The sequence below is a fragment of the Streptomyces niger genome (assembly GCF_000718305.1).
Classification (GTDB): domain Bacteria; phylum Actinomycetota; class Actinomycetes; order Streptomycetales; family Streptomycetaceae; genus Streptomyces; species Streptomyces niger.
Map to the genome: position 1 here is coordinate 57672 of NZ_JOFQ01000005.1, position 114000 is coordinate 171671.

The 114000-nt window shown below is 71.7% G+C and carries 101 protein-coding genes, 5 tRNA genes and 1 pseudogene (2 of these 107 running past the window's edge); 31 read left to right on the plus strand and 76 right to left on the minus strand.

Translation table 11 applies throughout. The features are described 5' to 3' along the window. Together IF20_RS11195 and IF20_RS11200 are read right to left on the minus strand one after the other, a co-directional pair. Positions 1–677, minus strand: the start of a protein-coding gene (locus IF20_RS11195; protein ID WP_234426606.1) for a helicase-related protein. It extends 2551 nt beyond the left edge of the window; only the first 677 of its 3228 coding nucleotides appear in the window; the start codon lies at positions 675–677; its stop codon lies off the left edge, out of view. Positions 678–767: 90 nt separating this feature from the next. Beyond that, positions 768–2471 carry a DAK2 domain-containing protein gene (locus tag IF20_RS11200; RefSeq protein WP_052864960.1) on the minus strand — a complete coding sequence of 568 codons (1704 nt, stop codon included), beginning with the start codon at positions 2469–2471 and terminating at the stop codon, positions 768–770. Positions 2472–2704: 233 nt separating this feature from the next. Here IF20_RS11200 and rpmB point away from each other — a divergent pair, with 233 nt between their 5' ends. After that, positions 2705–2890: a 50S ribosomal protein L28 gene (rpmB, locus tag IF20_RS11205; protein ID WP_030267048.1), complete on the plus strand. Its 186-nt coding sequence runs from the start codon at positions 2705–2707 to the stop codon at positions 2888–2890. Between the two features lie 201 nt (positions 2891–3091). Here rpmB and thiD read toward each other — a convergent pair whose 3' ends face one another. Both thiD and IF20_RS11215 read right to left on the minus strand, forming a co-directional pair. Further along, the gene (thiD, locus tag IF20_RS11210; protein WP_052864961.1) at positions 3092–3880 is read right to left on the minus strand and encodes a bifunctional hydroxymethylpyrimidine kinase/phosphomethylpyrimidine kinase; all 789 of its coding nucleotides are present in this window, start codon (positions 3878–3880) and stop codon (positions 3092–3094) included. A 104-nt stretch (positions 3881–3984) separates the two neighbouring features. Next, a complete protein-coding gene (locus IF20_RS11215) occupies positions 3985–4953 on the minus strand; it encodes a thiamine-phosphate kinase (protein WP_052864962.1) in 969 nt (322 codons plus the stop codon). A gap of 223 nt (positions 4954–5176) precedes the next feature. Here IF20_RS11215 and IF20_RS11220 point away from each other — a divergent pair, with 223 nt between their 5' ends. Next, positions 5177–5410 carry an Lrp/AsnC family transcriptional regulator gene (locus IF20_RS11220; protein WP_030267036.1) on the plus strand — a complete coding sequence of 78 codons (234 nt, stop codon included), beginning with the start codon at positions 5177–5179 and terminating at the stop codon, positions 5408–5410. Positions 5411–5418: 8 nt separating this feature from the next. Next, positions 5419–5922 carry a DUF3515 domain-containing protein gene (locus tag IF20_RS11225; protein WP_052864963.1) on the plus strand — a complete coding sequence of 168 codons (504 nt, stop codon included), beginning with the start codon at positions 5419–5421 and terminating at the stop codon, positions 5920–5922. Between the two features lie 59 nt (positions 5923–5981). Here the strand turns inward: IF20_RS11225 and IF20_RS11230 are convergent, their stop codons facing one another. The 3 genes from IF20_RS11230 to IF20_RS11240 all read right to left on the minus strand — a co-directional run bounded on the left by IF20_RS11230 (position 5982) and on the right by IF20_RS11240 (position 8992). Continuing rightward, positions 5982–7118: a D-alanine--D-alanine ligase family protein gene (locus tag IF20_RS11230; protein WP_052864964.1), complete on the minus strand. Its 1137-nt coding sequence runs from the start codon at positions 7116–7118 to the stop codon at positions 5982–5984. Positions 7119–7202: 84 nt separating this feature from the next. Continuing rightward, entirely contained in the window at positions 7203–8204 is a 1002-nt protein-coding gene (locus IF20_RS11235) for an NAD(P)H-dependent glycerol-3-phosphate dehydrogenase (protein ID WP_052864965.1), read from the minus strand. Beyond that, entirely contained in the window at positions 8201–8992 is a 792-nt protein-coding gene (locus IF20_RS11240) for a lysophospholipid acyltransferase family protein (protein WP_052864966.1), read from the minus strand. The genes IF20_RS11235 and IF20_RS11240 overlap by 4 nt, the downstream gene beginning before the upstream one ends. A gap of 140 nt (positions 8993–9132) precedes the next feature. On the opposite strand from IF20_RS11240, the gene cofC reads away from it, so the two are divergent. Continuing rightward, complete coding sequence (cofC, locus tag IF20_RS11245) at positions 9133–9813, plus strand: 2-phospho-L-lactate guanylyltransferase (protein ID WP_052864967.1); 681 nt, start codon at positions 9133–9135, stop codon at positions 9811–9813. Positions 9814–9848: 35 nt separating this feature from the next. Here the strand turns inward: cofC and IF20_RS11250 are convergent, their stop codons facing one another. From IF20_RS11250 to leuC, 5 genes are all read right to left on the minus strand, one after another. Then, positions 9849–10052: a hypothetical protein gene (locus IF20_RS11250; RefSeq protein WP_052864968.1), complete on the minus strand. Its 204-nt coding sequence runs from the start codon at positions 10050–10052 to the stop codon at positions 9849–9851. 91 nt (positions 10053–10143) lie between these two features. Beyond that, positions 10144–10830: an HU family DNA-binding protein gene (locus IF20_RS11255; protein WP_052864969.1), complete on the minus strand. Its 687-nt coding sequence runs from the start codon at positions 10828–10830 to the stop codon at positions 10144–10146. Between the two features lie 125 nt (positions 10831–10955). After that, positions 10956–11201: an SCO5555 family protein gene (locus IF20_RS11260; protein WP_030267010.1), complete on the minus strand. Its 246-nt coding sequence runs from the start codon at positions 11199–11201 to the stop codon at positions 10956–10958. A 136-nt stretch (positions 11202–11337) separates the two neighbouring features. Then, positions 11338–11931, minus strand: coding sequence for a 3-isopropylmalate dehydratase small subunit (gene leuD, locus IF20_RS11265; RefSeq protein WP_052864970.1), 594 nt, complete (start codon positions 11929–11931; stop codon positions 11338–11340). A 5-nt stretch (positions 11932–11936) separates the two neighbouring features. Then, positions 11937–13367: a 3-isopropylmalate dehydratase large subunit gene (gene leuC, locus IF20_RS11270; protein WP_052864971.1), complete on the minus strand. Its 1431-nt coding sequence runs from the start codon at positions 13365–13367 to the stop codon at positions 11937–11939. Between the two features lie 172 nt (positions 13368–13539). Here leuC and ndgR point away from each other — a divergent pair, with 172 nt between their 5' ends. Then, positions 13540–14256, plus strand: a complete 717-nt coding sequence (ndgR, locus tag IF20_RS11275) for an IclR family transcriptional regulator NdgR (protein WP_030624314.1) — start codon at positions 13540–13542, stop codon at positions 14254–14256. Positions 14257–14412: 156 nt separating this feature from the next. Here ndgR and IF20_RS11280 read toward each other — a convergent pair. The 11 genes from IF20_RS11280 to IF20_RS39085 form a co-directional block, all read right to left on the minus strand. Further along, positions 14413–14485 (minus strand) — tRNA-Glu (locus IF20_RS11280). Positions 14486–14530: 45 nt separating this feature from the next. After that, positions 14531–14602 (minus strand) — tRNA-Gln (locus IF20_RS11285). A gap of 34 nt (positions 14603–14636) precedes the next feature. Beyond that, positions 14637–14709 (minus strand) — tRNA-Glu (locus tag IF20_RS11290). 64 nt (positions 14710–14773) lie between these two features. Then, positions 14774–14846, minus strand: a tRNA-Glu gene (locus IF20_RS11295). 58 nt (positions 14847–14904) lie between these two features. Then, positions 14905–14976: transfer RNA gene (locus IF20_RS11300), tRNA-Gln, on the minus strand. A gap of 87 nt (positions 14977–15063) precedes the next feature. Then, positions 15064–15786 carry an HAD family hydrolase gene (locus tag IF20_RS11305; protein ID WP_052864972.1) on the minus strand — a complete coding sequence of 241 codons (723 nt, stop codon included), beginning with the start codon at positions 15784–15786 and terminating at the stop codon, positions 15064–15066. 25 nt (positions 15787–15811) lie between these two features. Next, the gene (locus tag IF20_RS11310; RefSeq protein WP_052865185.1) at positions 15812–16393 is read right to left on the minus strand and encodes a Uma2 family endonuclease; all 582 of its coding nucleotides are present in this window, start codon (positions 16391–16393) and stop codon (positions 15812–15814) included. Positions 16394–16545: 152 nt separating this feature from the next. Next, a complete protein-coding gene (gene gltX / locus IF20_RS11315) occupies positions 16546–18027 on the minus strand; it encodes a glutamate--tRNA ligase (protein ID WP_110944068.1) in 1482 nt (493 codons plus the stop codon). Next, positions 18020–18781 carry a fumarylacetoacetate hydrolase family protein gene (locus IF20_RS11320; RefSeq protein WP_052864974.1) on the minus strand — a complete coding sequence of 254 codons (762 nt, stop codon included), beginning with the start codon at positions 18779–18781 and terminating at the stop codon, positions 18020–18022. Before IF20_RS11320 ends, gltX begins: the two co-directional genes overlap by 8 nt. Positions 18782–18901: 120 nt before the next feature. Then, a complete protein-coding gene (locus tag IF20_RS11325; RefSeq protein WP_052864975.1) occupies positions 18902–19087 on the minus strand; it encodes a hypothetical protein in 186 nt (61 codons plus the stop codon). A gap of 41 nt (positions 19088–19128) precedes the next feature. Further along, positions 19129–19311, minus strand: coding sequence for a hypothetical protein (locus IF20_RS39085; protein ID WP_199896556.1), 183 nt, complete (start codon positions 19309–19311; stop codon positions 19129–19131). Positions 19312–19681: 370 nt separating this feature from the next. Between IF20_RS39085 and IF20_RS11330 the strand changes: the two genes are divergently transcribed. The 8 genes from IF20_RS11330 (at position 19682) to IF20_RS11365 (ending at position 30239) form a co-directional block, all read left to right on the plus strand. Continuing rightward, positions 19682–23605: a sensor histidine kinase gene (locus tag IF20_RS11330; RefSeq protein WP_052864976.1), complete on the plus strand. Its 3924-nt coding sequence runs from the start codon at positions 19682–19684 to the stop codon at positions 23603–23605. Beyond that, positions 23606–24028 carry a roadblock/LC7 domain-containing protein gene (locus IF20_RS11335; RefSeq protein WP_078888980.1) on the plus strand — a complete coding sequence of 141 codons (423 nt, stop codon included), beginning with the start codon at positions 23606–23608 and terminating at the stop codon, positions 24026–24028. Positions 24029–24107: 79 nt separating this feature from the next. After that, the gene (locus IF20_RS11340) at positions 24108–24515 is read left to right on the plus strand and encodes a DUF742 domain-containing protein (RefSeq protein ID WP_052864977.1); all 408 of its coding nucleotides are present in this window, start codon (positions 24108–24110) and stop codon (positions 24513–24515) included. Next, positions 24496–25074, plus strand: coding sequence for a GTP-binding protein (locus IF20_RS11345; protein WP_030624341.1), 579 nt, complete (start codon positions 24496–24498; stop codon positions 25072–25074). The genes IF20_RS11340 and IF20_RS11345 overlap by 20 nt, the downstream gene beginning before the upstream one ends. A gap of 330 nt (positions 25075–25404) precedes the next feature. After that, complete coding sequence (locus IF20_RS11350) at positions 25405–28566, plus strand: sensor histidine kinase (protein WP_052864978.1); 3162 nt, start codon at positions 25405–25407, stop codon at positions 28564–28566. 10 nt (positions 28567–28576) lie between these two features. Further along, on the plus strand, positions 28577–28990 hold the full coding sequence (locus IF20_RS11355; protein ID WP_030257992.1) for a roadblock/LC7 domain-containing protein: 414 nt from the start codon (positions 28577–28579) through the stop codon (positions 28988–28990). 84 nt (positions 28991–29074) lie between these two features. Then, positions 29075–29680: a DUF742 domain-containing protein gene (locus tag IF20_RS37580; protein ID WP_110944069.1), complete on the plus strand. Its 606-nt coding sequence runs from the start codon at positions 29075–29077 to the stop codon at positions 29678–29680. Then, a complete protein-coding gene (locus IF20_RS11365; protein WP_073447656.1) occupies positions 29661–30239 on the plus strand; it encodes a GTP-binding protein in 579 nt (192 codons plus the stop codon). The genes IF20_RS37580 and IF20_RS11365 overlap by 20 nt, the downstream gene beginning before the upstream one ends. Positions 30240–30368: 129 nt before the next feature. On the opposite strand, the gene IF20_RS11370 is transcribed toward IF20_RS11365, so the two are convergent. Next, positions 30369–32129, minus strand: a complete 1761-nt coding sequence (locus IF20_RS11370) for a dihydroxyacetone kinase family protein (protein WP_052864980.1) — start codon at positions 32127–32129, stop codon at positions 30369–30371. Positions 32130–32329: 200 nt separating this feature from the next. On the opposite strand from IF20_RS11370, the gene IF20_RS11375 reads away from it, so the two are divergent. Further along, positions 32330–33634 carry an MFS transporter gene (locus IF20_RS11375; RefSeq protein ID WP_052864981.1) on the plus strand — a complete coding sequence of 435 codons (1305 nt, stop codon included), beginning with the start codon at positions 32330–32332 and terminating at the stop codon, positions 33632–33634. 70 nt (positions 33635–33704) lie between these two features. Here IF20_RS11375 and IF20_RS11380 read toward each other — a convergent pair whose 3' ends face one another. From IF20_RS11380 to IF20_RS11395, 4 genes are all read right to left on the minus strand, one after another. Next, positions 33705–33932 (minus strand): acyl-CoA carboxylase epsilon subunit, encoded by a 228-nt coding sequence (locus IF20_RS11380; RefSeq protein WP_234426607.1) that lies wholly within the window; start codon positions 33930–33932, stop codon positions 33705–33707. A gap of 45 nt (positions 33933–33977) precedes the next feature. Further along, a complete protein-coding gene (locus tag IF20_RS11385; protein WP_052864983.1) occupies positions 33978–35561 on the minus strand; it encodes an acyl-CoA carboxylase subunit beta in 1584 nt (527 codons plus the stop codon). A 295-nt stretch (positions 35562–35856) separates the two neighbouring features. After that, entirely contained in the window at positions 35857–38262 is a 2406-nt protein-coding gene (locus tag IF20_RS11390) for a polysaccharide lyase 8 family protein (RefSeq protein WP_052864984.1), read from the minus strand. Between the two features lie 2 nt (positions 38263–38264). Continuing rightward, complete coding sequence (locus IF20_RS11395) at positions 38265–38774, minus strand: hypothetical protein (RefSeq protein ID WP_052864985.1); 510 nt, start codon at positions 38772–38774, stop codon at positions 38265–38267. Between the two features lie 266 nt (positions 38775–39040). On the opposite strand from IF20_RS11395, the gene IF20_RS11400 reads away from it, so the two are divergent. Continuing rightward, the gene (locus tag IF20_RS11400) at positions 39041–39658 is read left to right on the plus strand and encodes a YceI family protein (RefSeq protein WP_052864986.1); all 618 of its coding nucleotides are present in this window, start codon (positions 39041–39043) and stop codon (positions 39656–39658) included. A 302-nt stretch (positions 39659–39960) separates the two neighbouring features. Further along, positions 39961–40278 (plus strand): hypothetical protein, encoded by a 318-nt coding sequence (locus IF20_RS11405; RefSeq protein ID WP_234426608.1) that lies wholly within the window; start codon positions 39961–39963, stop codon positions 40276–40278. A gap of 93 nt (positions 40279–40371) precedes the next feature. Here the strand turns inward: IF20_RS11405 and IF20_RS11410 are convergent. After that, positions 40372–40506: pseudogene (locus IF20_RS11410) on the minus strand (IS5/IS1182 family transposase); the annotation flags it as partial. A gap of 1 nt (position 40507) precedes the next feature. Here IF20_RS11410 and IF20_RS11415 point away from each other — a divergent pair. Then, positions 40508–40978 (plus strand): NUDIX domain-containing protein, encoded by a 471-nt coding sequence (locus IF20_RS11415; protein ID WP_052864989.1) that lies wholly within the window; start codon positions 40508–40510, stop codon positions 40976–40978. Between the two features lie 59 nt (positions 40979–41037). On the opposite strand, the gene cimA is transcribed toward IF20_RS11415, so the two are convergent. From cimA to ureA, 6 genes are all read right to left on the minus strand, one after another. Beyond that, on the minus strand, positions 41038–42651 hold the full coding sequence (gene cimA / locus IF20_RS11420) for a citramalate synthase (RefSeq protein ID WP_052864990.1): 1614 nt from the start codon (positions 42649–42651) through the stop codon (positions 41038–41040). Positions 42652–42934: 283 nt separating this feature from the next. After that, positions 42935–44254 carry an MFS transporter gene (locus tag IF20_RS11425; RefSeq protein ID WP_052864991.1) on the minus strand — a complete coding sequence of 440 codons (1320 nt, stop codon included), beginning with the start codon at positions 44252–44254 and terminating at the stop codon, positions 42935–42937. A gap of 56 nt (positions 44255–44310) precedes the next feature. Then, positions 44311–44955 (minus strand): TetR/AcrR family transcriptional regulator, encoded by a 645-nt coding sequence (locus IF20_RS11430; RefSeq protein WP_052864992.1) that lies wholly within the window; start codon positions 44953–44955, stop codon positions 44311–44313. Positions 44956–44989: 34 nt separating this feature from the next. Next, positions 44990–46054 (minus strand): agmatine deiminase family protein, encoded by a 1065-nt coding sequence (locus tag IF20_RS11435; protein WP_052864993.1) that lies wholly within the window; start codon positions 46052–46054, stop codon positions 44990–44992. Between the two features lie 268 nt (positions 46055–46322). After that, a complete protein-coding gene (locus IF20_RS11440; RefSeq protein WP_199896557.1) occupies positions 46323–48026 on the minus strand; it encodes an urease subunit alpha in 1704 nt (567 codons plus the stop codon). After that, positions 48023–48724 (minus strand): urease subunit gamma, encoded by a 702-nt coding sequence (ureA, locus tag IF20_RS11445; RefSeq protein ID WP_052864994.1) that lies wholly within the window; start codon positions 48722–48724, stop codon positions 48023–48025. Before ureA ends, IF20_RS11440 begins: the two co-directional genes overlap by 4 nt. A gap of 178 nt (positions 48725–48902) precedes the next feature. Between ureA and IF20_RS11450 the strand changes: the two genes are divergently transcribed. Further along, on the plus strand, positions 48903–50336 hold the full coding sequence (locus IF20_RS11450; protein ID WP_052864995.1) for a cytosine permease: 1434 nt from the start codon (positions 48903–48905) through the stop codon (positions 50334–50336). A 16-nt stretch (positions 50337–50352) separates the two neighbouring features. Here the strand turns inward: IF20_RS11450 and IF20_RS11455 are convergent, their stop codons facing one another. Beyond that, the gene (locus IF20_RS11455; RefSeq protein WP_052864996.1) at positions 50353–51462 is read right to left on the minus strand and encodes a branched-chain amino acid aminotransferase; all 1110 of its coding nucleotides are present in this window, start codon (positions 51460–51462) and stop codon (positions 50353–50355) included. A 275-nt stretch (positions 51463–51737) separates the two neighbouring features. Continuing rightward, positions 51738–52778, minus strand: coding sequence for a 3-isopropylmalate dehydrogenase (locus IF20_RS11460; RefSeq protein WP_052864997.1), 1041 nt, complete (start codon positions 52776–52778; stop codon positions 51738–51740). A 128-nt stretch (positions 52779–52906) separates the two neighbouring features. Here IF20_RS11460 and IF20_RS11465 point away from each other — a divergent pair, with 128 nt between their 5' ends. Then, positions 52907–54526 carry a purple acid phosphatase family protein gene (locus IF20_RS11465; RefSeq protein WP_052864998.1) on the plus strand — a complete coding sequence of 540 codons (1620 nt, stop codon included), beginning with the start codon at positions 52907–52909 and terminating at the stop codon, positions 54524–54526. 33 nt (positions 54527–54559) lie between these two features. Here the strand turns inward: IF20_RS11465 and IF20_RS11470 are convergent, their stop codons facing one another. Together IF20_RS11470 and IF20_RS11475 are read right to left on the minus strand one after the other, a co-directional pair. Further along, positions 54560–55600 (minus strand): NAD(P)-dependent alcohol dehydrogenase, encoded by a 1041-nt coding sequence (locus tag IF20_RS11470; RefSeq protein WP_052865187.1) that lies wholly within the window; start codon positions 55598–55600, stop codon positions 54560–54562. Positions 55601–55608: 8 nt separating this feature from the next. Then, positions 55609–56256: a TetR/AcrR family transcriptional regulator gene (locus IF20_RS11475; protein ID WP_052864999.1), complete on the minus strand. Its 648-nt coding sequence runs from the start codon at positions 56254–56256 to the stop codon at positions 55609–55611. A gap of 373 nt (positions 56257–56629) precedes the next feature. On the opposite strand from IF20_RS11475, the gene IF20_RS39090 reads away from it, so the two are divergent. Next, the gene (locus IF20_RS39090) at positions 56630–56767 is read left to right on the plus strand and encodes a hypothetical protein (protein ID WP_199896558.1); all 138 of its coding nucleotides are present in this window, start codon (positions 56630–56632) and stop codon (positions 56765–56767) included. A gap of 98 nt (positions 56768–56865) precedes the next feature. Here the strand turns inward: IF20_RS39090 and pruA are convergent, their stop codons facing one another. Both pruA and IF20_RS11485 read right to left on the minus strand, forming a co-directional pair. Next, on the minus strand, positions 56866–58497 hold the full coding sequence (gene pruA, locus IF20_RS11480; protein ID WP_052865000.1) for an L-glutamate gamma-semialdehyde dehydrogenase: 1632 nt from the start codon (positions 58495–58497) through the stop codon (positions 56866–56868). A gap of 68 nt (positions 58498–58565) precedes the next feature. Then, positions 58566–59492, minus strand: a complete 927-nt coding sequence (locus IF20_RS11485) for a proline dehydrogenase family protein (protein ID WP_052865001.1) — start codon at positions 59490–59492, stop codon at positions 58566–58568. Between the two features lie 202 nt (positions 59493–59694). Here IF20_RS11485 and IF20_RS11490 point away from each other — a divergent pair, with 202 nt between their 5' ends. Together IF20_RS11490 and IF20_RS11495 are read left to right on the plus strand one after the other, a co-directional pair. After that, the gene (locus tag IF20_RS11490; RefSeq protein ID WP_052865002.1) at positions 59695–60957 is read left to right on the plus strand and encodes a PucR family transcriptional regulator; all 1263 of its coding nucleotides are present in this window, start codon (positions 59695–59697) and stop codon (positions 60955–60957) included. A gap of 150 nt (positions 60958–61107) precedes the next feature. Beyond that, complete coding sequence (locus IF20_RS11495) at positions 61108–62793, plus strand: purine-cytosine permease family protein (protein ID WP_052865003.1); 1686 nt, start codon at positions 61108–61110, stop codon at positions 62791–62793. A gap of 85 nt (positions 62794–62878) precedes the next feature. Here IF20_RS11495 and IF20_RS11500 read toward each other — a convergent pair whose 3' ends face one another. From IF20_RS11500 to IF20_RS11535, 8 genes are all read right to left on the minus strand, one after another. Further along, a complete protein-coding gene (locus IF20_RS11500) occupies positions 62879–63901 on the minus strand; it encodes a PRC and DUF2382 domain-containing protein (protein WP_110944071.1) in 1023 nt (340 codons plus the stop codon). Between the two features lie 215 nt (positions 63902–64116). Continuing rightward, positions 64117–64500: a VOC family protein gene (locus tag IF20_RS11505; RefSeq protein ID WP_052865004.1), complete on the minus strand. Its 384-nt coding sequence runs from the start codon at positions 64498–64500 to the stop codon at positions 64117–64119. A 384-nt stretch (positions 64501–64884) separates the two neighbouring features. Then, entirely contained in the window at positions 64885–66486 is a 1602-nt protein-coding gene (gene serA, locus IF20_RS11510; protein WP_052865005.1) for a phosphoglycerate dehydrogenase, read from the minus strand. A gap of 248 nt (positions 66487–66734) precedes the next feature. Next, positions 66735–67733 (minus strand): ketol-acid reductoisomerase, encoded by a 999-nt coding sequence (gene ilvC / locus IF20_RS11515; RefSeq protein WP_052865006.1) that lies wholly within the window; start codon positions 67731–67733, stop codon positions 66735–66737. A gap of 144 nt (positions 67734–67877) precedes the next feature. Continuing rightward, complete coding sequence (gene ilvN, locus IF20_RS11520; protein ID WP_052865007.1) at positions 67878–68402, minus strand: acetolactate synthase small subunit; 525 nt, start codon at positions 68400–68402, stop codon at positions 67878–67880. 31 nt (positions 68403–68433) lie between these two features. After that, complete coding sequence (locus IF20_RS11525; RefSeq protein WP_052865008.1) at positions 68434–70287, minus strand: acetolactate synthase large subunit; 1854 nt, start codon at positions 70285–70287, stop codon at positions 68434–68436. 207 nt (positions 70288–70494) lie between these two features. Next, positions 70495–73485 carry a putative bifunctional diguanylate cyclase/phosphodiesterase gene (locus IF20_RS11530; protein ID WP_052865009.1) on the minus strand — a complete coding sequence of 997 codons (2991 nt, stop codon included), beginning with the start codon at positions 73483–73485 and terminating at the stop codon, positions 70495–70497. Positions 73486–73802: 317 nt separating this feature from the next. Beyond that, positions 73803–74762, minus strand: coding sequence for a 2-hydroxyacid dehydrogenase (locus IF20_RS11535; protein WP_052865010.1), 960 nt, complete (start codon positions 74760–74762; stop codon positions 73803–73805). Between the two features lie 87 nt (positions 74763–74849). Here IF20_RS11535 and IF20_RS11540 point away from each other — a divergent pair, with 87 nt between their 5' ends. The 3 genes from IF20_RS11540 to IF20_RS11550 all read left to right on the plus strand — a co-directional run bounded on the left by IF20_RS11540 (position 74850) and on the right by IF20_RS11550 (position 77537). Then, positions 74850–75842, plus strand: a complete 993-nt coding sequence (locus IF20_RS11540; protein WP_052865011.1) for an aldo/keto reductase — start codon at positions 74850–74852, stop codon at positions 75840–75842. 230 nt (positions 75843–76072) lie between these two features. Beyond that, positions 76073–77251: a PQQ-dependent sugar dehydrogenase gene (locus tag IF20_RS11545; RefSeq protein WP_052865012.1), complete on the plus strand. Its 1179-nt coding sequence runs from the start codon at positions 76073–76075 to the stop codon at positions 77249–77251. A 37-nt stretch (positions 77252–77288) separates the two neighbouring features. Continuing rightward, a complete protein-coding gene (locus IF20_RS11550) occupies positions 77289–77537 on the plus strand; it encodes a DUF6191 domain-containing protein (RefSeq protein ID WP_234426609.1) in 249 nt (82 codons plus the stop codon). Here IF20_RS11550 and IF20_RS11555 read toward each other — a convergent pair. From IF20_RS11555 to IF20_RS11600, 10 genes are all read right to left on the minus strand, one after another. Beyond that, positions 77529–80945, minus strand: a complete 3417-nt coding sequence (locus tag IF20_RS11555; protein WP_234426622.1) for a helix-turn-helix transcriptional regulator — start codon at positions 80943–80945, stop codon at positions 77529–77531. The two genes, IF20_RS11550 and IF20_RS11555, sit on opposite strands and share 9 nt — an antisense overlap. A 67-nt stretch (positions 80946–81012) precedes the next feature. After that, positions 81013–81201, minus strand: a complete 189-nt coding sequence (locus IF20_RS11560; RefSeq protein ID WP_052865014.1) for a hypothetical protein — start codon at positions 81199–81201, stop codon at positions 81013–81015. 198 nt (positions 81202–81399) lie between these two features. Beyond that, positions 81400–82026 carry a hypothetical protein gene (locus IF20_RS11565; protein WP_052865015.1) on the minus strand — a complete coding sequence of 209 codons (627 nt, stop codon included), beginning with the start codon at positions 82024–82026 and terminating at the stop codon, positions 81400–81402. A 49-nt stretch (positions 82027–82075) separates the two neighbouring features. Next, entirely contained in the window at positions 82076–84313 is a 2238-nt protein-coding gene (locus IF20_RS11570; RefSeq protein ID WP_052865016.1) for an MMPL family transporter, read from the minus strand. A 303-nt stretch (positions 84314–84616) separates the two neighbouring features. Beyond that, positions 84617–85084 carry a phospholipase domain-containing protein gene (locus tag IF20_RS11575; RefSeq protein WP_052865017.1) on the minus strand — a complete coding sequence of 156 codons (468 nt, stop codon included), beginning with the start codon at positions 85082–85084 and terminating at the stop codon, positions 84617–84619. A 46-nt stretch (positions 85085–85130) separates the two neighbouring features. After that, a complete protein-coding gene (locus IF20_RS11580) occupies positions 85131–86027 on the minus strand; it encodes a carbohydrate ABC transporter permease (RefSeq protein WP_110944073.1) in 897 nt (298 codons plus the stop codon). After that, the gene (locus tag IF20_RS11585; RefSeq protein ID WP_110944074.1) at positions 86024–86905 is read right to left on the minus strand and encodes a carbohydrate ABC transporter permease; all 882 of its coding nucleotides are present in this window, start codon (positions 86903–86905) and stop codon (positions 86024–86026) included. The genes IF20_RS11580 and IF20_RS11585 overlap by 4 nt, the downstream gene beginning before the upstream one ends. Before the next feature lie 41 nt (positions 86906–86946). Then, positions 86947–88278 (minus strand): ABC transporter substrate-binding protein, encoded by a 1332-nt coding sequence (locus IF20_RS11590; RefSeq protein WP_052865018.1) that lies wholly within the window; start codon positions 88276–88278, stop codon positions 86947–86949. Between the two features lie 105 nt (positions 88279–88383). Continuing rightward, positions 88384–89202, minus strand: coding sequence for a PfkB family carbohydrate kinase (locus tag IF20_RS11595; RefSeq protein ID WP_052865019.1), 819 nt, complete (start codon positions 89200–89202; stop codon positions 88384–88386). Between the two features lie 79 nt (positions 89203–89281). Further along, a complete protein-coding gene (locus tag IF20_RS11600) occupies positions 89282–90310 on the minus strand; it encodes an SIS domain-containing protein (protein WP_052865020.1) in 1029 nt (342 codons plus the stop codon). A 195-nt stretch (positions 90311–90505) separates the two neighbouring features. Here IF20_RS11600 and IF20_RS11605 point away from each other — a divergent pair, with 195 nt between their 5' ends. Continuing rightward, positions 90506–91612, plus strand: coding sequence for a LacI family DNA-binding transcriptional regulator (locus tag IF20_RS11605; protein ID WP_052865021.1), 1107 nt, complete (start codon positions 90506–90508; stop codon positions 91610–91612). Positions 91613–91650: 38 nt separating this feature from the next. Here the strand turns inward: IF20_RS11605 and IF20_RS11610 are convergent, their stop codons facing one another. Further along, positions 91651–93087 (minus strand): APC family permease, encoded by a 1437-nt coding sequence (locus IF20_RS11610; protein WP_052865022.1) that lies wholly within the window; start codon positions 93085–93087, stop codon positions 91651–91653. A 161-nt stretch (positions 93088–93248) separates the two neighbouring features. On the opposite strand from IF20_RS11610, the gene IF20_RS11615 reads away from it, so the two are divergent. Continuing rightward, on the plus strand, positions 93249–94697 hold the full coding sequence (locus tag IF20_RS11615) for an aldehyde dehydrogenase family protein (RefSeq protein ID WP_052865023.1): 1449 nt from the start codon (positions 93249–93251) through the stop codon (positions 94695–94697). Between the two features lie 72 nt (positions 94698–94769). Here the strand turns inward: IF20_RS11615 and gatB are convergent, their stop codons facing one another. The 12 genes from gatB to IF20_RS11675 all read right to left on the minus strand — a co-directional run bounded on the left by gatB (position 94770) and on the right by IF20_RS11675 (position 107842). Next, entirely contained in the window at positions 94770–96278 is a 1509-nt protein-coding gene (gatB, locus tag IF20_RS11620; RefSeq protein WP_052865024.1) for an Asp-tRNA(Asn)/Glu-tRNA(Gln) amidotransferase subunit GatB, read from the minus strand. Positions 96279–96294: 16 nt separating this feature from the next. After that, entirely contained in the window at positions 96295–96537 is a 243-nt protein-coding gene (locus IF20_RS11625) for a hypothetical protein (RefSeq protein ID WP_030258159.1), read from the minus strand. Then, positions 96534–98033, minus strand: a complete 1500-nt coding sequence (gatA, locus tag IF20_RS11630) for an Asp-tRNA(Asn)/Glu-tRNA(Gln) amidotransferase subunit GatA (RefSeq protein WP_052865025.1) — start codon at positions 98031–98033, stop codon at positions 96534–96536. The genes IF20_RS11625 and gatA overlap by 4 nt, the downstream gene beginning before the upstream one ends. Before the next feature lie 5 nt (positions 98034–98038). After that, a complete protein-coding gene (gatC, locus tag IF20_RS11635; protein ID WP_030258164.1) occupies positions 98039–98335 on the minus strand; it encodes an Asp-tRNA(Asn)/Glu-tRNA(Gln) amidotransferase subunit GatC in 297 nt (98 codons plus the stop codon). Between the two features lie 108 nt (positions 98336–98443). Further along, positions 98444–100549 carry a putative bifunctional diguanylate cyclase/phosphodiesterase gene (locus tag IF20_RS11640; protein ID WP_052865026.1) on the minus strand — a complete coding sequence of 702 codons (2106 nt, stop codon included), beginning with the start codon at positions 100547–100549 and terminating at the stop codon, positions 98444–98446. A 157-nt stretch (positions 100550–100706) separates the two neighbouring features. Beyond that, positions 100707–102935 carry an NAD-dependent DNA ligase LigA gene (ligA, locus tag IF20_RS11645; RefSeq protein ID WP_407702487.1) on the minus strand — a complete coding sequence of 743 codons (2229 nt, stop codon included), beginning with the start codon at positions 102933–102935 and terminating at the stop codon, positions 100707–100709. A gap of 29 nt (positions 102936–102964) precedes the next feature. Then, positions 102965–103993: a methionine synthase gene (locus IF20_RS11650; RefSeq protein ID WP_110944075.1), complete on the minus strand. Its 1029-nt coding sequence runs from the start codon at positions 103991–103993 to the stop codon at positions 102965–102967. 91 nt (positions 103994–104084) lie between these two features. Beyond that, on the minus strand, positions 104085–104774 hold the full coding sequence (locus tag IF20_RS11655) for an SDR family oxidoreductase (RefSeq protein WP_052865027.1): 690 nt from the start codon (positions 104772–104774) through the stop codon (positions 104085–104087). Positions 104775–104881: 107 nt separating this feature from the next. Beyond that, positions 104882–105424 carry an LOG family protein gene (locus tag IF20_RS11660; RefSeq protein ID WP_052865028.1) on the minus strand — a complete coding sequence of 181 codons (543 nt, stop codon included), beginning with the start codon at positions 105422–105424 and terminating at the stop codon, positions 104882–104884. 100 nt (positions 105425–105524) lie between these two features. Next, positions 105525–106832 (minus strand): NADP-specific glutamate dehydrogenase, encoded by a 1308-nt coding sequence (gdhA, locus tag IF20_RS11665; RefSeq protein WP_407702488.1) that lies wholly within the window; start codon positions 106830–106832, stop codon positions 105525–105527. A gap of 173 nt (positions 106833–107005) precedes the next feature. Then, the gene (locus IF20_RS11670) at positions 107006–107173 is read right to left on the minus strand and encodes a hypothetical protein (RefSeq protein WP_199896560.1); all 168 of its coding nucleotides are present in this window, start codon (positions 107171–107173) and stop codon (positions 107006–107008) included. Positions 107174–107491: 318 nt separating this feature from the next. Continuing rightward, positions 107492–107842, minus strand: coding sequence for a DUF4333 domain-containing protein (locus tag IF20_RS11675; protein WP_052865029.1), 351 nt, complete (start codon positions 107840–107842; stop codon positions 107492–107494). Between the two features lie 251 nt (positions 107843–108093). Between IF20_RS11675 and IF20_RS11680 the strand changes: the two genes are divergently transcribed. Together IF20_RS11680 and IF20_RS11685 are read left to right on the plus strand one after the other, a co-directional pair. Further along, positions 108094–108336 carry a hypothetical protein gene (locus IF20_RS11680; protein ID WP_052865030.1) on the plus strand — a complete coding sequence of 81 codons (243 nt, stop codon included), beginning with the start codon at positions 108094–108096 and terminating at the stop codon, positions 108334–108336. Between the two features lie 136 nt (positions 108337–108472). Continuing rightward, on the plus strand, positions 108473–108691 hold the full coding sequence (locus tag IF20_RS11685) for a hypothetical protein (RefSeq protein WP_234426610.1): 219 nt from the start codon (positions 108473–108475) through the stop codon (positions 108689–108691). A gap of 68 nt (positions 108692–108759) precedes the next feature. Here the strand turns inward: IF20_RS11685 and IF20_RS11690 are convergent, their stop codons facing one another. Next, positions 108760–109158 carry a VOC family protein gene (locus tag IF20_RS11690; RefSeq protein WP_052865032.1) on the minus strand — a complete coding sequence of 133 codons (399 nt, stop codon included), beginning with the start codon at positions 109156–109158 and terminating at the stop codon, positions 108760–108762. 93 nt (positions 109159–109251) lie between these two features. Between IF20_RS11690 and IF20_RS11695 the strand changes: the two genes are divergently transcribed. Next, on the plus strand, positions 109252–110241 hold the full coding sequence (locus tag IF20_RS11695) for a helix-turn-helix transcriptional regulator (protein ID WP_052865033.1): 990 nt from the start codon (positions 109252–109254) through the stop codon (positions 110239–110241). Between the two features lie 99 nt (positions 110242–110340). Here the strand turns inward: IF20_RS11695 and IF20_RS11700 are convergent, their stop codons facing one another. Both IF20_RS11700 and mnmA read right to left on the minus strand, forming a co-directional pair. Continuing rightward, on the minus strand, positions 110341–111681 hold the full coding sequence (locus tag IF20_RS11700; protein ID WP_052865034.1) for a DUF5685 family protein: 1341 nt from the start codon (positions 111679–111681) through the stop codon (positions 110341–110343). Positions 111682–111803: 122 nt separating this feature from the next. After that, on the minus strand, positions 111804–112925 hold the full coding sequence (gene mnmA, locus IF20_RS11705) for a tRNA 2-thiouridine(34) synthase MnmA (protein WP_052865035.1): 1122 nt from the start codon (positions 112923–112925) through the stop codon (positions 111804–111806). 100 nt (positions 112926–113025) lie between these two features. Here mnmA and IF20_RS11710 point away from each other — a divergent pair, with 100 nt between their 5' ends. After that, complete coding sequence (locus IF20_RS11710) at positions 113026–113730, plus strand: N-acetylmuramoyl-L-alanine amidase (RefSeq protein WP_052865036.1); 705 nt, start codon at positions 113026–113028, stop codon at positions 113728–113730. Here IF20_RS11710 and IF20_RS11715 read toward each other — a convergent pair. Then, a protein-coding gene (locus IF20_RS11715; RefSeq protein WP_052865037.1) for a TetR/AcrR family transcriptional regulator crosses the window boundary here: on the minus strand, positions 113727–114000 show its 3' portion. 377 nt of this gene lie beyond the right edge of the window; the window shows 274 of its 651 coding nt (coding positions 378–651); the start codon falls outside the window, past its right edge — the gene reads right to left on this strand; its stop codon occupies positions 113727–113729. The two genes, IF20_RS11710 and IF20_RS11715, sit on opposite strands and share 4 nt — an antisense overlap.

Genomic DNA, 114000 nt, shown 5'->3' on the forward strand with positions numbered 1-114000 from the left:
ACGAACGCCTCGTCCCACTTCAGGCGGGCCCGCGCGTCGGCGATGTCGGCCTTGGTGGCGGGGCGGTGGATCTTGAGCAGCGCCTCGGGGAGCGGGATCAGGCCGCGGCCCTCGCGGAGGGCGGGAGGGAGCGGGTCGACGGCCTCGCGGGCGTGGGGCAGGACCGCGTCGACGGCCTTGGCGATCTTCCAGGACGGCATCTTCTGGGCCGCCGGGTAGATCGGCAGCTGCTGGTTGGCGAACGCGTCCACGGCCTCCTCGCCGCCCTCGCCCGCGAGGAGTTCGTACTCGGGGTGGGCGAGCTGGAGCTTGCGGTTGAAGACGGAGACCTTGCCGGCGAACATCGCGCGGCGGCCGGGCAGCAGGTCGTGCCGCGGCTTGTGGATGCCCTTGCCGAAGAAGACCAGCTGCAGCCGGCCACTGCCGTCGGTGAGCGTGACCTCCAGGCGCTGGCCCCGGCCGTGGTTGAAGGTGAGCACGCGGGCGTCGGCGACCCGGGCGACGACCGTGACGTGCTCGTCCAGGGGCAGGTCGGCGAGGGTGGTCAGCTCGCCGCGCTCGGCGTACCGGCGCGGGTAGTGGTGCAGCAGATCGCCGACCGTGTGCAGGCCGAGGTGCTCGGCCAGCACCTTCGCGGTGGTGCCGCCGAGGATCTTCTTCAGGGGTTCATCCAGCACGGGTCCATTGCACACCACGCCACTGACAAGCGGCGGGAGGACCAGGATTCGGGACACGGGGGCCGCGCCGTGCCGGCCGGCGGCGGCCGGCTACTCGACGCCGATCAGCAGCAGCGGCGCCTGCTGGCCGCCCGCGTACACGACCGTGTCCACGGCCAGGTGGTGCTCGCGCACGTGGCGTTCGAGCCGGTCGGCCAGGCGCTGGGGGAAGTCGGCGCCGAGCACGAGGGTGACCATCTCGCCGCCGGCCGACAGCATCCGGTCCAGCACGTCGGCCGCGACGGCCGCCGGGTCCGCGCCGATCACCGCGACGTCGCCGTCCACCAGCCCCAGCACGTCGCCGGCCTGGCAGACCCCGGCCGTGGTCCAGGACTGCCGTTCGGCGACGCCCAACTCGCCGTACCGGGTGGCGCCCGCCGCCGAGGTCATCGCGACCACGTCCTCGTCGAACGAGCGGCCGGGCTCGTGGACGGCCAGCGCCGCGATGCCCTGGACCGCGGCGCGGGTGGGGATCACGGCGACGCGTACGCCCTCGGCCCGGGCCTGCCCGGCGGCCGCGGCGGCGGTGTGCCGCAGCTCGGCGTCGTTCGGCAGCAGCACCACCTCGCGGGCGCGGGCCTGCCGGATCGCCTGGACCAGCTCGCCGCTGGCGGGCGGCTCCCCGGGCCGTACGGAGACCACGCACGCACCCGCCTCCGTGCACAGCCCGGCCAGCCCGTCCCCGGCCACCACCGCGACGACGGCCCGCTCGACGCGCTCCGGGGCCGTGTCCCGTGCCGCCCCCGAGGCGCCGAAGTGCGTGATGCGGACCCGGTACGGGCGGCCCACCTCGATGCCGGCCTCGACGGCAGCGCCCGCGTCGTCCACGTGCACGTGGACGTGGAACAGGCCGTCCCCGCCGACCACGACCAGGGAGTCGCCGAGCGCGTCCAACCGGGTGCGGAGCCGGGCCACGGCGGCGTCGTCGGCCTCCAACAGGTAGATCACCTCGAAGGCGGGGCCGTCGCCGGCGGCGTGCTCGTCGGGGCCGCAGCCGCCCGCTTCGGCGACGACCGCGACGGGGTCCGTGCCGGCCCGTACGGCGGGCGCGCCCACCGCGATCCGTACGCCGCCGGACGCGGCCGTGCGCTCCCCGGAGAGGGCGTCCGCGAGCGCCCCGAGGAGGGCGACCAGACCGCAGCCGCCCGCGTCGACCACGCCGGCCCTGCCGAGCACCGCGAGCTGTCCGGGGGTGGCCTCCAGCGCCTTCCTGGCGCCTTCGTGTGCCGCGCGGGCCACGGCCACCACGTCGCCGTCCTGCACGGCGCCCTCGGCGGCGTCCGCCGCGGCCGTCGCCACGGTGAGGACGGTGCCCTCCACGGGGTGTGCGACCGCTTCGTACGTGGAGGCGGCGGCTCGCCGCAGCGCTCTCCCGAGGGCGTCGGCAGTGCCGTGCTCCGCGTCACACGAGGGGGCACCGGGGGCCGGCGGCGTCGCCAGCACGTCCGTCATGCCGCGCAGCAGCTGCGCGAGGATCGTGCCGGAGTTGCCGCGGGCCCCGATGAGCGCGCCGTGCGCCATGGCGCCGATGGCGTCGGCGAGGCCGGGGGCCGTGCCGGAGGCCGCGTGCCCGTCGAAGGCGGCGTCGACGGCGCGGGCCGCGGACTCCATGGTCAGGTAGAGGTTGGTGCCGGTGTCACCGTCCGCGACGGGGTAGACGTTGATCGCGTCGATCCGCTCGCGGTCCCGGCCGAGCGCCTCCAGGGCCAGCCCGCACCATGCGTGTACCGCGGCGGCGTCGAGCGTGTGGGGCACGGATGTCCTCCTCGGTCGGGGCCGTGCACCGCAGAGTAGCCGCGGAGGGGGCGGGTGCTCGGGGCGGGGCCCCGGGCGGCCATGGTAGTTTCGTAGGGCGGGAGCGGTCGTTGTATGCTGCTCCGGTTGCCCGATGCGAATCGGGCCATTTCCCTCCCGGCACCGCTTGTCGTTCAATGCACTCGGCGCGCTGGGAATTACCGTAAGTGCATCTGAAGTCTTTGGAGTGACCCGTGGCTGCCAACTGCGACGTCTGCGGCAAGGGGCCGGGCTTCGGCAAGAGCGTTTCTCACTCGCACCGCCGCACCAACCGTCGTTGGAACCCCAACATCCAGACGGTGCGCGCTGTGATCGGGCGCACGCCGAAGCGGCTCAACGTCTGCACCTCGTGCATCAAGGCCGGCAAGGTCGCGCGCTGACGTTACGTCGTGGCGCAGTCTGCCGGTTGCCAAGAAGCCGGTCCACCTCAGGGTGGGCCGGCTTTCTGCTGTTCCCGGAACTTCTGCGAGGAGCGACCGTAGCGGGGAGCGTCCGCGCCGGATGCGGACGCCCCTGTACGTACCCACCTCCCGGGGGCTCAGCTGTACGTAACCCTGGAGCGCTGTACGTAACCCCGGAGCTCAGCGCAGGCGCCAGCCGTGGTCCACGGGGCCGATGCCCTCGCCCAGCCGAAAACCGGCCTCGATGGCGCCCGTGACGTACTCCTTCGCCGCGGCCACGGCCTCCGGGACGGTGTCCCCGTGCGCGAGCCGCGCGGCGATCGCACTGGCGAGCGTGCAGCCCGTGCCGTGCGTGTGGCGGTTGTCGTGGCGCGGGGCCCGCAGCCAGTGCTCCTGCTCACCGTCGGTGAGCAGGTCCACCGCGTCGCCCGACAGGTGCCCGCCCTTGATCAGCGCCCAGCGCGGGCCGAACTCCAGGACGGCAGCGGCGGCCCGCCGCATGTCGGCCTCCTCGTGCACCTGGACGCCCGTGAGCTGGGCCACCTCGTCCAGGTTGGGGGTGGCGACGGTCGCGGTCGGCAGCAGCTTCGTACGGACCGCGTCCAGGGCGGTGGCGGCGAGCAGCGCGTCACCGTGCTTGGAGACGCCCACCGGGTCGACGACCACGGGCGCGGTGACCTCGGCGAGCAGGGCGGCGACGGTCTCGACCAGTTCGGGCGAGGAGAGCATGCCGGTCTTCACCGCCTGGACGCCGATGTCGTCCACGACGCTGCGGAACTGCGCGCGCACGGCCTCCGCCGGCAGGTCCCACGCGCCCTGCACACCGAGGGAGTTCTGGGCGGTGACGGCGGTCAGCACGCTCATGCCGTGCGTGCCGAGCGCGAGCATCGTCTTCAGGTCCGCCTGGATCCCCGCGCCGCCGCCGGAGTCGGAGCCGGCGACGGTCAGGACGCGTGGTGGTGTGTACATGCTTCGAATCTAATCGACGCCGGTCGGCAGGGTGCGTCGGGCGCCGGCCGGCCGACCGCGCCGGGCGCCGGGCGCCGGTCAGTCGACCACGTCGTCACCGCCGGTCAGTCGACCACGTCGTCGTCGCCGAAGTGGTCCCAGCCGCTCTTCGTCCAAGGCGCGCCGTCCACCGTGACCTGGGGCAGCGCGGAGGGGTTCAGCACCTCGCCGATGACCTTCCAGCGGGCCGGCAGCTTCACGTCCGGCGGGAAGGTCGCCACGATGGCGTGGTCCTCGCCGCCGCTGAGCACCCACTGCAGCGGGTCCACGCCGCAGGCCGTACCGATGTCGGCCATCTGCGAGGGCACGTCGATCTTCTGGGACTGCAGATCGATCCGGACCTTGCTGGCCTCGGCGATGTGCCCGAGGTCGGCGACCAGGCCGTCGCTGACGTCGGTCATGGCCGTGGCGCCGAGCCCGGCGGCCGCGGGGCCCGCGTGGTACGGCGGCTCCGGCCTGCGGTGCGCCTCCACGAAGGCGCGCGGGGAGCGGAAACCGCGGGTGAGGACGGCGTGCCCGGCGGCGGACCAGCCGAGCCAGCCGGTGACCGCGACCACGTCGCCGGGCTGGGCACCGCCCCGGGTGACCGGCTCCGCGTTGCGCAGGTCGCCGAGGGCGGTGATGGCGACGGTGATGATCTCGCCGCGTACGACGTCGCCGCCGACCACGGCGGCGCCCGCGACCTGGCACTCGTCCCGCAGTCCGTCCATCAGCTCGGTGGCCCAGGTGGCGGGGAGTTCGGCGGGCACGACGAGGCCGAGCAGGATGGCGGTGGGAACCGCTCCCATCGCGGCGATGTCGGCGAGGTTCTGGGCGGCGGCCTTCCGGCCGACGTCGTAGGCGGTGGACCAGTCGCGGCGGAAGTGCCGCCCTTCGAGGAGTACGTCGGTACTGGCCACGACCCGGCGGTCCGGCGCGGTGACCACGGCGGCGTCGTCGCCGGGGCCGATGCGTACCGCCGGGGTGGAGGTGAGCCGCGAGGTCAGCTCTCTGATGAGGCCGAACTCCCCCAACTCGCCCACGGTGCCCTTCATGCTGTTGCCCTTCCCATGCGTACGGACCTTCCGTACTCCACTGACGCGTCGCGCACGGTCGTCACGCCTTTCCGGACGGCCGATCTCCGGATGACGCGTTCCGCGCCGGCCGCCGCGAACTGTTCGCCGCGTCGGCCGCGCGGGTCTCCCCGCTCCGCTCGGCGACGCGGTACCGTGGCGTCCCTTCTTCCCACATGATCCTCGAAGCCGCCCTGGAGGTCCCGTGGTACAGGCCTACATCCTGATCCAGACCGAGGTCGGCAAGGCCTCCGCGGTCGCCGAAGTGATCGCCAAGCTGCCCGGTGTGATCCAGGCCGAGGACGTGACCGGTCCGTACGACGTGATCGTGCGTGCCCAGGCTGACACGGTCGACGATCTGGGCCGCATGGTGGTCGCGAAAGTCCAGCAGGTGGACGGCATCACGCGCACCCTGACCTGCCCGGTCGTCCATATCTAGCCCCCCGTATGCTCGGCCGGGTGAATTCCTCGCCCCGCCGGACCCTCGCTCTGCCCCTGCTCGCCGTGCTGATCACTGCGGTGGGCTGTGCCCCGTCCGACGATTCGGCGAGCGTGGCGGTTCCCGCCCCGAAGGGGGAGCAGGCCCGGCTCTGCCGGGCGCTGCACGGGAAGCTGCCCGGCACCGTGGACGGACTGAAGCGGCGGACCGCCGATCCCGTCTCGGACTTCACCGCGGTGTGGGGGTCGCCCGCCGTGCGCCTGCGGTGCGGCGTACCCAAGCCTGACGTGCTGCAACGCGGTAGTGAACATTACAACCCGTTGCAGGACGCCGCGAAAATCAACGGCGTCGAGTGGGTCTTCGAGAAGCAGGACGACGGCTACCGCTTCACGACCGTGCTGCGCCGGGCGTACGTCGAGGTGACGGTGCCGGCGAAGTACGCGCCCGAGGTCGACGCGCTCACCGACCTGGCGTCGGCCGTGCGGAAGACGGTCCCGGTCGGGGTCGTGTAGGACACGCCCCGGCCGGTGGCCGCCGTGCGGCGTACGCCCCGGCCGGGGGCGCCCGAGGCTCAGCGCAGGCCCGTGGAGCGCCGCAGCGCCGCCTGGATGAGCCGGTCGACCAGCTCGGCGTAGCTCACGCCGGACTCCTGCCACATCCGCGGGTACATCGAGATGGGCGTGAAGCCGGGCAGGGTGTTGATCTCGTTGATGACGAACTCGCCGTTGTCCTGCAGGAAGAAGTCGGCCCGCACCAGGCCCTCGCAGGACGCCGCATCGAAGGCCTGCACGGCCAGTTCCTGGACGCGCGCGGTCTGCTCCTCGGTGAGCGGCGCGGGCACCAGTCCGGTGGCCGAGTCGATGTACTTGGCCTCGAAGTCGTAGAAGTCGTGGGCGGTGACCGGCGGGATCTCGGCGGGCACGCTGGCCCGCGGACCGTCCTCGAACTCCAGTACGCCGCACTCGATCTCGCGGCCGCTCAGCAGCGCCTCGACGATGATCTTCGGGTCGTGGCGGCGGGCCTCCTCGACGGCCTCGTCCAGCCCGGCGAGGTCGTCCACCTTGGAGATGCCCATGGAGGAGCCGGCCCGGGCGGGCTTCACGAACAGCGGCCAGCCGTGCTCGGCGGCGAAGTCCACGATCTTCTTGCGGGCCGCGGAGGGGTCCTGCTCCCACTCGCGGGGGCGGATGACCTCGTACGGGCCGACCGGCAGCCCGAAGGAGGCGAACACCCGCTTCATGTAGTCCTTGTCCTGGCCGACGGCCGAGGCGAGCACGCCGGAGCCCACGTACGGCACTCCGGAGAGCTCCAGGAGGCCCTGGAGGGTGCCGTCCTCGCCGTACGGGCCGTGCAGGACGGGGAAGACCACGTCGACGTCGCCGAGGGCCTTCGGGACCTGGCCGGGCTCGCTGTAGACGACCTCGCGGCTGGTGGGGTCGACCGGCAGGACGACGGCGCCGTCGGCGGACTCGGCCAGTTCCGCGACGCTCGGCAGCTTCCGGTCCGTGATGGCCATCCGCTCCGGGGCGTCGGCGGTCAGCGCCCAGCGGCCGTCCGTCGTGATGCCGATCGGCAGCACGTCGTACTTCTCGCGGTCGATGGCGCTCAGGACGGCGCCCGCGGTGACCACGGAGATGGCGTGCTCGGAGCTGCGTCCGCCGAACACGACGGCGACGCGGGGCTTCTGGGAGGAGGTCTCGCTGCTCATATCGGACCGAGACTACCTGTTGGTACGGCCGATGCGAATGTCCCGGGCGGTGTGGGGCGCGGCAATGGGCCACGCCCCCGTTCCTCAGTGCCGCTCCGACTTCGCCGACCGCGACATCAGTTCCTTCAGCGCCACCAGCGGCGGCTTGGCGTCGTGGACGATGCTCACCACCGTTTCGGTGAGCGGCATTTCCACACCGTGCCGGCGCGCCAGGTCCAGCACCGATTCGCAGGACTTCACGCCCTCGGCGGTCTGCTTGGTGACGGCGATGGTCTCCTGGAGGCTCATGCCGCGGCCGAGGTTGGTGCCGAAGGTGTGGTTGCGGGAGAGCGGCGAGGAGCAGGTGGCGACCAGGTCGCCCATGCCCGCCAGCCCCGCGAACGTGGCCGGGTCCGCGCCCAGCGCGAGCCCGAGCCGGCTGGTCTCGGCGAGACCGCGCGTGATCAGTGACGCCTTGGCGTTGTCCCCCAGGCCCATGCCGTCCGCGATGCCTACCGCGAGCCCGATGACGTTCTTCACCGCGCCGCCCAGCTCCGCGCCGACCACGTCGGTGATGGTGTACGGACGGAAGTACGGGGTGTGGCAGGCGGCCTGCAGCCGGGTGGCGACGGCCTCGTCGGCGCAGGCGACGACCGCGGCGGCGGGCTGCCGGGCGGCGATCTCCTTGGCGAGGTTGGGGCCGGTGAGGACGGCCACCCGCTCGGCGGGCACCTTGGCGACCTCTTCGATGACCTCGCTCATCCGCTTGGCCGTACCGAGCTCGATGCCCTTCATCAGGGAGACGAGGACGGTGTCGGCGGGCAGCAGCGGCGCCCACTCGGCGAGGTTGCCGCGCAGCGTCTGGGAGGGCACGGCCAGGACGGTGAACTCCGCGCCCGCGGCGGCCTCCGCGGGGTCGGTGGTGGCCCGTACGGTCTGCGGCAGCTCCACGCCCGGGAGGTAGTCGGGGTTGGTGCGGGTCGTGTTGATCGCCTCGGCGAGCTCGGCGCGGCGGCCCCACAGGGTCACCTCGCAGCCCGCGTCGGCCAGCACCATCGCGAATGCGGTACCCCACGACCCCGTGCCGTAGACGGCGCAGCGCGTCACTTGCCTTCATCCTCCTGAGTGCGGCCGGACGCGTCGTCCTGCCGTCGCATCTGCTGGGTCTTCCGGCGCTGTTCGGCGCGGGCCTTGCGGTGGTCGTACGGTTCGGCGGGCGCGGGTTCGTCGCGGACCTCGGCGAGGATGTCGGTCACCGCGGCCATGATGCGGTCGGTGACGGCGCGCAGCACCTCGGCGGTGGGCTCCTGGCCGTAGAACTCGGCCAGGTCGACCGGCGGGCCCGCCTTCACGCGCAGGGTCTTGCGCGGGAAGAGCCGGAGCTTCTTCTCCTTGGCGTACGGCGGCATCGCCTCGTTGGCGCCCCACTGGGCGACGGGGATGACGGGGGCCTTGGTGAGCAGGGCGACGCGGGCCGCTCCGGTCTTGCCCTGCATGGGCCACATGTCGGGGTCGCGGGTGAGGGTGCCTTCGGGGTAGAAGGCGACGCATTCGCCGCGGTTGATGGCGTCCACGGCGGCCCGGAATGCGGTGGCCGCGTCGGTGGACTCGCGGTAGACCGGGATCTGTCCCGTGCCGCGCATGACCGCGCCGACGAAGCCGCCCTTGAAGAGGCCGGCCTTGGCGAGGAATCGCGGGACCCGTCCGCTGTTGTACTGATAGTGCGCGTAGGAGAGCGGGTCGAGATACGAGTTGTGGTTGACCGCGGTGATGAATCCGCCGTGGGCCGGAATGTTCTCCATTCCCTGCCAGTCCCGCTTGAACAGAACCACGAGCGGCGGTTTTGCGATGACCGCTGCGAGGCGGTACCAGAAGCCGATTCTGTGGCGGGACACTCGGACACCCTCCTAATGGGACCTGCTGAACTGCGGCGACCCGGCAGCCGCACAAGTGTCGCCCCCGGTACCCGGTCTGTCGAGGACACCGTATCTCTGCGCCCTGCTGTGGGCGGCGGCAGCGGGGGACAATGCTGCCGATGCGAGTAGAAGGAGCGGACGCGGTGTGGAGCCTGGTGGTGCCTCTGAAACCGCTGGTGCGGGCCAAGAGCAGGCTGTCCGCTGCGGCGGATGCGCGTTTCCGGCCCCGGTTGGCACTGGCGTTCGCGCTGGACACGGTGGCCGCGGCGTTGGAGTGCCCGCTGGTGCGTGATGTGGCGGTTGTCACGGACGACCCGCTGGCCGGTGAGGGGCTCGCGGACCTGGGGGCGCGCATTGTGGCCGACACACCGGCGGCGGGCCTGAATCCGGCGATCGCTTACGGCGCGCAGATCGTACGGGCGCGGCGTCCCGGTGCGCCGGTGGCGGCGTTGAACGCGGATCTTCCGGCGCTGCGCCCGGCGGAACTGGAACGGGTGCTCTCGGCGGCCGCGCAATTTCCCCGTGCATTTCTCGCGGATGCGGCGGAAATCGGTACGACGCTGCTGACGGCGGCGTCGGGGGTGGAATTGGCGCCGGCATTCGGCGGTGCCTCGCGGGCCCGGCACAGGGCTTCCGGGGCGTGGGAGATCACGCTGTCCGGTGTGCGGTCCGTTCGGCAGGACGTGGACACTCCGGAGGATCTGCGGGCGGCGCTGGAGTTGGGTGTGGGGGCGCGGACGGCGCGGCACACGGCGGCCATTTCGGCGGGTATCGCGGCGCTGGACGCCCGGGGGGCCTGAGGGGGCTCCGGGGGCTGTGGGGACCGGGGTGGCCGTCAGAACGTCTGGAGGGTGATGAGGGTGATCCGGCGGGCTTCGCCCTCGCCCGTCACGTCGATGCGGACGCGCTGGCCGGGCCGGAGCAGTCGGAGGCCGCCGGCATCGAAGGCGGCGGTGTCGAAGGGCAGTGGGGTGCCGTCGTCGAGCAGCACGCTGCCGGTGCGGTGGTCGGCGTCGTAGGTGTATGCGGTGGCCTGCATGGTCAGAGCCTAATCGGAGGGGGCGGGGGCAACGCACCGCGGGCCGGGCTCCTCAGGGGAGCCCGGCCCGTCGCGAGGGTCCGCAGGAAGGTCAGCGCTTGCGCGCGGTGGTCTTCTTGGCGGTGGTCTTGCGGGCGGTGGTCTTCTTGGCCGGGGCCTTCTTCGCCGTGGTCTTCTTGGCGGGGGCGGTCTTCTTGGCCGTGGTGGTCTTCTTGGCCGGCGTCGCCTTCTTGGCGGTGGTGGCCTTCTTCGCCGTGGTGGCCTTCTTGGCCGGCGTCGCCTTCTTCGCGGTGGTGGCCTTCTTCGCCGTGGTGGCCTTCTTGGCCGGCGTCGCCTTCTTCGCGGCGGTGGTCTTCTTCGCGGCCGTGGTGGTCTTCTTCGCCGCCGACTTCTTGGCGGTGGCCTTCTTGGCCGCGGCCTTGGCGGTCGTGCGGGTGGAAGAGCCGCCGGAAAGGCTGCCCTTCGGGGCCTTCTTGACGGCCACGTCGTTCTTGGGGAGCTTCTTGGAGCCGCTGACCAGGTCCTTGAAGCCCTGTCCGGCGCGGAAACGCGGTACGGAGGTCTTCTTCACCCGCACCCGCTCACCCGTCTGCGGGTTACGGGCGTAACGGGCCGGGCGGTCGACCTTCTCGAACGAGCCGAATCCGGTGACCGAAACGCGGTCGCCGCCGACCACGGCGCGGACGATGGCGTCCAGGACCGCGTCGACCGCGTCCGCGGCGTTCTGACGTCCGCCGAGCTTGTCGGCAATGGCTTCTACGAGCTGCGCCTTGTTCACGTCTTCCCCTTCGGAGACATTGCTGGAACGAATGTGTTCAAGCTTTTTCGCACGTTAGGCAGATATATACCGCAAATCAAACACGAAACGGGCTAATCACCCTTGTGCCGCAACGAACTCGACCGTCACGGAGTTCCGTCGGCATCCACGTCTTCGGGATAACGGCCTTCGTCGAGGTCGTTCATGAACCGCTCCAGACGCCGTGCCGCGCCGGCGAGATCGTGTTTTGCCGCAGCCGTGATGACGAGCAGCTTCCGGGTCAGCGCCATCCGTACGCCCTCCGGGACTTGCAGTGTCCGCACTCGTGTGTGTGCGGCCTTGAGGCGGTCGGCGACGAGACCGTAGAGCTCCAGTTGGCCGTCGCGTTCCATGCGCTAATTGTGCCATCTGCGGTGAGTTGTCGCTTCACGGGGCCTCAACACGCCACTCAACAAGACGATGCGCCCCTTGCCAAGTGGCAAGGAGCGCATCGTATGCAAGATGTCTTTCAGCCAGAAAATCCCGAGGTCAGGCCACTACGGTCTGCGGCTTGAAGGACGGCCGCTTCGCCTCGTAGGCGGCGATGGAGTCCTCCTCCCGAAGGGTGAGGCTGATGTCGTCCAGCCCCTCCAGCAGCCGCCAACGAGCGTTCTCGTCCAGCTCGAAGCCGGCCTTGACGCCCTCGGCCCGCACCTCGCGGTTGACCAGGTCGACCGTCACCTCGGCGGTGGGATCGGCCTCGACCAGCTGCTGCAGCGCCTCCACGGTCTCCTGCGGCAGGACCACCGTCAGCAGGCCGTTCTTGAGCGAGTTACCGCGGAAGATGTCGGCGAAACGCGAGGAGATGACGGCCTTGAAGCCGTAGTTCTGCAGCGCCCACACGGCGTGCTCGCGGGAGGAGCCGGTACCGAAGTCCGGCCCCGCGACCAGCACGGTGGCGCCCTGGTACGCGTCCTGGTTGAGGACGAAGTCGGGCTGCTTGCGCCAGGCCTCGAAGAGACCGTCTTCGAAGCCGTCCCGGGTGACCTTCTTCAGCCAGTGGGCGGGGATGATCTGGTCGGTGTCGACGTTGCTGCGGCGCAGCGGGACGGCCCGGCCGGTGTGGGTGGTGAAAGCTTCCATCGTTCTCAGACTCCAGCGGGCGCGGGGACGGCGGCGTCGGACAGGTCGGCCGGGGACGCCAGGTGGCCGAGAACCGCCGTTGCGGCGGCGACCTGAGGCGAGACCAGGTGGGTGCGGCCACCCTTGCCCTGCCGGCCCTCGAAGTTGCGGTTGGAGGTGGAGGCGGAACGCTCGCCCGGGGCCAGCTGGTCCGGGTTCATGCCCAGGCACATGGAGCAGCCCGCGTGCCGCCACTCGGCGCCGGCGGCGGTGAAGACCTTGTCCAGGCCCTCCTCGACGGCCTGCAGCGCCACCCGGACGGACCCGGGGACGATCAGCATGCGCACGCCGTCGGCGACCTTGCGGCCTTGCAGGAGGGCGGCGGCGGAGCGCAGGTCCTCGATGCGGCCGTTGGTGCACGAACCTACGAAGACGGTGTCCACCTTGATGTCCCGCAGCGGCTGACCGGCCGTCAACCCCATGTATTCCAGGGCCTTTTCGGCGGCGTACCGCTCCGAAGCGTCCTCGTAGGAGGCCGGGTCGGGGACCCGCTCGGACAGCGGCGCACCCTGGCCGGGGTTGGTGCCCCAGGTGACGAACGGCGCCAGCTCGGAGGCGTTGATGACGACCTCGTGGTCGAAGACCGCGTCCTCGTCGGTGCGCAGCGTCTTCCAGTACTCGACCGCCGCGTCCCAGTCCGCGCCCTTGGGGGCGTGGTCGCGGCCCTGGAGGTAGTCGAAGGTGGTCTGATCGGGGGCGATCATGCCGGCGCGGGCGCCCGCCTCGATGGACATGTTGCAGATGGTCATCCGGGCCTCCATCGAGAGCTTCTCGATGGCGGAGCCGCGGTACTCGATGACGTAGCCCTGGCCGCCGCCGGTGCCGATCTTCGCGATGATGGCGAGGATCAGGTCCTTGGCGGTGACGCTGTCGGGCAGCTCGCCGTCGACCGTGATGGCCATGGTCTTGAACGGCGAGAGCGGCAGCGTCTGGGTGGCCAGCACGTGCTCGACCTGGCTGGTGCCGATGCCGAAGGCCAGCGCGCCGAAGGCGCCGTGGGTGGAGGTGTGCGAGTCACCGCAGACCACGGTGGTGCCGGGCTGGGTCAGTCCCAACTGCGGTCCCACGACGTGGACGACGCCCTGCTCGACGTCGCCCAGCGGGTGCAGCCGGACGCCGAACTCCGCGCAGTTCTTGCGCAGCGTCTCCAGCTGGGTGCGCGAGACCGGGTCGGCGATCGGCTTGTCGATGTCCAGCGTGGGGGTGTTGTGGTCCTCGGTGGCGAGGGTGAGGTCCGTACGGCGCACCGCGCGGCCGGCCTTGCGCAGGCCGTCGAAGGCCTGCGGGCTGGTCACCTCGTGCAGCAGATGCAGATCGATGAAGAGGAGGTCGGGCTCGCCTTCCACGCGCTTGACGACGTGGTCGTCCCAGACCTTCTCCGCGAGTGTCCGTCCCATCGCTGTCCCTCCGGCCGGCCGCTTCGCCGGCCCAACTCGTCTGATTGCGCGCCGCTCGTACCCCTCGTACCGGGCGGTACACGGGCCCCGGTCCAGGGCCTCGATCCAAGAGTGGCGACTTCCGCAGAAAATTGAACTTGCGTTTCACAGTGTGAGACGCGAGTATCGTTGCATGGACAACTCTAGCGGCGTCGGCGTTCTCGACAAGGCGGCTCTGGTATTGAGCGCTCTGGAGTCCGGTCCGGCCACCCTCGCCGGGCTGGTCGGAGCGACCGGGCTCGCGCGCCCCACGGCGCACCGGCTTGCGGTAGCACTGGAACACCACCGGATGGTGGCGAGGGACATGCAGGGCCGGTTCATCCTCGGGCCACGGCTGTCGGAGCTGGCCGCGGCGGCCGGCGAGGACCGCCTGCTGGCCACGGCGGGCCCGGTGCTCACGCACCTGCGCGATGTGACGGGCGAGAGCGCCCAGCTCTATCGCCGGCAGGGCGACATGCGGATCTGCGTGGCCGCCGCCGAGCGGCTCTCGGGCCTGCGGGACACCGTCCCGGTGGGCTCCACGCTCCCGATGAAGGCGGGCTCCTCCGCGCAGATCCTGATGGCCTGGGAGGAGCCGGAGCGGCTGCACCGCGGCCTCCAGGGCGCGCGCTTCACCGCGACCGCGCTCTCGGGCGTACGGCGCCGTGGCTGGGCCCAGTCGATCGGCGAGCGGGAGCCGGGCGTGGCGTCGGTCTCCGCGCCCGTACGCGGCCCCTCGAACCGCGTGGTGGCCTCCGTGTCGGTCTCCGGGCCGATCGAGCGCCTGACGCGCCACCCGGGCCGGATGCACGCCCAGGCGGTCATCGACGCGGCTGCGCGCCTCAGCGAGGCCCTGCGCCGTACGAGCTGACCTCTCACCCCGCGCCTGTCGCCGCCAACGCCGCCGGCGGCGGGCCGGGGCCGTTCTCGCTCTCTTCTCTTGAGGGCATGTCTCCCGCACGGGTACCCGCCGTCCCGTGGGAGACACGAAAAAGGCCCCTCACCGAAGTGAAGGGCCTTCTTTTTGTACCCCCGACCGGATTCGAACCGGCGCTACCGCCTTGAGAGGGCGGCGTGCTAGGCCGCTACACAACGGGGGCTCGCCTGCTTTTCAGCAGAGTTTGCAGTTCGACTGCTCAACTGCGCTGGCCTACCAGGACTCGAACCTAGACTAACTGAACCAGAATCAGTCGTGCTGCCAATTACACCATAGGCCATGGTGGTGTAGACCAATCTGGATCGGTCCACCAGTACCCCCGACCGGATTCGAACCGGCGCTACCGCCTTGAGAGGGCGGCGTGCTAGGCCGCTACACAACGGGGGCCCTAGCGATCCTCATCATCACCGCATCCGGGAGCGACCCGAAGGAAGTGGACTACAAGGATCTGTACCCCCGACCGGATTCGAACCGGCGCTACCGCCTTGAGAGGGCGGCGTGCTAGGCCGCTACACAACGGGGGCTTGCACTGCAATCAAGAGACGTGCTTCGACGTGCGATGACGCAAAAGATGATCTCTTGCTGGCCTACCAGGACTCGAACCTAGACTAACTGAACCAGAATCAGTCGTGCTGCCAATTACACCATAGGCCACCAAAACGCAACCCCCTGCGGGGGTTTTGTTCGGGTTACGCTTCCCGGCCGGGCCTCTCGGCCCTCTCGGGCGGCGCAGAAAGAACATTACCCGAAGGTGTCCGGCGCTCCAAAACGCGTATCGCCGCGCAGCAGCTCGGGGAGCTGGTTCAGGCCGGTGATCCGGACCAGCTCGGGCCGGCCGCCCCGTTCCCGGCGGTCCAGCCAGATGCCGGTGAGGCCCGCGTCCACGGCCCCACGAGCGTCGATGTCGGGCTGGTCCCCCACGTACGCCACCTCGGCGGGCGGCAGCCCCAGGACCGCACAGGCGGCGTGGAAGGCCTCGGGAGCGGGCTTGGCGATCCCCAGGTCCGCCGCGCACACCAGCGCCTCGAAACGGTCGCGTACGCCCAGGACCCGCAGCTTGCGGTCCTGGTTGCGCACGGAGGAGTTCGAGAGCACCGCGTGCCGGTAGTCCGCCGCCAACAGCTCAAGGGCCGGCAGGGTGTCCGGGAAGAGCTCCCAGGCGGCCTCGTAGTGCGCGAGGTAGCGCCCGAACCAGTCGTCGGCCTCGTCGTCGGTCATCGACGGCGTACCGAGGAAGTCCCGCACCCGGTCGCGGCGCTGCGCCTCGAAGGAGATGCCGCCGTTCTCGAACCGCCGCCAGTGGAGCTCGGTGAGCTCCTTCCAACGGGTAAGGGCCTGGTCGACGGAGGGGTATCCGCCGGTCAGGCCCTCGGCGAGGAGATGCGCCTGCATCCCGGCGCGGTCGGCGCTCGCGTAATCGAAGATCGTGTCGTCGACGTCCCAGAGAACCGCGCGTATCGGCATGCGACGACCGTACTCCGCTGGATGATCAGCGCACCCAGCTTTTCAGCGGCTCGGTATCGAGCTCGATGCCCACAGGATCGGGAAGCGGGATCTGCTTGCCGAACGGTACGGTCACGACCCTGCAGTAACGCTCTCCGTCGGGGTCCGAGTAGACGGCGACCTCGCAACGATCCCGGTCGATCAACAGGTAGACCGGAATGCCGACCTCGGCGTAGGCACGGGGCTTGTCCTGGCGGTCCCGACGATCGGTGTCGCAGTCGTACGAGGTGACTTCCACGGTCATGAGGACGGCGCCGGCGTCCGCCCACTCGCCTTGGCCGACGAATGCGTCGCTGGGTGCGAGGGTCCCGTCAGGGCGAGCGTGTCCGGTGCGATACGTCTCAACCCTGAGGCCCTGGTCATGGAGCCACAGTTCAGGGCGTGCCTGAATGCAGATCCGTGTCAGCCACTGGATGACCCTGCCGTGATCCCCGTCCGGCACCTCCTTGACCCCCACTTTTCCGCCGATGAGCTCCACGCGAAGCGAGTCGTCGCGCTTCGCCATCTGGTACGCGAGCTCCTCGAAGACCTCCACCAGCGTCTGCTGCCGGTCGTCGAGCACAGTCATGGGCGTCCTCCTCGTCGCGTCACGCTCAGTGTTCCGCGTCATCTCCGGCACCGCCCCTGCGTAGACGTTCCTGCACTCTCAGTCATACACGAAAGAGGGGCGGCGACCGGTGTGGTCGCCGCCCCTCTTCGGGTTCGGGTAAGGCCGGGCGGTTACGCCGCCAGCTTCTTCAGGGCCGCGTCCACGCGCGCCAGCGTCCGCTCCTTGCCCAGGATCTCCAGGGACTCGAAGAGGGGCAGGCCGACCGTGCGGCCGGTGACGGCCACGCGGACCGGGGCCTGGGCCTTGCCGAGCTTGAGGCCGTGCTCCTCGCCGGCGGCCAGGACGGCCTCCTTGAGGGACTCGGGGCTGGACCAGTCCGCGGTCTCCAGCTTGGCGCGGGCGGTGGTGAGCAGGGCCACCGGGTCGCCCTTGCCCATCGCCTTGGTCCAGGACGCCTCGTCGAAGACCGGCTCCTTCAGGAAGAGGAAGTCGACGTTGTCGGTGATCTCGGAGAGGACCTTCAGGCGGCTCTGGGCGTGCGGGGCGATCGCGTCGAACACCGCCTGGTCGAAGTCGGCCTCGTCCCAGGGGGCGAAGGGGGCCCGCAGCCAGGGGGCGCAGCGCTCGGTGAAGTCCTTCACGTCGAGCATGCGGATGTGGTCGGCGTTGATCGCCTCGCACTTCTTGAGGTCGAAGCGCGCCGGGTTGGCGTTGACGTCCTCGATCTCGAACTTCGCGACCATCTCGTCGATGGTGAAGAGGTCCTGGTCCTCGGAGAAGGACCAGCCGAGGAGGGAGAGGTAGTTCAGCAGGCCCTCGGGGAGGAAGCCGCGCTCGCGGTAGAGGTTCAGCGAGGACTGCGGGTCGCGCTTGGAGAGCTTCTTGTTGCCCTCGCCCATGACGTACGGCAGGTGGCCGAAGGCCGGGATCCGCTGGGCGATGCCCAGCTCGATCAGCGCCTTGTAGAGCGCGATCTGGCGCGGGGTGGAGGAGAGCAGGTCCTCGCCGCGGAGGACGTGGGTGATCTCCATGAGCGCGTCGTCGACCGGGTTGACCAGGGTGTACAGCGGCGCGCCGTTGGCCCGGAGGATGCCGTAGTCGGTGACGTTCTCCGCCTGGACGGTGATCTCGCCGCGGACCAGGTCGGTGAAGGTGGTGGCCTCGTCGGGCATCCGGAAGCGGACGATCGAGGTGCGGCCCTCGGCCTCGTACGCGGCCTTCTGCTCGGGGGTCACCGTGCGGCACTTGCCGTCGTACCCGGAGGGCTTGCCGGCCTTGCGGGCGGCCTCGCGGCGCTCGTCCAGCTCCTCGGCGGTGCAGTAGCAGTGGTAGGCGTAGCCGCCGTCCAGCAGCTTCTGTGCGACGTCCTGGTAGATGTCCATGCGCTGGGACTGGCGGTACGGGGCGTGGGGCCCGCCGACCTCGGGGCCCTCGTCCCAGTCGAAGCCCAGCCAGCGCATGGCGTCCAGGAGCTGGTTGTAGGACTCCTTGGAGTCGCGGGCCGCGTCGGTGTCCTCGATCCGGAAGACCAGGGTGCCCTGGTGGTGCCGCGCGAACGCCCAGTTGAAGAGGGCGGTGCGGACGAGGCCCACGTGGGGGTTGCCGGTCGGGGAGGGACAGAAACGTACGCGGACGGGGGTCGCGTTAGCCACGCTTGATCACCTTGTTGGTGAGAGTGCCGATGCCTTCGATGGTGACGGCGACCTCGTCGCCGACGTTGAGCGGGCCGACCCCGGCGGGGGTGCCCGTGAGGACGACGTCGCCGGGGAGCAGCGTCATCGCCTCGGTGATGTGGACGATCAGGTCCTCGATGGAGCGGACCATCTCGCTGGTGCGGCCGAGCTGGCGTTGTTCGCCGTTGACCGTGCACTGGATGGTCAGGTCGCTCGGGTCCAGCTCGGTCTCGACCCAGGGGCCGAGCGGGCAGGAGCTGTCGAAGCCCTTGGCCCGGGCCCACTGCTTCTCGCGCTTCTGGACGTCACGTGCGGTGATGTCGTTGGCGCAGGTGTAGCCGAGGATGACGTCCTTGACCCGCTCGCGGGGCACCTCGCGGCACATGCGGCCGATGACGACGGCGAGCTCGGCCTCGTGGTGCACCTCCTGCGAGAAGGCGGGGTACACGACGGGGTCGCCGGGGCCGACCACGGAGGTGGAGGGCTTGAAGAAGGCGACCGGCACGTCGTCGACCTCGTTGCCGAGTTCCTTGGCGTGCTCGGCGTAGTTGCGGCCGATGGCCACGACCTTGTTGGGGAGGACGGGCGGCAGCAGCCGCACCTTGTCCAGGGGGACCTTCTGTCCCGAGCGCTCGAACTCGGCGAAGGGGTGTCCCTTGATGACGTCGAGGTCGTTGCCCTCGACGACGCCGAAGCCGACGTTGCCGTCGATGGAGAATCTGGCGATGCGCACGGAAGCCGCTGCCCCTCTTGATCTCTTACCGGGAGTGGACACCCCAGGCTATCGCGGGAGACAGCTCCGGCCCCTGTCCCTTTTGTACGGGGCGTGCTGCCCGGTTTTGTGCGGCGCGTCCTACTCGGGCGCGTTCATCAGGACCGTGCGGCGCGGGTTGGCGGTCTGGGTGGGCAGTTCGACGGCGTGCTCCGGCTGTGCGGCGTCCTCGGCCGGTGCGGTCTGCAGCTCCTCGGCGTCCTTCAGGTGCGCCAGGGTGGTGCGCCGCGGGTTGGCTATGGAGCGGAACATCATCGTCGTCTTCACTGCGGAGTGCCTCGCGTATCTCGCGTCGTGGTGGACATGGCTCAGGTGCCGCTGGGCGATAGCGGCACCTGTGTAAAGCGCAAGGCTATGCGCGGCATTCCCGTCGGCGGTGCGGCGAAGTCGGTGATCAATGTGTGAGTTTGCTCACGAACAGTGTGGCAAATGCCGCAATTTTCATGATCGAAAACCGTCGCCGAAACGGACATTGCCGGATCGAAGGGCATGTTCCACTCCCCTTTACCGAACCCCGGGTGTCGCGCTATGGCGACCGGAACGCCCGTAAAAGTCCGTTATAAGGGGGAGGAGCTTCTACGACTCGTTACTCACTCCATACATTGCGTCACACATGTCACAGCCAGGGCCTCCGCTCTTGTTGCCGCTCCGGCACTGTGCTGGAATTCCCCGGACCGCCGCATGTTTCACACGGCGCGCAGGGGGCGCAGAGCAGCGCCGCGCGGTGGGTGCCGCTCTCTTCGCCAGAGGGAGTAGCCCGCCGGTCACACTCACGACCGCCATGGGGCCCGCGGCCCCCTACGACTCGACACCGTCCCGCCGTTACGCGGAGGGGCGCCTGGTCCAGAGGTTGCGACGCTAGTGCAGGGACGTTTCAAGAGGGATGGCAGCGCTGCGGCTGACCCGGAGCTGCGCGGCGGGACCGACCGCGCCTCCTCGCAGCAGCGCGCCCAGAGCAACGGTCCGGCGAGCGGCACGTTGCCGACCGACCGGACCGACCCGGCGCCGGCCGGCGACTCCGCCGCCGAGCGCCCCAAGGTCAAGGGCCCCACGGGCCCTGGGACCCGCCTGTCGCTGCGCAACTGGCGCATCAGCACACGCCTGGTCTCCCTGATCGCGCTGCCCGTGGTCGCCGCCACGACGCTGGGCGGTCTGCGGATCAGCAGCGAGCTGGACAACATCGACCAGCTGGACCGCATGCAGCTCCTGACGGAGATGACGCGGCAGGCCACCGAGCTGGCCGACGCGCTCCAGGAGGAGCGGGACCGCTCGGCGGGCCCGGTCGCGGGCTCGGGCAACACCAAGGACGACACCGATGTCGTGGCGCCGCGCGAGGAGACCGACCGCGCGGTCAAGTCGTTCAAGGAGCACACCGACGACATCGACTCGGTACGCGGCTCCATGGCCGGCGTCCGCGCCACGATCGTCGACATCCAGCGCCAGCTGGGCACCCTCAACGAGGTCCGCAACAAGGCGTACTCCGACAAGGAGAACGTCGCCCAGACGATCAGCTCGTACAACCAGCTCATCACCTCCCTGCTCGCGCTCTCCCAGGACATGGCGCAGGCGACCAGCAACCCGGAGATGATCCAGAGCACCCGCTCGCTGGCCGCGTTCTCCTCCGCCAAGGAGTACGCGTCGATGCAGCGGGCCTTCGTCAGTGCCGGTCTGGCGCACAAGGGCCACGCGCACCTGTCCGCCAACGACCGGCTGGCCGGCCGTACCGCCGAGGACAACGAGGAGTCCGCGCTGAAGCGGTTCTCCAACATCTACCCCGGCGCCGCCTCCCTGATGGAGGGCCTGGACAGCGGCAACGACGACATCGAGCACGCGAACTCCTTCGCGGACCGCAGCTTCAAGACCGAGTCCGGCATCCGCGGTGAGCAGATGTCGTACCTGGACTGGTACGACCTCGACACCAACAAGATCAGCCTGATGTCGCGCATCGAGACGACGCTGCTCTCCCAGATGGAGCAGAAGTCCCGCGAGCTGCGCAACGACGCCACCACCGGCGCCGTCATCAACGGTGCGGTGATCCTGCTCGTCCTCGGCATCTCGCTGATCGGCGCGTTCGTCGTCTCCCGCTCCATGGTCCGCTCGCTGCGCCGCCTGCAGGACACCGCCCAGACCGTCTCCCAGAAGCGGCTGCCCGAGCTGGTCAAGCAGCTCTCCGAGGCGGACCCGCAGGAGGTCGACACCTCGGTCGAGTCCGTCGGCGTGCACAGCCGGGACGAGATCGGGAAGGTGGCCACCGCGTTCGACGAGGTGCACCGCGAGGCCGTCCGGCTGGCGTCCGAGCAGGCGCTGCTGCGAGGCAACGTCAACGCGATGTTCACCAACCTCTCGCGCCGCAGCCAGGGCCTCATCCAGCGGCAGCTGTCGCTGATCTCGGAGCTGGAGTCCCGCGAGGCCGACCCCGACCAGCTCTCCTCGCTCTTCAAGCTCGACCACCTCGCGACCCGTATGCGCCGGAACGGCGAGAACCTCCTCGTCCTCGCGGGCGAGGAGCCGGGCCGCCGCTGGACCCGCCCGGTCCCGCTGGTCGACGTCCTGCGCGCCGCCGCCTCCGAGGTGGAGCAGTACGAGCGCATCGAACTGAGCGCCGTGCCGACCACCGAGGTCGCGGGCCGCGTCGTCAACGACCTCGTGCACCTCCTCGCCGAGCTGCTGGAGAACGCGACGTCGTTCTCCTCCCCGCAGACCAAGGTCAAGGTCACCGGTCACGCGCTGCCCGACGGCCGTGTCCTGGTCGAGATCCACGACACCGGCATCGGCCTGTCCCCCGAGGACCTCTCGGCGATCAACGAGCGGCTGGCCAGCCCGCCGACCGTGGACGTCTCGGTGTCCCGCCGGATGGGTCTGTTCGTGGTCGGCCGGCTGTCCCTGCGGCACGGCATCCGCGTCCAGCTCCGTCCGTCGGACTCCGGCGGTACGACGGCCCTGGTCATGCTGCCGGTCGACGTCGCGCAGAGCGGCGGCGCCGGCAAGAAGCCCGGCCCGGGCGGCAAGTCCGGCAAGCCCGCGGGCGGCCGCGGCGGTGAGGGCGGTGGCCAGCACACCAGCCGGCTCGCCGGTCTCCAGCCGCGCGGCCAGGTCGGCGCCGGCCCCCGTACCGCGCTGCCCACGCGCCCCGGCGCGGGCGCGCCCGGCGGTGCCCCCGGTGACGCTCCCGGCGCCCCGGCCCCGGCCCGCCCGCAGAACGACGCCTTCGGCAACCGGCCCGCGGCGCCCGCCGGCCAGGACCGGCCCTCGCTGCCGGTGCGCGGCGGCGAGCCGGCCCAGCCGCCGGCCGCGAGCCACCAGCCGACCGTCGCCCCGCCCACCGGCGCGCCCGCGCCGCGCGGCGAGCGGCCGCAGCTGCCCACCCGCGGTCCGGCCGCCGAGCTGACCGGCGGCCCCGCGGGGCCGGACGCGTCCGCGCCGCAGCAGCCCGCGCAGCAGCCCGGTTCCAGCTGGGGCGCGCGGCGCGAGCGCGGCGAGGCGGCCGACGACTGGCCGCTGGCGCCCCGGCGTGCCCAGGAGGACCGCCCGCGCGGCCACGAGGAGCCCGAGGCGACCGGCGGTTACGGCCGTCCGGAGCTCTCCGGGCAGTACGAGCGGCCCCAGCTCTCCGGCCAGTACGAGCGGCCGGAGACCACCGGGCAGTACGAGCGTCCGGAGACGACGGGCCGGTTCCCGCAGCCCGAGAACACCGGTCGGTACGAGCGGCCCGAGACCACCGGGCAGTTCGCGCAGCCGGCGCCCGGCGGTCCCGGGGACACGGCGCAGTTCGAGCGTCCCGACTTCGACGGCCCGCGCCCCGGCGCGGACGCCCCGGCCCGCGACGCCGCCCCGGCACAGGACGGCCCTGCCCAGGGCGGTCCGACGCAGGGCGGTCCGACGCAGGGTGGTCGGCCGATGTGGAGCGGCGAGTTCACGCTGCCGTCGGCCCCGTCGTCCGGGCCCGCCGAGGAGGCCCCCACGCCTCCCCCGGCGCCCGCCGAGCCCACCGGTCCCCTGTGGAGCGGCGAGTTCGCTCCGCAGTCCGCGCAGGACGGCCGTCCCGCCCAGGACGCCCCGGCGTCCGCCCGTGGCGAGGAGGCCCCGGCGCACGGCGGCCAGGCGTACGACGCGGACTCCTTCGGCCGGGACGACGCGTTCGGCCAGGAGGAGCCCTTCGGCCGGGAAGGTGCCTTCGGCCGGGAAGGTGCCTTCGGTCAAGAGGGTGCCTTCGGGCGTGACGACGCCTTCGGGCGCGGCCCCCGTACCGGTGAGGTGCCGCCGCAGCAGCAGCCGCACACCGCGCCGGACGACGCCGACCTGCTCGGCGGCCCCGCGCCGCGCGGCGCGGGCGGCGACGGCCGTACCCCGATCTTCGACACGATCGAGTCGAACTGGTTCACCCAGCCGGGCGGCAGCGCGGCACAGGAGCCGCCGAGCCGTCCGCAGAGCGTCCCCGAGGCGCCGCGGCTGCCCCGGCGCGAGCCGGCCGGCAGCGGCGCGCAGGCACAGGCCCAGTGGCGTACCTCGCCGAACGACGACGTGTGGCGCCGGGCCGAGCAGGTCCGGCAGCCGGCGGCCGGCGGGATCACCACCTCCGGACTGCCGCGTCGCGTCCCCCGTGCCAACCTGGTCGCAGGCACTGCGCAGCAGGAGCCGCGGCCGGGCGGCCCCCAGGTCTCCCGCTCACCCGACGACGTGCGCGGCCGCCTGACCAATCTCCGCCGGGGCATCCAGCAGGGCCGGCAGGCCGGTCACACCGGCACGCACCCCATCGTGGACCCCACTCACCAGCAGGAGCGTTAGTTGAGTCCGATGAGCCAGGCGGCGCAGAACCTGAACTGGTTGATCACCAACTTCGTGGAGAACACCCCCGGGGTGTCCCACACGGTGGTCGTCTCGGTCGACGGTCTGCTGCTCGCGATGTCCGAGGGCTTCCCGCGGGACCGGGCCGACCAGCTCGCCGCGGTGGCCTCCGGGCTCACCTCCCTGACATCCGGCGCTTCCCGCATCTTCGAGGGCGGGAACGTCAACCAGACCGTGGTGGAGATGGAGCGCGGCTTCCTCTTCCTCATGTCCATCTCCGACGGATCGTCGCTGGCCGTCCTGGCGCACCCCGAGTGCGACATCGGCCTCGTCGGTTACGAGATGGCCCTGCTCGTCGACCGCGCGGGGGGCGTCCTCACACCGGACCTGCGCGCCGAGCTGCAGGGCAGCCTGCTCAACTGATCCACCACCGATTCCACGTGCCGCAGCTCCCCCCACCGGCCCGACCCGACGACAGCCAGTTGTCCAGCCCGGAGGACCCATGACCCCGCCACCCGCTTCGCCCGGCCCGTACGGCCATACCAGCCAGCCGTACGCCGACGGGGGCGACCAGCCGCTGGTCCGCCCCTACGCGATGACCGGAGGCCGGACCCGGCCGCGCTACCAGCTCGCCATCGAGGCGCTGGTCAGCACCACGGCCGATCCCTCCCAGCTGCCCGGACTGCTGCCGGAGCACCAGCGCATCTGCCATCTGTGTGCCGAGGTGAAGTCGGTGGCGGAGGTTTCCGCGCTGCTCCACATACCGCTGGGGGTGGCCAGGATCCTGGTCGCCGACCTGGCCGAGGCCGGCATGGTGGCCATCCACCAGCCCGGTGGCAGCGGTGAGGCCGGCGGCACGCCCGATGTGACCTTGCTGGAGAGGGTGCTCAGTGGACTTCGCAAGCTCTGAGGCCGAGTCCCGTTCGACCACGTCCGCGAAGATCGTGGTGGCGGGCGGTTTCGGCGTGGGCAAAACCACCTTTGTCGGGGCGGTTTCCGAAATCAATCCGCTGCGTACCGAGGCCGTGATGACCTCCGCTTCGGCGGGCATCGACGACCTCAGTCACGTCCAGGACAAGACGACGACCACCGTCGCCATGGATTTCGGGCGTATCACCCTCGATCAGGATTTGATTCTTTATCTCTTCGGCACGCCCGGCCAGGACCGTTTCTGGTTCATGTGGGACGATCTGGTCCGCGGTGCGATCGGTGCCGTGGTGCTGGTCGACACCCGCCGCCTCGCCGACTGCTTTCCCGCGGTCGACTACTTCGAGAACAGCGGGCTGCCCTTCGTCATCGCGCTGAACGGCTTCGACGGAGCGCAGCCGTACACCCCGGACGAGGTCCGGGAGGCGCTGCAGATCGGCCCCGACACGCCGATCATCACCACCGACGCGCGGCACCGCAGCGAGGCCAAGGCCGCCCTCATCACGCTCGTCGAGCACGCTCTGATGGCGCGACTCAAGTAGCGCGTCGGCTTGGTCAGTTGCGCCGGGGTCGGTTGTGTCCTTGGACACGCCGGGCCCCGGCGTTCATAACGTTTCGACAGAGAAATCCCAGCACCTGGACACCGGATGCGCACAAGCGGCTTCGCTGTGTTCACTTTCTCCCCGGCTTTTGCCGCGCCTCGCCCTTAACGCCCCTTTTATCTGGCGCCCCACCGGCCTTGCTCATCTTGTGCGCACTGTTTGGAACGCGCGGCCCTGACGTGCTGGAATTCGCTGAACTCCGGAGTAGGTAACGCCCAGAACGAAACGGCACAGCGAGATACGTGCCGGCGCCGAGAGGTTGTTGGTCGAGTGAGGCGAAGCAAGTCGGGCCCCGCGCCGCAGCAGGCGGCGCAGCGGGGCAACTTCACACCGCCGCCGCGTCATACGGCGTCGCCTACCGACGCGCCTGAAAGTCCGCTGACCGCCCAGCCGGTGAGCGGCAACCGGCTCTCCCCGCGCAACTGGCGCGTGGCGACCCGGCTGAACGCCATCCTGCTGCTCCCCGTGATCCTGGCGCTGATCTTCGCCGGGCTGCGGGTGAACGCCTCGGTCGGCACGTGGAACGAGGCACAGGACGCCGAGAACACCGCGAAGCTGGTCCAGGCGGCCGCCACCTACGGCCAGGCCCTCGTCGACGAGCGGGACCGCACCGCGGCGCCGCTCCTCCAGGGCAAGCAGAACGACCCGGCCGTCGACGACGCGCGCGCCGACACCGACGCGGCCGCCGCCGACTTCCACGCCGCGGTCAAGAACATGCCCGACAAGCCGGGCCTGCAGCGCCGCCTCGCGGTCTTCGAGAAGGTCGAGCCCAAGCTCCAGGTGCTCCGCAAGGCGGCCTACACCTCGCAGCTGACCGGCGTGCAGACCGAGGAGGGCTACACCGAGGTCCAGCACCCGCTGATGGAGTTCTCCAACGAGCTGGGTCTGGGCACCGGCAACATCACCTCCTACGGCCGTACGGTCTACGCGATCTCGTTGTCCAAGGCCGCCATGTCGCTCCAGCGCTCCATCGGCACCCACCTGCTGGTGCACCCGGCGGCCGGTGCCAAGGAGCACAAGAAGCAGCTCACCGCCTTCGCCTCGTACGCGTACCTGGAGGGCATCGCCCTCGGCGAGTACACCTCGGGCGGCACCCCGGAGGACATGGAGCGCCTGAAGAAGGACTCCGCGGCCCTCAAGAAGAAGGCGCAGGAGCAGGCGGCGCAGGCCAAGCGGCAGGCCGCCGCGGCAGGCCGCACCTTCCGTGCCCCGCCGACCATGGACCAGATGGTCCAGGCGATCTCCTCCGGCGCCTCGCCGCAGCTGCTCGCGGCCCAGGGCATCACCCCGAAGACCTGGTACGCGGCCGCCACCGGCAAGTTCGACATGTACCGCGGCATCGAGAAGGACCTCGCCGACAAGGCGGTGGCCGAGGCCGCGCAGATCTCCTCGGACGCGCAGCAGACCACCTTCGTGGACTCCGGCGTCGCGCTGGGCGCGCTGATCATCGCCTTCCTCATCGCCGGCATGATGGCCCGCTCGATGACCCGCAACATGCAGGAGCTGCGCACCGCCGCCTTCGGCGTCGCGGAGCAGCGGCTGCCGATGCTGGTCGACCAGCTCTCCCGTACGGACCCGGGCCGGGTCGACACCCGGATCAAGCCGATCCCGATCAACACCACCGACGAAATCGGCGAGGTCGCGAGGGCGTTCGACCAGGTCCACCGCGAGGCCGTGCGTCTCGCCGCCGAGCAGGCGCTGCTTCGGGGCAACGTCAACGCGATCTTCACCAACCTCTCGCGCCGCAACCAGGGCCTGATCGAGCGGCAGCTGACGCTCATCACCGACCTGGAGAACAACGAGGCGGACCCGGACCAGCTGGAGAGCCTCTTCCGCCTGGACCACCTCGCCACCCGTATGCGGCGCAACGGCGAGAACCTCCTCATCCTCGCGGGCGAGGAGCCCGGCCGCCGCTGGACCCAGCCGGTCCCGCTGGTCGACGTGTTGCGGGCGGCCACCTCCGAGGTGGAGTCCTACGAGCGCATCGAGCTCCAGGGCGTCCCGGAGAGCGAGATCCACGGCCAGGCCGTGACCGACCTCGTGCACCTGCTGTCGGAGCTGCTGGAGAACGCCACCACGTTCTCCTCCCCGCAGACCAAGGTGCGGGTCACCGCGACCCGTCTCCCGGACGGCCGCGTGATGATCGAGATCCACGACAAGGGCATCGGGCTCACCCCCGAGGACTTCGCGGACATCAACCACAAGCTGGCCAACCCGCCGACCGTCGACATCGCGATCTCCCAGCGCATGGGGCTCTTCGTGGTCGGCCGGCTGGCGGACCGGCACGGCATCCGCGTCCAGCTGCGCCCCTCCGGGGAGACGGCCGGCACCACCTCGCTGGTCATGCTGCCGGAGGCGATCACCCACGGCGGTGGCGGCGAGGACCAGTTCGAGGACGACTTCACGGTCTCCCGGATCATGCCGGAGCACCCGCAGCCGTTCGACCGGCAGCCCGACATCCGTACCGCCGCCGAGCTCGGCTTCGACGACCACTACCGGCCGTCGAGCGAGGCGCGGGACCTGGACCCCGTGGGCCGCTCGCTGCTCCGTGAGGAGCGCCGCGCGGCGCTGGAGGCCCAGGCCGGCGCGGAGCAGCGCGGTGGGCAGCAGGGCCAGGAGCCGGCGCAGAACCCGGCGCAGGACTTCGGCGGACTCCCCCGGCACGGCGAAGCGGAGGGCTCGGACGGCGCGTACGACGGCTTCCAGCAGCAGCCGTACGCCCCCCAGGACTTCGCCGGGCAGGGCTACGACCAGCCTGCCGGCGGCACCTACGGCGACCCGTCCTTCGACGGCCGCAACCTGTTTGACCAGCGGCCTTCCGAGGCCACCGGTGAGCAGCCGCAGTACCCGGCGCAGGACCGGCAGCGTCCCGCCTGGAGCGAACCCGCTTCGTTCCAGGGGTACTTCGGCGGCCAAGCGGAATCGGACCACAATGGCCCGGACGCTCCCGCACAGCCCCAGGAACGCGTAGCATTCGATCGTCCGGGTCCCACCCCGAGCGAAACCCACTCGCTGACCGACGCCGGCCTTCCGCGCCGCGGAGGCGACAAGGCGCAAGGCCAGCAGGAGTGGCAACAGCCCGAGGAGTCGGCGTCGCCCCCGCAGCAGCGGAGCACGTCGGAGGACAGCTTTGGTTGGCGCACCGCCAACGACGAGCGCTGGCAGCGGGCGGAGCAGCTTCGCGAGCCGAAGGCGGGCGGGATCACTCCCTCCGGTCTCCCCCGGCGCGTGCCCAAGGCCAACTTGGTCGAGGGCACGGCGGAGCAGACCCTGCAGGGCGGCCCTCAGGTCTCCCGTGCGCCCGAGGACGTCCGGGGCAGGCTGAGCAACCTGCGCCGCGGCATCCAGCAGGGACGCAGTGCCGGTATGGAGGCACCCAAGAATGACCAACAGGGCTTCGGCCCCGGCAGCACCTACGATCAGGAGCGTTAGTGTGAGCCCGATGAGCCAGGCGGCGCAGAACCTGAACTGGTTGATCACCAACTTCGTGGACAACACCCCCGGTGTGTCCCACACGGTCGTGGTCTCCGCAGACGGTCTCCTCCTCGCCATGTCCGAGGGTTTCCCTCGGGACAGAGCCGACCAGTTGGCGGCGGTGGCCTCCGGGCTCACCTCGCTGACCTCGGGTGCCTCCCGCATCTTCGAAGGCGGGAGCGTCAATCAGACAGTGGTGGAGATGGAGCGTGGCTTCCTCTTCATCATGTCCGTCTCGGACGGATCGTCGCTGGCCGTACTGGCGCACCCCGAGTGCGACATCGGCCTCGTCGGTTACGAGATGGCTCTGCTGGTCGACCGCGCGGGCAGCGTTCTCACGCCCGACCTGCGCGCCGAACTGCAGGGCAGTCTTCTCAACTGACAGACAGGCAGTGCGTTTCTCGCCACCGCGCCATAGGGTGCGGTGGCGCGACCGGCGTCGGATCGGCAAGTTGGAGGAGGAGACGTGGCAACGCCCCCTGGCGGATACCCGTACGATTTTGGGCACCATCCCGAGTCGCAGGGCGAGACTGGGTACAACCGCTTCAACTTCCCTTCCGCGCCGAGTCGCCGGCAGCCGCAGCCACCCGCGCCGCAGCCCTACGACACGACGTACGGCAGCCCCTCTCCGTCGCCGTACGGCCACGGTGACGAGGGGCCCCGGGTTCCCCGTATAGAACCGGTCCAGCCGCACCGGCGTCCCGAGCCGTCGGCACCGACCGGCGGGGCGCAGAACCCGCTGGTCCGCCCGTACGCCATGACCGGGGGCCGCACCCGGCCGCGCTACCAGCTCGCCATCGAGGCACTGGTGCACACCACGGCCGGCCAGGCTCAGCTGCAGGGCCAGCTGCCGGAGCATCAGCGCATCTGCCATCTGTGCCGCGAGATCAAGTCGGTCGCCGAGATCTCCGCGCTCCTCTCCATCCCCCTCGGCGTCGCCCGGATCCTCGTCGCCGACCTGGCGGAGGCCGGACTCGTCGCCATCCATCAGCCCGGCGGTGACGAGTCCGCCGGCGGACAGCCAGATGTGACACTGCTCGAAAGGGTGCTCAGTGGACTTCGCAAGCTCTAGCGGTGCAGCCCGCTCCACCACCTCCGCGAAGATCGTGGTGGCGGGCGGCTTCGGCGTGGGCAAGACGACCTTCGTCGGGGCCGTCTCCGAGATCAATCCGCTGCGTACCGAAGCCGTGATGACCTCCGCTTCGGCGGGGATCGACGACCTGACGCACGCGCCGGACAAGACCACCACGACGGTGGCCATGGACTTCGGCCGTATCACCCTGGACCAGGACCTGATCCTGTACCTCTTCGGTACGCCGGGTCAGGACCGTTTCTGGTTCATGTGGGACGACCTCGTCCGCGGCGCGATCGGCGCCGTGGTGCTGGTGGACACCCGCCGCCTGGCGGACTGTTTCCCGGCCGTCGACTACTTCGAGAACAGCGGCCTGCCGTTCGTCATCGCCCTCAACGGCTTCGACGGACACCAGCCGTACACCCCCGACGAGGTCCGTGAGGCCCTGCAGATCGGCCCGGACGCACCGATCATCACGACGGACGCACGGCACCGCAGCGAGGCCAAGAGCGCGCTCATCACCCTCGTGGAGCACGCCCTCATGGCCCGCCTCCGCTGACCGTCCGTACGCGAAGGGCCCCGCACACCGTGGTGTGCGGGGCCCTTCGCGCGCCGTCAGGGGCGCGGGAGCGTGTCGACATGCAGCTCCGCCGCGTGGGCGCGACCAGCCACCGCGGCGCCGCGGCCGTCAGCGGAGCGTGCTGCCCACGGCGGTGACGATCAACGCCAGCGAGGTGGCACCCGCGTCCGCGTGGCCATATCCCATGTCGCCCATACGGGCCGCGCGCCCCCGGGCCGGCATCAGATCCGCCGTCGCCACCGCGGCCTTCGTGGCCGCTTCCGCCGCGGCACGCCATGCGGCACCCACGTCCTCCCCGCCGCGCGCCGCCAACTCGGCCCGGAACGGGTCCAGGGCGTCGAGCATGGTCTTCTCCCCCACCGCGGCGCCGCCGAGCTCCGACACGGCCCGCTGCGCCGCCGCCACCGCCTCCGCGAGCAGCGCCGTCGTGCAGGCGGCGCCCTCCGGGGCCCGTACGAGGACGGCGCCGGTCTCGGCCAGCAGCGCGCCGTACAGCGCACCCGACGCGCCCCCGGAGGCGTCCGCGAGGGCCAGGCCGGCGGCGAGCAGCGCCCGGCCGGCGGAGCGCGGGTCACCGGCCGGCCCCGGCTCGCCGTCGCGCGCGGCGGCCACCGCGGCGCGCAGTCCGCGGACGATCCCGATGCCGTGGTCGCCGTCGCCGGCGACCCCGTCGAGCCGGCCCAGCTCGTCCTCGTTCGCGGCGACCAGGTCCAGCGCGGCCTGGAGCGCCGCGGTCGCGGGCAGGTCGGCGGACGACGCCTCGGCCGGTGCCGCGGGCGCGGCGGGCGCGGGGCTCTCCCGTACGTCGGCGTCGGCCGCGCGCGGCCCCGGCACGCTGCGGAAGGCCGGGGTGTCGCAGGGCGCGTCGTACAGCGCGGCCAGTTCCTCGTCGAGGACCATCACCGACAGTGAGACGCCTGCCATGTCGAAGGAGGTGACGAACTCGCCGACCTCCGGCCGGAACGGCGTCAGCCCCGCGTCCTTGAGGCGCCGGTTGACCTGCCGGAAGACGACGAACATCTCCTCGTACTTGGTCCGGCCGAGGCCGTTCAGCAGCACGGCGACCCGGCCGCCCGCGCCCTCGGGCAGCGGCGGCAGCTCCGGGAGGAGGTTGTCCACCAGCTCGTCGGCGAGCTCGCTCGCGGTGAGGCCGCGGGTGGTGCGCAGGCCGGGCTCGCCGTGGATGCCCATGCCCAGCTCGGTGGTGCCCTTGTCGACGGTGAACAGCGGCTCGGTGGCGCCGGGCAGCGTACAGCCCGAGAAGGCGGCGCCGAAGGTGCGGGTCATCGCGTTGGCGCGGGCCGCCACCCGGGCCACGCCGTCCAGGTCGTCGCCGCGCTCGGCGGCCGCGCCCGCCACCTTGAAGACGAAGAAGTCGCCGGCCACGCCGCGCCGGTCGCGCGAGGGGTCGATCTCCTGGCCCTCGACCGGCGGCGGGCCGCTGGCCACGTCGTCGGTGACCAGGACGGTACGTACGGGCACGCCCTCGGCGGCGAGCCGGCGGGCCGCCAAGCCGAAGTGCATCACGTCGCCCGCGTAGTTCCCGTAGGACATCAGCACGCCGGCGCCGCCGTCGGCGGCCTTGGCGGTGCGGTAGATCTGCTCGGCGCTGGGGCTGGCGAAGACGTCGCCGACCGCCGCGGCGTCCGCGAGGCCGGGCCCGACGAGGCCGGCGAAGGCCGGGTAGTGGCCGGAGCCGCCGCCGATGACGAGGGCGACCTTGCCGGGGCGCGGGGCGTGGCGGCCGACCACGCCGAAGGTGTCGGGGACCCGCCGGAGCGTGCGCGCGTAGGCGTCGGCCAGTCCTTCCAGCCAGTCCTCGCGGAAGGTCGCGGCGTGGTGTCCGAGGCCGTCGGGCGTCGTGGTCATCAGGGCACACTCCTTTGTTCCGTCCCTGTTGGATTTAACACCCGCATCACAGATTCGTCACCCCTCACCGCGTGAATCACGCTCGGTGCTGTGAGAATCACGCCCCAGAAAACCGAGGATCACATCTTGCATGTGAAGTTCACAGGATTCATGCTGCTGATGTCCCACCCTCACCACCCTCGCTCCCACGGAGGCGTGACATGGCTCCACCCTCGGCGCTCTCACTGCCCGACCGCCTCGGCATCCCCAAGGCGCTGGTCTACGGCTACCTCGGTGTGCTGCTCTTCATGGTCGGCGACGGCGTCGAGTCGGGCTTCATCGCGCCGTACATGGCGGACCACGGTGCCGGTACCGAGGTGCACGCCTCGTACGTCATCACCGCCTACGGCGTCACGGTCATGCTCGCCTCCTGGCTCTCCGGCGCGCTCTCGGACCTGTGGGGGCCGCGCCGGGTGATGCAGCTGGGGCTGGCCATCTGGATCGTCTTCGACATCCTCTTCCTCGTCTTCGCGCTCGGCCCCGAGAACTACCCGCTGATGCTGGTCTTCTACGGGCTGCGCGGCTTCGGCTACCCGCTCTTCGCCTTCGGATTCCTGGTGTGGATCACGGCGACGGCGCCCATGGCCCGGATGGGGTCCGCGGTCGGCTGGTTCTACATGGCCTTCACCGGCGGCCTGCCCACGCTCGGCTCGCTGGTCGCCGGCGCCACCAACCCGGTCTTCGGCCAGTTCGGCACCCTGTGGGTGGCGCTCGGCATCATCGCGCTCGGCGGCGCCTTCTGCATGTTCGGCGTGAAGGAGCGCACCGGCTTCGCCCGGCTGGCACCGCCCGAGGTCAAGCCGGTGCAGTCGCTGATCTCCAGCCTCTCGATCGCCTGGACGCACCCCCGGGTCGCGGTGGGCTGCGTGGTGCGCATCATCAACACCGCGCCGGAGTTCGGCTTCCTGGTGTTCCTGCCCACGTTCTTCGCCAAGGAACTGCACTTCGGCGAGGGCCGCTGGCTGACCCTGCTCGCCGTGATCTACGGCACGAACGTCGTCTTCAACCTGATCTTCGGCGTCATCGGCGACAAGATCGGCTGGCGGAAGACGATCGCCTCCTTCGGCGGCATCGGCTGTGCGGTCACGACCCTGACGCTGTACTTCGTCCCGCAGGCCGTCGGCAGCAACTACCCCGTCGCGATCGTCTGCGGCATGCTCTACGGCATCACGCTGGCCGGCTTCGTGCCGATCTCCGCGCTCATCCCGGCGCTGGCCCCGGAGAACAAGGGCGGCGCGATGGCGCTGCTGAACCTGGGCGCGGGCGGCGCGGCCTTCGTCGGCCCGGCGATCGTCAGCCTCTTCCTCACCCCGGTCGGCCCGGCCGGCGTCGTCATCATCTTCGCCGCGCTGTACGTCGTCTCCTCGCTGCTCACGCTGTACCTGAAGCTGCCCGAAGGGCACCGGCCATCAATTGAGGAACCCGGACGGCGAGCAACCGGGTCCGCGAAAGCGGCGGCGGTTTAGCCGCAAAAAGGGGCCCCGCACACCGAGGTGTGCGGGGCCCTTCCGTGCGTCGCTGCGGGTTTCCCGCTGCTCACCGCTGCCAGCTGCGCGCGCCGTGGAAGCCGCGCTGCCGCTCCAGGCGGCGCCAGCGGGCGGCCGTGGCGTACGGCTGCGCGGGGATGTCGGCCGGCCGGTGCGCGGCGCGGGCGAGCAGCACCGCGGTCAGCGCGGCGAGCTCCTCCTCGCTGGCCTCGCCCTTCTCGACGCGGACCAGGGAACGGTCGGAGATATCGGCAGGGTTCACTTTCGTCGTCTCCAAGGTCGCAGGGTTGCTGCGGGTGTGGTGGGCCGGTGGCGGCCGGGGTTACTGCGGCGGGTTGCCGTGCTTGCGGGCCGGCAGGTCCGCGTGCTTGGACCGGAGCATGGCCAGCGAGCGGATCAGCACCTGGCGGGTCTCGGCGGGGTCGATCACGTCGTCGACCAGGCCGCGCTCGGCCGCGTAGTACGGGTGCATCAGCTCGGACTTGTACTCCTTGACCATGCGCGCCCGCATGGCCTCCGGGTCGTCCGCCTCGGCGATCTGCTTGCGGAAGATCACGTTGGCGGCGCCCTCGGCGCCCATCACGGCGATCTCGTTGGTCGGCCAGGCGTAGGTCAGGTCGGCGCCGATGGACTGGGAGTCCATGACGATGTAGGCACCGCCGTAGGCCTTGCGCAGCACGACCGAGATCCGCGGCACGGTGGCGTTGCAGTACGCGTACAGCAGCTTCGCGCCGTGCCGGATGATCCCGCCGTGCTCCTGGTCGACGCCCGGGAGGAAGCCGGGGACGTCCAGCAGCGTGAGGATCGGGATGTTGAAAGCATCGCACATCTGGACGAAGCGGGCGGCCTTCTCCGACGCCTCGATGTCCAGCACGCCCGCCAGCGACTGCGGCTGGTTGGCGATGATGCCGACCGCCTCGCCGTCCATGCGGGACAGCGCGCAGATGATGTTGGTCGCCCAGCGCTCGTGGACCTCCAGGAACTCGCCGTCGTCGACGAGCTCCTCGATGACCTTGCGCATGTCGTACGGGCGGTTGCCGTCGGCCGGCACCAGGTCCAGCAGGGCGTCGCCCGAGCGGTCCGCCGGGTCGTCGCACGGGACCGACGGCGGGTTCTCCCGGTTGTTCGACGGCAGCAGCGAGAGCAGGTACCGCACCTCTTCCAGGCAGGTCTGCTCGTCGTCGTACGCGAAGTGGCACACGCCCGAGGTCTCGGCGTGCACGTCGGCGCCGCCCAGCCCGTTCTGGGTGATCTCCTCGCCGGTCACCGCGCGGACCACGTCCGGGCCGGTGATGAACATCTGCGAGGTTTCCCGGACCATGAAGACGAAGTCGGTCAGGGCGGGGCTATAGGCCGCGCCGCCCGCGCACGGGCCGAGCATCACCGAGATCTGCGGGATGACACCCGAGGCCTTGGTGTTGCGCTGGAAGATGCCGCCGTAGCCGGCGAGCGCCGAGACGCCCTCCTGGATACGGGCGCCGGCACCGTCGTTCAGCGACACCAGCGGCGCACCGGCCTGGATGGCCATGTCCATGATCTTGTGGATCTTGGTGGCGTGGGCCTCGCCCAGCGCGCCGCCGAAGATCCGGAAGTCGTGCGCGTACACGAAGACGGTACGGCCGTGCACGGTGCCCCAGCCGGTGATCACACCGTCGGTGTAGGGCTTCTTGTTCTCCAGGCCGAAGCCGGTCGCCCGGTGCCGGCGCAGCGGCTCCACCTCGTTGAAGGAGTCCTCGTCCAGCAGGAGGTCGATCCGCTCGCGGGCGGTGAGCTTGCCCTTGGCGCGCTGGGCCTCGGTGGCGCGCTCACTCGGGCCTCGCCGGGCCTGCTCACGGATCGCGTGCAGCTCGGCGACGCGCCCGCGGGCGTCGTTCGCCTCGGCGGGCGCATCTTCGACAGTGGTCATACGTCGACGGTACGCGGACACCTGCTCTTGAACCGATGTCGGTTTCGTACAACGTCGAGCGCGATTTGGTGGGCAGGCAGAACAGAACCACGCTGTACGCGGGGCGCGGGCCGGGCCCGGACGCAAAGGACCACTCTCCGGGCACTGTGTGGGGCCCACAAAAGACACCGGTGTTGTCTTGTGGCGGTCCGCCGGTTGACCTCGCTTCCCGGCCACCGGCCCGTACCGCCGCCGGCCACCGACCCCGTGCCGCCGCCGGGCGGCGGGGCCCGGCCCGCGCCGCCCGGCGGCCGGGTCAGCCTGTGGTGACCGTACAGCGGAAGGTGGCGCAGACCGTCCCCGGTGCCACCCGCAGGCGCAGCCGCCGGCCGGTCTCCAGGACCGTGACGCCCGGCCCGGCGCTCACCACGCCGCGCACCCGCCGGTCCCAGACGAGCTCCACCGGCTCCCCCGTGCGCGGCGGCTCCGCCACGCACAGCGTCGCCGTCCGGCCGCGCCCGCGCACCAGCACGGAGACCGGCGCCGAGGCCGTCAGCGGGCCCGCCGTGCCGGCCCGCCAGAAGTTCGCCGCCGTCACCCCCAGCGCGCGCACCTCCACCGCCTGCGCCCCGCCGCTGTTGGCGAGCACCCGCAGCCAGTGCCGGTCGGCGGCGCGCGCCGCGAGGGCCCGCTGCCCGGCACCCGGCATCAGGACGTAGGCGTACGACGCGTCCGCCGGATCGGTGCCGTGGTCCTGCCAGAGCGTGAGGTAGCGACGGGTGACCGGATCCGCCGAGGAGCCGGTGTTGATGTCCCGCCACGCGCCGGTACGGGCCTCGCGCAGCGCCCGCAGCCCCGCGCCGCCGGGGAAGACGTAGCCGCCGTGCCCCTCCAGGTGCGCCCAGCGGGCCCGTGGGAAGGCGCCGGACCAGCCGGTCGCGGCGGGCTGCCGGACACCGTCGACGGTGAGGACCGGGCTCCCCGAGGCGCCCAGGTTGCGGTTGTCGACGACCGTTTCGACGGGCACGCCGTCCTGACCCGTGATCCCCGCGCCCAGGCACACCACCGCGTCGGCCAGGCAGAACCAGGACTTCTTGGCCCGCAGCGTCGAGGACAGCCCGCGGACGTCCTGGCCCACGGCCGCGAACTCGCCGTCCGTGGTGCCGCCCACCCAGGTCGCGGCGGGCTTCGGCTCGCCCCAGCCGCCGCCCTCGTTGTCGGCGAGCTTCTTGGTGGAGACGGTCGTCCCCGGCAGCCGGTATGGGTCCACCGTCGGCCAGAAGGAGTCGGTGTACTGGCCGCCCCCGAAGTCCGCGCCCCACCAGTAGAGCATCCCGGCCCCGGTGTGCCAGCCCCGCGGATTCTCGCCGTTCCCGTTCTCGTAGTACGTGATCCGCTGCGAGGCCATGGAGATGTTCGCGGCGAAGCCGGCGGTGCGGTGCACGGCGCGGTCCATGGCGGGGAAGAGCTTGTGTGCGACCGGTTCGGGCGCCGCGGGGGCCGGCCCGGCGGCGACGGCGGCCAGCCGCGCGGCGTCGGCGACCCCGAACTGCCGGTCGGTCAGCACGTCCAGCGTGCTGTCCCGCTCGATCCAGCCCTTGACCATGGCGTGCCAGCGGTCCCGCTCGGCGGCCGAGGCACCCTGCGCCAGCACCGTCACCGCGGCCAGCAGCGCGTGCCCGTGGAAGTGGTCGCTGCGCAGCACCTTCCGGTCGTCGTCGGCGAGGTGACCGCGGCTGATGGCACGCCCGTTGACGCTGTCCATCATCAGGCCGTTGTGCAGCAGCGGCGCGTAGGCGTTCTCGACGCTGTCGAAGATGATCTGCCGCTTCGGGTCGGTCACCTCCCAACTGCTGCCGCGCAGCAGCGTGAACAGCCGGCCGAGCCCGTCCAGCAGCACGAAGCCGTAGGTACCGGAGTAGGCGACCCAGGTGTGCTGGACGAAGGACCCGTCGGCGTACAGCCCGTCGCCCTTCGTCACGTACGGAAAGACCGGCGAGAGCGCGTCCCGGGCCAGCGCCAGCTTGGCCGCCGAGCGGCCGAGGACGCCGCGCACCGCGACGACCCGGCACAGGTCGACGCGGTTGGCGCCGGTGCTGGTGCCGGTGTAGTCGCCGAGCATCGAGTCCGGCACGAAGTGGTCGACCGCGGCGAGGTACCGGTCGCGCTGCGCGTCGCTCAGCTTCTCGTCGACGATCGTCATCGTGTCCAGGAGCAGCCGCGGGCTGCCGATCTGCCACTCCCACCAGTTGCCGTACCGGGTGGTGGCCGCGTTGTAGACCTTCGCGTCGAGATGATCGAGGCCCTTGAGCACGTCGGCGAGGAGGCCGGCGTCCCCGGTGAGGCCCGTACCGGGTTGGGCGTACGCCTGCGCCATGGTGTTCAGCCGGCCGTAGCTGCGGGTGATGCCGGCCGGCGGGTCGAACGGAGCGTCCGACCAGAGCGAGGCGGCGGCCGGCGCCATGGCCGTACGGAACCGCCGGGCGAGGTCGCCGGTCTCCCGCAGCCGGGTGGCGTACGGCTCGGCGGCCGGGTCGTAGCCGGTGCCCAGCTGGAGGTCGGCCCAGCGCTGCCGCAGGGCGGCGAACTCGTCGGCGGCGGGGGCCGCCCGGCCGGAACCGGCGGCGACGGCGTCCGGCGCGGGCAGCGCGAGGGCGGCCGCGCCTGCGCCGCCCGCCGCGAGGAAGCCCCTGCGGGACCAGTGGGAAGCGGGCGCGGCCATGGTCAGCAGCCGCCGCAGTTGTAGTAGAGGACGTCCCAGTGGGAGCCCTCCTTGGCGTAGATGTTGCCGGACCCCGACCGGTACATCGGCGCACCGTCCCCGCGTACGCCGATGTAGGCGAAGCTGCCGGTCACGTAGTTGCTGACGCAGGTGTTCAGCGCGAAGTCGAGCTTGTAGCCGTTCCAGTGGCTGTACGTGCCGCTCGCGTGGCCGGTCTCGGTGCCGCCGGTGATGTTCAGCGCGCAGCCGCTGGCCTTCTTGAGGGTGACGGCGCCCTGGGCGGTGGCCTGGTTCAGCTGGTCGAAGGAGGTGCAGGTCGGGGTGTTGCGGTCCGAGCAGCCGCCGGAGGAGGACCAGGTGATGCCGGCGTCGCGGAACATCGTGGTGGCCTGGGCGTGGGTGAGCTTGGTGACGGCGTGCGCCTCGCCGGCGTCGGTGAGGACGCCGAAGCCGGGCGCGAAGAGGGCGCCGAGGACGAGTGCCAGCGTGCTGAGGACGGCGCGGACTCTCATGGGGAACCTCCTGCGGTGAACCGGTGACCGTGCGACGGATGTTTCGGCGGTGCAGGTGGAGCACCGCAGATGATGCCCGACCTCTACGCGCGTCGCCAGCCCCCGCGAGCGGGACGGACGAAGGCCGATCCGGCCTCTCCCCGACGGAAAGGTCGGAAAGGTTGAATTTTGAACCAGAGGGGTCTACGCTCGATCTCGTTGAACGTTAAACAAGAAGTTCGACACCGACGCCCGAGGTCCCCCGACCCGTCCCCCGAGGAGGAGCCATGGCTCTGTTCCACCGCAAGCGCACTGCCGAGACGTCCGCCCCCGCCGCCGCCGCGGCTCCCGCCGTCGACCCCGCGCTGGCCGCGCTGACCGGCGACTACGCCATCGACCCGGCGCACAGCAGCATCGGCTTCACCGTGCGGCACGCCATGGTCACCAACGTCCGCGGCGCCTTCGGTGCCCACGAGGGCACCCTCCATCTGGACGGCGCGAACCCGGCCGCCTCGACGGCCACCATCGACGTGCAGATCGCCAGCATCGACACCGGCATCGCGGACCGCGACGGCCACCTGAAGAGCGCCGACTTCTTCGACGCCGAGACGTACCCGCTGATGACCTTCCGCTCCACGGCGGTCGAGCAGACCGGCAGCGCGACGTACCGGGTCACCGGCGACCTGACGATCAAGGACGTCACCAAGCCGCTCGCCATCGACCTGGAGTTCAACGGCTCCGCCACCGACGTCTACGGCGCCGAGCGCGTGGGCTTCGAGGGCAGCGCCGACATCCTCCGCTCGGAGTGGGGCCTCACCTGGAACGCCGCGCTGGAGACGGGCGGCGTGATGGTCAGCGACAAGGTGAAGCTGACCTTCGACATCTCGGCGGTCAAGAACGCCTGACCCGGCCGCCGGCAGAACAGCGCGGCCCCGGCCGGTCCCTCCCCCCTGGGAACCGGCCGGGGCCGCGGTCGCGCCCTAGATCGGGAAGGGCAGTCGCTCGCCGTGCCGGGCGTCCACCTCTTCGTCAGCGACAACGGCACTGAGGTCGATGTCGACTGCGCAGCTGACGGGAGCGGAATCTTCGACCTCTGGCGGCTGCGCTGGTACGGGCTGAGCCTGCCGGAGCCTCTTGAGTGCCTGATGGGAAACCTGGCAATCATGAGGGGCGCACGTGGTTCGTGTCCTGCCGTTACGTTTGGCGTTTGCAGAGCATGACCACTCGTACGACAGCCACCGCTCTCACCATCACAGCAGCCGCCCTGGGGGCCCCACTCGCCATGGCCACCCCCGCCTCCGCAGGTGGGATCGGAGACTTCCTGTCGCCGGCCTTCGGCACCACGTGCGCCAACCACCACAGCACGCCCCGCGCGACCGACACCACATCGGCCGGCACCGGTTCGGCCGACGGCAACTTCCTGGGGCTTCCGGTCGGTAGCCCCTTCAACCAATGCGGCGGCGCCGACCTTCCACTCAACCCCTATCCCATCGTCCATGCCGTGCCCAATGAAGCCATGCGGTAGGCGCCGAGGCGAGCGCTTCTCGTGCTCGGCGAGCAGGGATGATCAGGGCGGGCTGGAAACCACCGCTACACGACACGTAGCCAACTGATCGCTTCAGGATGAGGTTCGCAGGCGGCGGAGGCATATGAGGCTGCAGGCCAGTTCGAGCAGGGCCTGGTGGAGATCGGCGCGTCGTTCGTATCGGGTGCGGAGCCGTTTGAACTGGTGCAGCCAGGCGAAGGCGCGCTCCATGGCCCGTACCGAATACTTCGACGATCCGGACGCTTCCGAGCCGAACAGCATGGTCGTGGCGGCTTCCGCCGTGGTCACCGATGCCGAGGGACGCATCCTTCTCCAGAGGCGCGTCGACAACGGTCTGTGGGCCCTCCCGGGGGGCGCCATGGAGCTGGGGGACTCCCTGTCCGGTGCAGCGGTCCGGGAAGTCAAGGAAGAGACCGGGCTGGACGTGGAGATCACCGGTCTGGTCGGTACGTACACGGATCCCCGCCACGTCATCGAGTACGGCGACGGCGAGGTACGGCGGCAGTTCAACGTGTGTTTCACGGCCCGCGCGGTCGGGGGGACACTGGCCGTCTCGGACGAGTCGACGGAAGTCCGGTTCGTGGCGCCGAGGGACATCGATGCGCTGTCCATGCACCACACGCAGCGGCTTCGCCTGCGGCATTTCCTGGAGAACCGCCCGGATCCCTATCTGGGGTAGCCGCCAGAGCGCGGCCCCGCCCGGTTCGTAAGAACCCGGCGGGGCCGCCGTCGTACCGGTCAGTCCTGCGGCGCGACCCCCGCGCGCATCAGGCCGTACGCGTACGCGTCGTCCAGCGCCTGCCACGACGCGGCGATGACGTTCTCCGCGACGCCGACCGTGGACCACTCGCCGCGGCCGTCGCCGGTGGAGACCAGGACGCGGGTGATCGAGCCGGTGCCGAGCGCGCCCTCCAGGATGCGGACCTTGTAGTCCACCAGCTCCATCTGCGCCAGCTGCGGGTAGATCTGCTCCAGCGCCACCCGCAGCGCCCGGTCCAGCGCGTTGACCGGGCCGTTGCCCTCCGCCGTGGCCACTATCCGCTCGCCCTTGGCCCACAGCTTCACCGTGGCCTCGTTGGCGTGCGTGCCGTCGGGGCGGTCCTCGACGATCGCGCGCCAGGACTCGACGGTGAAGTACCGCAGCGGGCGGCCCTGCACCTCCTCGCGCAGCAGCAGCTCGAAGGAGGCGTCGGCGGCTTCGTAGGTGTACCCGGCGAGCTCGCGCTCCTTGACCCGCTCCACGACCCGGCCGACCAGTTCGCGGTCGCCGCCGAGGTCGATGCCCAGCTCCTTGCCCTTGAGCTCGATCGAGGCGCGGCCGGCCATGTCGGAGACCAGCATCCGCATGGTGTTGCCGACCAGCTCGGGGTCGATGTGCTGGTACAGGTCGGGGTCGACCTTGATCGCGGAGGCGTGCAGGCCCGCCTTGTGCGCGAAGGCGGAGAGGCCGACGTAAGGCTGGTGGGTGGAGGGCGTGAGGTTCACGACCTCGGCGATGGCGTGCGAGATCCGGGTGGTCTCGGCGAGCTTGCCCTCGGGCAGCACCCTGCGGCCGTACTTGAGCTCCAGCGCGGCGACGACCGGGAAGAGGTTGGAGTTGCCGACCCGCTCGCCGTAGCCGTTGGCGGTGCACTGCACGTGCGTGGCGCCGGCGTCGACGGCGGCCAGGGTGTTGGCGACCGCGCAGCCGGTGTCGTCCTGGGCGTGGATGCCCAGCCGCGCGCCGGTGTCCGCAAGGACGGTGCGGACGACCGCGGTGACCTGGGCGGGGAGCATGCCGCCGTTGGTGTCGCAGAGGACGACGACGTCGGCGCCGGCCTCACTGGCGGTGCGGACGACCTGCTTGGCGTAGTCGGCGTCCAGCGCGTAGCCGTCGAAGAAGTGCTCGCAGTCCAGGAAGACCCGGCGGCCCTGTTCGCGCAGGTAGGCGACGGTGTCCCGGATCATGGCCAGGTTCTCGTCCAGCGTGGTGCGCAGGGCGAGCTCCACGTGGCGTACGTGGGACTTGGCGACCAGGGTGATGACCGGGGCTTTGGCATCCAGGAGGGCCGTGACCTGGGGGTCGTCCTCGACGCGTACGCCGGCCTTGCGGGTGGCGCCGAAGGCGACCAGCTGTGCGTGGCGGAAGGGGACCTCTTCCTGTACCCGCTGGAAGAACTCGGTGTCCCGGGGGTTGGCGCCTGGCCAGCCGCCCTCGATGAAGCCCACGCCGAAGTCGTCCAGGTGGCGTGCGATGGTCAGCTTGTCCGCGACGGTCAGGTTGATGCCCTCGCGCTGCGCGCCGTCGCGCAGCGTCGTGTCGAACACGTGGAAATCGTCGGACAGAGGAGAGGGTTCTGAGGTGTCCGTCATGCTGGTCTGGCTCCTGTCGGGATCTCGGTCTACCGGAATGACCGGCTCCACCGTCCCCTCATGATCCCTCGCGCTCCGTTCCCGGTGGCGGGTGGGCCGGGAAACGAAAAAACCTCTCGCGGGTGCGAGAGGTCTGCGCGCGGGTCTGGGACGACGGTGCCGCGCCGTACTCGGTTTCGTACGGGGCGGTCACTGCGGACCGGCGCGCCTGCTGCCAATAATCATGGCGAACGAGAGCATGGGGGCAGTCTTGCACACGACTGCCCCCGAAGTGCCCCTTGTCTCAGGATGCGAGCAGACGGGCGTCCTTGCCCTGGCCCGCCCCGTCCTTGGTGACGCGGTGCAGGTCGATGGTGCGGGTCTCGCGCATCGTCAGGTAGACGACCAGGGAGACGGCGGCGCAGCCGGCGACGTACCAGTAATAGCCGGACTCGATGCCGCCGTTCTTGAACCACAGGGCGACGTACTCCGCGGTGCCGCCGAAGAGGGCGTTGGCGATGGCGTACGGCAGGGCGACGCCGAGTGCGCGGATGCCGGTGGGGAAGAGTTCGGCCTTCACGCAGGCGTTGATGGAGGTGTAGCCGGTGACCACGACGAGGGCCAGCAGGGAGAGGCCGAGGGCGGGCCAGAAGGAGCCGGCGTGCCGCAGCAGCGTCATGATCGGCACGGTGAGGAAGGTCGAGCCGATCGCGAAGGTGATCAGCAGCGGGCGGCGGCCGATCCGGTCGGACAGCTTGCCCGCCAGCGGCTGGAGGCACATGAAGAGGAAGAGGGCGCAGAAGCTGACGAGGGAGGCGGTCGGCTTGTCCAGGCCGACGCTGCCGGAGAGGTACTTGGTGAGATAGGTGGTGTACGTGTAGTACGCCACGGTGCCGCCCATGGTGAGGGCGATGACGAGGAACGCCTCGCGCTTGTGGGCCCAGAGGGCCTTGAGGGTGCCGCGGTCGGGGTCGGCGTTGGCGGTGTCGTCCTCGGCGTAGACCTCGGTCTCCAGCATGTTGCGGCGGAGGTAGAAGACGATGCCGGCGCCGAGCGCGCCGATGATGAAGGGGATGCGCCAGGCCCAGCTGTGCAGGGCGTCCTCGGACATGGTGCGCTGCAGGATGATCTGCAGGCCGAGGCCGAGGAGTTGGCCGGCGGTCATCGAGACGTACTGGAAGCTGGAGGCGAAGCCGCGGCGGCCGGGCGCGGAGGCCTCGGTGAGGTAGGTGGCGCTGGCCGCGTACTCGCCGCCGACGGAGAGGCCCTGGAGCATGCGGGCGACGAGGAGGACGGCGACGCCGCCGTAGCCGGCGACCGCGTAGGTGGGGGCGACGGCGATGAGGATCGCCGAGGCGGACATCAGGGTGACGGTGAGGGTGAGGGCCGCCTTGCGGCCCTTGCGGTCGCCGACCCGGCCGAGGAGCCAGCCGCCGACGGGCCGCATGAAGAAGCCGACGGCGAAGACCCCCATGGTGTTCATGAGGTTGGCGGTCTCATCGCCCTTGGGAAAGAAGGAGTCCGCGAAGTACACGGCGAAGCTCGCGTACACGAACCAGTCGAACCACTCGACCATGTTGCCGGCCGACCCGACCCAGATCTTCTTCCACTGCTCTCGTCCCATAGCCGAGAACGGTGCCGGAGCTGGGACTTTTCGGCAAGGGTGCACAAGACAACGATCTAGCGACGTTCCGTGCTTTCCGTACCCGGGTCCGTGGCCGGGGTGAGCGACTCGTCCAGGAAGTCGCGTACGTGCCCGAGTACCTCCTCGCGGGAGAGGCCGGGCAGGCCGACGACGAGGTGGGTGCCGAAGCCGTCGAGGAGGGCGCGGGTGCGGGTGGCGAAGCGTTCGGCGTCGACGGCGCGGAGCTCGCCTTTGGAGGCGCCTTCGACGAGGAGGGCGACGAGGTCGCGGTGCCAGGCGAGTTCGAGGTCGAGCTGGCGTTCGCGGGTGGCGTCGTCGGCGTTCTGGGAGCGGTTCCAGACCTCCAGCCAGAGGGTCCAGCGGGGGTCGCGGGGGCCGTCGGGGAGGTAGAGGTCGACGAGGGCGTCGATGCGGGCGCGGGCGGGGAGGCGGCGGGCCAGCTCGGCGCGGCGCTGCGCGCCGAGCTGTTCCTCGCTCCACTGGAGGGTCTGCAGCAGCAGCTCGTCCTTGGTGCCGAAGTAGTAGAGGATGTGGCCGCTGCTCATGCCGACCTCGCGGCCGAGCCCGGCCATCGTGAGCCGGTCCAGGCCCTCTTCGGCGATGGTGGTCATGGCCGCGGCGAGCACCTGCTCGCGTGGCTGGCTGAGCCGCCGCCGGGGGCGGCGTGCGGGACCGGGCACGGGGACCTCCTGGACCGGCTGATCGACGGGCTGATCAGACCTTGGGCTGCTGCTGGGTGATGCAGTGGATGCCGCCACCCGCAGCGAAGATCGTACGGGCGTCGACGAGGGTGACCGTACGGCCGGGGAAGAGCCGGCGGAAGATTCCGGCGGCGTGTTCGTCGCGCGGGTCGTCGAAGGCGCAGAGGACGACGCCGTCGTTGCAGAGGTAGTGGTTGATGTAGGAGTAGTCGACGTACTCGCCGTCTTCTTCTGTGACGGTGGGCGCGGGGACCTCGACGACCTCCAGCTGCCGGCCGCGGGCGTCGGTGGCGGACTGCAGGAGCTCGACGATCTCGGTGCAGACGGCGTGGTCGGGGTGGGCGGGGTCGGGCTGGGTGTGGACGACGACGGTGCCGGGGCGGGCGAAGGCGGCGACGATGTCGACGTGGCCGCGGGTGCCGAACCGACCGTAGTCGGCGGTGAGGCCGCGGGGCAGCCAGATGGCCTTGGTGGTGCCGAGGAAGGCGTGGATCTCGGCTTCGACCTCTTCGCGGGTGCGGCCGGGGTTGCGGTCGGGGTCGAGCTGGACGGTCTCGGTGAGCAGGACGGTGCCTTCGCCGTCGATGTGAAGGCCGCCGCCTTCGTTGACGAGGGGTGTGGGGTAGCGGCGGGCGCCGGCGAGGTCGGCGACCTCCGCGCCGATCTTGGCGTCGTGTTCCCAGGTCGCCCAGTCCTGGGCGCCCCAGCCGTTGAACACCCAGTCGGTGGCGGCGAGTTGACCGTTCCCGGTGAGGAAGGTGGGGCCGATGTCGCGCATCCACGCGTCGTCCAGTTCCCGCTCGACGACGTCGATGTCGGGGCCGAGGAGCCCGCGGGCGTTCGCGGCCTGGCCGGGCCCGGCGATGACGGTGACGGGCTCGAAGCGGCGTACCGCGCGGGCGACGCGGGCCCAGGCGACGCGGGCTTCGGAGAGGGTGGCGTCGCCCTCTTCGCCGAAGGTGTAGTTGGCACCCGGCCAGGCCATCCAGGTGCGCTCGTGGGGCGCCCACTCGGGGGGCATGGCGAATCCGTCGGCGGCGGGGGTGGCGCCGGTGGAGGGCAGGGGCTGGTCCGTCATGAGCTGCGTCCTTGCGGTGGGAGAGGGCGAGAGCGTGGGAGCCGGGGCGGCCCCCGGGGTGGGGCGGCCGCCCCGGTGCCGCCCGGGAAGGGACGGGACCCGGGCGGGGCGGTGGCCACAGCGGGGCAGGCCGCTGCGACCGGCGCGGGGCCGGCCCGGGCAGGGCCGGCCGGCGGGTGGGGGCGCGCCGTCCCGCACGAACGGGCGCCCCCGGTCGGGCGCCGGTCCGCCACGGGAGCGGCGGCCGGACCGGTCGGGCGGGCCCGGCTCAGAGGAAGTAGAGCCGGGACAGGGAGACGTGGTCGGCCGGGACGGAGCGCATCGGGGCGCCGTCGAGGGTGACCAGGCCGGTGTCGCCGTTGACCTGGACGTCGCCGACGCGGTCGTTGCGGAGCAGGTTCCGGGGGCCGATGCCGCGGGTGCCGCGGACGGCGACGCGGCGGCGCCGGGTGGGGAGGGAGTCGAAGGCCTTGCCGGGCGAGCCGGCGGCGGCCGCGGCGCCGCTGACGAAGGCGACGGACAGGTCGGCGGCGGTGGCGCCGTGGCCGCCGAACAGCGGTCCCATGACGAGGGGTTCGCAGGTGTCGGTGGCGGCGTTGGGGTCGCCGGTGACGCCCCAGGCGGGGAAGCCGGACTTCAGGACCAGCTGCGGCTTGGCGCCGAAGTAGCGGGGCTGCCAGAGCGAGATGTCGGCCATCTTGCCGACTTCGAGGGAGCCGATCTCGTGGGAGAGGCCGTGCGCGATGGCGGGGTTGATGGTCAGCTTGGCCATGTAGCGGAGTACGCGGGCGTTGTCGTCGTGCGCGCCGTCGCCCTCCATCGGACCCAGTTCGGCCTTCATCTTGCCGGCCATGGCGAAGGTGCGGCGGACGGTCTCGCCGGCGCGGCCCATGCCCTGGGCGTCGGAGGAGGTGATGCCGATGGCACCGAGGTCGTGCAGGACGTCCTCGGCGCCCATGGTGCCGGCGCGGATCCGGTCGCGGGCCATGGCGGCGTCGCCGGGCAGGTCGGTCTTCAGGTCGTGGACGGAGACGATCATGCCGTAGTGCTCGGCGACCGCGTCCCGGCCGAAGGGCAGCGTGGGGTTGGTGGAGGAGCCGATGACGTTCTCCACGCCCGCCATCTTCAGGACGTTGGGTACGTGGCCGCCGCCGCAGCCCTCGATGTGGAAGGCGTGGATGGTACGGCCGTCCAGCACGGAGAGGGTGTCCTCGACGGAGAGGCACTCGTTCAGGCCGTCGCTGTGCAGCGCGACCTGGACGTCGTGTTCCTCGGCGACGCGCAGGGCGGTGTCCAGGGCGCGGGTGTGGGCGCCCATGTCCTCGTGGACCTTGAAGCCGGAGGCGCCGCCCTCGGCGAGCGCCTCGACGAGCGGGGCGGGGTCGGAGGAGGAGCCGCGGCCGAGGAAGCCGATGTTGACGGGCCAGGCGTCGAAGGAGTTGAAGGCGTGCCGCAGGGCCCAGGGCGAGTTGACGCCGACGCCCCAGACGGGGCCGAACTCCTGGCCGATGATGGTGGTGACGCCGGAGGCGAGCGAGGCCTCCATGATGCGCGGGGAGAGCAGGTGGACGTGGGTGTCCACCGCGCCCGCCGTCGCTATCAGGCCCTCGCCGGAGACGATCGAGGTGCCGGTGCCGACGACGACGTCGACGCCGTCCATGGTGTCGGGGTTGCCGGCCCGGCCGATGCCGCTGATCCGGCCCTCGCGGATCCCGATGGAGACCTTGCGGATGCCCTGTACGGCGTCGATGACCAGCACGTTGCTGATGACGACGTCGCAGGTCTCGCGGACGGCGGCGGCCTTGAGGTGCAGGCCGTCGCGGGCCGTCTTGCCGAAGCCGGCGAGGAATTCGTCGCCGGGCTGCTGGGCGTCGGACTCGACGCGTACGACGAGGCCGGTGTCGCCGAGGACGACCCGGTCGCCGGCCCGGGGGCCGTGCACGGACGCGTACTCCTGCGGGTCGATGGTCATGCCCGCTCCTCCTCTTCGGTGCTCGCCCCCAGGTAGCCGCAGGCGGCGGCGCGCCGCAGCGCTTCTTCCTTGGCCCCCGGTGCGTCGAGCGGGCCGTCGACCAGGCCCGCGAAGCCGATGGCGATCCGGGCGCCGCCGATCGGCACGAGGCCGACTTCCTCCTCGGCGCCGGGGTCGAAGCGCTGGGAGGAACCGGCGGGGACGTTCAGCCGCATGCCGTAGGCGGCGGCGCGGTCGAAGTCGAGCCGGGGGTTGGCCTCGAAGAAGTGGAAGTGGGAGGTGACGCTGACCGGGACGGTCGCGGTGTTGCGGACGCGGAGGGTCACCGCGGGCGCGGGCGCTTCGTCGGCGGGGCCGGGCAGGATCGCGCCCGGTGCCGCGTCGCCCAGCGATCCCCCGCTGATCGGGTCACTGACGACGGCGAGCCGGGAGCCGTCGTCGAAGACCGCCTCCACGTGGACCTCGGTCACCACGTCGGCGACGCCGGGCAGCACGTCGTCCGGGCCGAGGACGGCGCGGGCCGCCTCGATGGCGTCGGCCAGCCGGCCGCCGTCCCTGGCCACCTCGCAGACCGTGTCCGCGACGAGGGCCGTCGCCTCGGGCACGTTCAGCTTCAGGCCGCGTGCCCGGCGCGCTCTCGCCAGTTCGGCGGCGCCGAACAGCAACAGCCGGTCGCGCTCGGTCGGGGTCAGCCGCATGCCACCACACCTCCTGATCGATTAGAGCGTCACTCTAACCAGAGAATTGCTTCGTCCGAAAGGGTTGACCAGGCACGAGGGTAAGGGTCACATTGAGCGCTGCTCTAAAAAGCGGAACGCCCCGTCCCGGAGCGGCACCCCCCTCGACAGTTGTCCGGCCTCTCAGAGGAGCCCTCTCATGCCGATCGAACAACGCGGAGTCGACACCATCCCCGACGAGGAACGCACCAGCAGTCCGCGCGACCTCGTCTCGATCCTGCTCGGCTCGAACCTCGCCCTCGGGGTGGTGATCTTCGGCTGGCTGCCGGTCTCGTTCGGGCTCGGTTTCTGGCCGTCGGTGACCTCCCTCACCGCCGGCACCCTCGTCGGCACGCTGCTGACCGCGCCGCTCGCACTGGTCTCGCTGCGCACCGGCACCAACCTCTCCACCAGCAGCGGAGCCCACTTCGGCGTGCGCGGCCGGCTGGTCGGCTCGGTGATCGGCCTGCTGCTCTCGCTCGGCTACACCGCGCTCACCCTCTGGGTCGGCGGCGACGCCGTCGTCGGCACCCTCGCCCGGCTCACCGGCCTGCCCGGCAGCGGCGCGAGCTACGCGGCCGTCTACGCCCTGCTCGCCGCCTGCACGGCCGCCGGCGCGGTCTACGGGTACAAGCTCCTGCTCCGCCTCTCCCGCGTCCTCGCGCTCGGCATGACGGCGATCCTCGCCGTCGGCCTGATCGCGTACGCGCCGCACTTCACCACCGCGGCGCCGCACGGCAGCACGTACCTGCTCGGCGGCTTCTGGCCCACCTGGCTGCTGGCCGCGGTCTCGGCCGGGCTGAGCGGCCCGATCGCCTTCATCACGCTGCTCGGCGACTACACCCGCTACATCTCCCCGCGCCGCCACCGCTCCCGCACGGTGTTCCTCGCCACCTGCCTCGGGCTGGTCGCGGGCCTGCTGGTCCCCCAGCTCTTCGGCACCTTCACCGCGCTCGCGGTGGGCGCGGCGGACGACTACGCCGGGCCGCTCGTCGCCGGCGCGCCCTTCTGGTTCCTCGCCCCGCTCCTCCTCGCCGCCTCGGCGGGCTCGGTGGGCAACGCGGGGCTGATGCTGTACTCGATGGGCCTGGACCTCGACGCGATCCTGCCGCGCGCCACCCGCACCCAGGCCACGTACGTCGTCGCCGGGATCTCCACGTTCTTCGTCTACCTCGGCCACTTCGCCTGGGACGCGCAGGACGCGATGACCTCGTTCGTGCTGCTGCTCACCGCGGTCGGCACGCCCTGGGCGGTGATCACCGTCTTCGGGTTCGCCCGCTGCCGCGGGGTGTACGACGCCGAGGCGCTGCAGGTCTACAACCGCCGCTCCCGGGGCGGCCGGTACTGGTACACGGCGGGCTGGAACGTGCCCGCGACGGTGGCGTGGGCGCTCGGCTCGGTGGTCGGCCTGGCCGCGGTGGACACCCCGCTCTACACCGGGCCGCTCGTCCCGTACACCGGCGGCATCGACCTGTCGTTCCTGCTGTCGGCGCTGGTCACGGCCGCGGTGTACGGAGTGGTGACGCGCCGCCCGGCGGCCGTTGCGGCAACGGCCGGCGCCCCCGTGACGGAGGCACCGGCCGAAGTACCGTGACCAGCGGTGGCGGGGCTCAGCCCAGGGGGTGCATCCAGCCGTGGGTGTCCTCGGACGTGCCGCGCTGGATGTTCAGCAGCGTCTCGCGGAGCTTCATGGTGACCTCGCCGGGCTCGCCGCCGCTCTGCTGCCACTCGGCGCCGGCGCGCTTCACGGTGCCGACGGGCGTGATGACCGCGGCGGTGCCGCAGGCGAACACCTCGGTGAGCGTGCCGTTCTCGGTGTCGGCCTGCCACTGGTCGATGGAGACGCGCGCCTCCTCCGCCTCGTAGCCCAGGTCGCGGGCGACGGTGAGGAGGGAGTCACGGGTGACCCCCGCGAGGAGCGAGCCGGTCAGCGTCGGGGTGACGATCTTCGGCCGGCCGTCCTTGCCGCCGTTCCCGTAGACGAAGTACAGGTTCATGCCGCCCAGTTCCTCGACCCACTTGTGCTCCACGGCGTCGAGGTAGGCGACCTGGTCGCAGCCCTTCTCGGCGGCCTCGGCCTGGGCGAGCAGGGACGCGGCGTAGTTGCCGCCGGTCTTGGCGTCGCCCATGCCGCCGGGGACGGCGCGCACCCGGTCCTCGGACAGCCAGATGGAGACGGGCTTCACGCCGCCGGGGAAGTAGGCGCCGGCGGGCGAGGCGATCACGAGGAAGAGGTACTCGTTGGCGGGCTTCACGCCGAGGCCGACCTCGGCGGCGAACATGAACGGGCGCAGGTAGAGCGACTCCTCGCCGCCGTGCGCCGGGACCCAGTCCTTGTCCTGCTCGACCAGCGCGTCGCAGGCGGCGAGGAAGGTCTCGACGGGCAGCTCGGGCATGCCCAGGCGGCGCGCGGAGCGCTGGAAGCGCTGGGCGTTGGCCTCGGGGCGGAAGGTGGCCACGGAGCCGTCGGGCCGGCGGTACGCCTTCAGGCCCTCGAAGATCGTCTGGGCGTAGTGCAGCGTCATGTTCGCCGGGTCGATCGAGAGCGGCGCGTACGGGACGAGCTGCGCGTCGTGCCAGCCGCGGCCCTCGGTCCACCGGATCGTCACCATGTGGTCGGTGAAGTGCCGGCCGAAGCCGGGGCTGGCCAGGATCTTCTCGCGCTCCGCTGCGGGCAGCGGGTGCGCGGACGGCTTGAGCTCGATCGTGGGCGTCGTCATGAGTGCGTGTCCTTCACCGGTGAGGTTGTGGCGGCCGCGCTCACGACGTCCTGTCGGTACGTGGACGTCCGAGTTCCCTCCCGTTACGCGGTCCCGCGTCCGATTATCGCTCGCATGGGACCGCGGAGAGGAAGGAGGTGACGTAATGCTCAAGCGCGACCTGGGGTCGATGGTCGCACCCAACCGCCGAGTAGCCCAGCGGCCGGGGCCTTATCAGGCATGCCGCTGGGCTACGGGGCTCGGACAGCTTCAGCTGTCGCGTCGGAGCAGCGGCGTCAGCCCGCTACCCGTCCGGCGAGCGCGTCGCCGATCTCGTCGGTGGTGCGGGCCGTGCCCTCGCGGGCCTCCAGGTCCGCGGCGACGGCCTCCTCGATGCGGCCGGCCTCGGCGTCGTAGCCCAGGTGCCGCAGGAGGAGCGCGACGGAGAGGATGGTCGCCGTCGGGTCCGCCTTGCCGGTGCCCGCGATGTCCGGGGCCGAGCCGTGGACGGGCTCGAACATGGACGGGAAGGCGCCGGAGGGGTTGATGTTGCCGGAGGCGGCCAGGCCGATACCGCCGGTCACGGCGGCGGCGAGGTCGGTGAGGATGTCACCGAAGAGGTTGTCGGTGACGATGACGTCGAACCGCTCCGGCTGCGTGACGAAGAAGATCGTCGCGGCGTCGACGTGCAGGTAGTCGGTGGTGACCTCGGGGTACTCCTCGCCGACCTGGTCGAAGATGTTCTTCCACATGTGGCCGGCGTGGACCAGGACGTTGTTCTTGTGGACCAGCGTCAGCTTCTTGCGCGGGCGGGCCTGGGCACGCTCGTACGCGTCGCGGACGACCCGCTCGACACCGTACGCCGTGTTCAGGCTCACCTCGGTGGCGACCTCGTGGGGCGTGCCGGTGCGCAGGCTGCCGCCGTTGCCGGTGTACGGGCCCTCGGTGCCCTCGCGGACGACGATGAAGTCGATGTCGGGACGGCCGGCCAGCGGGGTGCTGGTGTTCGGGAACAGCTTCGACGGGCGCAGGTTCACGAAGTGGTCGAACGCGAAGCGGAGCTTCAGCAGCAGGCCGCGCTCCAGGACGCCGGAGGGCACGGACGGGTCGCCGATCGCGCCGAGCAGGATGGCGTCGTGCTGCTTGAGCGACTCCATCTCGGCGTCCGGCAGCGTCTCGCCGGTCGCGTGCCATCGCTTGGCGCCCAGGTCGTACTCCTGGGTTTCCAGCTTCACGTCCTGCGGGAGGACGGCCGAGAGGACCTTGAGGCCCTGGGCCACGACTTCCTGGCCGATACCGTCACCGGGGATCACTGCGAGGCGAATGCTGCGAGACATGCCTGGACCCTACTCTTCGTCCCAGGGGCTGACACCCACCGTCCGACATACGGACACATGGTGAGCCGTACAGCTGAGGTTAACCGGGAGTACGTCATCCGGTTCCGGAGCGATGGGACGTTTCCAGCATGGCTTCCCGTGAGACCCCCACCTCCCCCGACATCCCCCGCTTCGGCATCCCGGAGCGGATCGCCGCCCGCATGTCCATGGCCGAGCAGCACGAGTACCTGCGGGCCAAGCTCACCCGGCGCGGACTGCTGCGCACCTCGGCCGCCGGCGCGGGGATCGTCGCGGGCAGCGGCCTGCTCGGCTCCACCGCGGCGTGCGCGGCGCCGCGGTCCACGACGCTGCTCTCCGCGCCCGCCACGGCCACCGTGGACGGCTCGCTGGTGGCGCCGTTCGGCCGCCACCTGCAGTTCGGTGCCGACCCCAAGACGCAGATGCGGGTCTCCTGGCAGGTGCCGTTCGCGGTGCGGCGGCCGTACCTGCGGGTGGGGCTGAAGCCGTGGGACCTCAGCCGCAAGATCGAGGCGGAGGTGCGCGACCTGCACACCCCGGCGCTCACGAAGAAGCTGCCGGCCGTCGACCAGTACTACCTGCACGCCGCGCTGGACGGCCTCAAGCCGGGCACGACGTACTACTACGGCGTCGGCCACGACGGCTTCGACCCGGCCGACGCGCGCCACTTCTCCACCGTCGGCACGTTCCGTACGGCTCCCGCCCGGCCGGAGAAGTTCGTCTTCACCGCCTTCGGCGACCAGGGCGTCAGCTACGACGCGCTCGCCAACGACCAGCTGATCCTGGGCCAGAACCCCTCCTTCCACCTGCACGCGGGCGACATCTGCTACGCCGACCCGGACGGCCAGGGCTCGGAGGAGGACACCTACGACGCGCGGGTGTGGGACCAGTTCCTGGCCCAGACCGAGACGGTCGCCAAGTCCGTGCCGTGGATGGTGACGACCGGAAACCACGACATGGAGGCCTGGTACTCCCCCGACGGCTACGGCGGCCAGCTGGCCCGCTGGTCGCTGCCGGAGAACGGCCCGGACCCCCGGCACGCGCCCGGCGTGTACTCCTTCACCTACGGCAACGTCGGCGTGGTCGCGCTGGACGCCAACGACGTCAGCTACGAGATCACCGCGAACACCGGCTACACGAACGGCAAGCAGACCCGCTGGCTGGACCGGCGCCTCGGCGAACTGCGCGGCCGGAGCGACATCGACTTCCTCGTGGTCTTCTTCCACCACTGCGCCTTCTCCACGACCGTCTCGCACGCCTCGGACGGCGGCGTCCGGGACGCCTGGCTGCCGCTCTTCGAGAAGCACGGCGTGGACCTGGTCATCAACGGCCACAACCACATCTACGAGCGCACCGACGCGATCAAGGGCACCGACGTCTCCCGCAAGGTGCCGGTCGGCGGCAGCGTGGACTCGGCCCGCGAGGGCATCGTGTACGTCACGGCGGGCGGCGCGGGCAAGGCGCTGTACAAGTTCCCCGTGCCGGACAGCTACGAGGGGCGCGTGAAGGACCTGGACGAGGTCGAGACGTACCACTGGGTCAAGGGCGGCGGGAAGAACACCGACAAGGTGGCGTGGTCGCGGGTGCGCTACACCGGCTTCTCCTTCCTCGCGGTGGAGGTGGAGACCGGCCACCGCCCCCGGATGAAGGTCACCGCGCTCGCCGAGACGGGCGAGCGGATCGACCACTTCGAGGTCACGCGGTCCGCCGCCGCCCCGGCGAAGGGGTGACCGGGGCGGGCTGCCGGGCCGGCGGCCGGCGGTTCAGCCGTTCGGCAGGATCACGGCCCGGCCGTTGACCTGCCCCCGGTGCAGCCGCTCGTAGGCCAGCGGCGCGTCGTCGATGGCGTACGTCTCGACGTGCACGTCGAGCGCGCCGGCCCGGGCCAGCTCCAGGACCTCGGCCAGCTCGGCGCGGCTGCCCCAGTACGGCGCGGCCACCGACACCTCGTACGCCGAGGTGCCGAAGCCGACCGGCAGCGCGCCGCCGCCGAGGCCGACGATCGTCACGTCCGCCTCGACCGCCGCCACCGCGCCCGCGGTGGTGACGGTGGGCGGCGCGCCGACGAAGTCCAGGACGAGCTGGGCGCCGAGGCCGCCGGTCAGCTCGCGGACCGTCGCCGCGGCGTCCGCGTCGGAGAGCACCGTCTCGTGCGCCCCGACCTCACGGGCCAGCGCCAGCTTCTCCTCGCCGACGTCCAGCGCGATCACCCGGGCCGGGCTCAGGGCGCGCAGCAGCTGGACGGCGACGTGGCCGAGGCCGCCGGCGCCGATGACGACGGCGGTGGAGCCGGGCACCAGCTTCGGCAGCGAGCGCTTGATCGCGTGGTACGGGGTGAGGCCCGCGTCGGTGAGCGGCACGGCCCGCACGGGGTCCAGGCCGCCGAGCGGCAGCAGGTGGCGGGCGTCGTCGACGAGCAGGTACTCGGCGAGCGCGCCGGGGGCGCCCAGGCCCGGCGGGCGGATGCCGAGTTCGGGGGCGCGCAGGCAGTAGTTCTCCTTGCCCTCGGCGCACTTGGCGCAGGAGCCGCAGCCCCACGGTCCGTACACGGCGACCTGGTCGCCCTCGGCGAAGCCGGTGACGCCCGCGCCGAGCGCCGCGACCGTGCCGGCGCCTTCGTGGCCGAGGGTGAGCGGCAGCGGGAAGGGCAGCCGGCCCGCCGGCCACTGCATGACCGAGAAGTCGGAGTGGCAGACGCCGGCGGCGGTCACCCGCAGCAGGACCTGGCCGGGTCCCGGCGTGGGGACGGGCACCTCGACGACCTCGGGCGCGGCGCCCACGGTGCGGTACTGGACGGCCTTCATGGTGGCCTTCACGGCGAACCTCCTCGTTCTGCGGCTCGTGCTGCGGCTCGTTCTGCGGTGAGCGCCGCGAATGCCTCATCGACCAGGCGCGGCAGCGCCCCCGTGTCCCCGCCGCGCACCCAGGCGGTCTGCGCGGCGATCAGGGCCCCGGCGCACGCGCCCACCAGGACGGCGGGGCGCAGGTCGGTGTCCGGGTCGGTGCCGAGCCGGTCGGCGAGGATGCGGACGGCGTCCTCCTGGGCGTCCACCCGGGTGTGCTGGAGGGCGGCGAAGAGCGTCGGCTCCTGCTCGGCGAGGCGCAGCAGGTCGAACACCCGCGGTCGGCGGTGCCAGGCGGGGGCGTCCGGGTCGGCGAGCCAGTCCCGTACGGCCCGGTGGTAGGCGGTCAGCGGCGGTTCACCGGCGGGCCGGGCGCGCAGCGCGCGGTTGATCCGGTCGGCGTCGGCGCGGAGGCAGTCCACGACGGCGCTCTCCTTGCCGGTGAAGTGACGGCTGAAGGTGCGGCGGGTGACGTCGGCGCGCGCGGCGATCTCCTCGACGGTGACGGCGGCGAGACCGCGGTCCAGCGCGAGGGCGAGTGCGGCGGCCGCGAGCCGGTCCCGGGTGCGGCGCGCGGCGCGTGCCTTTCGGTCCGGTTCGGGCGCTTCGCCAGCCATACATGCACCGTACACCCAGATGTGTCCCAATGGGACACATGTCCCACCGGGACACTCGGAAGCGGGTGTGAACCATCCGACACGGCGACTCGGCCGGAGCGGAAAACAGCAGGTCACCAGAGGCGTGGCCGGCGCCGCACGCACGGACCCGTCTCAGATAGTAGGAAGCCCAAGTAATTGTGCAGACAGCACCGTCCCACTGTCCTAACTTTGTAGAAGCCGAACGTCTCGCTTCATCCAGCGATGGCGGCTCAGGCCCGGCGCGCACGCACAGGCGACCCCTGGCGCGACCCGGCCCCGCCCGCTCCGGCGTCGCATTCCGCCTTCTTGGCATCTCGGGGATCGAGCTGACGATCTAAGGAGAGACGTGGACATGGCCGACACCGCTGCCCCCGCCCGTAGGATCCGCCACCGCGTGCGGACGTCCGGCGAGACCGACCGCAGGAACGCCGCCGCCGCACTCCAGCGCGCGCTGGACCGCCGCGACAACGGCGGCGTGACCGGGCACTGACCCGGCCGCCGACATGAGACCGCCCCCGGCCCCGCAGCCTGTGCTGCGGGGCCGGGGGCGGAGTCCGTGTGGCCCGGGGGCCGCGGCTGCCCGGGGCGTCAGCCCATGTGCGGGTAGCGGTAGTCCGTCGGGGCGACCATCGTCTCCTTGATGGACCGCGGCGACATCCAGCGCAGCAGGTTGAACTTCGAACCCGCCTTGTCGTTGGTGCCGGAGGCGCGGCCGCCGCCGAAGGGCTGCTGGCCGACGATCGAGCCGGTCGGGCGGTCGTTGACGTAGAAGTTGCCGGCCGCGAAGCGCAGCTTCTCCGACACCGCGGCGACGACCTCGCGGTCCTTGGCGATCACGGCGCCGGTCAGCGCGTACGCCGAGGCCGACTCCATCTGCTCGACGGTGGCGTCGAAGTCGGCGTCCTCGTAGACGTGGACGGCGATGATCGGGCCGAAGTACTCGGTCTTGAAGACCTCGTTCTCCGGGTCGGAGCAGGCGATGACGGTCGGGCGGACGAAGTAGCCCACCGAGTCGTCGTACGTGCCGCCCGCGACGATCTCGCAGGCCGGGTCCGCCTTGGCGCGGTCGATGGCGGCCTTGCTCTTGGCGAAGGACCGGTCGTCGATGACGGCGCCGATGAAGTTCGACAGGTCGGTCACGTCACCCATGGCCAGCGACTCGACCTCGGCGACCAGGTCGTCCTTGAAGCCGTTCTCCCAGGTGGAGCGGGCGATGTAGGCACGCGAGGCGGCCGAGCACTTCTGACCCTGGTACTCGAAGGCGCCCCGGGTGATGGCGGTCTTCAGCAGCGCCGGGTCGGCGGTGGGGTGCGCGACGATGAAGTCCTTGCCGCCGGTCTCGCCGACCAGCCGCGGGTAGGAGCGGTACTTCTCGATGTTCTGGCCGACCTCCTTCCACAGGTACTGGAAGGTCTTGGTCGAGCCGGTGAAGTGCACGCCGGCCAGCTCCGGGTGCGGCAGGGCGACCTCGGAGACGTCCTTGCCGTCGCCGGTGACCAGGTTGATGACGCCCTTGGGCAGTCCGGCCTCCTCCAGCAGCTCCATGAGCAGCACGGCGGAGTGGGTCTGGGTCGGGGACGGCTTCCAGACCACCACGTTGCCCATCAGGGCCGGGGCGGTGGGCAGGTTGCCGGCGATCGCGGTGAAGTTGAACGGCGTGATCGCGTAGACGAAGCCCTCCAGCGGACGGTGGTCCAGCCGGTTCCACACGCCGTTGGGCTGCACCAGCGGCTGCTCCTGGAGCAGCTCACGCGCGAAGTGCACGTTGAAGCGCCAGAAGTCCACCAGCTCGCACGGCGCGTCGATCTCGGCCTGCTGGGCGGTCTTGGACTGGCCCAGCATGGTCGAGGCGGCGATGGTCTCGCGCCACGGGCCGGACAGCAGGTCGGCGGCCTTCAGCAGGATCGCCGCACGGTCGTCGAAGGACATCGCGCGCCAGGCCGGGGCCGCGGCGAGCGCCGCATCGATGGCCTCCTGCGCGTCGGCCTTGGTGGCATTCGCGTACGTACCCAGCACGGCCTTGTGGTTGTGCGGCTGCACGACGTCGAAGCGCTCACCGCCGCCCATCCGCTTCTCCCCGTTGATCGTCATGGGGAGGTCGATGGGGTTCTCGGCGAGCTCCTTGAGCTTCGCCTCCAGGCGGGCGCGCTCCGGGGAGCCGGGGGCGTAGCCGTGCACCGGCTCGTTGTACGGGGCGGGGACGTGGGTCACAGCGTCCATGGCGGCCGTGTCTCCTTCTGTCGGGTGCGGGTGCGAAGTCTGTACGGGGCCGGGTTCGGCCCCCGGGGTCAGCTGCGGGTGAGCAGCGAACGGGCGAAGAACGCGAGGTTCGCGGGACGCTCGGCGAGCCGGCGCATGAAGTAGCCGTACCAGTCGGTGCCGTAGGCGACGTAGACGCGCATGCGGTGGCCCTCCGCGGCGAGCCTGCGGTGCTCGTCGTCCCGGATGCCGTAGAGCATCTGGAACTCGTAGTCCTCGTTCTTGCGGCCGGCGCGGAAGGCGAGGTCCTGGGCGATGGCGACCATGCGCGGGTCGTGCGACCCGATCATCGGGTAGCCCTCGCCCGCCATCAGGATCTTCAGGCAGCGGACGTACGCCTTGTCCACCTCGGCCTTGTCCTGGTACGCGACGGTGGCGGGCTCCTTGTACGCGCCCTTCACCAGCCGCACTCGCGAGCCTTCCCCGGCCAGCGCGCGGCAGTCGTCCTCGGTACGGAAGAGGTAGGACTGCAGCACCGCGCCGGTCTGCGGGAAGCGTTCCCGCAGCTCAGCGAGGATCGCGAGGGTGGAGTCCACGGTGGTGTGGTCCTCCATGTCCAGGGTGACCGTCGTGCCGATCGCGGCGGCGGCCTCGACGACCGGGGTGACGTTCTTCAGGGCCAGCTCGTGGCCGCCGGGCAGGGCCTGCCCGAAGGCGGAGAGCTTGACCGACATCTCGGCCCGGGTGCCCAGGCCGAGCGGCTTGAGGCCCTCCACCAGCTCCAGGTAGGCGTCGCGGTTGCGGAGCGCCTGCGCGGGGTCGGTGATGTCCTCGCCCAGCACGTCCAGGGTGACCTCCAGGCCGGCGTCGGCCAGGGAGCGGACGGCGGGGACGGTGTCGCCCAGGTTCTCGCCCGCGATGAAGCGGTCGACGACGGGGCGGGTGACCGGCGCGGCCGAGACGAGACGGCGCATTTTGTCGCTGCGCGCTGCGGCGAGGATCACGGGACCCAGCACGGGGCACCTCCACGGTTCACGGATGACGTATGCCGAGCGAGCAAGGCGCGCCGGCAGGACGAGCCACCAGAAACGTAAGTTTCACGGTACGTCGGTAGCCATCGACAGCTGTCACGCCTTCGTGTCCGGGATCTCAGACAGATGTATGAGAATGTGCCGTGACACCTGACGCAGAGGTGACCGGAGAGGAGCCGGACGGCGCATGCCAGGGGACTACGAGCAGCTGGTGGACGAGATCTCGGCGGCGCTCGGCGCGCCCGCGACGCTGGAGGACCGCGACTTCCGGCTGATCGCGTTCGGCGCGCATGAGGGCGACGACGACTCGATGATGGACCCGGTGCGGACCCGGTCGATCCTGCAACGCCGGTCCACGGCCGCCGTCCGCGCCTGGTTCGAGGGGTTCGGCATCGCGCGCGCCACATCCGCGCTGCGTATCCCTCCCGACCCGGCCGCCGGGGTCTTCAAGGGCCGCATCTGCCTGCCGGTACGCCACCGCGGCATCGTGCACGGTTACGTCTGGCTGCTGGACGACGGGCACCTCAGCAACCTGGAGCTGGGAGGCCGCTCCACGCCGCCCGACCCGCGCATCGAGCAGGCGATGGAGACCGCCGCGCGGATCGGCGCGCTGCTGGCCGCCGAGGCCCGGGCAGGCGCCGAACTGGGCGATCTGCTGAGGGAGTTGCTGCTGAGCGGGGCGCAGGACCGGCAGGCCGCCGCGGCGGCGCTGCACGGCGCGCTGCGGCCCGGCGCGACCGAGGCACCGCTCGCGGTGGTCGCCGTGACGCCCTGGGACACCTCCGACACCGACGCGGCTCCGCTGCCCGGCCTGCCGGGACTGCTCGCCGCGAGCGCGATGCCGCTGGAGGCGGCCGGGACGGCGGGGGCGGACGGGACGAGGAGCGCGGCCGGGCGCCCCGGCGGGCCGCCCGGCGCACGGTCCCGACCTGGGACGTCCGGGCACACCCTCGCCGCGCTCGTACGCCTGCGGACGGCCGGCGGACTCGCGCCCGCGCACTCCGCCGCCGAGCACCTGCTGCGCTCCCCGCGGGCCGGCGGCGGGGCCGCCGCCGGCATCGGGACCGCCCGCGAGGAGCTGCCCGACCTGCCCCGCGCCTGGCACGAGGCGCTGGCCGCCGCCCGCGCAGCGCATGCCGAGCCGCGGTTGGGTCCGGTCGCGCAGTGGGACGCCATCGGCGCGTACCGCATGCTGACCGGCCTGCCGGCCGGCGTCTCCGACGAAACGATTCGCCCGCTGCTCTCCCCCCACCACGCCGAACTGGCCCGCACCGTCGAGGAGTTCCTGGACTGCGCGGGCCAGGCGAGCCGCACCGCCCAGGCGCTCGGCATCCACCGCCAGACGCTCTACTACCGGCTGGGCCGGGTGGAGAAACTCACCGGCCTGGACCTCGACGAGGGCGCCGACCGGCTGCTCCTCCACATGGCGCTGAAGACGGCGCGGCTGTAGAGGGGTTGACGGCGGGCAGGGCCGGGGCCGGCGGGTGGCATACGTTCCCGACACGGTCCCGCCCATCGGCGCATCTTCCGTAACACCGGGAAACCTCCGCGACATCGCGCGAGCGGATGCAGGTAACACGCGCTTCCTAGGGTCCCCACCATGGACACAGGGCTGGACACAGGGCTGCACCCCGAGGCGGACACCGCGCCGGCCGCGCCGCGCACCGGCCGGCCGGACACCGACCAGGCGGCGAAGGAGACGCTGGAGGACTACACCCTCCGCTTCGCGCCGCGCAGTTACCGCCGCTGGACGCCGATGGTCGTGGCGACCACCGCGCTGGGCGGCATCGCCTACCTCGCCGACTTTTCCATCGGCGCGGGCATCGGCCTCGCCCACGGCACCGGCAACGCGCTGGCCGCGATCCTGGTCGCCGCCGTCGTCATCTTCGTGACCGGCTTCCCCCTCGCGTACTACGGCGCCCGCTACAACATCGACCTGGACCTGATCACCCGCGGCTCCGGCTTCGGGTACTACGGCTCGGTCCTGACCAGCGTCATCTTCGCCAGCTTCACCTTCATCTTCTTCGCCACCGAGGGCTCGATCATGGCGCAGGGGCTGAGGCTCGGCCTCGGCCTGCCGCTCTGGCTGGGCTACCTGGTCTCCACCCTCCTGGTGATTCCGCTGGTCGTGTACGGCATGAAGGCGCTCAGCAAGCTCCAGGTGTGGACGACGCCGGTCTGGCTGCTGCTGATGGTCGGGCCGCTGGTGTACCTGGTCGCGACCGACCCCGGTACCGTGCGGCACTTCCTCGCGTATCCGGGGACGGCCGGCGACGGCGGCCTGAACCCCGCCTCCGTGCTGCTCGGCGCGGGCGTCTGCCTGTCGCTGATCGCGCAGATCGGCGAGCAGATCGACTACCTGCGCTTCATGCCGCCGAAGACGCCGGAGAACCGGCGCACCTGGTGGACCGCGGTGATCATGGCGGGACCCGGCTGGGTGGTGCTGGGCGCGCTGAAGCAGGCCGCCGGCATCTTCCTCGCCGTGTACGCCCTCGCCGAGGTGGCCCCGGCGGCCGCCGCCGAGCCGATCCAGCAGTTCAAGGGCGCCTTCCAGGCGATGCTGCCGCCATGGCTCGTGCTGCCGCTCGCCGTGGTGCTGGTCGTGATCAGCCAGATCAAGATCAACGTCACCAATGCCTACTCCGGCTCGCTGGCTTGGACGAACTCCGTCACCCGCGTCACCCGGCGCTACCCGGGCCGGATGGTCTTCGTCCTGGCCAACCTGGGCATCGCGCTGATCCTGATGGAGGCCGACATGTTCAGCTTCCTGAGCGCCGTCCTCGGCTTCTACTCGAACTGCGCCATCGCCTGGATCGTCACCGTCGCCACCGACATCATGGTCAACAAGTACCTGCTGAAGCTCTCCCCGCACGCCCCCGAGTTCCGCCGCGGCATGCTGTACGCGGTGAACCCCGTCGGCGTGGTGGCCTTCACCGCCGCCTCCGGACTGTCGATCGCGATGTACTTCCACGCCCTCGGCGACACGCTCCAGCCGTACTCCCCGGTCGCCGCCGCGCTGCTCGCCTTCGTCCTCACCCCGCTGATGGCCGTGGCCACCAAGGGCCGGTACTACCTGCGGCGGACCGACGACGGGATCGCCGAACCCCCGCTGGACGCGGACGGCAACCCGAGCGCCGCCACGTACGCCTGCCACGTCTGCCGACAGGAGTTCGAACGCCCCGACGTGGCGGCCTGCCGGGCCCACGACGCGGTGATCTGCTCCCTGTGCCTGAGCACCGACCGCACCGGCGCGCACGTCCTGCCCGCGGCACCCCGGAGCGCCTGAACCCGCGCGCACAGAGCGACGCCTGTCCGAGCCGAGCCGGACAGGCGTCGCGCAGTGGTGCGGCGAGCGGAGAACCGCCCCTGGGTCACCAGGCGTGCCCGGTGCCCTCCTCGCCGGTTTCCTTGGTCCCCTTCATTCCCTTCATGCCCTTCATGCCCTTGCGCCCGGTCCGGTCGCCGGGGCCCGTACGGCCGGTGTCACCGGTCGTGCCGTCGTCGAACTCCAGCTGCTCACGGCGGACCTCGGTCGACACCTCCTGCTGCTCGGTGACCCGGTCGGTCTCCAGGCGTACCCGCTCGTAGGGCACCGTCTCCTTGCGGATCACGGCCTCCTCGCGGTGCAGGGTGATGTCGTAGTCACCGTCCTCCAGCTGCGCGGGCTTGGTGCCGCGGCTGCGCCGGGCCTCCTCTTCGGAGATCGGTGTGCGGGTGAGACGGGCCTCTTCGTGAGCGATCGGCACGGTCTGGCTCACGTTCTCGGTCACCACGTGCTTCCGCAGGTGCGCGTGGCCGCTCTCGTGCTCCTCGACACCGAACTGGGCCCGCTCCTCCGAGAGCGTCATCTCGGGATTCTGCTCCTTACGGGAGCGGTCCGCGTCCGTCGGACCGCCACGCGACATGGCCATCTGACCGGCGCCCGCGCCGGCCAGCGGCCGGTCGGCCTCGGGGCGGGTGTGCTGACCGGCCGTCCCGGCCGCGCCCGCGGTGCCCATGCCGCCCGCGGCAGCTGCGGTACCCATACCTCCGGCCTGCCCCGTGCCCGTGTCGCGGCCCATGCCGCCCCGGCCCGACCGGGTCAGACCGTAGTGCCGGTACAGCCGCTCCTCCTCCGACGGATCCAGGTGGCCGTCGGCGTTCATGCGCGGAGCGTCCTTGATCTGGTCCTTGGTGTGCGGAACCCGGAGCGTGTCGTCCGCCCGCGTACACCCGGCCAGCGGGACGAAGGTCTCCTTCGTACCGAACAACCCGGTGTGCACCGTGATCCACTCCGGCTCATTGGTGGCGTCGTCCCGGTAGACCTGCTGGACAGTGCCGACCTTGGCGCCGTCGGCGTCGATCACGCTCAGCCCGGCCAGGTCATGAGGGGTGTCACCCAGAGGTGCATTCATGGCGTCTCTCCTTTCGCGCGCGCCTGCAGGAGAGGCACGCACCACTCCCATTGCGCACCTCCTGGAGCCGCGCAGCGAGTCGGGAGCACGAGAGCCCGGCGCCGGCTACCGCTCCGTACCGGCCCCGAAGCCGCTCATGAGGGCGGAGCGCGGCACCGGCCGGCACGACGCCCCACCCCCCGGCACTACTCCATTCGGGTGAACACCCTCGTGGCTCAGCTTCCGCTGCCGTACGGGCGGGTGAGCAGTTCCATGTAATGGCCGTCCGGGTCCTCGAAGTACACGCCGCGGCCGCCGTCGTTGGTGTTGATCTCGTTGGGGCGGGTGCGGTGCGGGTCGGCCCAGTACGTGAGGCCCAGCTCCTTGATCCGGTCGAACCCGCGGGTGAACTCGTCCTCGCTGACCAGGAACGCGTAGTGCTGCGGAGTGATCTCGCCGCTGTCCTGAGCGAAGTCGAGGGTGACGCCGTTGGCGGTCGCCACCGGCAGGAACGGGCCGAACTCGGGCTGCACCTGGAGCCCGAGGATGTCCGCGAGGAACTCCGCCGACCGCTTGCGGTCGCTGGCGTGAATGATCGTGTGGTTCAGCTCAACTGCCATGACGTGCCTCCCTGTTGGCCGCTGTTGGCCCCTTGGTCCGCCTTGGTCCCTGTTGAGCCTAGGCGTCCGGCGGGCCGCTGCCATCGTCCGTTGGGCGGAGGGGGGTGGGGGGCGGGTCCTAGGTCCTCCGGCCCCTGGCAGAGCACCTGGCAGGGCCCCTCCCTCTCCCCAACCGGGGGGGGAAGACCCCCGACCGGGAGAAAGAATCCCAACCCGGCGAAAGCCCCCCGCGGCAAAGACCCCCTCCCCCGCCTCCACCGCGCATACCGCGAAGTTAGCGCGGCCCGCCGTCTCGCGGGGGGCCCTGTGGACAACCACCGAACGCGTCGAGGGGCCCGGACGGAGAACGATCCGTCCGGGCCCCTCGTACGGGAAGCCGGGCCGTCAGTCGACCAGGTTGACCGTGCGCGCCGAGGTGGCACCGATCTCGTCGGCGATCTCGCCGAGGACCGGGGCCGCGATCGTGTCGTCGACGGTCAGCGCGACCAGCGCCTCGCCGCCGACATCGGCGCGGGAGACCTGCATGCCGGCGATGTTGATGCCGGCCTCGCCCAGGATCCGGCCGAGCGTGCCGACCACGCCGGGGCGGTCGCTGTAGCGCAGGAACGCCATGTGGTCGGCGAGCGCCAGGTCGATGCTGTGGTCGTTGACCGAGACGATCTTCTGCTGGTTCTTGTGACCGGCCAGCGTGCCGGATACGGAGATCTCCTCGCCGCCGGAGAGGGTGCCGCGCACGGTGACGACGTTGCGGTGCTCGGGCGACTCGCTGCTGGTGGTGAGGCGGACCTCGACGCCGCGCTCCTGCGCGAACAGCGGGGCGTTGACGTAGGAGACCGTCTCGTCGACGACGTCCTCGAAGACGCCCTTGAGCGCGGAGAGCTCCAGCACCTTCACGTCGTGCTGGGTGATCTCGCCGTACACCTCGACGTCCAGGCGGACCGCGACCTCGCCCGCGAGCGCGGTGAAGATCCGGCCCAGCTTCTCGGCCAGCGGCAGACCCGGCTTCACGTCCTCGGCGATCACGCCGCCCTGGACGTTGACCGCGTCCGGGACCAGCTCGCCGGCGAGCGCCAGGCGCACCGAGCGGGCCACCGCGATACCGGCCTTCTCCTGCGCCTCACCGGTCGAGGCACCCAGGTGCGGGGTGCACACGACCTGGTCGAACTCGAAGAGCGGGGAGTCGGTGCAGGGCTCGGAGGCGTAGACGTCCAGGCCGGCGCCGGCGACCCGGCCCTCCTTGAGCGCCGCGGCGAGCGCGGGCTCGTCCACGATGCCGCCGCGGGCCGCGTTGACGATGCGGACGGACGGCTTGACCTTGTGCAGCGCCTCGTCGCCGATGAGGCCGACGGTCTCCGGGGTCTTGGGGAGGTGGACCGTGATGAAGTCCGAGACCTCCAGCAGCTCGTCCAGGGTCAGCAGCTTGACGCCCATCTGGGCCGCGCGGGCGGGCTGGACGTACGGGTCGTACGCGACGACCTTCATGCCGAAGGCGGACATCCGCTGGGCGACCAGGACGCCGATGCGGCCGAGGCCGACCACGCCGAGGGTCTTCTCCGCCAGCTCCACGCCGGTGTACTTGCTGCGCTTCCACTCGCCGTTCTTCAGCGCGGCGTTCGCCTGCGGGATGTTCCGCGCGGTGGCGACCAGCAGGCCGCAGGCCAGCTCGGCGGCGGTGACGATGTTGGAGGTCGGGGCGTTCACGACCATCACGCCGGCCTTGGTGGCGGCGGAGACGTCGACGTTGTCCAGACCCACGCCGGCGCGGGCGACGACCTTGAGCTTCTTCGCGGCGGCGATCGCCTCGGCGTCGACCTTGGTCGCGGAGCGCACCAGGATCGCGTCGACGTCGGCGATGGCGGGAATCAGCTCGGCGCGGTCCGCGCCGTTGCAGTGCCGGATCTCGAAGTCCGGACCGAGCGCATCGACGGTCGCGGGCGAGAGCTCTTCGGCGATGAGTACGACGGGTTTGGCGGAGGCAGTGCTCACGTGGTCTTCAGTCCTCACTTAGTCCTTCGCGGACGGCCGTCCCGACGGCCGAAGGCGGTGAAGGGGGCAGCCGCGTGGAAGACGCACGACGTTGTGAGCCTGACGCGCTTGTGGTCAGCAGTGTAGTGGCGTTTCAGGGCTCCTCCTTCGCCGGAGCGGAAGGATCACCCGTGCGTGGTTCTACGCAGTGGACAAGGCGATGGCGCGAGGGGCCGTACCGGTGCGGTACGGCCCCTCGGCCCGGTGGCTTACGCCTCCTCGTCCACCCAGCTCATGAGGCCACGCAGCTTCTTGCCGGTGGTCTCCAGGAGGTGGTCGGCGTCGGCCTTCTTGTACTCGTTGTACTTCGGCAGACCGGCCTCGTACTCGGCCATCCAGTTGTTGGCGAAGGTGCCGTCCTGGATCTCCGCGAGGACCTTCTTCATCTCGGCCTTGGTCGCGTCGTTCACGATGCGCGGGCCGGTGACGTAGTCGCCCCACTCGGCGGTCTCGGAGATGGACCAGCGCATCTTCTCCAGGCCGCCCTCGTACATGAGGTCCACGATGAGCTTCAGCTCGTGGAGGCACTCGAAGTACGCGATCTCGGGCTGGTAGCCCGCCTCGACCAGGGTTTCGAAGCCGGCCTTGACGAGCGCGGCGGTGCCGCCGCAGAGCACGGCCTGCTCGCCGAACAGGTCGGTCTCGGTCTCCTCGGTGAAGGTCGTCTTGATGACGCCCGCGCGGGTGCCGCCGATGCCCTTGGCGTAGGACAGGGCCAGCGCGAAGGCGTTGCCGGAGGCGTCCTGCTCGACGGCCGCGATGCACGGCACGCCGCGGCCCTCCTCGTACTGGCGGCGGACCAGGTGGCCCGGGCCCTTCGGGGCGACCATGCAGACGTCGACGTTGGACGGGGGCTTGATGAAGCCGTAGCGGATGTTCAGGCCGTGCCCGAAGAACAGCGCGTCGCCGTCCTTCAGGTTGTCCTTCACGTGCTCGTCGTAGACCTTGGCCTGGATCGGGTCCGGCACCAGGATCATGATGACGTCGGCCTCGGCGGCCGCCTCGGAGGGGCTCACCACGCGCAGGCCCTGCTCCTCGGCCTTCGCCTTGGACTTGGAGCCCTCGTGCAGGCCGACGCGCACGTCGACGCCCGAGTCGCGCAGCGACAGCGCGTGGGCGTGGCCCTGGCTGCCGTAGCCGAGAACCGCGACCTTACGGCCCTGGATGATGGACAGGTCGGCGTCGTCGTCGTAGAACAGCTCGGCCACTTCGGGTATCTCCTTGGTACTAGCTGGTGCCCACAGACTATGCCGGGGCTCGGGGGTGAAAGTTCAGGGTCTCGCCATGCGGGCAGTGGCCGCGGGCGAGGGGATGCGATCCGGCCGTGCCCCCACGGCCGGGATGCGCGTCGGTCAGGCGGAGCGCTCCAGGGCGCGCAGCGAGCGGTCGGTGATGGACCGGGCGCCGCGCCCTATGGCGATCGTGCCGGACTGCACCAGCTCCTTGATGCCGAAGGGCTCCAGCATCTTGAGCATGGCTTCCAGCTTGTCGGCGCTGCCGGTGGCTTCGATGGTGACGGCCTCCGGCGAGACGTCCACGGTCTTGGCGCGGAAGAGCTGGACGATCTCGACGATCTGCGAGCGCGTCTCGTTGTCCGCGCGGACCTTCACCAGGACCAGTTCGCGGTGAACGGCCGAGGACGGCTCCAGCTCGACGATCTTCAGGACGTTGACCAGCTTGTTCAGCTGCTTGGTGACCTGCTCCAGGGGGAGCGATTCGACATTCACGACAATGGTGATGCGTGAGATGTCGGGGTGCTCCGTGACACCGACGGCGAGTGAGTCGATGTTGAAGCCGCGACGGGAGAACAGCGCGGCGATCCTCGCCAGGATACCCGGCGTGTTCTCCACCAGGACGGAGAGCGTGTGCTTGGTCATGGGCTCGGTCTCTTCTCTTCTGTCCTGGCCGTCAGTCTTCTTCGGTGTCGCCGAAGTCGGGGCGCACCCCGCGGGCCGCCATGACCTCGTCGTTGGAGGTGCCGGCGGCGACCATCGGCCAGACCATGGCGTCCTCGTGGACGATGAAGTCCACGACGACGGGGCGGTCGTTGATGGCGTTGGCCTTGGCGATCACGGCGTCCAGCTCGGCCGGGTCCTCGCAGCGCATGGCCACGCAGCCCATGGCCTCGGCCAGCTTCACGAAGTCGGGGCAGCGGGTGCCCAGGTTCGGCTGCTCGGCGGCTTCCGGCCCGGCGTGCAGCACGGTGTTGCTGTAACGCTGGTTGTAGAACAGGGTCTGCCACTGGCGGACCATGCCCAGCGCGCCGTTGTTGATGATCGCGACCTTGATCGGGATGTTGTTCAGCGCGCAGGTGACCAGCTCCTGGTTGGTCATCTGGAAGCAGCCGTCGCCGTCGATCGCCCACACGGGGCGGTCCGGCTGGCCGGCCTTGGCGCCCATCGCGGCCGGGACCGCGTAGCCCATCGTTCCGGCGCCGCCGGAGTTGAGCCAGGTGGCCGGCTTCTCGTAGTCGATGAAGTGGGCGGCCCACATCTGGTGCTGGCCGACGCCGGCCGCGTAGATGGTGTCCTCCGGCGCGAGCTGGCCGATGCGCTGGATGACCTGCTGCGGGGAGAGGCTGCCGTCCTCGGGCAGGTCGTAACCCAGCGGGTAGTGCTCCCGCCAGCGGTTCAGGTCCTTCCACCAGGCGGCGTAGTCGCCGGTGCGGCCGGCCTCGTGCTCGGCCTGGACGGCCACGATCAGGTCGGCGATGACCTCGCGGGCGTCGCCGACGATCGGCACGTCGGCCGCGCGGTTCTTGCCGATCTCGGCCGGGTCGATGTCCGCGTGCACGATCTTGGCGTACGGGGCGAAGCTGTCCAGCTTGCCGGTGACGCGGTCGTCGAAGCGGGCGCCCAGGGCGACGATCAGGTCGGCCTTCTGGAGCGAGGTGACGGCGGCCACCGAGCCGTGCATGCCGGGCATGCCGACGTGCTGCGGGTGGGTGTCGGGGAAGGAGCCCAGGGCCATCAGGGTGGTGGTCACGGGCGCGCCGGTCAGCTCGGCGAGGACCTTCAGCTCGGCCGTGGCGCCGGCCTTCATCACGCCGCCGCCGACGTAGAGCACCGGCCGCTTGGCGGAGGTGATCATGCGGGCCGCTTCGCGGATCTGCTTGGCGTGCGGCTTGGTGACCGGGCGGTAGCCGGGCAGGTCGGTCTGCGGCGGCCAGGAGAAGGTGGTCTTCGCCTGCATGGCGTCCTTGGCGATGTCCACCAGGACCGGGCCGGGGCGGCCGGTGGAGGCGATGTGGAACGCCTCGGCGATCGTCCGGGGGATCTCGGCCGGGTCGGTCACCAGGAAGTTGTGCTTGGTGATCGGCATCGTGATGCCGCAGATGTCCGCCTCCTGGAAGGCGTCCGTGCCGATCGCGGCGGAGGCGACCTGGCCGGTGATCGCGACCAGCGGGACGGAGTCCATGTGGGCGTCGGCGATCGGGGTGACCAGGTTGGTGGCGCCGGGGCCCGAGGTGGCCATGCAGACGCCGACCTTGCCGGTGGCCTGTGCGTAACCCGTGGCGGCGTGTCCCGCGCCCTGCTCATGGCGGACCAGGACGTGCCGGACCTTCTTGGAGTCCATCATCGGGTCGTACGCCGGGAGGATCGCACCGCCGGGAAGACCGAATACGGTGTCGGCCCCGACCTCCTCGAGAGAACGAATGAGGGACTGCGCGCCCGTGACGTGCTCGACGGCGGTGGGCTGCTGCGCCCCGCCGGTACGGGCCCGCGGCTGCGGATGGTGGGCCCCGGAGGCCTGCTCGGTCATCTGCGTCTCTTCTCGGAGGTGAGGGTTTTGATGGGGTTTGGCGGTGCTGGTGCAACAAAAAACCCCTCGTGCCGGTAGGCAAGCGAGGGGAGCGCGTCGGTGCGGTGCGCCGGGTGGTGTCGTGACCCGGCTTCAGCCGACGCGCTGTCCAAGTACGAGAATTCGGGTGCGCATGGCTCCGACCTTCCCCCCGGCGCACCTGGAGTGTCAAGTGGGTGGGACGGAGGTCTCACTATTTGAGCGCAACGGGGGATGGCTGATCGCGTCGGGACCGGCCGGCACCTCCCCCGCGCCGAGCCGCCGGGGCAGTTCTCCGAGGCGTGCGGCGCCGCCCGGCTCCCGGGGTACGGAGGCCCGCCGGGCGACCGGCACGGCGCTGCTCAGCACCATCTCGCGCCCCTCGGGGAGCAGGCCGGGGACGGGGTACGCGCCGATGGTGAGGGCCCGGCGGAGCCGGTGCTCGTCCAGCGGGCCGGAGAACGCCATGCCCTGGCCGTGCGTGCACCCCATGGCGCGCAGCGCGGTGACCTGTTCCGGACGGTCCACGCCGTCGGCGACGGACTGCAGTCCGAGGTCGCCGGCGATCCGCAGCAGCCCCGCGGTGATCTTGTGCAGCCGCGCGGACTCCACGACGCCGTCGACCAGGCCGCGGTCCAGCCGCAGTACGTCGATGGGCAGCCGGCGCAGCGCGCTGATCGCGGCGTATCCGCTGCCGAAGCCGTCGAGCGCGATCCGTACGCCGAGCCTGCGCAGGGCCGCCAGGCGCCGCTCCAGCTCGTCCAGCGGGATCCGCGGGTCGCTGTCGGAGAGTTCCAGCAGGAGGGCCCCGGAGGGCAGCCCGTGCCGCGCGAGTAACGCCTCGATGCTCCGGGGTGGCAGCTTGCGGTCCAGCAGCCGGCGCGCCGAGAGCCGGACGGCGACGCAGACCGGGTGACCCGCGTGGTACCGCCGTGCCGCCTGCTCGACGGCCTCCTCCAGTTGCCAGCGGCCCAGCTCGGCGGTGCGCTCGCCCTCTTCGCCGCCCGGCCGGCCGCGCTCGCCGACCCGCAGGAACTCGGCGGGGGTGAAGAGGATGCCCTGCGCGGAGCGCCAGCGGGCCTGCGCGGCGACCGCCGTGATCCGGCCACTGGCGAGCTCGACCACGGGCTGGTGGAGCAGCGCGAACTCGCCGTCGTGCAGCGCGCTGCGCAGCTTCGTCGCCAGCTCGGAGCGGCGCACCACGTCGGCCTGCATCTGCGGCGCGTACATCTCCACGCGGCCCTTGCCGGCCTGCTTGGCGCGGTACATCGCGAGGTCGGCGTTGCGCAGCAGGGCGGCCGGGGTGACGCCGGGCTCGGCGAAGGCCACGCCGATGCTGGCGGCGACCCGGACCTCCTGGCCGTCGATGCGGTACGGCTCGGACAGCCGGATGCGCAGCCGGTCGGCGATCTCGTGGACGCGGAACTCCCGGGCGGTGAGGTCGCGGCTGCCGTCGCCCATGATGAGCGCGGCGAACTCGTCGCCGCCCAGGCGCGCGGCGATGTCCCCGGCCCGTACGGATTCGGCCAGCCTGCGGGCGGCCTGGACCAGCAGTTCGTCGCCGGCCTGATGGCCGATGGTGTCGTTGACCTGCTTGAAGCCGTCCAGGTCGATGTAGAGCACGGCGGTGTCGTGGTCGGAGGAGCGGCGGCCGCTCACGGCCTGGCTGACCCGTTCGGTGAACAGGGCGCGGTTCGGCAGGTCGGTCAGGGCGTCGTGCGAGGCGTTGTGCTGGAGCTGGGCCTGCAGGCGTACCCGTTCGGTGACGTCGCGGGAGTTGAAGATCAGGCCGCCTTCGTGGCGGTTGACCGTGGACTCTACATTCAGCCATTCCTCGGTGCCGGCGCGGCCGCCGCCGGCGCGGAAGCGGCACTCGATGCGGGTGGTGGGCTCGGTCTCGGGGTCGGCGGCGAGGAACCGCCGTACCTCGTGCACCACGCGGCCGAGGTCCTCGGGGTGGATCAGGGAGGCCAGCTCGGAGCCGACCAGGTCCTCGGCGTCGCGGCCGTAGACGCCGGAGGCGGCGGGGCTGACGTAGCGCAGCACGCCGGTCGGCGCGGCGATCATGATGACGTCGCTGGAGCCCTGCACGAGGGAGCGGAAGTGGTTCTCCTTCTGCGCCAGTTCGCGGGTCAGGGTGATGTTGTCCACGAGCATGATGCCCTGGCGGACGACGAGGGCGAGCACGACCGTGCAGCCGGTGAAGAGCACGACGTGGTCGATGCGGCGGCCGTCCAGGACGTTGAGCAGGATGCCCAGGGTGCAGACGGCGGCGGCCAGGTACGGGGTGAGCGCGGCGAGCGACCCGGCGATCGGAGGGCTGCCGGGCGGCACGGTGGCGCGCCGGGTGGCACGGGTGAAGGCGTCCCCCGCGGAGTCGACGCCGGAGCGCGCGGCGACCCAGGGGGCGTACGCCAGGAGCAGGGAGCCGGCGAACCAGCCGGCATCCAGGATCTGCCCGGAGCGGTAGTGCTCGCGCAGCAGCGGCGAGGTGAACAGCGCGTCGCACAGCACGGTCAGGGCGAGCGCCGCGATGGCGGTGTTGATCGCCGAGCGGTGGGCCGAGGAGCGCTTGAAGTGCAGCGCGAGGACCATGCTCACCAGGACGATGTCCAGCAGCGGGTAGGCGAGCGACAGGGCGCCCTGTGCGACCGACTGCCCCTGGAAGTGGGTGGTGTGGGCGAGGGCCAGGCTCCAGGAGAGCGTGAGCAGCGAGCCGCCGATGAGCCAGGCGTCCAGCGCCAGGCAGACCCAGCCGGCCCGGCTGACGGGCCGCTTGGCGAGCACCAGCAGGCCGACGATGGCCGGCGGCGCGAAGAGCAGGAAGCAGAAGTCGGCGATCGAGGGGCTGGGCACGGGCGCCTGGAGGACGACCTCGTACCACCCCCAGACGCCGTTGCCGATGCCGGCCATCGCGGAGGAGGCGGCGAACAGCAGCCAGGCGGGGCGGAAGCGGCTCTGGTGCTTGCGGGCGTAGAGCACGCACGAGACGGCCGCCGCCAGGGCGGCCGCGCTGAGCCCGAAGTCACCCATGATCAGGGCCAGCTTCTCCGAGCCCCAGCCGAACGCGGCCCCCGTGGCGTAACCGCCGCAGACGACGGCGAGCAGGATCTGCGGGAGACTGCTCCCGGGCGAGCGGGGCCCGGCCGACGGGGCGAGCACGGCACCGGAGGCGGTCACCGGGCTCTCCCCCGGACGTCGCAGCGGCGTGGTCGTGGCGGACACGGGCCGCGCCGCGTCCGTATCGCGGTGGGAACACGCGGAACGCGCGTGTGGTCAGCGGTCCTCGTCTCGGTGGTGCATCGGCCGTTCATCGCCCGTCGCCCCCCTCGGTTCCGGTCGTTCGCTGTGCGCCGCCAGGCCCCGGCGCGGTCCCCGTTCGGGACGATACACCAGTTCCGTCACACAGGGACATAGTCGCTCTACGGAGCGTGACTGGCCGCCGATCGGAGGTACAAAACGCAGTCGTACGACTCCGTAGAGCTACGGTCAACCCGTCAGCCGGCGGTCGTGATGACGTTCCGGAGAGGCTCGCCGGCCGCGAAAAGTCGAAGTTGATCACGGAGAAGCCGCTTCGCACGGGGCAGGAAGGCAGTACTGGGGCCACCGACGTGCGGAGTGATGAGCACGCCGGGAGCGTGCCACAAGGGGTGCGTGGCAGGCAGTGGTTCCGGATCGGTTACATCGAGTGCTGCCCGGAGCCGTCCCGACTCCAGTTCGGCGAGGAGCGCCTTGGTGTCGACGACACCCCCGCGCGCGATGTTGACGAGCAGCGCACCGTCCTTCATCCGCGCCAGGGAATCGGCTCCGACCAGGCCACGAGTGTCCTCGGTGAGCGGCGTCGCCATGATCACGACGTCGGCTTCGGGCAACAGCGCGTGCAACTCGGCGAGTGGATGCACAGGACCGCGCACGGTGTCACGAGCGGTGCGCGCAATGCGCGCCACCCGCGCACACTCGAACGGCGTGAGCCGGTCTTCGATCGCACTTCCGATCGAACCATAGCCCACAATGAGGACGGACTTGTCGGCCAACGAGTCGCGGAAGCCCTGCCGCCACTCCCCCTCGTCCTGGGCCCGGACGAAGGTGGGAATGTCGCGGAGCGCGGCGAGGGTGAGCGTGAGGGCGAGCTCGGCGGTGCTCGCGTCGTGCAGCCCGCGCGCGTTGCACAGCTGGGCACCGGCCGGCAGTCCGGGCACGGCGGGGAGCATGTGCTCGATGCCGGCCGTGAGGGTCTGGACGACGCGCACGCGCGTCATCTCCGCCAGCGGCCGCAGCACCTTGTCGGCGGGCTTCATGTAGGGGACGGCGTAGAAGGCGCAGCGGGCGGGATCGGCGGGGTATTCGGGGCCGGCGTCCCAGTGGACGTAGGACAGGCCCTCGGGGAGGCCGTCGATCTCGGCGGCAGGTATGGGGAGCCAGACGTCGGTGGCGCGGGTGGTGTCTGAGGAAGCCATGGCCCGAGGCTATGCGAAGAGCGCCCCTCATCAGACGTTAGTTTGGTCAGGCCCTTGACCGGGGCGAGGGGACGGAGGCACGACCAGGTGGAGCGCAGGACAATCGGTGCGGCGGCGCTCGAAGTGGGCGCAATCGGGCTCGGCTGCATGCCGATGAGCTGGGGGTACACCGCGTCGCAGCAGAACGGGGAGAGCTCGGTGCGGACGGTGCACGCCGCGCTCGACCGGGGCTGCAACCTCCTGGACACCGCCGACATGTACGGCCCGTTCACCAATGAGTTGTTGGTGGGGCGGGCGCTGAAGGAGCGCCGCGCGCAGGCCTTCGTCTCGACCAAGGTCGGGTTGCTGGTCGGCGAGCAGCACATCGTCGCCAACGGCCGCCCCGGGTACGTGAAGAGGGCCTGCGACGCCTCACTGCGCCGGCTGCAGACCGACCACATCGACCTCTACCAGCTGCACCGCGCGGACCCCGAGGTGCCGATCGAGGAGACCTGGGGGGCGATGGCGGAGCTGGTGGCGGCCGGCAAGGTACGGGCCCTCGGGTTGTGCGCGGTCGGCGCGCGGGCCCCCCGGCGCCGTGGCTCCCGTACGCACGACGCCACGCTGCGCCAACTGGAGCGCGTCCAGCAGGTGTTCCCCGTCAGCAGCGTCGAGGCGGAGCTGTCCGTGTGGTCGCCGGAGGCCCTGGAGGCGCTGCTGCCCTGGTGCGAGACGCGCGGCGTGGGCTTCCTCGCGGCGATGCCGCTGGGCAACGGCTACCTCACCGGCACGCTGACCCCGGGCCAGGGCTTCGAGCCGGAGGACCTGCGGGCCCGGCACCCGCGCTTCACCGCGGAGATGATGGCCGCCAACCAGCCGGTGGTGGCGGGGCTGCGCCGGGTGGGCGCCCGGCACGGGGTGACGCCCGGGCAGGTCGCGCTGGCGTGGGTGCTGGCGCAGGGCCGGCACGTGGTGCCCGTACCGGGCACGAAGAAGGAGCGCTGGGCCGTGCAGAACGCCAAGGCCGCCACGGTGGAGCTGACCCGCCAGGACCTTGCGGAGATCGCCGCCCTGCCACCGGCCCGGGGCTCCTGGGACTGACGACGCGGGCACGGGACCGCGAGGCGCCCGGGACGACGAGGCGCCCGCGAACGGCACGGCCCCTCGGACGAGGCGCGTGCGGCAGAGCAAGGCGCCCGCATACGGGGGCGAATCGAACGGCCCGCTCCCCCTGACCGGGGGATACCCGGAGGCCCGTCGGGGAAACGGCCGCCCGGGGGCCGCCGGCGTGTGGTGTGCTGGTGCCGCCCGCCGACGAGAGGACGCCTGCCGTGCCACGCCGTACCGCGACCGCCGCACTGACCGCCGCCGCCCTGCTCCTCGCGGCGGGCTGCTCCTCCGGGGACGGCGGCCCCGGTACGGCCGGGAAGTCCACCGGGCCCTCGCGCGGCGCCCCTTCCTCGACCTCGGCCCCCTCGGCCGAGCCGCACAAGACACCCCCCGCCGCCCCCGCCAAGGGCTCCGTGCGGGTCGCCGCCACCCTCACCACCGGGCTCGACTCCCCCTGGGGCGTGGCCGTGCTGCCCGGCGGCGACCTCCTGGTGGCGTCCCGGGACACCGGGAAGATCGTCAAGGTCGACGCGGAGAGCGGGAAGAAGACCGAGCTGGGCTCGGTGCCCGGCGTGGCGGCCGACGGCGAGGGCGGGCTGCTGGGCCTCGCGGTCTCCTCGACGTTCGGCGCCGACCACATGGTCTATGCGTACTTCACCACCGTGTCCGACAACCGCATCGCGCGCATGGTCTACAACGACAAGCGGGAGCCGGGCGATCAACTGGGCGCCCCCGACACGGTGTTCAGAGGCCTCCCGAAGGGCCACATCCACAACGGCGGGCGGATCGCGTTCGGCCCGGACAAGATGCTGTACGCCGGTACGGGCGAGACCGGCGACGGCGAACAGGCCCAGGACGAGGATGCCTTGGGCGGCAAGATCCTGCGGATGACGCCGGACGGCGAGCCGGTGCACGGCAACCCGTCGGCCGACTCCGTCGTCTACTCCGCCGGCCACCGCAACGTCCAGGGACTGGCCTGGGACGCCGAGGACCGGCTGTGGGCATCCGAATTCGGCCAGGACACCTGGGACGAGTTGAACCTGATCCGGCCGGGCGGGAACTACGGCTGGCCGGACGCCGAGGGGAAGAGCGGCGGCGACTCCTCGTTCGTGCGGCCGGTGGAGCAGTGGCGGACGGCGGACGCCTCGCCCAGCGGGATCGCGTACGCCAAGGGGTCGGTGTGGATGGCCGGGCTGCGCGGCGAGCGGCTCTGGCGGATCCCGTTGCGGGGGACGAAGCCGGTGGCGAAGCCGCAGGCGTTCCTGACGGGGAAGTACGGTCGGCTGCGGACGGTCGTGCCGACGGGCGACGGCGGGCTGTGGCTGGTCACCAGCGAGACGGACAAGCGGGGTACGCCGGAAAAGGGCGACGACCGGATTCTGCGACTGAAGATCACATGATGTCCTTTTTGCGGCGGGCGTGCCTACACTGACCGCAGTGAGCAGGACGCCACGCCAGGGGGCCGCGATGTTCAACCTCGCCCAAGAGCTCTTCGCGCCGGGCCGCAAGCACACCGAGGACGAGCGGCAGAAACTCTCGCTCGTCGTCACCGACGTCGGCGACTCCGACCCGGGCCGGGGCCCGATCGACCTCGCCTCCGGGCAGGTCGTCGTCCGCCTGCCGCGCCCTGCTTCCGCCGCCTCCGCCGATCCCGCCGCCTCCGGGGGGCTGCGGACCTCAGGCTGATTCGGCCTCGGGGAAGAGCCGCAGCCGGTGCGCCAGCGCGCCGGCCTCGCCGCGCCCCGAGACGTCGAGCTTGGCGAGGATGTTGGAGACGTGCACGCTCGCGGTCTTGGGTGAGATGAAGAGCGCGTCGGCGATCTGCCGGTTGGTGCGCCCGGCCGCGACCAGCCGCAGTACGTCCCGCTCGCGCGGGGTGAGCCCGAGCGAGTCGGCGGTGGCGGCGGGCCCGGCGCCCGCGGGGCCGGTCGCCCGGTCCCCCTCCGGGACTGCGGCGGGCACGGTCGGCGGAACGGTCGATGCGGTGGCCGCGGTACCGGGTCTTCGGCCGGACCCGGCCCCGGCGCGCGAGGTCCCCGCGATCCCCGCGGTCCCCGCCGGAACGGCCGTACGCACCGCTCCGGCCGCGCCCCCGTCACCGTCCTGCACCGCCGCGCCGGTCGCCGCCGGTGCCGCCGTGGGAGCGCCCGCCGTGATCGCCGGCCGCCGCGTCCCCTCGGCCGCCGTCCGCTGCCGTGCCACGCCGGGCAGCCCGTCCCTGCCGGCCCTCCCGCGGGCGTGGGGCGATCCGTCCCCGCCGATCCTCCCGCCGTCCTCCGGCGGTCCGTCCCCGTCGGCCCTCCCGTCGTCCTCCGGCAGCGTGAGCCGGGCCCGTAGCGCAAGCCGGTCGATCTCCACGGTCAGCGGGCCCGCGCCCATCCACCGGGCCGTCGCGCGCGCGTCGGCGAGCAGGGTCGTGGCCGCCTCGCGCGCGTCACGGGCCGCCGGGGCGCGGGTCAGCAGCGCCTCGGCCCACCGGAGGCGGGCCCAGGCCAGTTCGTGGGGGCGCTCGACCTGCCGGAGGGCCGCGACCGCCTCGGCCCAGCGCTCCGGCGACGGGCGGCCCTCGGCCCGGCACAGCTCGGCCTCGGTGAGCCGGCCGTACGCCTGCCACACCGGGACGGGGCGGGGCAGCCGCTTGACCGCCGCCGCCAGCCGGGCGAGCAGCGCGTCCCGGCCCGCGGCCGCGGCGGGCAGCCCGCGGGCGTCGGCCTCCGCGGCGGCCGCCCGCCACAGCAGTGGCCAGCCGGAGTTGTACGTACCGAGCGGGAAACCGGCCGTCAGCAGCGGCTCCAGCACCTCTCGGGCGGCGACCACGCCCTGGCGCTGCACGGCGATCTCGTAGCCGAAGCGGGTCATGGGGAGGCTGTACTGCGGCTGGTTCTCATAGCTGCCGAAGTGGGTCCGGGCGAAAGCCAGTTCTTCGGCGGCGGCGTCGGTGTCGCCGCGCAGGAGGGCGAGCTCGGCGTGCCGGGAAGCGGCCAGCGCGCGGGTGCGGCTGCCCAGGGCGAGGCGCCGGCAGGCGGCGGCGGCCTCGGCGGACTCCGCCCAGCGGCCCAGTGAGAGCAGGCTTTCGGCGCGGTTGCCGTACACCCAGCTGCGGGAGTCCTTCATGCCGAAGTGGTCGGTCATGGCGAGCCCGCGCTCGGTGGCCACCACCGCCTCCCGGGAGCGGCCCACCGCTTCCAGGTGCGAGGGGAGGTTGGTGAAGCCGCGCGCGACGACGGCGGAGAAGCCGCGTTCCAGCGCGCGGTCCAGCGCCGCCCGGAAGCCGGCCAGGCCGCCGTCCACGTCCCCGGAGGAGACCTGCAGGCCGTACAGCGTGAGGCGGGCGTTCAGCTCGACCTCCTCCTCGCCGACCAGGCGGGCCAGCTCCACGGCCCGCTCGGCGGCGGTGAAGGAGTCCGGCCCCGGGTCGTGCAGCGCGCCCCATGCGGCGACCTGGGCCAGCACCGCGGCGTGCACCGGGGACGGCGGCAGGCCGCGTACCAGTTGCTGGGCCGCGCTCAGGTCCTCCCAGCCGTCGCCGCGGCCGGTGCTCTCCGCCAACCGGGAGCGCTGGGTGAGGAACCATGCTTCGCGCAGCGGGTCCTGCTCCCCCGCGAGGGCGCGCAGCGCCCGCTTGGTGACGGTGTAGGCGCGCTCGCGGTCGCCGGAGAGCCGGGCTGCGACCGCGATCTCGGCGAGCAGGTCGAGGTAGCGCAGCGCGTCGTCGTCGCAGCCGGTGGCCGGGTACGCCTCGGCGTAGTCCACCGGGCGGACCGAGCGCCGGACGTCCTTGGGCACCTCGTCCCAGAGCTCCAGTGCGCGGTCCAGCAGCCGGAGTTGTTCGGCGTAGGCGTGCCGGCGGCGGGCTGTGACCGAGGCGGTGAGGACGGCGGGCAGCGCCTTGGCGGCGTCCCGGGCGTGGTACCAGTAGCTGGCCAGGCGGGCCGCGCAGGCCTCGGCGCGCACCAGGCCGGGGTCGGCCTCCAGGGCTTCGGCGTAGCGGCGGTTGAGGCGGGTGCGTTCGCCGGGGAGCAGGTCGTCCTGGACGGCCTCGCGGACCAGTGCGTGCCGGAAGCGGTAGCCCGTGCCGTCGCTGGTGGGCACGAGGGTGTTGCTGCCGACGGCGACCCGCAGCGCTTCGATGAGGTCGTCCTCCGGCAGGCCTGCGACGGCCGCGAGGAGGTCGTGCTCGACGGTGGAGCCGCCCTCGGCGGCGGTGCGGATCACCCGCTGGGTGTGCTCGGGCAGCGCTTCGACGCGCACCAGGAGGAGGTCGCGGAGCGAGTCGCTGAGCCCGGGCAGGGCGCCGTCGTGGATGCTGCAGGCCAGTTCCTCGACGAAGAAGGCGTTGCCTTCGGAGCGCTCGAATACCCGGCCGACCAGGGCCTCTTCGGGTTCGCTGCCGGTGATGCCGGTCATCTGGGAGCGGACCTCGTCGCGGTTGAACCGGGCGAGCTCGGCGCGCCGGACCGTGCGCATCCGGTCGACCTCGGCGAGGAAGGGGCGCAGCGGATGGCGGCGGTGGATGTCGTCGGAGCGGTACGTCGCGACCAGGACGACGCCGGCGTCGTGCAGGGTGTGCAGGAGGTAGCTGAGGAGTTCGCGGGTGGAGCGGTCGGACCAGTGCAGGTCCTCGACGACGATGACGAGGCTGCGGTCGCGGGCGAGCCGCTCCAGCAGCCGCGCGGTCAGTTCGAAGAGGCGGGCGCGGCCGTGCTCGTCGTCGCGGGACTCGCCGGGGGCCTCGGCCAGTTCGGGCAGGATGCGGGCCAGTTCGCCCTCCTGTCCGGCGACCGCGGCGGCCAGTTCCTCGGGCAGGCGGGCGTGGAGGGTGCGCAGGATCGCGGAGAACGGGGCGAACGGCAGGCCTTCGGAGCCGATCTCGATGCAGCCGCCGAGGGCGACGAGCGCGCCGGCGGCCCGCGCGGCCGCGGCGAACTCCTCGATGAGCCGGGTCTTGCCCACGCCCGCCTCGCCGCCGATGAGCAGCGCCTGCGGCTCCCCCGACGCCGTGGTGCGGGTCAGCGCGTCCGCCAGCAGGCTCAACTCGCTGCTGCGGCCGACGAACACGCGACTCACTGACCTGGTCTCCACGCCGCAGAGCATCGCACAGGGGTCGGACAATCCGGCACCGGATTTCCCGGTCACCGGGCGCCTCGCCGGGGCGGGCCGGTCAGGCCTCGGCCCGGCGGCGGGACCAGGCGCTCCGGCCCTTCTTGCGGCTCACCCGCCCTTCGGGTTCGTGGGTGGCGGATCGGGCGGCGCTGCGTCCCTTCGCGGCTTCGCGGGCCAGCCGGTCGAGGTCGGCCTCGCGGCGCAGTTCTTCGTGGCGGATCCGGTGCTGGACTTCGTAGTAGTGCACGGTGTCTCCCGGTTCGGCCCCGGGAGGCGGCTCCCCGGGCGGCTGACGGTACGTGGTCAGCGTCGCCGCCTGAGGTGGTGCGCCGCATCGGGCAACTTCCCGATCTTCACAGCCGCAGGGGCCTCAGATTCCGCCGTGGTGTCCCACCGTGCGGTCTAAGGCCCCTGTCGGATGCCGTATGCGGTCGTGCGGGCTTCCTCAGGAGCCGCCCGCACCGAGCTTGGGGGCTGCGGCGAACAGGTCGAGGTACATGCCGCCGGCGACCACCAGGCCGAGCACGGCGAGTGCGAACCCGCCCCAGGCGACGGCCCGGGTCCAGGCGGCCTGCGGGCGGCGGAGCAGGACGACGCCGGTGACCACGAGGGCCAGCAGCGCGAAGACTCCGTTGACGAGCGCGGTGGTGTGCCAGGGGGTGGTGTAGACGGCGGAGATCTGGTCCTGGGTCTTGCCGGTCTGCAGCTTGATCTGGCCCAGTACGGTCTGCCGCTCGGCGAGGATCGTGCCGGCCCAGGTGCCGGTCAGGGAGGCGAGGCCGAGCGCGGCACCGGCGACGGCGCCGGCTCCGGCCACGATTCCGCGCCGGGCGGGGGCGGCCTGCCCGGTGGCGGGCGTGGACTCGGCGCCGAGTTCCTCGTCCTCCTCGGTGCCGGCGGCGTCGGGCACCCGGTCCTCGGGCGCCGCGGCCTTCTTCTCGGGGGTGACGGCCTTGTCCGCGGGTGCGGTGGCCTGCTCTGCGGAGGTGGTCGTCGGCTTCGGGTCGGCGGCCGCGTCGTCGGTGACCGCGTCGGTCTGCTCGGTGTCGTTCTTGCTCGTCGTGGTACCCATGGGCGCGACCGTAGGGGCCGCGTCTGAGAGTCGTATGAGAGAGCGGTCCTCAGCGCGGTACGAGGGGTTCGTGTTCGGCGTGCCGCGGCGCGGGGGCGGGCACGACGGTGGGCGCGGGCTCGTCCGGCGGCTCGATGCTGATCCGCGGCAGCCGGCGGTCCAGCCAGCCCGGCAGCCACCAGTTCGCGCCGCCCAGCAGGTGCATCAGGGCGGGTACGAGGAGGGTGCGGAGCACGAAGGCGTCGAGGGCGACGGCGGCGGCCAGTCCGATGCCGAACATCGCGATGGTCCGGTCGCCGCTGAGCACGAAGGCGGAGAACACCGCGATCATGATGACCGCCGCCGAGTTGATCACTCGGCCGGTCTCGGCCAGCCCGACCCGTACCGACCGGCAGTTGTCGTGGGTGCGCCGCCACTCCTCGTACATCCGGCTGACCAGGAAGACCTGGTAGTCCATGGAGAGGCCGAAGAGGACCGAGACCATGATCACCGGGAGGAACGGCTCGATCGGGCCGCCGCTGCCCAGGCCCAGTGCCTCGCTCCCCCAGCCCCACTGGAAGACGGCGACCACGATCCCGAAGGACGCGGCGACCGCGGCGACGTTCATGACGGCGGCCTTGACCGGGATGCCGATGCTGCGGAAGGCCAGGAGGAGCAGCACGCAGCCGAGGGTGACGACGACGCCCACGAAGAGCGGCAGCTTGCCGACGATCACGTCGGCGAAGTCGTCGTAGCCGGCGGTCACGCCGCCGACGTCGACGCGCAGGGTCGAGCCGTCCGCGGTCCGCGGCAGTACGTCGCTGCGCAGCCGCTCCACCAGGTCCGAGGTCTCCTGCGACTGCGGCGCGCTGTCCGGGACGACGGTGATCACGCCGGTGCTGCCGCTGCCGTCGAACTCGGGGCCGCTGATCCGGGCCACGCCGGGCGTGCTCCGCAGCCGGTCGGGGAGGTTGTCGAAGGCGAGCCGGTCGTCGGCCCCGTCCAGGTCGCCGACCAGGGTGAGCGGCCCGTTGAAGCCGGGCCCGAAGCCCTCGGCGAGCAGGTCGTAGGCCTGCCGGGTGGTCGAGGCGGGCGGGTCGGTGCCCTGGTCGGAGGTGCCCAGGTGCAGGCCGAGGGTGGGCAGCGCGAGGACGAGCATGATGGCGGCGGCGACGGCGCCGAGCAGCTTGGGGTGGCGCTCGACGAAGGCGGACCAGCGGACGGCGAAGCCGGTGGGGAGCTCGGGAGCCGGTCCCTCGGCGGCGAGCCGGGCGCGTTCCCGGCGGCCCAGTACGCGGGTGCCGATCACCCCCAGGAGGGCGGGCAGCAGGGTCACGGAGGCGGCGACGGTGAGTACGACGGTCAGGGAGGCGGCGAGCGCGACGCCATTGAGGAAGGACAGCCGCAGGACGAGCATGCCGAGCAGGGCGATGCAGACGGTGGCCCCGGCGAACACCACGGCCCGTCCCGAGACGGCCACCGCCTTCTGCGCGGCCTCGGTGACGCGCATTCCCGCGCGGAGGTTCTTGCGGTGCCGGGTGACGATGAACAGCGCGTAGTCGATGCCCACGCCCAGCCCGATGAGCATGCCGAGCATGGGCGCGAAGTCGGCCACGGTCATGACGTGGCCGAGCAGGCCGATGCCGGCCGAGGCGGTACCGACGGCGACGAGGGCCGTGAGGATCGGCAGGGCGGTCGCGGCGAGCGAGCCGAAGGCCAGGAAGAGGACGACGGTGGCCGCGGCCAGGCCGATGGCCTCGGCGAGGTGGCTCTTCGGCGCTTCGGTGAGCCCGATCCCGGCGCCGCCGAGGGCGACGGTGAGGCCGTCGCCGGAGGCCTGGTGCGCGGTGTCCACGACGGCCTGCACGGTCTTCGCGTCCAGGTCGTCGGCGGGTGCCTCGAAGACCACCGAGGCGTAGGCGGTGTGCCCGTCCGCGCTGATGCGGCGGTCCGCCGTCTCGTCGGCGGGCACGTCGGTCCGGGTGTCGTAGGGGCCGTCCACCGAGGCCACTCCGGGCAGCTCGGCGATGCGGTCCAGGGCCGGCGCCATCCGGTCCCGTACGTCCGCCGCGCGCACCGTTGCGGAGTCGGTGTGCCACACGATGGTGTCGCTGTCCCCGGACCGGCCGGGGAAGGCGTCCGCCATGCGGTCCGCGGCGCGGCCGGACTCCGTGCCGGGCACGTCGTAGTTGTTGGAGTACGCGGACCCCAGCGCACCGGCGGCCGCGACGACGCCCGCCAGGAGGGCGAGCCACAACGCGATGACCAGGGCGCGGCGCCGGAGACACCACCGGGCGAGTGCGGTCATGGAGGCCTTTTCTGCTGACCCGGGATGTGCGTCGAGCGCCGGGATCACCGGTGCTGTCGCGCGCGGGGCGGGCGGGGGGTGGTGCGGGCCCGCCGCCTGCCGACGAAGGGGCGGCGGGCCCGCATGGAAGAAGAGTGACAGTCCGAAAAGATCCTTTGACCCCTTTGTGTACTTCCCCACAAAGAAGCGAAGGGGCGGCCTCCGCTCGGATCGGCCCGTTATGGACTCCCGGCCGTTCTCGATGTGTCCCGGCATCCGGCGGCGGAACGATTCGTCCTACGTGACCGTGAGGTTCAGGGAGGTTTAGCTCGTACCAGCCGTGGTCGCGCGCTGCGGGGTGCGCGAGCGTACGTTCCGCTCCCGGACGTCCAGGTGCGTGCGCACGCTCGACCCGGCCGCCGCGCCCGCCGCGGTCCCGGCGTACTCCCGCCGGAAGCCGTTCGGCCCGGTGAGCGCGGAGTCGTAGGCGCCGTCCCGGACCGGTACGTCCCGGTCCGCCGTCCCCCGTACGTCGCGGTGCTGCGGTGTGGCGTACTCCGCCGCGTACGGGTACAGCGCGAGGTGCGCGCCGGCCGCACCCGTGTTGCGCAGCGCGAGCCGGAACCGCCCGGCCGCCGGGTCGTACGTCCCGTCCGCGTCCGGCCGGTACGGCAGCGGACGGGCCGGCCGGGTGCCCTCCTCCCGGCGCGGCAGCCGCCGCTCGGCGGGCGGCAAGCGCCTTTCCGCGACGGCCTCGAAGCCCGCTCGGAACTCCGGGTTGTGGTCGGTCACCCTCTCGGCCGTGCACGGCCGAGCTCGTGCCGGCATGCCGACGGCCTCACTTGCCCATGCCGGCCGCCAGGCCGCGGACGAAGTGCCGCTGCCCGATCAGGAAGATGACGATCATCGGGAGGGCTGCGATGGTCAGTCCCGCGAAGAGGACCGGCCAGTCGGAGTTGAGCCGGCCCGCCATGTCGGCGAGGCCGACGGGCAGCGTCTTGAGCCGGTCGTCGGTGATGAAGACCAGCGCGAAGGCGTACTCGTTCCAGGCGAAGAGCGCCTGGAGGACGGCGGCCGAGGCGAGGATCGGGCGGGCCATCGGGACGACCACCCGCCAGAACGTCTGCCACCGGCTCGCCCCGTCGATGTACGCCGCCTCCTCCACCTCCACCGGCTGCCCCAGCAGGTAGGCGCGGATCAGGAAGGTGGTGAAGGGCACCTTGAAGGCGGTGTAGAGGACGATCAGCGCCCAGTAGGTGTCGTAGATGCCCAGCGCCTGGAGCAGTTGCGACAGCGGGACCAGGGCCACCGTCGGCGAGAGCATCATCGCGCCGAGCACCAGCAGCAGCGCCGGCTGCGAGCAGGGGATGTCCAGCCGGGTGAGGCCGTAGGCGGCCCAGGCGCTGATGAGGACGACGGCCAGCACGCTCGCCGAGGTCACCAGCACGCTGTTGAGCAGGTAGCCCAGCACGCCCTGGTGCCAGGCGTCGGCGTAGGTGGACCAGCGCGGGTGGTCGGGCAGGCCCCAGGGGTCGGCGAAGATCTCACCGTTGCTCTTCAGCCCGGCCAGCGCCATCCAGCACAGCGGATAGATGACCGCGACGGCGAGCGCCGCCAGCGCGCCGTAGGCCAGGACGCGCACCGCGACCGGCCCGAAGCGGGCGGGGGCGCGCCGCGTCGGCGGGTGGGCGGGGGCCGGTGCGGTGGGCGCCGGCCTGCCGAGGGTGAGAGTCATACGGCGACCGCCTTTCTGCGCGAGTGGAGCAGTTGCAGGGCGCCGGCGACAAAGGTGATCAGGAAGATCACGGTGCCGATCGCGGCGGCGTAGCCCATGTCGTCGCCGGTGAAGGCGCTGGTGTAGAGCCAGGTGCCCAGGACCTGGCTGGAGTTGGCGGGTCCGCCGCCGGTCATCACCATCACCTCGTTGAAGACCAGGAAGGCCCCGGAGACGGTGAGGATGATCAGCAGGGTGGTCATCTCCCGCACCATCGGCACGGTGACGTGGAAGAACGTGCGGATCCGCCCGGCGCCGTCCACGGTCGCCGCTTCGTAGAGCTCGCGCGGGATGCGCTGGACCGCGACGGTCAGCAGCATCGTGGTGTACCCGAACGACTGCCACTGGCTCATGTTGATGACGCCCCAGATGGAGGTGGCGGTGTCGCCGAGCCAGTCGTGCCGGAGCCCGCCGAGCCCGACCGCGTCCAGCGCGCCGTTCACCAGGCCCGCGTCGGGTTGGTAGAGGAACTGGAAGAGGAGTCCGGCGACGGTCATGGAGACGGCGGCGGGGATGAAGTACACGGCCCGCAGCACCCCGCGCAGCCGCCGGCCGATCAGCTCCTCCAGGACGGCGGCGAGCACCAGCGCGGCGCCGACCTGGAAGACGACGGAGGTGACCGCGTAGCAGACGTTGTTGAGCAGCGCGTGCCAGAAGACCGGGTCCTGGAAGGCCTGCCGGTAGTTCTCCAGCCCGACGTAGCGCATGCCGGGTCGGAAGACGCTGAACTTGAAGAGGCTGAGCCGGACGTTCTCGACGATCGGGTAGTAGACGAACAACGCGATCAGCGCCAGCGCGGGAGCGACGTAGAAGGCGTGCCGGATGCGGCGTCGTGTCACTGGTGCACCTCCTTCGGGGGCGGTCGGGGCGGGTGGGGGTGTCAGGGCCGGACGCCGAAGCGGCGGGCGTTCTCGGCGCCCCGGCGTACGGCGCGTACGGCCTGCTCCGGGGTGGCCTTGGAGCCGAGCACGGAGTCGGCGGCCGCCAGGTAGGGATTGACGATCTTGTCGTCGGTGCGGGTGTCGAGCCAGACCGACATCTCGTGGCGCGCGAGGGTCCGCTGCGCGCCGGCGAGTCCCGGCAGTCGCGCGGCGTCCGCCGTGCCCTTCACCGCGCTCAGCCAGCCCAGCTCCCGCACCATCGCGCGGGCCTGGGTGCGCCCGGTGAGGAACTTCAAAAAGTCCACGGCGAGCGCCTTGTGGGGCGAGGTGTTGGAGACCAGCAGGCCGTCCGTGCCGCCGGCGACGGCGCGCGGCGAGCCCTGCGCGCCGGGGATCGCGGGCATGGTGAAGAAGTTCCAGTGCTCGGCGAACCGCTTCGGCGCGCCTCCGCTCTCGTCCAGGTACGAGAACTCCAGCGTCTCGATGTACTGCATGGCGGCCTTGCCGTACAGCAGCTGCGCCTGCGCCGATTCGTGGCTGATGCTGGTGCCGCCGGACGGCATGCAGCGCTGCCGCAGCCGCGCCAGGTCCCCCAGCGCCCGGACGTACCCGGGGTGCGTGAAGGCGCCCTTGGCGCCGTCGTAGTCCCTGGCCAGCACCGTCGCCGGCACTTCCATGGCGTTGAACTGGGTGAGCAGGTGCCCGGCCGGCCAGCCGTACTGATTGCCGAAGGCCAGCGGCGTGTACCCGGCCTTCCTGATCCGGTCGCAGGCGGTGAGCAGTTCGGGGAAGGTGCGCGGGACGCGCTCCACCCCGGCCTTCGCGAAGATCTTCTCGTTGTACGCGAAGACCTTGGCGTCCATGGTCAGCGGCACCCCGTACGACCGCCCGCCGAAGGTGAAGGCGTCCAGCGCGTCGGGCTCGAAGCTCCGGCCCCAACGGGTGCCGCGCAGCTGCCCGGTGAGGTCCGCGGCCAGCTTCCCGTCGGCGAACTTGCGCGCGTACCGGCCCGGCCAGGCGAAGTAGATGTCGGGCAGCTCGCGGGAGGCGGCGAGCACCGCGAGCCGGTCCTTGTACGGCTGGTCGCCGACGGCCTGGAGGTCGATGGTGACACCCGGGTTGCGCTTCTCGTACGCCCGCACCGCCGCCTTGAAGTACGGGGCGTACTCCGGGTCCGCCCACTTCTCCAGGACGGTGAGGTGGCCCTGCGGCCGGCCGGCGAGGCGGAAATTGTCGGCGGTGGCCCGGACGGGCGGCTGGCCGCAGCCGCTGAGCAGCGTCAGCAGTACGGCGAGCAGGCAGCCGGCGGCGGTTGCCGGGGTACGGCGCATCGGCTCTCTCCTGGCGGGAAGCGGGCGGACGGATACGGAAGCGGCGGTCGGCGGGGCAGCGGACGGAAGGCGGCGGTCAGCGGGGCGGTAGACCGAAGGCGGCGGTCAGCGGCGGGCGGGGCTGCCGGGCAGGGCGAGGGGGTGGCCGAAGGCGCCGGGGCTGGTGCAGACGCCGGCCGCGTAACGGGCGGCCGCCGCGGCGGCGTCGGCCGGGGCCCGGCCCTCGCCCAGGGCGACCAGGAGCGCCGCGATGAAGGAGTCGCCGGCGCCGAGGGTGTCGGTGGCCGTGACCGGGACGACGCGCTGGTGGTGCACCGTCCCCTCGTAGGACACCAGCGCCCCGCGGGCGCCGCGCGTCACCACGGCCAGCTTCGGCCCGGCCTCCCGTACCCGCTCGGCGAGCGCCGCGGCCTCCTCGTCCCCGGCGTCGGGCCGGGAGAACACGGCGGCGTGCACGTACGGGAGCAGCGGCGCGGCGTAGGACCAGGGCCGGTCGGAGAAGTCGAAGCTGACCGGGCAGACGGCGGCGAGCGCGGGCAGGTGCGGCTCCAGGCGGCTGCAGTCGCCGGTGTGCAGCAGGTCGAAGCCGGCCAGCCAGGTCAGGTCGGCGGCGTCCGGCGCGAAGCCCGAGACGGTGGCGTCGCAGTCGCCGAAGGTGCGGTTGCCGTCGGCGTCGAGGTGGACGGTGGCGTACGCGTTGGGGCCCTCGGCCGTACGGGCCCGGTCGGTGCGGACGCCCTCGGCGGCGAGCACGGCCCGGATGTGCGCGCCGGCTTCGTCGGTGCCGGTGACGCCCAGGTACCCGGCGTCGGCACCGCGCCGGGCGGCGTGCACGGCCACGTTGAGCGCGTTGCCGCCCGGGTACATCAGGCCGCGCTGGGGGTAGCGGTCGACGACGTTGTCGCCGACTCCGCAGATGCGCATGGGGGTTCCTCAGGGGGAGCTGCGGTCGGGAGGGGGGTGTCCCGCCCGGTGCGGTACCGCACCGGGCGGGGCGCGGAGGTCAGTACTCGACCTGGAACATGTAGCGGCGCTTGTCCAGGTCGTGGCCGCGCACGGACTCGTAGTGGCGGGCGAGCCGGGTGCCGAAGACGTCCAGCGCGATCGGGGTGATGTCGCCGCGTACCGCCTCGGGGACGCCGGGCAGCGAGAAGATCCGGGAGTCCACGTGGTGCGCCTTCTTGGTGTACTTGTCCAGGAAGACCTTGGCGCGCTCGGCCATCGGGCGGGTGGCGTCCTCGCCGAGGAAGAGGATCACCGGCTGGTCCTCGGTGACGACCTCGAAGGCGCCGTGGAAGAACTCACCGGCGTTGTAGGTGCCGCCGTGCTTCCACTGCATCTCCATCAGGTAGCACATCGTGAAGCCGTAGCCGGCGCCGTAGTTGGGGCCGGCGGACAGGACGTACGTGACGTCCTCGTCGGCCAGCGCGGTGGCGATCGAGGCGGCCAGCTCCTCGCCCTCCTCCTGGGCCTTGTACAGCGCCTCGGGCAGCGCTTCGTACGCCGTGCGGAGCGCCGCGTAGTCGCCCTCGGCGCCGGTCTTCTCCAGCAGCGCGTACACGAGCTGGCCGAACAGCACGCCCTTGGGTGCGACGACGGTGTCCTCGCTGCGGTAGGTGAACGCGGTGTGCGCGGCCTTCGCGAGGGGACTGTCGGCGCTGCGGGTGAGCGCCGCGACGGTGGCGCCGGCGGCGCGGGCGTACTCGGCGGCGGCGACGGTCTCCTTGGTGGTGCCGGTGTGCGAGGAGACCAGGACGAGGGAGCCCTCGCCGAGCAGCGCGGGGCGGCGCAGGTTGAACTCGTCGCTGTTCATGTGGAAGACGGGGAACGAGGCCCGGGTCTCCAGCAGGAAGTGCGCCGGGTACGCGGCGGTGAGCGAGCCGCCGCAGCCGACGAGGAAGACGTTGCGCAGCCCGCCCGCGACGACCTCGTCGACGAACGTGCGCGCGGCCTCGTTCTGGCTGAGGGCGAAGGCCACGGCCTCCTTGAAGTCCTCGGTGATCGGCTGGAGGGGCAGGGATGCGGTAGTCACGCGGGTCCTTTCTGCAACGGTGCGCCGGGCGCCGCGCCCGGCGGTGAGAACGTTCCCAACCACACTTTCGAGAACGTTCCCAACACCAACGCGCCGCGCATGTGGGAACGTTCTCAATCGCGGGATGCTGGGAACCTTCCCACTCCCCTTCCCCAGGGTCAATACCTCCGGCGAACCCGATAGCCTGACCGCGCCATGACGACGAACCGAAGCAGGCCGGCAGGCCGCCCCGCGACCATCCCCGACGTCGCACGCGAGGCAGGCGTCTCCCGCTCCACCGCCTCCCGTGCGCTCGCCGACTACGGCTCGGTCAGCCCCGACGCACGCGAACGCGTACGGGCCGCCGCCGAGAAGCTCGGGTACCGCCCGAACCTGCTGGCCCGGTCGATGATCACGGGGCGTACACACACCCTCGGCGCGATCGTCGCCGACATCCAGAACCCGTTCTTCGCAGGCGTCACCCGCGGCATCACCGACGCCGCCCGCGCCGCCGGCTACCAGGTCCTGCTCGCCAACACCGACGAGGACGTCGCCGCCGAACGCGCCGCCGTGAAGATGCTGCGCGACAAGCACGTCGACGGGCTGATCGTCGCCCCGGCCGCCACCACCGAGACCGGCCACCTGGCGGCGGCCCACGCCGCCGGCTGCCCCGTCGTCCTCCTCGACCGCCAGGCGCCCGGCCTGCCCGCCGACTCCGTCACCGTCGACAACCACGGCGCCGCCCAGGACGCGGTACGCCGCCTCCTCGCCGCGGGCCACCGCCGCATCGCCCTGGTCAGCCTGCTCGGCAGCGCCCCGTCGGCCGACGCCGGCGCCGAACGGGCGGCCGCCGCCACCCCGTTGCCCACCGACCCGGTCTCCACCGGCCTGGAACGCATCGAGGGCTACCGCGCCGCGCTGCGCGAAGCGGGCCTCTCCGACACCGACACCTACCTGCGCACCGGCACCTTCCACCGCGAGGACCCGGCCGACCTCACGGCCGACCTGCTGGCCCTCCCCGAACCGCCCACCGCGGTCTTCGCCACCGACAGCATGATCGCCCTCGGCGTCCTGTCCGCGACCCGCGACCACGGCCTCCGCGTCCCCGACGACCTCTCCCTGGTCACCTTCGACGACACCGACTGGGCCCGCGCGGTACGCCCCCGCGTCAGCGTCGTCGCCCAGCCCGTCCAGGAACTGGGCGCCCGCGCCGTCCACTCCCTCATCACCCGCATCGAGGGCACCACCCGGCCCCCCGAACACACCGTCCTGGACACGGAATTCATCGACCGGGAGTCCATCGCACCCCCACCGGGGGCGTGAGCCGCACGGGCGGTCGGCCGCCTGAGGGCCGCGGGGCGTCAGCCGCCGTCCGAGCCCGGCGACGCCCTGCGGTCCTGGACCTTGGTGCGGTACAGCCACAGCAGCACGGAGACGGCCAGCACCGCGAGGGCGATGCCCAGTTCCCGGTAGCCCCCGTAGCCGGTGATCGCGAAGCCGGTGGCACCGACCACCAGCACCACCGCGAGCAGGGCGGTGAGCACCCAGGCCAGCGGGACGAAGAAGCCGGGGAGGCGGATCGGGCGCACGGCGTCGGGCCGGTCGCGGCGCAGCAGGGCGAAGCCGGAGACCGCCAGGACATGGGTGAGGACGTAGCCGAGGTTGCCGGTGACGATGATGGCGAGCGGTGTCTTCAGGACGGTGAGCACCAGGATGTTGAGGACGAGCGCGACCGTCAGGGCGCGGGCCGGGACGCCCCGCCGGTTCAGCACGCCCACCTGGCGCACCGTCAGCCCCTGGCGGCCCATGTCGTACAGCACCCGGGAACCGTCCGCGAGGCCGGTGATCATGATGAGCAGCAGGGAGGTGATGAGGAAGACCACCATCAGGTCGGCGGCGCCGCCCACCAGGTCCTGGAACGCCCGGACGTAGAAGGCCGTGGGGTCGGCGGCGATGGCCTTCTCACCGACGTACCCGGACAGGGCCAGCGGCAGCAGGACGAAGACGCCGAGGCAGAAGAGCACGCCGGCGCGGAGCGCGCGTGAGGTGTCGCGGACGGTGTCCTTGTACTCGGGCGCGAACGTCGCGCAGACCTCGACGCCGAAGGACGTCCAGGCCATCACGTACAGCCAGACCAGGGCTTCCCGCAGACCGGCCGCGCCGTGCAGGTTCCAGTGCAGCCCGCTCGCGCTCCAGTCGCCGCTGAAGAAGGGGGCGACGAGGAAGACGGCCAGCGGGACGAGCAGGGCGCCGCCGGTGAGGTAGACCAGCCACATCGCCACGTGCAGGCCGGCCATGGCGGCGGCGAACAGCAGCAGGACGACGGCCAGTCCGACCGCGATCGGGAAGGTGAGCTCCGCGGGGCCGAGGCGGAGCGCCCAGTCCTGGCCGGGGAACCACTGGGCCTGGACGAACGAGCCGATGATGCCGGCGTACACGGCGAGCGCCGTGGTCCAGGGGAACCAGTACCCGAAGCCGGCGATCGGGCCGATCACCGGGGCCCGGGAGCGCCAGCCCTCGGCGGCGTAGGCGGCGATGCCGCCGGAGGTGCCGGGGAACATCGCGGCGAGTTCGGTGTAGATCCAGTTCGTCGCGGTGGCGAGCACCATGGACGCGGCCCAGAGAGCGATCGCTCCCCAGGCGCCGAGGCCGCCGATGGAGGCGCCCAGGGAGGCGATGAGCGCGGCCGGCATGGTCAGCGACATCGCGAAGCCGTCGTACCAGCGGATCTTCCTGGCGAGCGCGGGCTGCTCCTCGGAAGGTAACGGCGGTGTGGTCGTGCCTTCGGAGACCGACATGACTGTTCTTATAGAGCCGCCGGAAAATGTCAGTCAATGCATGAAGAGGGAGTCATTTCGTGAAGATCAGTCTTGTCTCTGTCGTTTCGTGCATCTTGACGGTCAAAAGTTGCTACTGAAACATCTGCGGCACCGACGGACCGGACAGAGGAGCACGCCTCATGACCACTCCGCCCCCTTCGCCGCAGCAGCTGTTCCTCGCCGGCGCCTACGACGACGGCGCCGGCTCGCAGACCTTCGAGGTGATCAGCCCGGCCACGGGCGAGCACGTCGGGACCGTCCCCGTCCCCACCTCGGCCGACCTCAACAGAGCGGTGCACGCCGCGCACGCAGCCCAGCGCGCGTGGGCCGCGGTGAACGTCTGGGAGCGCGCGGCCGCCTGCCACCGCATCGCGGACCACCTCGACGAACGGCGCGGCGAACTCGCCCGGTGGCAAACCCTGGAGCAGGGCAAACCGCTGGCCGAGTCGGTGGCGGACGTGACGGAGGCCGCCCAGCTCTTCCGGCTGCACGCCGAGGACGCGGTACGCCTCAACGGCGAGACGCTGCCCTCCCGCGACGCCACCAAGCGGATGTTCACCTTCCACCGGCCGGTCGGCACCTGGGGCGTCATCACGCCCTGGAACTTCCCGCTGCTGATGTTCGCCGAGTTCGCGGCGCCCGGCCTGGCCACCGGCAACGCCTTGGTCGTCAAGCCGCCGGCGCACACCCCGCTCACCGTGCTCAAGGCGATGGAGGCCGTGCTCGCGGCCGGGTTACCGGACGGCCTGGTCAGCGTCCTGCCCGGCGACGGGGCCTTCGGCGACGCGCTGGTCCGCCACCCCGGCATCCACGCCATCGGCTTCATCGGCTCCTCCGCCACCGGCGCGAAGATCCAGGCGGCGGCCGGCCTCAAGCGCTCCCTCATGGAGTGCTCCGGCAACGGGCCGCTGGTCGTGCTCGCCGACGCCGACGTCGAGGCCGCCGCCAGGGCCGCGGTCGACGGTGCCTACCCGTGCGCGGGCCAGGTGTGCTGCGCCACCGAACGCGTCGTCGTGCACGCCGACGTCCACGACGCCTTCACCGAGGCCGTCGTACGCGAGTCGGAGCGGATCGTGCTCGGCGACCCGCTCGACGACAAGACCGTCCTCGGCCCGCTCAACAACGAGCACGTCGCCGCCAAGATGGACCGCCACCTGGCCGACGCCGAGGCCCGCGGCGCACGGATCCTCACCGGCGGCCGGCGCCGCGCCGGCATGCCCACCGACCTGTACTACGAGTTCACGGTCGTCGACGGCGTCGAGGAGGGCAGCCTGCTGGCCCGCGAGGAGTCGTTCGGCCCCGTCGTACCGATCCTCACCGGCCGGGACGAGGACGACCTGCTGCGGATCGCCAACGACGACGCGCTCGGCCTCCAGGGCGCGGTCTTCACCCGCAGCATGACCGCCGCCTACCGGTTCATCGAGGAGATGGAGGTGGGGCAGGTCATCGTGAACGACACCAACAACTGGTGGGACATCAACATGCCGTTCGGCGGCGCCGGCGCCCGCTCGACCGGCTGGGGCCGCATCGGCGGCAAGTGGACGCTGCTGGACATGACGGACACCCGTACGGGCGTGATCAGCCTCTGACCTTCCGGAGGAACGCGCGAGGGGCGGCGCACCCCGCGGTGCGCCGCCCCTCGATACGTAAGGGGGCCGGAATCAGCCCTCCACGCCCAGCTTCTCCAGGATCAGTTCGCGGACGCGGGCCGCGTCGGCCTGGCCGCGGGTGGCCTTCATGACCGCGCCGACCAGCGCGCCGGCCGCGGCGACCTTGCCGCCGCGGATCTTGTCGGCGATGGCGGCGTTGGACTCGATGGCCTCGTCCACGGCCTTGCCCAGCGCGCCCTCGTCGGAGACGACCTTCAGGCCGCGCTTGTCGACGACCTCGTCCGGGGTGCCCTCGCCGGCGAGGACGCCCTCGATGGTCTGGCGGGCCAGCTTGTCGTTGAGGGAGCCCTCGGCGACCAGCGCGGCGACGCGCGCCACGTCGACCGGGGTGATCGGCAGCGCGGCGAGCTCGACGCCGTCCTCGTTGGCACGGCGGGCCAGCTCGCCCATCCACCACTTGCGCGCCGACGCGGCGTCCGCGCCGGCCTCCGTGGTGGCGACGATCAGGTCGACCGCACCGGCGTTGAGGATCGACTGCATGTCGTGCTCGGAGATGCCCCACTCCTCGCGCAGCCGGTTGCGGCGGACGCGCGGCAGCTCGGGCAGGCCCTTGCGCAGCTCCTCGACCCACTCGCGGGACGGGGCGACCGGCACCAGGTCGGGCTCCGGGAAGTACCGGTAGTCCTCCGCGTTGTCCTTGATGCGCCCGGCCGTGGTGGAGCCGTCGTCCTCGTGGAAGTGGCGGGTCTCCTGGACGACCGTGCCGCCGGAGGAGAGCACCGCGGCGTGCCGCTGGATCTCGAACCGGGCGGCGCGCTCGACGCTGCGCAGGGAGTTGACGTTCTTGGTCTCCGAGCGCGTGCCGAACGTCTCGCTGCCCTTGGGCATCAGCGAGAGGTTCACGTCGCAGCGCATCTGGCCCATCTCCATGCGGGCCTCGGACACGCCGAGCGCCTTGATGAGCTCGCGCAGCTCGGCGACGTACGCCTTGGCGACCTCGGGGGCGCGCTCGCCCGCACCCTTGATCGGCTTGGTGACGATCTCGATGAGCGGGATGCCGGCGCGGTTGTAGTCCAGCAGGGAGTGCGAGGCGCCGTGGATACGGCCCGTCGCGCCGCCCACGTGCGTGGACTTGCCGGTGTCCTCCTCCATGTGGGCGCGCTCGATCTCCACGCGGAAGACCTCGCCGTCCTCCAGCTGCACGTCGAGGTAGCCGTCGAAGGCGATCGGCTCGTCGTACTGGGAGGTCTGGAAGTTCTTCGGCATGTCCGGATAGAAGTAGTTCTTCCGGGCGAAGCGGCACCACTCGGCGATCGAGCAGTTCAGGGCCAGGCCGATCTTGATGGCGGACTCGACGCCGGTCGCGTTGACGACCGGGAGCGAGCCGGGCAGGCCCAGGCAGGTGGGGCAGGTCTGGGTGTTGGCGTCGGCGCCGAGCGTCGTCGAACACCCGCAGAACATCTTGGTCTTGGTGCCGAGCTCGACATGCACCTCAAGACCCATGACGGGCTCGTACGTCGCGAGGGCGTCCTCGTACGAGACCAGGTCAGTGACAGTCACGGTGAAACTTTCTCCCTCAGCCCAGCAGGACGTCGTCGTCGCCCAGGTGCTTCAGCTCGCGGTAGAGGATCGCCAGGCCGGTGACGATCGCCGCGGCCGAGACGGCCGCGTCGATCAGCCGGAGCGTGTCGTTCTCCTGCCGGGCCAGCTTCGCCTGCTTGGCGACGCTCAGCGCGCCGAAAGCGGTGGTGCCCATCGACAGGTACAGACCCGACTTGGACTTCTTGAAGTTCTTGGCCTTCTTGGTGATGGCGCTCACAGTGACGGTGCCTCCTCGAGCAGCGGGTGGCCCCACTTTTCCACGAAGGCGGCCTCGACGGCGGCACCGACCTTGTAGAGCCGGTCGTCCTTCATGGTGGGGGCGATGATCTGCAGGCCCACGGGCAGCCCGTCCTCGGGCGCGAGACCGCAGGGCAGCGACATGGCCGCGTTGCCCGCGAGGTTCACGGGGAGCGTGCACACGTCCGCGAGGTACATCGCCATCGGGTCGTCGGCGCGCTCGCCGATCGGGAAGGCGGTGGTGGGCGTGGTCGGCGAGACGATCACGTCGACCTGCTCGAAGGCCTGCTCGAACTCGCGGGTGATCAGCGTCCGCACCTTCTGCGCGGAGCCGTAGTACGCGTCGTAGTAGCCGGAGCTGAGCGCGTACGTACCGAGGATGATCCGACGCTTGACCTCGTCGCCGAAGCCGGCTTCGCGGGTCAGGGCCGTGACGTCCTCGGCGGACTTCGTGCCGTCGTCGCCGACCCGCAGGCCGTAGCGCATGGCGTCGAAGCGGGCCAGGTTGGAGGAGCACTCCGAGGGCGCGATGAGGTAGTACGCGGCCAGCGCGAGGTCGAAGGACGGGCAGTCCAGCTCGACGATTTCGGCGCCCAGCTCCTTCATCAGCGCGACGGACTCGTCGAACCGCTGGAGGACGCCGGCCTGGTAGCCCTCGCCGCGGAACTGCTTCACCACGCCGACGCGCATGCCCTGCACCGAGCCGTTGCGGGCGGCCTCGACGACCGCCGGGACCGGCGCGTCGATGGAGGTGGAGTCCATCGGGTCGTGGCCCGCGATCGCCTCGTGCAGCAGCGCCGCGTCCAGGACCGTACGGGCGCAGGGCCCGCCCTGGTCCAGGGAGGAGGAGAACGCCACCATGCCGTAGCGGGAGACGCCGCCGTAGGTGGGCTTCACGCCGACCGTGCCGGTGACGGCCGCGGGCTGGCGGATCGAACCGCCAGTGTCCGTACCGATCGCCAGCGGCGCCTCGTACGAGGCCAGGGCCGCGGACGAGCCGCCGCCGGAGCCGCCGGGGATGCGGGTGAGGTCCCACGGGTTGCCGGTCGGGCCGTACGCGCTGTTCTCCGTCGACGACCCCATGGCGAACTCGTCCATGTTGGTCTTGCCGAGGATGACGACGTCGGCGGCCTTGAGCTTCTTGGTCAGCGTCGCGTCGTACGGCGGGAGCCAGCCCTCCAGGATCTTCGAACCGACCGTGGTGGGAATCCCCTCGGTGGTGAAGATGTCCTTCAGGGCCAGCGGCACGCCGGCCAGCGGGCCGAGCTTCTCGCCGCGCTCGCGCTTGGCGTCCACGGCGCGGGCCTGGGCGAGCGCGCCCTCCCGGTCGACGTGCAGGAAGGCGTGCACCTTCTCGTCCACGGCCTCGATCCGGGCCAGGTGGGCCTCGGTGACCTCGACGGCGGTGACCTCACCGGCCGCGATCTTCGCCGCGGTCTCCGCGGCGGTCAGCTTGATCAGTTCGTGCGCTGCCATCTCGGTCACTCCTCCCCCAGGATCTGCGGCACCTTGAATCGCTGCTGCTCCTGGGCGGGGGCGCCGGAGAGCGCCTGCTCGGGGGTGAGCGACGGGCGCACCTCGTCCGCCCGCATGACGTTCGTCAGGGGCAGCGGGTGGGAGGTCGGCGGAACGTCTTGGTCGGCGACCTCGGAGACGCGGGCTACCGCGCCGATGATGTCGTCGAGCTGTCCGGCGAAGTGGTCGAGCTCTTCGTCCTTCAGCTCCAGACGTGCCAGCCGTGCGAGGTGGGCGACCTCCTCGCGCGTGATGCCAGGCATGCAGCGATCCTCTGCTGGTTTCCGGTGGAGTTTTCGCCCCAATCCTATGGCGCGCGGAGTCGTGACCGCGAAACGCTTTCCGCCGGAGCCCGCCGGAGGCCGGGTGAGCTACTTCACGACCTGGCCGGAGGGCCGGTCGGCCTCCTCTGAGTCGGACGGCGAACCGTCCGACTCGCGGCGCCAACCGTGGTGCTCGCGCGCCCGCAGCCACGCCGTCGTCTCGTCCGGCGGCATCGCCGCGGCCACCAGCCACCCCTGGACCGCGTCGCAGCCCAGGTCCCGCAGCCGCTCCCAGGTCTCGTCGTCCTCGACGCCCTCGGCGACGACGAGCAGGCCGAGGGAGTGCGCGAGGTCGAGGGTGCAGCGGACGATCTCGGCGTCCTCGTTGTCCACCGCGAGCCGCGCCACGAACGAGCGGTCGATCTTCAGCTCGCTGACGGGCAGCCGCCGCAGGTGCACCAGCGAGCTGTAGCCGGTGCCGAAGTCGTCGAGCGACATCTTCACGCCGTGCCCGGTCAGGCCGTTGAGCGTGTCGGCGGCCCGCTGCGGGTCCTCCAGCAGCACGTGCTCGGTGATCTCCAGCTGGAGCGAGCCCGGCGGTACGCCGTGCCGGGCCAGCCGCGCGGCGACCGCGCCGGCGAACCCGGGGGTGTGCACGTCGCGCGGGGAGACGTTGACCGCGACGGGGACCTCCAGGCCGTCGGCGCGCCACCGCGCCACCTGCCCGAGCGCGGTCTCCAGGACGTACTCGGTCAGCCGCGGCATCAGCCCGGAGGACTCGGCGATGGCGATGAACTCGTCGGGAGGGACTCTCCCCCGGTCCGGGTGCACCCAGCGCACCAGCGCCTCCAGACCGGCCACCTGGCCGTCGAAGCGCACCTTGGGCTGGTAGTGCAGCTCGACCTCGCCGGCGTCCAGCGCCCGGCGCAGGTCGCCGAGGAGGCCGAGCCGGTCGGGCGTGTTGCCGTCGCGCTTGGCCTCGTAGACCTCGACGCCGCTGCGGTCCCGCTTGGCCTGGTACATCGCGACGTCCGCGCGGCGCAGCAGGCCCTCGGCGTCCAGCGCGTGGTCCGGATAGACGGCGACGCCGGCGCTCGCCTCGAGCACCAGCGTCAGCCCGTCCAGGTCGAGGGGCGAGCCCAGCGCGGCCACAAGCGAACGGGCCACCCGCTGCGCGCTGGTGAGCGAGTCGGCGGTGGGCAGCAGCACCGCGAACTCGTCACCGCCCAGCCGCGCGGCCTCCGCTCCGCGGGGCAGGGCGTGCCGCAGCCGCTCGGCGATCTGCAGCAGCAGGCGGTCGCCCGCGAGGTGCCCGAGGGTGTCGTTGACCGAACGGAAACGGTCCAGGTCGATCAGGACCAGGGCCGCGCGGGCGCCGACCCGCTCGGCGTCGTCCAGCGCGCTCCAGGTCCGCTCCAGCAGCCACTGCCGGTTCGGCAGGCCGGTCAGCGGGTCGCGCAGCTGCTCCTCGGCGCGCGCCCGGGCGATCCACAGGGTGGAGTCCAGCGCGATGAGCGGGACGGCGAAGAGCGGCAGCAGCAGCGGGGCGTGCTCGGCGACCACCACGATCAGCGGGGCTATGCCCACCAGCGCGATGCCGACCAGGGCCTGCCGGGTCACCGCGCGGCGCGCGATGGACGGCAGCCGGCCGTTGCGCGAGCCCATCAGGAACCACATCAGGGCCCGGGTGACCGCGAGATACACCAGCGCCGCGCCGAGCGCCGGCGGCAGGACGGAGAGGTCCCACTCGCCCGAGGCGCCGGGCTCCGGGACACCGGTGGTGATGCCGAAGGCGGCGAGGCCCAGCGCCGCGGCGCCCAGGCCCAGTACGTCGATCGCGCCCTGCACCACCGCCTGCCGCCAGCGTTGTCGGCGCGCCGCGCCGACCAGGACCACGACGGAGAGGCTGATGAGCGCGGCGGGCACCCAGCCGTACATCAGCAGGACCGCGAGGGCCAGTGCGGCACCGGAGCCGGTGCCGCCGGACCAGCGGTCCCTGCCGATGGCGACGAGATGCCCGACGATGACTCCGGTGAGGACGGCCAGCGACCAGCCGACGGCGCCGCGCGGGAAGAGCGCGGCACCGCCTCCGATCGTCATGATCACGCCCGTCACGAGCACCAGGGCGGCCGTCAGGACCACGGCGGCGGGCAACGCGGGCATGACGAGCCGCCGGAGCCGCGACGCCGGAGCGGCGCTGTCGGTCGGTTCCATTCCGATCCCTCTCACAGCCGGCTGTGCCCGCGCCACGGCAGGCGCACCCCTCAACAGTAGGCCGCAGAAGGCCGCCACGGGCAGCGATCGGCAGCGGTTGCCCGAATGCGACCCGACCACCCGTAAGCGTCTGGTATGCACCGAAGGAGTGGCTTGCTCACTCCTCCTCCGGAGGTGTGACGGCTACCGCTCGCGCGGCATCGGGGCCCTCTTGGAGCAGCACCGCGAATCCGTCATCATCCAGCACGGGCACCTTCAACTGCATAGCCTTGTCATATTTCGACCCAGGATTGTCGCCTACAACGACGAAACCGGTCTTCTTCGAGACAGAACCAGTCACTTTCGCTCCAAGGCGTTGCAGCGCTTCCTTCGCGCCGTCTCGGGTGTGTGATTGAAGTGTTCCCGTTACGACGACGGTGACGCCCTCCAGCGGCCTCGGGCCTTCGTCCCCGGTGCTTTCCTCCTCCATCCGCACCCCGGCGGCCCGCCACTTCTCCACGATGTCGCGGTGCCACTCCTCCTCGAACCACTGCTTCAGGGAGGCGGCGATGGTGCCTCCGACGCCCTCGACCGCGGCCAGTTCCTCCTCGCTCGCCTCCCGGATCCGGTCCAGCGAACGGAACTCCATGGCCAGCGCCTGCGCCGCGACCGGCCCCACGTGCCGGATCGAAAGGCCCGTCAGGATGCGGGCCAGTGGGCGCTCCTTGGCGGCCTGGATGTTCTCCAGCATCGCCAGGGCGTTCTTCTTCGGCTCGCCCTTCTGGTTGGCGAAGAAGGTGACGACCTTCTCCTCGCCGGTCTTCGGGTCCCGCTTGGGCAGCCCGCTGTCCGGGTCCAGGACGTAGGACTTGATGGGCAGCAACTGCTCGATGGAGAGCCCGAAGAGGTCGCCCTCGTCCTTCAGCGGCGGCTCGGCCGGCTCCAGCGGCTGGGTCAGCGCGGTCGCCGCGACGTACCCGAAGTTCTCGATGTCCAGGCTCTTGCGGCCCGCGAGATAGAAGAGGCGCTCCCGCAGCTGCGCCGGGCAGCCCCGGGCGTTCGGGCAGCGCAGGTCGACGTCGCCCTCCTTGGCCGGCTGCAGCTTCGTCCCGCACTCCGGGCACTCGGCGGGCATCACGAACTCCCGCTCGCTGCCGTCCCGCAGGTCCGCCACCGGCCCCAGGATCTCGGGGATGACGTCGCCCGCCTTGCGCAGCACGACCGTGTCCCCGATGAAGACGCCCTTGGCCTTGACCACGTCCTGGTTGTGCAGCGTGGCGAACTCGACCTCGGAGCCGGCCACCATGATGGGCTCCACGACCGCGTACGGCGTCACCCGGCCCGTCCGCCCCACACCCACCCGGATGTCCAGCAGCTTGGTGTTGACCTCCTCCGGGGGGTACTTCCACGCGATGGCCCAGCGCGGGGCGCGCGAGGTCGCCCCGAGGCGGCCCTGCAGCGGGACCTCGTCGAGCTTGACCACGACGCCGTCGATCTCGTGCTCGACGTCGTGCCGGTGGTCGCCGTAGTACGCGATGAACTCCCGCACCCCGGCGAGGGAGTCGACGACCTTGTTGTGCAGGGCCGTCGGCAGGCCCCACTCGCGCAGCAGGTCGTACGCCTGCGACTGGCGGTCGATGTCGAAGCCCTCACGGGCGCCGATGCCGTGCACCACCATGTGCAGCGGGCGGGTCGCCGTGACCTTGGGGTCCTTCTGGCGCAGCGAACCGGCCGCCGCGTTGCGCGGGTTGGCGAACGGGGGCTTGCCGTCCTCGACCAGGCGGGCGTTGAGCTGCTCGAACTTCTCCATGGGGAAGAAGACCTCGCCACGGATCTCCACCAGCTCCGGGATCCGGTCGCCCGCCAGCCGGTCCGGGATCTCCGCGATGGTGCGGACGTTCGGCGTGATGTCCTCGCCCGTGCGGCCGTCGCCGCGGGTGGCGGCGCGGGTCAGCCGGCCGTGCTCGTACGTGAGGTTGACCGCCAGGCCGTCGACCTTCAGCTCGCACAGGAAGTGGTACCCCGCCGACTTCGGGTCGCCGCCGAGCTCCGTCGCCAGCCGCTCCGCCCAGGCGGCCAGCTCCTCGTCGTCGAAGGCGTTGTCCAGCGAGAGCATGCGCTCGCGGTGGGCGACCTCCGTGAACTCCGTCTCGTAGGCCCCCGCGACCTTCTGGGTGGGCGAGTCGGGCGTCCGCAGCGGCGGGTGCTCCTCCTCCAGCTTCTCCAGGGAGCGCAGCAGCTTGTCGAACTCCGCGTCGCTGACGATCGGAGCGTCCTTGACGTAATACCGGAAGCGGTGCTCCTCGATCTGCTCCGCGAGCCGCTGGTGCCGCTCGCGCGCCTCCGAGGGCACGCCGGCTCCCGCCGCGTCGTCCACCGCCTGTCCGGTCTGCTCTTCGCCGGCCACCGTCTGTCCTCCCGTGTCCTTGAGTGCGCTCACTCAGGGTTGTCCGCGAGCGATCCCGCCGCCCGGACGCAATGGGCGAGCACCTTACGGGCATATTCGGGCGAAGCGCCCGCGAGCCCGCACGCGGGAGTGATCACCACGGACTCGCTGAGAGTCCCCGGATTCAGCCCCAGCCTGCGCCACAGCGTCCTGACACCCATGACGCTACCGGCAGGGTCTGACAATGGGCCGTCAGTGCCCGGTACGACCCCGGCGAAGAGTGTCGTACCGCCCTCGACCGCCTCCCCGATCGTCTCGTCGTCACGCTCGGTGAGCAACGAGAAGTCACACGCGATACCGGTGGCGCCGGCCCGGCGCAGCAGCGCGAACGGCACGTCCGGCGCGCAGGAGTGCACGACGACGGGGGTGCCGCCCTCCTGCGCGCCGCCCGCCGCGTCGATGATGTCGCGCAGCGCGCCCTCGACGACGGCGCGGTCCACGGCCCGGTGGGTCCGGTAGCCGCTCGCGGTCTTCACGCTGCCGCGCAGCACGGCGGTCAGCGACGGCTCGTCCAGCTGGAGCACGAGCCGCGCGCCCGGTACCCGCCGCCGTACGTCCGCCAGGTGTCCGCGCAGCCCCTCCGCCAGCGAGGCGGCCAGGTCCCGGCAGGCGCCGGGGTCGCTCAGCGCGGCCTCACCGTTGCGCAGCTCCAGGGCGGCGGCCAGCGTCCACGGCCCGACGGCCGAGACCTTCAGCGCGCCCTCGTACCCCTGCGTGAACTCCTCCAGCGCGTCGAGGTCCTCGCCGAGCCAGGAGCGGGCGCGGCGGGTGTCGCGGCCGGGCCGGTCGCTGATCCGCCAGCCGCTGGGCTCCACGTGCGCGTACACCTCGACGAGCAGCCCGGCGGTCCGGCCGATCATGTCGGCGCCGGGCCCGCGGGCGGGCAGTTCGGGCAGGTACGGCAGCCGTTCGAGGGAGCCGGTGACGGTCTTCGCGGCCTCCCGCGCGTCACCGCCGGGCATCGACCCGATACCGGTGGCCGCGCCGGCGCTCCAAGGGGTGGTGGTCTTGTCGCTCACGCGTCCGACCCTATGTGCCCGAAGGGCGGTGCCGTGTCCGTGCCCCGGGGCACGGACACGGCACCGCCGGGCATCGACCCGGTACCGGCGGTCAGCTCCCCGGGCGCACCGACAGGTCGGTGATCTCCGCGTCGCGCGGCAGGTCGAGGGCCGTGAGGACCGTCGTCGCGATCGACTCCGGGTCGATCCAGCGGGACGGGTCGTACTCCTTGCCCTCCTGCTGGTGCACGCTGGCCTGCATGGCGGTCGCGGTGCGCCCCGGGTACACGGAGGTGACGCGGACGCCGTTCTCGTGCTCCTCGGCACGCAGCGCGTCGGCGAGCGCCTTCAGGCCGTGCTTGCTGGCCGCGTACGCGCCCCACTGCGGGTTCGCGCGCAGCCCGGCCCCGGAGTTCACGAAGACCACGTGGCCCTGCGCGAGCCGCAGCTGCGGCAGGAAGAGGCGGGTCAGCTCGGCCGGCGCGACCAGGTTGGCGGTCAGCTGGCGCTGCCAGCTCTTGGCGGGCAGGTCGGCGATCGCGCCCAGCTCGACGACGCCGGCGATGTGCAGGACGGAGTCCAGCCGGTCCGGCAGCGTCTGGTGGCCGAGCGCCCACGCGAGCTTCTCGGGGACGCCGAGGTCACCGACGACCGTGCGGGCCCCGGGGAACTGGTCGGCCAGCTCCTTGGCGCGGCCCGCGTCCCGGGCCAGCAGCCACAGTTCCTCGCCGCGGTCGGCCAGCCGCCGCGCGACCGCCGTCCCGATGCCCGATCCTGCGCCGGTGATCAAGTGCGTACCCATGGTCTCGATCCTAACGACAGGTCCGCACAAGGGGGACGTACGGGGCGGTGCGGGGCGGTGCGGGGCGGTGCGCTGCGGTGGGGGCGGTGCGGGGCGGGGCGGACGCCTCAGACCTGGATGCCCGCCTGCTCCTCCAGGTAGGCCAGCGCGCCGACGCCGTCCTCCGCGAAGAAGGCCAGCTCGGTGAGCGGCACGGGGAGGAAGTTCTCCGCCTCCATGCGCCGGAACTGCTCCCGGAGGCCGTCGTAGAACCCGTTGGTGTTGAGGACGACGACGGGCTTGGCGTTGAGACCGTGCTTCTTGAGCTCCAGGATCTCGGTGGCCTCGTCCAGCGTTCCGGTGCCGCCGACCATCACGACGATGGCGTCGGCGCGGGCGAGCAGCGCGGCCTTGCGCTCGGCGAGGTCCGCGGTGATCACCATCTCGTCCGCGCCCGCGCGCGCCTTGTGGGCCAGGAACTCCACCGAGATGCCGATGAGCCGGCCGCCGTTCTCCTGCACGCCGTCGGCCATGACCTTCATCAGGCCGGTGTCCGAGCCGCCCCAGACCAACGCGTGGCCGCCCTTGCCGATCAGCTCGGCGAACTCGCGGGCGGGGGTGGTGTAGCGCTCGTCGAGGTCGGCGGCGGAGCAGAAGACGCAAATGTTCATACTGCAACCATACGGGCGGGCGGGCGCGGGGCCGCGAACGGGCACGGACGGCGCGTACCGCCCCCGCCCCCGCCACCTCAGGGGCCGGACACGGCCGCGGTCAGATCAGCCCCTGCGCCAGCATCGCGTCCGCGACCCGCTCGAAGCCGGCGATGTTCGCGCCCGCCACGTAGTCGCCCGGGTGCCCGAACCGCTCCGCCGTCTCGAAGCAGGTGTCGTGGATGTTGCGCATGATGGCCGCGAGCTCGCCCTCCGTACGCTCGAACGTCCACGTCTCCCGCGCGGCGTTCTGCCGCATCTCCAGCGCGCTCGTCCCGACGCCGCCCGCATTGGCCGCCTTGCCGGGCCCGAAGGCCACGCCGGCCTCCCGGAACACCGCGATGGCGCCCGGCGTCGTGGGCATGTTCGCGCCCTCCGAGACCGCCTTCACCCCATTGCTCACCAGGACCCGCGCGGCGTCCTCGTCCAGCTCGTTCTGGGTGGCCGAGGGCAGCGCCACGTCCACGGGGACGTCCCACACGGACTCGCCGGGCACGTACGTCGCCGAGGCGCCGCGCCGCTCCGCGTACTCGCTGATGCGCCCGCGCTCGACCTCCTTGATCTGCTTCAACAGTTCAAGATCGATGCCCTTCTCGTCCACGACGTATCCGCCGGAGTCCGAGCAGGTCAGCACGTTCGCGCCGAGGGCCTGCGCCTTCTCGATGCTGTAGATCGCGACGTTGCCGGAGCCGGAGACCGCGACCTGCAGGCCGTCCAGGTCCTCGCCCCGCTGCCTCAGCATCTCCACGGTGAACAGCACGTTCCCGTAGCCGGTGGCCTCCGTACGGGCCCGCGAGCCGCCCCAGTCCAGGCCCTTGCCGGTGAGCACACCGGACTCCCAGCGGTTGGTGATCCGCCGGTACTGCCCGAAGAGGTAGCCGATCTCGCGGCCGCCGACGCCGATGTCACCGGCCGGTACGTCCGTGTGCTCCCCGAGGTGGCGGTGCAGCTCGGTCATGAAGGACTGGCAGAACCGCATGACCTCCGCGTCGGACCGGCCGTGCGGGTCGAAGTCGCTGCCGCCCTTGCCACCGCCGATGTTGAGCCCCGTCAGCGCGTTCTTGAAGATCTGCTCGAAGCCGAGGAACTTCACGATGCCGAGGTTGACCGAGGAGTGGAAGCGCAGGCCGCCCTTGTACGGGCCGAGCGCGCTGTTGAACTCCACCCGGAAGCCCCGGTTGACCTGCACCCGGCCCCGGTCGTCCAGCCACGGCACCCGGAACATGATCTGCCGCTCCGGCTCCACGAGCCGCTCCAGAATGCGGGCGTCGGCCAGCTCGGGACGCGCGTCGAGCACGGGATCCAGCGTCTCCAGAACCTCCAGCGCGGCCTGGTGGAACTCCGGTTCCCCGGGATTGCGCCGGACCAGCTCGGCGTGGAGCGCGGCCGACCCGGCCCCATGGACCCCGGCCTTGTCCTCCGTATGCACGGTCACGTTGACTCCCTTTCGATCAGCAGTCGTTGTCGTCCCGTCGCCCCCGCGAGCTCATGTTCCCGTTAACACCGCACACATCCGGGGTCTTTACGAACAGGGGCACATCTTCACCCTGTGATGCTCACCTCACCCCAGGCGTGAGCCCGGCAGTCCACCACCCGCAGCACGTCTCCCAACGCCTCGGTGAGGCAGCGCGACAGGTACCGGAACTCCGCATCCCTCACCTTCGGGTCGGCGAGCATCGCTCGTGCGTGACGCAGGAGGTCCTCCCCCATCCCGAGCTGGATCTCCTCGACGCTGGCGACGACGAGGCAGTCCGCGGCAGAGGAGATCGCAGCGATCCTGCGCGCCGCTGAGGCCGAGGTCCAGGCTTTGGAGCATCGGTGAGTTCCTGGAGGACGGCGCTTCGTATCAGGGCGTGTCGCCGGGGCTCCGGTCCGCGGACGGGTACGCAGCGGACGGCTCGTACGTCATCGTGTTCCACCTGACCGCTGTACGCCGCGAGAGCATCCTGGTCGTCACGGTGTCCGTCAGCTGACCCCTCAGCCTCAGCGGCGGGCCCCGGCCTCAGCCGCCTGCTGGCCGCCGGTGTCCTACGCGCTCTTGTTCAGCACCGCGAAGTCGACCGTCACCCGGTCGCCGTCCACCTCGGTCACGGAGATCGTCATCGGCTTGCGCTTGCCCTCGAAGTCGGCGGTGCACTCCACGCTCTCCGCCTTCTTCGCGCGCAGGTCGCCCGCGCAGTTCACCGAGTCCGGCGCCTCGTCGCGCAGGGGGCGGCCGTAGTCCTCCACCGCGTGCTTCTCCACCGCCGCGCGCGGCACCACGTGTGTGTCCCCGCTCGCGGTGAGGACCGCCCCGTCGGGGGCCGTGTTCAAGACCAGCACCGTCGCGGTCAGCGCCACTACGGCGACCGCGACCAATGCCATGACGATGCGCTTCATACGTGGTTCCTCGAATCCCGTTCCGGCCGGTCTTTCCGGCTGCGATCAGCGAGGCAGACGCGGGAACGGGAGCCGTGGGTTCCGTGCTCGGCGGTCCTTCTCAAAGGTTAGTGAAACGTTAGTCGTACAGAAGTGGATCATCAGCGGCGGTCGGCAATCTCCTTGCAGCGCCCGGTGGTTCAGGGCGCGTCTCGTCTCCGAGCAGCCGCGCGCCATACCGGCGTGCGGCCCCCGACGAAAGGGAGCGAAGCATGCGCAAGACCCTCAAGAAAGCCGCCGTTGTCGGCGCCAGTGTCCTGGCGCTCTCCGGTGTTGCCGCCGGAGTGGCTCAGGCCGGCGAGCGGCAGGGAGCGGACATCGTGGGGAAGGGCAACATGCAGGACTGCATCAACTGGGGCAAGGCGCTGAAGGCCCAGGGGAAGATCACGAACTACGCCTGCATGGTGGGATCCAAGCCCGGCACGTTCGAGCTGACGCCCTTCTACGCGACCTGATCCGGCACTTTCCCGCGGATCGCGGGCCTGCCCGAGGCCTGCGCAGGGGCCCTGGTGCCTCCGGGACACCTGGGTTCCTGGGTGTGGAACAGACGACTTACCTGAGGAGAGACGTATGAAGTCGTGGCGTAAGCGAATGACTTACGGCGTTGCCGTCGCTGCCGCCGCGGTGGCCATTCCGTTGTCGGCCGCCGGCTCCGCCTCCGCCGCCAGCTGGCACAACGTCGCCGGCGGTCCCGCGGTGTTCCCCGACATGGCCGCGTGCAAGGCGGAGATCCCCAAGGCGAAGAAGCACTACAAGGACGCCACCTGCGTCGACAACAAGGGCAGCATCTCCCTCTGGGTGCTGTACTGAGCCGCAGCCGCCGGCGGCCCCGCCGCTCCCCTCACCGGGGGCGGCGGGGCCGCTTTCGTACGCCTGCGTCAGCGTGCGAACTTTTCGATGGCCGCCGGGGTGACGGGTGTGAAGAAGTTGACGAGGTTGCCGTCCGGGTCGCGGAACAGCAGCGACCGGTTGCCCCAGGGCATCGTGGTGGGCCCGTTGACGAAGTCGGTGACGAAGCCGGTCAGGTTCTGGTGAACGCGGTCCACGTCGTCGACGAGGAACTCGATGATCACGCTGTGGTTGTCCGCCGGGCGGGCAGAGCCCGGGGCGAACAGCGGGACGGTGCGGGTGCCGGCGATCGCGAGGGTGGCGCCCGCGGTCTTGAGTTCGGCGAAGTCCTCGGTGGCCCACGTCGCCCGCGCCCCTGTGGCTCGCTCGTAGAACTCGACGAGGCGCGCCACGTCGCCGGTGATGATGCGGATCGAGACGAACTCCATGGGAATCTCCTTGGCTGTGCCGGGGGTGTGCACGGCGCAGGCTAGGAGAAATAGTGGACAGAATCGGTCCTGTATTCGCGTTAGGCTGCGAAAATGCCTCGCCCCACTGCCCGCGTGCTGACACTCCTGGAGCTGCTGCAGTCGGGCGGCACCCGGACGGTGGCCGAACTCGCCGACCGGCTCGGCGTCGAGGGGCGCACCGTGCGGCGGTATGTGGACCAGCTGATCGACCTGGACGTGCCCGTGGAATCCGTGCGCGGCCGCTACGGCGGCTACCGGCTCGCCTCCGGGTACCGCTTGCCTCCGCTCATGCTCAGCGACGACGAGGCGCTGGCCGTGCTGCTCGGCCTGGTCGCCGGCCGCCGAGCAGGGCTGACGACGACGGAGCACTCGGCAAGCGAGACGGCGTCGGCGAAGATCCGGCGGGTGCTGCCCAAGCACGTCGCCCGTCGGCTCGACACGCTCCTGGGAGCTCTCGCCTTCACGGATCAGCCCGGTGATGTCGACACCCCGGACGCCGGGGTCCTGCTCACCCTCGCCGATGCGGTGCACCACCGCCGACCGGTCTCGATCCGCTACACCGACCGCGACGGACGGCGCAGCGAACGCACGCTGCACGCCTACGGGATCGTCGCCCATGCGGGCCGGTGGTACGTCACGGGCCAGGACGCCCGGATCGGCGAGGACCGCACCTTCCGGCTCGATCGCATCGCAGACGCGCGGGCCCTGCCCGGATCGTTCGAAGCACCCGTGGGCCCCGGTCCGGCCCAGCGCGTGTTGTCGGCGTTCGCCACGGCCGAGTACCGGCACGAGGTGACCTTGCGGATCCACGGGACGGTCGGGCAGATCCGCGCCCACCTTCCCGCCAGCGTCGCGAGCCTGGCGGAGTACGCGCCCGCGGCAGGCCAGGACCGGGCGGCCGAGCGCTGGCTGCGCGTCGAACTGCGGGCGGAGCGGCTCGACTGGCTGCCTCCGGTACTCGCCTCACTCGGCCGTCCGTTCGTCATCGAACGCCCCGATGAACTGCGCGACCTCGTCACCGCGTTCGCCGATCGCCTTGCGTCCTACGCCCGCCGGACCTGACCGCGAGGCACCGCTGCCATGAACGCCGTGATCACGGGCAGGCACCGCGGAGAGCCCAACAGGCCGGAGGCCGGGACCGCCCGGCCGTGGCGCCGACGGTCAGCAACCGCAGTCGCAGCACTCGCAACACTCGCAGCACTCGCAGCATTCGCAGGCCTCACAGCACTGGCAGCCGTCGCAGCAGTCGTTGAGGAAGCCCTTGCGGTTCTTGCGGGACCAGGCACCCTCGTACTCGTCGGCGCAGCAGAGCCGGCAGGTGCAGCAGAGACCGATGAAGGCGGCGCAGCCGGCGAAGAAGCCGCGGGGCTTCTTCAGCTTGTAGGGCTCTTGGGGGCCGTGCGGAAAGCCCCCGCCCGAAGAACCGTCACCCCCGGGGCCTCCGGCCCCACCAGCCCCTCTGGTCCCTCCGGCTCCTCCGGCCCCTTCGGCCCCTCCGTCAGGGCCATCGTGGCCGCTGCCGTGCGGGTACTGCGGCCCGTTCAACGGTTGCTGCCCCTGGCCGTACGAGCCGTACGGGGACGGCTGGCCGGAGGCGGCGGCGTGGTCGTTGAGCTGCGCCGTCTCGTGGCCCGTGTGGCGGCACGCCGTCGTGCCGAAGGCGCGGTCCACCGAGCGGCGGAGTTCGTGGACGAGCAGGAGGTGGACGAGCCTGGCGTCGGCGAAGTCGACATCGCGCAGGGCGAGTTGGATGCCGTGCAGCGCGTCGTCGCAGAGGCGGCGGGCCCGGCCGAGGTCGGTGCCCGTGGCGGTGAGCGGGTTCCAGGCGCCCTCCGCGGCGTCCGCCGCGCGGTCCTCCACCGCGTCGAGGAGGTGGGCAAGGCGGCCGAAGAGGCGGCCGGCCTCGGCGAGCGGTTCGGCGTTGCCGGGCCGGCCCGCCAGCACCGCGGTGTGGGCGAAGGCCGCGGCGGTAGCCGTCTCGGTCGGCTCGGTGATGACCGTCAGCGGCGTACCGGGGCCGGCCAGCCGCTCGATGCCCGGCTGCCGGTCGACCGCGTCGACGAGTACGGCGGTGTCGAAGCCGAGCGTGCTGCCGGTGCGCGCCCCGGCCCGGTCCCAGCCCGCGGCGATCTTGCGCGCGGCGGCGGCCACGGGGCGGCGGCGCAGCAGGCCGTTCCGGTCGGTGACATGGTCGCGTATCTTCGCCGAGGCGAGGACCAGGGAGACCGATGCGGCGAGCCGCGCGCCTTCTCCCCGCGCCACCGAAGCGGTCCGCATGCCGCGGAGCGGGCAGGGGCCCGCGGTGCGGCGCTCGGCCGTCGCACGGTGGGCCTGAGCGTCCGTCAGTACGGAAACGATCAGGCCGTCGTAGTTCGTGACCACCCGGGCGAACTGCCCGTGATCGTTACGCAGCGCGAGACAGAGCCCGCACAGATGGGCCATCCACTCCGCTTTGAGCCCTTCGGTCAGGCGATGCGTGCAGGGCCTGACGATTCCGAACATGTGAAACCCCCGTTTGACGGCGACAGCGCCTGGCGATCGTACAGAGCGCGCCGCTGACCTGCATAAACAGCGTAAACAGGTCCCCGCATGGGCGTCGTGTCGTCAGATGGGGCGGTTTCCGGCTATACCCCCGCCGTGGCCCGCGTGGTGGTCGCGATCGTCGCCGAGCCCACCACCCGCGTCCCGTCGTACAGGACGATCGCCTGGCCCGGGGCCACGCCGCGGACCGGTTCCGCGAAGGTCACCGCGATGCCGTCCTCGGTCGTCTCGGCCGTGACCGCCGTCTCCTCGCCGTGGGCGCGGAGCTGGGCCGTGTACGCACGGGGGCCCGCCGTCGGGGCGGTGCCGCACCAGCGGGGGCGGATGGCCGTGAGGGCCGTCACGTCCAGGGCCTCGACGGGGCCGACGGTGACGGTGTTGTCCACCGGGGAGATGTCCAGGACGTAGCGCGGCTTGCCGTCCGCCGCCGGGGTGCCGATGCGGAGGCCCTTGCGCTGGCCGATCGTGTAGCCGTACGCGCCCTCGTGCCTGCCCAGGACGGTGCCCGCCTCGTCGACGATGTCGCCTTCCGCGCGGCCCAGCCGCTTCGCGAGGAAGCCCTGGGTGTCGCCGTCGGCGATGAAGCAGATGTCGTGGCTGTCGGGCTTCTTGGCGACGAAGAGGCCGCGCCGGGCCGCCTCTTCGCGGATCTCGGCCTTGGTGGTGACCGTGTCGCCGAGGGGGAACATCGCGTGCGCGAGCTGGCGCTCGTCCAGGACGCCGAGGACGTAGGACTGGTCCTTGGCCATGTCGGAGGCGCGGTGCAGCTCGCGGGTGCCGTCCTCGCGGGTGACGACCGTGGCGTAGTGGCCGGTGCAGACCGCGTCGAAGCCGAGGGCGAGGGCCTTGTCGAGGAGCGCGGCGAACTTGATCTTTTCGTTGCAGCGGAGGCAGGGGTTCGGGGTGCGGCCCGCCTCGTACTCGGCGACGAAGTCGTCCACCACGTCCTCGCGGAACCGCTCGGCGAGGTCCCAGACGTAGAAAGGGATGCCGATGACGTCGGCGGCCCGGCGGGCGTCGTGCGAGTCCTCGATCGTGCAACAGCCGCGGGCGCCGGTGCGGAAGGACTTGGGGTTCTCGGAGAGCGCGAGGTGCACGCCGGTCACGTCGTGGCCCGCCTCGGCGGCACGGGCGGCGGCGACGGCGGAGTCGACACCGCCGGACATGGCGGCGAGGACACGGAGGCGGCGGGGAGCGTCAGTCATAGCCCTTCCAGAGTAGACGGAACCGCTGACACGGGTGGCAGGGGAAGGTGCCCGGCCGCCGGGCGGAACCGGGAACCGGGTGGTGAGCGTTGTTCAGCGCATGGGAGACGGTGATCACACGGCCCGCAGAAACGTCGGCCGCCGCGCGGTGCTGATCGGTGGCACGGTCGCGGTGGCGGCCGCGGGACTGGCCGCGCACGACCAGCTGGAGCGCTGGTGGTGGCGGCTGCCCGGCCAGGAGAAGCCCCGCAGGCCGGGCGAGGTCGACTACCGCGAGGCGCAGTGGTCCGCCGCGTCCGGGGCGAACTGGCGGCGGGCCGACCGGCCGGACGACTACGTCATCGACCGGGTGGTGATCCACGTCGTGCAGGGGAGCTACGCGACGGCCCTGCGGGTCTTCCGCAATCCGGCACACGGCGCGGCCTCGCACTACGTCGTGCGGAAGGACGGGCACGTCGCACAGACGGTCCGGGAGCTGGACGTCGCCTTCCACGCGGGCAACCGGGAGTACAACGAGCGCAGCATCGGCATCGAGCACGAAGGGTTCGTCGACCGGCCGCAGGACTTCACCGCGGCGATGTACCAGAGCTCGGCGGAGCTGACCGCGGACATCTGCGCGCGGTACGGCATCCCGGCGGACCGTACGCACATCATCGGGCACATCGAGGTGCCGGGCGCCGACCACACCGACCCCGGGCCGTACTGGGACTGGGACCGGTACCTGGACCTGGTGAAGCAGGCCCTGTCGCGCAACCCGGGCAAGGGCAAGGACCCGGGGAAGGATGCAGGAAAGGCCCCTGCCTAGGCGCGCCCCGGCCGGTCCGCCTTCGCGCCGGTGCCGGTGCCGGTGCCGGTGTCGGCCAGGGCCCGGTCGAGGAGGATCTCGGCGGCGGCGCGTGCGTGCCGGCCGTAGTCCGGGTCGTTCAGGACCATGGCCCGGCCGGCCGCGCCGTCGGCGAGGGTCACCAGCTGCTCGGCGAGCGCGGCGGGCCCGGCGCAGCCCAGCTCCGTCACCAGCGCGGTGACCAGCCGTACCATCAGCAGCTTCTGTTCGCGCGCGCAGACGTGGATCGGG

Bases quoted from the DNA above. Each gene is read 5' to 3' on its own strand.
- thiD (WP_052864961.1), bottom strand. From the start codon at position 3,880: ATGTACACACCACCACGCGTCCTGACCGTCGCCGGCTCCGACTCCGGC.
- IF20_RS11215 (WP_052864962.1), bottom strand. From the start codon at position 4,953: ATGAAGGGCACCGTGGGCGAGTTGGGGGAGTTCGGCCTCATCAGAGAG.
- IF20_RS11225 (WP_052864963.1), top strand. From the start codon at position 5,419: ATGCTCGGCCGGGTGAATTCCTCGCCCCGCCGGACCCTCGCTCTGCCC.
- IF20_RS11230 (WP_052864964.1), bottom strand. From the start codon at position 7,118: ATGAGCAGCGAGACCTCCTCCCAGAAGCCCCGCGTCGCCGTCGTGTTC.
- cofC (WP_052864967.1), top strand. From the start codon at position 9,133: ATGCGAGTAGAAGGAGCGGACGCGGTGTGGAGCCTGGTGGTGCCTCTG.
- IF20_RS11250 (WP_052864968.1), bottom strand. From the start codon at position 10,052: ATGCAGGCCACCGCATACACCTACGACGCCGACCACCGCACCGGCAGC.
- IF20_RS11260 (WP_030267010.1), bottom strand. From the start codon at position 11,201: ATGGAACGCGACGGCCAACTGGAGCTCTACGGTCTCGTCGCCGACCGC.
- leuD (WP_052864970.1), bottom strand. From the start codon at position 11,931: ATGGAAGCTTTCACCACCCACACCGGCCGGGCCGTCCCGCTGCGCCGC.
- leuC (WP_052864971.1), bottom strand. From the start codon at position 13,367: ATGGGACGGACACTCGCGGAGAAGGTCTGGGACGACCACGTCGTCAAG.
- ndgR (WP_030624314.1), top strand. From the start codon at position 13,540: ATGGACAACTCTAGCGGCGTCGGCGTTCTCGACAAGGCGGCTCTGGTA.
- IF20_RS11305 (WP_052864972.1), bottom strand. From the start codon at position 15,786: ATGCCGATACGCGCGGTTCTCTGGGACGTCGACGACACGATCTTCGAT.
- IF20_RS11310 (WP_052865185.1), bottom strand. From the start codon at position 16,393: ATGACTGTGCTCGACGACCGGCAGCAGACGCTGGTGGAGGTCTTCGAG.
- IF20_RS39085 (WP_199896556.1), bottom strand. From the start codon at position 19,311: ATGCCCTTCGATCCGGCAATGTCCGTTTCGGCGACGGTTTTCGATCAT.
- IF20_RS11340 (WP_052864977.1), top strand. From the start codon at position 24,108: ATGACCCCGCCACCCGCTTCGCCCGGCCCGTACGGCCATACCAGCCAG.
- IF20_RS11355 (WP_030257992.1), top strand. From the start codon at position 28,577: ATGAGCCAGGCGGCGCAGAACCTGAACTGGTTGATCACCAACTTCGTG.
- IF20_RS11370 (WP_052864980.1), bottom strand. From the start codon at position 32,129: ATGACCACGACGCCCGACGGCCTCGGACACCACGCCGCGACCTTCCGC.
- IF20_RS11375 (WP_052864981.1), top strand. From the start codon at position 32,330: ATGGCTCCACCCTCGGCGCTCTCACTGCCCGACCGCCTCGGCATCCCC.
- IF20_RS11385 (WP_052864983.1), bottom strand. From the start codon at position 35,561: ATGACCACTGTCGAAGATGCGCCCGCCGAGGCGAACGACGCCCGCGGG.
- IF20_RS11390 (WP_052864984.1), bottom strand. From the start codon at position 38,262: ATGGCCGCGCCCGCTTCCCACTGGTCCCGCAGGGGCTTCCTCGCGGCG.
- IF20_RS11395 (WP_052864985.1), bottom strand. From the start codon at position 38,774: ATGAGAGTCCGCGCCGTCCTCAGCACGCTGGCACTCGTCCTCGGCGCC.
- IF20_RS11400 (WP_052864986.1), top strand. From the start codon at position 39,041: ATGGCTCTGTTCCACCGCAAGCGCACTGCCGAGACGTCCGCCCCCGCC.
- IF20_RS11415 (WP_052864989.1), top strand. From the start codon at position 40,508: ATGGCCCGTACCGAATACTTCGACGATCCGGACGCTTCCGAGCCGAAC.
- cimA (WP_052864990.1), bottom strand. From the start codon at position 42,651: ATGACGGACACCTCAGAACCCTCTCCTCTGTCCGACGATTTCCACGTG.
- IF20_RS11425 (WP_052864991.1), bottom strand. From the start codon at position 44,254: ATGGGACGAGAGCAGTGGAAGAAGATCTGGGTCGGGTCGGCCGGCAAC.
- IF20_RS11435 (WP_052864993.1), bottom strand. From the start codon at position 46,054: ATGACGGACCAGCCCCTGCCCTCCACCGGCGCCACCCCCGCCGCCGAC.
- IF20_RS11440 (WP_199896557.1), bottom strand. From the start codon at position 48,026: ATGACCATCGACCCGCAGGAGTACGCGTCCGTGCACGGCCCCCGGGCC.
- ureA (WP_052864994.1), bottom strand. From the start codon at position 48,724: ATGCGGCTGACCCCGACCGAGCGCGACCGGCTGTTGCTGTTCGGCGCC.
- IF20_RS11450 (WP_052864995.1), top strand. From the start codon at position 48,903: ATGCCGATCGAACAACGCGGAGTCGACACCATCCCCGACGAGGAACGC.
- IF20_RS11455 (WP_052864996.1), bottom strand. From the start codon at position 51,462: ATGACGACGCCCACGATCGAGCTCAAGCCGTCCGCGCACCCGCTGCCC.
- IF20_RS11460 (WP_052864997.1), bottom strand. From the start codon at position 52,778: ATGTCTCGCAGCATTCGCCTCGCAGTGATCCCCGGTGACGGTATCGGC.
- IF20_RS11465 (WP_052864998.1), top strand. From the start codon at position 52,907: ATGGCTTCCCGTGAGACCCCCACCTCCCCCGACATCCCCCGCTTCGGC.
- IF20_RS11470 (WP_052865187.1), bottom strand. From the start codon at position 55,600: ATGAAGGCCGTCCAGTACCGCACCGTGGGCGCCGCGCCCGAGGTCGTC.
- IF20_RS11475 (WP_052864999.1), bottom strand. From the start codon at position 56,256: ATGGCTGGCGAAGCGCCCGAACCGGACCGAAAGGCACGCGCCGCGCGC.
- IF20_RS39090 (WP_199896558.1), top strand. From the start codon at position 56,630: ATGGCCGACACCGCTGCCCCCGCCCGTAGGATCCGCCACCGCGTGCGG.
- pruA (WP_052865000.1), bottom strand. From the start codon at position 58,497: ATGGACGCTGTGACCCACGTCCCCGCCCCGTACAACGAGCCGGTGCAC.
- IF20_RS11490 (WP_052865002.1), top strand. From the start codon at position 59,695: ATGCCAGGGGACTACGAGCAGCTGGTGGACGAGATCTCGGCGGCGCTC.
- IF20_RS11495 (WP_052865003.1), top strand. From the start codon at position 61,108: ATGGACACAGGGCTGGACACAGGGCTGCACCCCGAGGCGGACACCGCG.
- IF20_RS11500 (WP_110944071.1), bottom strand. From the start codon at position 63,901: ATGAATGCACCTCTGGGTGACACCCCTCATGACCTGGCCGGGCTGAGC.
- IF20_RS11505 (WP_052865004.1), bottom strand. From the start codon at position 64,500: ATGGCAGTTGAGCTGAACCACACGATCATTCACGCCAGCGACCGCAAG.
- ilvN (WP_052865007.1), bottom strand. From the start codon at position 68,402: ATGACCAAGCACACGCTCTCCGTCCTGGTGGAGAACACGCCGGGTATC.
- IF20_RS11525 (WP_052865008.1), bottom strand. From the start codon at position 70,287: ATGACCGAGCAGGCCTCCGGGGCCCACCATCCGCAGCCGCGGGCCCGT.
- IF20_RS11535 (WP_052865010.1), bottom strand. From the start codon at position 74,762: ATGGCTTCCTCAGACACCACCCGCGCCACCGACGTCTGGCTCCCCATA.
- IF20_RS11555 (WP_234426622.1), bottom strand. From the start codon at position 80,945: ATGCTCTGCGGCGTGGAGACCAGGTCAGTGAGTCGCGTGTTCGTCGGC.
- IF20_RS11565 (WP_052865015.1), bottom strand. From the start codon at position 82,026: ATGGGTACCACGACGAGCAAGAACGACACCGAGCAGACCGACGCGGTC.
- IF20_RS11570 (WP_052865016.1), bottom strand. From the start codon at position 84,313: ATGACCGCACTCGCCCGGTGGTGTCTCCGGCGCCGCGCCCTGGTCATC.
- IF20_RS11580 (WP_110944073.1), bottom strand. From the start codon at position 86,027: ATGACTCTCACCCTCGGCAGGCCGGCGCCCACCGCACCGGCCCCCGCC.
- IF20_RS11590 (WP_052865018.1), bottom strand. From the start codon at position 88,278: ATGCGCCGTACCCCGGCAACCGCCGCCGGCTGCCTGCTCGCCGTACTG.
- IF20_RS11595 (WP_052865019.1), bottom strand. From the start codon at position 89,202: ATGCGCATCTGCGGAGTCGGCGACAACGTCGTCGACCGCTACCCCCAG.
- IF20_RS11605 (WP_052865021.1), top strand. From the start codon at position 90,506: ATGACGACGAACCGAAGCAGGCCGGCAGGCCGCCCCGCGACCATCCCC.
- IF20_RS11610 (WP_052865022.1), bottom strand. From the start codon at position 93,087: ATGTCGGTCTCCGAAGGCACGACCACACCGCCGTTACCTTCCGAGGAG.
- IF20_RS11615 (WP_052865023.1), top strand. From the start codon at position 93,249: ATGACCACTCCGCCCCCTTCGCCGCAGCAGCTGTTCCTCGCCGGCGCC.
- gatA (WP_052865025.1), bottom strand. From the start codon at position 98,033: ATGGCAGCGCACGAACTGATCAAGCTGACCGCCGCGGAGACCGCGGCG.
- gatC (WP_030258164.1), bottom strand. From the start codon at position 98,335: ATGCCTGGCATCACGCGCGAGGAGGTCGCCCACCTCGCACGGCTGGCA.
- IF20_RS11640 (WP_052865026.1), bottom strand. From the start codon at position 100,549: ATGGAACCGACCGACAGCGCCGCTCCGGCGTCGCGGCTCCGGCGGCTC.
- IF20_RS11655 (WP_052865027.1), bottom strand. From the start codon at position 104,774: ATGGGTACGCACTTGATCACCGGCGCAGGATCGGGCATCGGGACGGCG.
- IF20_RS11660 (WP_052865028.1), bottom strand. From the start codon at position 105,424: ATGAACATTTGCGTCTTCTGCTCCGCCGCCGACCTCGACGAGCGCTAC.
- IF20_RS11670 (WP_199896560.1), bottom strand. From the start codon at position 107,173: ATGGGGGAGGACCTCCTGCGTCACGCACGAGCGATGCTCGCCGACCCG.
- IF20_RS11675 (WP_052865029.1), bottom strand. From the start codon at position 107,842: ATGAAGCGCATCGTCATGGCATTGGTCGCGGTCGCCGTAGTGGCGCTG.
- IF20_RS11680 (WP_052865030.1), top strand. From the start codon at position 108,094: ATGCGCAAGACCCTCAAGAAAGCCGCCGTTGTCGGCGCCAGTGTCCTG.
- IF20_RS11685 (WP_234426610.1), top strand. From the start codon at position 108,473: ATGACTTACGGCGTTGCCGTCGCTGCCGCCGCGGTGGCCATTCCGTTG.
- IF20_RS11690 (WP_052865032.1), bottom strand. From the start codon at position 109,158: ATGGAGTTCGTCTCGATCCGCATCATCACCGGCGACGTGGCGCGCCTC.
- IF20_RS11695 (WP_052865033.1), top strand. From the start codon at position 109,252: ATGCCTCGCCCCACTGCCCGCGTGCTGACACTCCTGGAGCTGCTGCAG.
- IF20_RS11700 (WP_052865034.1), bottom strand. From the start codon at position 111,681: ATGTTCGGAATCGTCAGGCCCTGCACGCATCGCCTGACCGAAGGGCTC.
- mnmA (WP_052865035.1), bottom strand. From the start codon at position 112,925: ATGACTGACGCTCCCCGCCGCCTCCGTGTCCTCGCCGCCATGTCCGGC.
- IF20_RS11710 (WP_052865036.1), top strand. From the start codon at position 113,026: ATGGGAGACGGTGATCACACGGCCCGCAGAAACGTCGGCCGCCGCGCG.